Genomic DNA, 89,003 nt, shown 5'->3' with positions numbered 1-89,003 from the left:
CGGGCTGCGTGGACGTAGTCCGCGGCCAGCTTCGCTTTCAGCGCGGCGGTCCGGGCCTCCAGCCGGGCCACTTCGGCCAGGCCGTCCAGGCAATCATCCGCCAGACGCCGCAGCGGGTCGGTGTTTTCGGAGGAATCAGCGTCCCCGGTGAAGGCGGTCAGCGCGGCAACGGACGCGGCGACGGCCTCCACGGCCGCCCTGCTGTCCGCACTCCAGGCTGTCCTTCCATCCATACCCACAGCATCGCAGGAGGCACCGACAATTTAATACCTCGCTGGGCGCGTGCGCGAGGCAGACACACTCGGCTACCTAGGTTCCTGCGCTCGGAAAGGAGCCATTCGCCTGAATCTCCGGAAAAGGAACGCTGATCCCCTCCGTGCCACGCGTGAAGATCCGCTCGGGATGGACCCCGCTTTTGCGAAGCGGAGGTAGAGCGAAGGAACAATGAACAAATTGAGCAGTGTGGACGTGACGAGTCCGCCCAGAATGACCACGGCCATCGGGTGTTCGATTTCATGGCCCGGGATATTGCCCATGACCACCAAAGGCACGAGGGCAAGTCCGGTAGCCAAGGTGGTCATGAGGATCGGGGAAAGCCGTTCCGCAGCTCCGCGCAACACGAGGGCGCGGCCGAAAGCTTCGTCCTCGTTCCTTTCCAGATGCTGGCAGTGGCTGATGAGCAGGATCCCGTTGCGGGCTGCGATGCCCATGACCGTGAGAAACCCGACGAGTGAGCCGAGCGAGAGGACCCCACCGGTGATGTAGGCGGCGAAAACTCCGCCGACCAGGGCTATTGGGAGCGTCAGCAGCGCGAGTAGGGCCAGCCGCCAGCTCCGGAACGATGCCTGCAGTAACAGGAAGATCAGGGCCAGGGCCGCTATGGCGAAGATCGTCAGGCGTTCGGTGGCCGCTTGGCGTTCCGTGTACTCACCGAGGAGCTGGACGCCGTAACCCGGCGGCAGGTTCATCTCTTCGAGGCGTTCCTGGAGCGTGCGGACAACGGTCCCGAGGTCCGCCCCCTGATCGATAAAGGAACCGACCTCAACGCGGCGGGATCCGTTCGTGCGGTCAATGAGGTTGGGTGTCGCTTGCACACTGACAGCGGCGACGTCGGCCAGCCGGACGCGCTGTCCGCCGGGAGTGTCGAGCGGCAGGTCTTCGATGCTGGTGACGCTGGCGCGGGTCTCCGGTGTGCTCCAGACTTGGACGTCATAGGCGCGACCGTCCCGGAAGACGTCGCCTACCTCTTCCCCGGCCACGAGTGTCGCGGCTGCCCGCCTGACGTCGCCGGGTTTCAGCCCGTACTTTTGTGCCGCGGCAAGATCCACCTTGACCGTAATCTGCGGCACCTCGACTTCCAGGGAAATGTGGGGTTCATTGGTGCCCTGGATGTGGTCAAGAATGGATTTGATCTTTTGGGCCTGGTCCCGCAGCACGTTCAGGTCATCCCCGTAGACCCGGACCAGGATTGGTTCGCTGGAGCCGGTCAGGACCTCTTCGATTCTCTCTTTCAGGTAGGTCTGGACGTCGCGGTGCAGGCCCGGATAGCCGTCGACAACCTCCTGGACAGCTGCCACCGTCTTATCGTAGTCAGCGTGGCGGTCGATGCTGATCCAGTTTTCCCCAGCGTTGACGCCGACGATCTCGTCTGCGGTGAACGCCTGGCCTATGTGTGTTCCGCAGTTCAGGACTCCGGGCACCTTGAGGAGCTCCTCACAGCCCCTTTGTGAGATGCGGTATTCCTCTGCTGCCGATGTGCCGGGTTCTGAGACCCAGTGCATCAGGAAGTCCCGTTCCTTGAAGGTGGGGAACAAGGACTGGCCCAGCAGGGGAGCGATCACCAGACCCGCCAGCGCGACGGCGCCGAAACCGGCGTAGCCGTAGCGGGGCCGGTTCATGGTCCGGGACAAGGCGGCGTGATATCCGCGTTTGAGCACCCGGACCAGGGGAGGATCGCGCTGCTCCAGTTTCGCCTTGCCGAGCAGAATCAGGGCCAGCGCCGGCGTCACCGTCAGCGCGACCAGCATCGAGGCGAGGACGGCCAAGGTATAGGAGACAGCCAGCGGCCGGAAAAAGACGCCGGTCAGTCCGTCGAGGAAGAAAATGGGAACGGCCGCGACGACGATGATCAAGGTCGCGTAGACAATGGGACTTCGCATTTCCAGAGAGGCCCTGAGCACTACCGAGGCGGTTGGTTCCTCGCTGCCCACGGCCCTGTGTTGCCTGAGCCGTCGCATGATGTTTTCGACGTCGATAATCGCGTCGTCGACGACGACACCCACTGCGATGACCAGTCCCGCCAGGACCATGGTGTTGATGGAGCTCGCCGTGAAGTACAGCACGAGCGCCGCCGTCAGGAGGGAGAGTGGAATGGCCACAAGACTGATCAGCGCGGTGCGCCACTGGAAGAGGAAGGCGCCGAGGATCATGACGACCAGCAGGCAGCCCAGGAGCAGCGCGAGGCTGAGGTTGGAAATCGCCTCCTCGATGAAGCTCGCCGGACGGAAGATGGTGGTATCAAAGGTGATTCCACTCAACCCTGGCTGGAGCTGGCGGAGGGCGTCCTCAACTCCCTTCGTCACATCGAGGGTGTTTCCCCAAGGGAGTTTTTCGACGATGAGCATGAGTCCGTGCCCGTTGTTGATGACCGCGTCGCCGATGAGCGGCTGGTGGTCCTCGACGACCTTGGCCACGTCGCCCAAGTGCAGCGCGACGCCGTCCTTTTCCCTGATGGTGACTTGCGCCAGGTCCTCGGGGCTGGAAACCGCTTGGACATGCTGGACGCCCATTCTTTGGTTCGGACTGTCAATGAAGCCTCCAGTGCCGATGAACCGGCCGGGGGAATACTTCAGCAGGCCGGCGTCCACGGCTCCGGCGGTGACTTCCATGACCTGGTTGAGCGAAACGTCTTCGGCCTTGAGCCGGTCCGGCTGCACCTGGACCTGCAGCATCTGGAGCCGTTCACCCCAGATGGCGACGTTGCCCACGCCGGGCACCCGGAGCAAGCGGGCACGGATCGTCCAGTAAGAGAGCATGGACATCTCGATGAGGGACCGGTCGGAGGAGGTCATGCCGATCTTCATCACGCGGCTCGTCGACGACAAAGGCTGAAGCATGACCGGCGGAGCCGCCCAGGTGGGCAAAGCGGAGGTCACTGCCGCCATCCGTTCAGATACCACCTGGCGGGCGTTCAGCAGATCGGTACCCTGCTTGAAGACGAGCACGATCGAGGACAGCTGGGGCACGGACTTGGAGCGCAGCTCATCCAGGCCGGGCATGCCGCTGAGGGAAGCCTCGATCGGGACGCTGACCAGCTCTTCCACTTCCTGCGCGGTCAGGCCCAGGCAGGCCGTCTGGATTTCCACGCGCGGGGGCGCGAATTCTGGAAAGACATCGATGGACGCTGAGCTCAACTGTACGGAGCCCAACAGCATCACCGCGCAGGCCAGTGCAACAACCACCGTCCTGAATTTGAGGCTGATGCCTATGATCCAACGCATCTCAGTGGGCCGTATCGAATTCCTCGCCGAGCAGTTCCTCGGCCCCCAGCGTTACCACCACCGTGCCGACCGGCGGACCGTCCCTCAGCAAGGCGGCTTCGCCGGCGATTCGCTCGATATTTACCGCCTGGCGGACGTACACACGGAGCTCCGGATTTGTGTAGACCCAGGTCCTGCCCTGGCTGTCGTACAGGATTGCCCCGTAGGGGACGGTCAGCTTCCCCTGCGGACCCGACGCCGCCATCCCGGTCTTTAGCCCCAGCCGTTCGACGGCGCGTTCCGTCAGGGTGATGCGGTGCAGGTCCGTCCCCGGGACTTCTTCCAGGGTGGCTGGGTTGTCTGCGGCAGGCACGGCTTCGGCTGGCGGCTGGGAACAGGCTGGCAGCGACAGCGTCAGGAACGCGGCGACCACCAAGGCGATCAGGACCTTGGTGCTGCGGCTCCGCCGGGAAGCTATCTTTTTCATGGTGCATCCTCGCTCTGTGCCCGGAGCAGCGAATCGTTCCGGGTTGCGGTCCTACGCGCCGGATCCGGTCCGAATCGAAGCAAAAGTGCGGGCAAGACAAGTAGCAGGAAAAGCGTCGTGGTCAGCAGCCCGCCCCAGATGATGACGGCGAGCGGTTGGATGATTTCCTTTCCGACCACGCCACCGATGAGTACGAGCGGCAGTAGGGCAAGTGCCGTCATCAGGGCCGACATCAGCACGGGCATCAACCGGTCCCGCGCGCTTCGGATCACGAGAGCGGGCCCGTGGGCCGCGCTATCCTCGGATCCCAAGCTTCGGGCGTGCCGTATCAGCAGGATGGAGCCACGCACGGCGATGCCCAGGACGGCGGAGAAGGCAGGAAGCGAGATCAAGGAGTTGATTCCGCCCGTCATTTGGGCTGCGAGCACCCCGCCCGAGAGCGCCGCAATCAGGCCCAGGAAGACCGTCGCACCTAGCCGCCAGCTTCCGAGCGCCGTCTGGAGAAGCACGAGGATTCCGGCCGCAGCGACCGCCGCCAGCAGCCACAGCCACCGGGCGCTATTCTGCTGCTCTGCGTACTGGGTGAGGATTTCCGCATGGTAAGAGAGCGGGAACTGAAGTTGCTGGAGGCCCTTCTCGATGTCCTGCTGTACGTCGTTGAGCGCGCGCCCCTGAATTTCAGCCTTCACATCGATCCGGCGCGAGGTGTCATCGTGCAGGATGACCGCCTCGTTCCCGACCATGTTGACCTGGGCAACGTCGCCGAGGCGTACGTGCCCGCCGCCAGGGGTGTCGATCAGCAGCTCGCGGACGCTGGTAAGGCTGTTCCTGGTGGACGGGGTTCCTTTGACGATCACCGAGAAGACTTTTTGTTGCTGGTAGATGTTGCCGACTTCGATTCCCTGCAGCAGGGCAGCGGCCGCGCGCCTGACATCGCCGGGGATGACACCTGCCTTTTGGGCCGCGGCCAAGTCAACCTGGACTTCGACGATTGGTTGTTGGACAGGCGCGTCGACATGGGGATTGACGACGCCGCCGGTCCGGGCCAGGATTTGCCGCACTTCCTCAGCTTTCTGGCGGAGCGTGGCCATATCCAGGCCGTATACCCGGACGGTGAATCCGGGGTCGGCGGCCTCATGGATCTGGTCGATCTTCTGCTGCGGGTACGTGGATACCTTGCTGGTCAACCCCGGGTACCCATTTACCACGTGCTGGACTGCCGCCGCCGTGTCGCGGTAGGAGGCCTCCGCGGAAACTGTCACCCAGAGCTCCCCGGCGCTGATGTCACCCACCTGGTCCGAGGTGATCGCGCGCCCGACGTGTCCCCCCACATTGGCCACGCCGGGAAGTGCCCGGAGCTCTTGGGCGGCCGCATCAGTGATCCGGCTCATTTCCTGGTCTGACGTGCCGGCGATCGTACTCCATTGCACCACGAGTGTCTTGTCCGGCAGGACGGGCACTGTCGGACGGCCGGTGGCTAGCTGGGGCGCGAGGGCAAGCCCGGCAAGGGCCATGACCGCAGCGCTCGCGAATACCCATCGAGCCTTTCCCGCTGCCCGGGACAAGGCACGGCCGTATCGGCTGTGGACCCGGGACAGGGTGCGTCCTTCCCTTGCGGTGGTCCGGCCGACGGGCAGGACGAAGACCAGCGCCGCGGTGACAGTCAGCGCCACGATCATCGCGACAGCCAGGGTGAGGAGGTAGGAAAGGAGCAGCGGGCCGAAGAGCGCTCCGTCTTCGCCCGGGACGAAGAACACGGGCAGCACCGACAACGCCATGATCAGCAGAGAGTAGAGAATCGGCGTTCGCACTGCCCGCAGGGACCCCGTCACCAAGGCGGCGCTCGACTCCGCGACGCCGGGCCCGACGCCGGACCGGGCGCCTGCCCTGCCAGCGCGGACTGCGCCATAGAGGTCTTCGGCGACGTCACCAACGATGACGGCCAAGGCCAGGATCATCCCGGCCAGGACCATCGTGTTTATCCCGGTGCCTCTCAGATACAGCACCAAGGCTGCCGCCGTCAGTGAGACCGGAATCGTGACCAGACTGATGACCGCGGTGCGCCAGGAGCGGAAGAACGCGCCAAACATGGTGGCTATCAGCAGCAGGGAGACAAGCAGTGCGACACCAAGCGTGCCGACCTCTTCCTGGATGAACGCTGCCTGTCGGTAGACGGTGGTATCGATCGTGACGCCGGACAGCCCGGGCTGGAGGGCATGGAGCGCATCATCGATGCCCCGGGTCACGTCCATTGTGTTCGTCTCCGGGAACTTCTCGATGACGAGGAGCAATTCGGCATCCTTGCCGGAAAGTGCATCCCCGATCAGCGGCTGGTGATCGGTCACGACGTGGGCGACATCGCCCAACACCAGCTTTCCGGCCGGCCCCTCCAGGCTGACTTGGCCCAGATCCTCGGGCGTGGTGATCGGCAGGACGTGCTGAACTCCGAGCCGCTGGTGGCCGGTCTCCAGAAAGCCGCCGGTGCCGGGTGTGGACGCCTCAAGGTAACTCAACGGCGACACCCACACGGCGTTGCCGGTGGTAGTAATGACCTCGTCCAGCGTCACGCCCTTGGCCTCAAGTTGTTCAGGATCGACCAGGACCTGCAGTTGCTGGTCGCGGAGGCCCCAAATAGACACGTTCGCGACGCCGGGCACCGCCAGGAGGCCGGGCTTCATGGTCCAGCGGGCGAGAACGGACATGTCAATGGCCGACATCTCTTTGGAGGTCAGCCGAATCATCATGACCCGGCTCGTCGATGAGAGCGGCTGCATCAGGACGGGCGCGGCAGACACGTTCGGCAGCGCGCGTGCCTGGGTCAGACGTTCGGACACAAGCTGGCGGGCCCGAAAAAGGTCGGTCCCCGGCTTGAACACCATCTGGATAGATGACAAGCCCGGGACTGATTTGGAATGAATGGCTTCCACCCAGGCCACACCGTTCAACAGGTCCGCCTCCATGGGCGAAGTGATCAGCTGTTCAACTTCCGCGGCGGAGAGCCCTAGGGCCTCGGTCTGGATTTCAACTTGTGGAGGGGCGAATTCCGGGAAGGCATCCACTGCCATGCCCGGCAGGCTCGTGAAGCCGAACCCCAGGATCCCCGCTGCCAATGCCAGGACCAGAAACCGGAACTGGAGTACCCATCGGAGGATCGTGCCCATCATGGCCGGTCACCCGGTTCTCGGGGTGTGACAGTGGAGAAGCCGCAGCGGGGAGGAGACACTTCACAATCGATTTCTGGTGAGTGCCCGCTGAAAACGTTATATCCCCGGTACGTGTCCACCACGCCGCTCCCTGGAACAGTGCCAAAGCGCCCCCAGACGTGTACGTCAATGATGAGCCCCGAGCAAACCCGCGGTCAACGCTCAATGCAATGATTCTCAGGATGTTAACAGGGAATTTTCCGTCTTTTAGCAAATCATAGTGGTAGCGCGGACTAACCGCCGGAACCCGGCGCCGCAATCTCGGCGTGGGGCGTTGTGCCGTAAACACTCGCACTGACCTGGTAGGCGTGCCCGTCCAATTCCAGTGCCTGCTTATTGATCTCGCTCAGCTTGGAGTCCGCGAGCGCCTCCGCAGTGATGAGGTCCAACGACTCCTGGTCCGCACCACCAACCGCTGTCACTTTCACCAGCCCCGTGCCCGCTGAATAGAGCTTTTGCTGATGGCCCACAGACGGTTCCAGCGGATTGTATTCATCAACGACCAACACATCGTCGTAGCACGCGGCGGGGACGCACACCCGCTCGTGCTGTTTGAAGACAGTTCCGCAATCCAGGAAGCCCACGTCGGGTGCGTGGGCCTGGACGTACCCGGGCGTACCGGTCACGGGCTGATCCTGCATGGCGATCCCTGCCTGTGCCTTGGAAATGCCGCTAATGAAAGTGCGGGGCGCGCCGGTGAAAGTGCCGTTCTCGTACTCTTCCGGATACTCCCCGAAGAGCCAGACCGCTCCCTTCTCCGTCTGGGCAAAGAAAGCCAGTTCGGATTCCACCAGCTGCCCGTCGAAGTAGTCCCGGTCCCACATCACGAGGGTCTTCACGCCGTCTATCACCTTTGTCAGCCCGGTCACAGAGTGGACCACCGTGCGCTCGGAGATGCCATCGGCACTCTTCACCGTGCCCTTCGTCGTGTACTGCATGCCGGGCTTCAGCGGAAACCACTTGTTGTCTATCCTGGGCGTCGACTGGAAGGCGGAGCCGTCATAGTGGATGGCGGACCCTGCCCCGCAGAGCTCTGCGGCGTCCGGGGTCACTGTCGGGGTCACCGTTGGCGAGGCTGATCCCGACGTCGGTCCTGTCGGCGTCCCGTTTGACGTGGCCGGGGAAGGCGTGCCGCTTGGCCCGGAACACGACGCCACCGCGGACATTGCCAGAAAAAGCACGAGTGCGGATCCCAACGCTGTTAGTCGTTTGCTTGGCTGGAACATCTCGGTTTCCTTTCACAACAGGCTGATGAAAGGGAGGACCGGGACAGCTGGAGAGAGTTTTCATGCCGCACCGCCCACGGTCCAACATTTCTCAATTGTGCTCCGGCAGGCGCACAAAAAGAACAGACGGCGCACAAACCTGGTGAGCCGAGCGGGGGTTCCCGTGGGCAACGTCGGGGGGCCGGCGGCGTCTGGGGTAGAGAGCCCCGAGCCCCGGGCTCCAGGGGCCCTCCCGCCGTCGGCCCCGTCCAATGCCCGGTCCCGGAGGGCCGGCTGGTCTGTCTCAAGCCGCGGATGTGTTCCTGTGTTAATTCAACATCTTTCGCGGCCCTGAAGCACGAGTGCCGCCTACTCGTTTTCCAAGGCCACGGGCGGCCATACACGCGGAGAACCCTACGTAAGCAGGGCTTTCGCCAATTCCGCGTCCACGCTCATTGCGTCCTAGATCCTCTCCCGCTGGGGAACCCACCGATTCAGGGCTTCATCCAGGGCAGCCAGATCGACCGGTTTGCTGAGGTAGTCGTCCATACCGGCTGCGAGGCAGCGCTCGCGGTCTTCGTCCTGGGCTCCGGCGGTCATGGCGATGATGGGCAGGCGCACGGAGCGGTTCTCCCGCGCCCGAATGCTCCTGGTGGCCTCGAAGCCGTCCATGACGGGCATGTGGCAATCCATGAGCACAGCCGCATAGGAGCGGGTGGCAATGGCGGAGACAGCCTCGGCGCCATCGGCAGCCACCTCGGCTTCGTAGCCCAGTTTGGCAACCATTTCACGGGCGACGAGCTGGTTCACCTCGTTGTCCTCCACTACAAGGATTCTTCCTTTGGAAGACCTGTCCGGCCTCGGGGGCCGTGCAAGTGCGGATGCCGTGTCGGTCGCTGGGTTGCCATCTACCAGCCGCATCAGGCGGTCGTAGAGTTCTGAGCCGCGTACAGGTTTCGTGAGCCATTCGCTGATTCCCGCATCAGTCATATCGGTCTTGGATACCTGGGACGCGGACGTCAGCATCATGAGCCGGACGCCCCGCAGGCCCGGGTCGCTCGAGAGCTCGTGAGCAAGCTCGAGGCCGTCCATGTCCGGCATGCACATATCGAGCACCGCAACGTCGAAGGGTTTCCCAGCGGCGGCTGCCGTCCGTGACCGCTTGAGGGCCGTGCGCGCGTCCGCTACCGCGTCCGGCCGCAGCCCCCACGTGTTCAATTGCGATTCCAACACGAACCTGTTGGTGGCATTATCGTCGACCACCAACACGCGCAGACCCGCCAGTAGGCCCGGGACCGGACGGTCGGGAACCCGCCCGGGTTCCTTGGCCAGCGGCAATCGGAGAGAGAACCAGAACGTGCTTCCCACACCAGGGGTACTGGTCAAACCGATGTCCCCGCCCATAACTTCCGTCAGACGCCGGCAGATGGCCAGCCCCAGCCCGGTTCCACCGTACCGACGCGTGGTGGAGGCATCCGCTTGGGAGAACGAATCGAACAAGCGCAAATGATCCGCTGCATCGATACCAATACCGGTATCGCTGACCTCGAATCGCACAAGCGCGGTTCTCGCGTCCTGGTCCGCGACGGTCACCCGGATGGCGACTTCACCGGACGCAGTGAACTTTACGGCGTTCGAAGCCAGGTTCAACAGGATCTGCCGGATCCGGCCGGCATCACCGGCCAGCTGCGCGGGAACACCGGGGTGGCAGTACGCGATGAGTTCCAGGCCCTTAGCCTGAGCTGCTTCGGCGAGGAGCGAGGCGACTTCCTCCATCAGGTATTGCGGATCGAAGGACGTGATGTCCAGGTCGATTTTCCCCGCTTCCAACTTCGAGAAATCCAGGATGTCGTTAATCAGGGTCAACAAAGCTCCGGCAGCGGTCTGAACCCCTTCGGCGTATTTGCGTTGTGCTTCATCCAGCGGCGTGTCCAACAACAGCGTTGTCAGGCCTATGACTCCGTTCATGGGGGTACGGATCTCATGGCTCATCGTCGCGAGGAACTCGGACTTCAACCTGCTCGATTCCAGGGCCGCCTCACGGGCGGCCAACAGTTCCGCTTCTGCGGCACGCCGAGCGGTAATGTCCTGCCCGATGGTCGCAATTCCGATGACCCCGTTTTCGCCGCGGATCGGGGAGACCGTCAGGGACACCGGCACGATGGACCCATCCTTACGCACACGGTCTGTCTCGAAGCTACGGGCCTGTCCGCCATTCTGGACAGCGGCCAGCACCTCGTCCTCGGACTGGAGGTAGTCCGGAATGAGGAGCCGGACGTTCTGCCCGGTCGCTTCAGCGGCAGTGAATCCGTACAGCTTCTCCGCCCCGGGGTTCCAGCTGGTGATGATGCCCTCAGGCGTCATACCGATGATCGCGTCAGCCGAGGACTCAACGATGGCGGCCAGACCCTCCACTTGGATGAGCGCCTCCCGCGCCTGGTCCTGTGCGCGCTCGCGGGACGTGACGTCACGGAAACTCCAGACCCGTCCCACGATCTCATCCCCGACTTGTTGGGGCCGGGAATACCGCTCAAACGTCCGCCCGTCACGGAATTCCAACATGTCCAGGCTCTCCGCCCCCGGATCGGCGTATAGTTCCTGGACCTTGGCTATGAAGCCATCGGGATCCGTGAGCTGGTCGAGGACGAAAGCCAACAGCCGGCCGTCGTCGTGGGACTCCAGAAGATCCGTGGGGATGCCCCACAACTCGGCGAACCGCTCGTTCGCCCCCGCGATAGAGCCGTCTGCCGCGACAACCAGAATGCCGTCGGCTGTGGACTCCAGGGTGGCAGTGAGAAGGGAGAGGGCATCACGGAGTTCGGCGTCAACACGGCCGCGGTCACTTACTTCGCGGATGGAGGCGACGAGTTGCATGCCCGGTCCGACGCCGAGGGGAGCGAAGCTGACCTCAATGGGAAACTCCGTGCCGTCGCTGTGGCGGCCGAACAGTTTCAAGTCAGTCCCAGCCCGATGTATTCCAGGATCACTGGCAAAGAGGTCCCGGATGGCGCCACCCTGGCCCTTGAACCGCGCCGGAAGGAGCATCTCATAGTGCTTGCCCAGCAGCTCGGTACGCGAATAACCGAAGAGCTGCTCTGAATAGGCATTGCCGAACGCGATCTGACCGTCCGCGTCGATCACGAGCAAAGCGTCCGGCACGGCCTCAACCAGGCCGCTAAAAGAGCCGACGCGATCCAGCGGCCGCATTTCGTTTGTCATTTCGGCCCCCAGAGCTGAATAGATGACAAGCCCGCCCACATTGGCGGGCGCCTGGGTGTGCCTATGTGGCTCTCCCCACGGACAGAGTATCCGGGAACGTACCCGAAAGCATCACAAAATTGCCATGTACTTCGCGACCTCTACAACCACCGCTGCCGCTTCGGGAAGGGAACCCGGTCCAGGTCGTTCGCGGCCATGACGGTAGCCCCGCCGGACCGCGCCCGGGCTTGCTCCGCGAGCAGTCCGACGTCGGGATAGCGCGAGGAGAAATGGGTAAGGATCAGCATGCCCGCTTCGGCAGTGGCAGCCAACGCTCCGGCCTGCCCGGCGGTGAGGTGGCGGTACTGAGCGGCGAGGGCGCCGTCGTCGTCGCTGAAAGTGGACTCAGCGACGAGAAGGTCCACCCCCTCGGCGAGTTCCTCAGCACCGTCACACGGCGCCGTGTCCATCACGAAGGCGAAGCTCTGTGCGGGCCTCGGCACGCTCACGTCTTCCAAGCGCACGCCGCCCAGGCTCCCGTCCCGCTGCAGGAGGCTGATATCGGATCCGGTAATCCCCGCCGCTGCAAGCCGCTCCGGCAGTTGGCTGCGGCCTTCGGGCTCGACAACCCTGTAACCGTATGTCTCGATTCGATGGAGCAGCGGGCGCACCTCCACTCCTGCCGCGATAGGACCGGCACCGCCGTGCGGATGAAGCCGAAGGTCGATGCCGGGCGACGCAACAGCCACGAGGGCGCGGATCATGTCCTCGCCGGACGCGGGATAGTGCAAGTGGATTGGATGCTCCACCCGGTCCAGAGCCATACGCGAAAGCACGCCCGGCAGCCCGAAACAGTGGTCTCCGTGGACATGGGTAATACAGATACGCGTGAGCTGGCTGGCCGAGACACCAGCTTGGATCATCTGCCGCTGGGTACCCTCTCCAGGATCGAAGAGCAGGCCCTCACCATCCCAGTAGAGCACGTATCCGTTGTGGTTGCGGGTCCTGGTCGGGACCTGGGAGGCGGTGCCGAGAACCACGAATTCACGCATGGAACCGAGTGTCTCATTACTTGGCGGCTACACCCATCATCTTGGGCACTCTTGCCCGGTGACGGTCTTGGGAGGAGGATATGCGGCAAACTCAGGAGGCCTTCCATGATCCAGCTCGGGAAATTCGAAAAGTACTTGGTCGAAGAATTCTTCGACGACTACCGCTCGGGAGACATGTCGCAGCGAGCATTCATTCGTCGGCTCGCATTTATCACCGGGAGCATGGCTGCGGCCTCCTCGACGATGCTGCAGCTCGGATGTGCTCCGGATGAGGTCCCGCGAAGCACCGATCCCATGCCAAGCCCCGAAGCTTCGTCCGCACGGCCCCCGGCGACGCCGACTGCCGGACCAGTACCCGGAGCGAAGAGTCCGCTTTCCGTACCTGAGGGCGCGTCCGGACTTGTGACGGCCGCCGTCCGGTTCCCCGCGGGGGGAACCGGGATCAGCGCCTACCTTGCCCGGCCTGAGGGGTCCGATGCGGGACCGGCGGTGCTCGTCTGCCATGAGAACCGCGGACTGACCCCGCACATCCAGGACGTGGCCCGCCGTTTTGCGAAGGCCGGGTACCTTGCCTTGGCCCCGGATCTTCTCAGCAGGGAAGGAGGCACATCAAACCTGGATGCCGACGCCGTCTCCGGAGCGCTGACACGGGCAGGGGCCGAGCGCCATGTCTCCGACTTCTCCGCGGGTTTCGACTATCTCCGATCACTCGATTTTGTTGACGGCGAACGGATCGCGATGAACGGTTTCTGCTTTGGCGGAGGCATCACCTGGCAGGCCGCGACCGAGATACCCAGGCTGAAAGCCACAGCGGCCTTCTATGGCCCCGCACCCGAGCTGGAGAAGGTTCCGTCCATCAAACCGGCCGTCCTTGGGGTCTATGCCGAACTCGACCAGCGCATCACCGGCGCAATGCCGGCACTTCGGGATGCGCTCGCAGCCACCGAGGTCCGCCACAAGCTCACTGTCTATCCCGGCGTCGACCATGCCTTCCACAACGACACCAGCGAGCGGTACAACGAAACGCAGGCGACAGCCGCCTGGCAGGACATGCTGGCCTGGTTTGACGAGTACGTCTGACCGGACACTATTGCGAAAGAATGTTCGCATGAGTGACGCCGCCGAGTTCATCGATGAGGCCTTGCGCCGTGAAAGCTCTTGGATCCGTGCAGAGCAGGCGCAGGCACGGCTGGGAAACAGGCTCAAGCAGTACGGATCCTCGATCGGGGCTATCCGTGGAACGGTTCGCGACGCCCTCCGCCGCCACCCGGGACTCGCGCACGACGAGGTCACTGCCTTGAGTTCGGAATTGTGGGAGGTTCCCGTTTTCGAACGCCGGCTCGCGGCAATCGTCCTTCTGCAGTCCAAGGTCCATCTGCTGACGAATACCGATCTGACGCGGCTTGAGGGTTTTGTCCGTGAAGGAAGGCTGCGCGAACTGGTCGATCCGCTAGCGGTTGACGTGATCGGACCTTTGATTGCCGGGCTGGAAGGGCAGGCCAAGACGCGGGCTGGAAGCGTGATGGATCGGTGGGCGCGGGAGGGAGACGAGTGGCTGTGCCGCGCCGCCCTGATGGCGCCGCTGAGGGCGCTCCGAGCCGGGGGAGGCGACTGGGAAGCGTTTGTAAGCCACGCCACGGCGGGGCTGGACGCCGCTCGGGAAATGGGCGCGGAGGGGGAGGTGGTCAGAGAAGCGGTATCCACCGTTCTGAACGAGGTTGCCAAGCGACGGCCTGAGCTGCAATTCCCATCGTCAGCCGCTTGATCTTGTTACCCCAAGGCCTGGGCCACCGTCTTGACCGAAGTCGTTCTGTTAGCGGTCCGCGCAGCCAGCCAATTGACGAAAGTGTCAAAGAGCGTCGGGCTGATGGTCAGCGTCGGATCAGTTCCGACCGCGATGTGGTGGAAAGTCAGCTCGAGCCATCCGCCAGTGCTTTCGGCATTGGTGACCAGATCCTCCAGATTCTGCAGGGTCCAAGTGCTGTCTATTTCATCCGGCGCCTTGGTGACCAGCGGGTTTTCCGGAGGAAGGGTCTCTGCGAACGGGCAGTCCGGGCAGCTCGCGGGGGAACGGATATCTCCCAGGCCCCGTCCGCTCGCAAATCCGCAGTTCTTGACCTCAGCCTGGACAGCGGCGTTTTCTGCTGCAAAGGGATAGGCAAAGTCGCTCACCTGGAATCCCCAGCTTTCAAGCGTCGATTTGCCGTTGCAGATTTCCGCGCTGGCGGCCGAAGGGGTGAGGGTGGTCAGATCCGGGTGGGTAACGGTATGGCCGCCAATCTCGTTTCCGTCGCCGGCGATGGTCTGCAGATTTGCCTGGGTCAGGTAACCCGGCGATCCGATCCAGCTGGTGGTGATGAAGAAGGTTCCCACCAGCCCGTGGGCCTTGAGTACCTGTTCGGCAGCGAGTTGATTGTCGTTGCCGTCATCGAACGTCAGGCTCACGACAGTCGGGGGTGCGGCATGGGCTGGAACGGCGATTCCGCCGAGGGCGCCCGCGGCGAGCAACAAGACGCCCAAGATGGACGTCGGCCGCTTGTTCTTTTTTGGGTTGCGCATGGCTCCTCCAAGAGACGAGGGCCCCCAGACGCGTATGAATGTAGGCTACGCCTTGAATCGCGCGGGTTGAACCCAGAAGACGGGCAACGGCCGAATTCACAGCTTGCGTTCAGGTTCTACGGCAGGGGCACGTCCCGTGGCCGCGACGTTTGCCGGTTCGTCAGCCAGTTCGGCTTCAAGGAGTTCGATGCTTGGCAGGCTTGGCGCGGCGTCGTCGAGCTTCTCAAGCAGCGCGATCTGGTGGTACCAGGGCAATGACGACTTTCGAGCCCCGGCCTTGCTCTGATTCCCGCTGGGCCAGTTGCCGACCGGGGTACCAATCCGGCAGGGGGGGTGCGCGCGGAGGGAGTCGCGAACGACGCCGCTGCTGCTGCTGCTGCTGCCGTCGTGGTCTGTTCCGGTTTCAGTTCTTGACTTTGCACTGGCTTCCCTCTTCTAAGGCGAGTAAGTACGGCGACCATTTCGTCAAACGTAGGGGAGGGGGCTGACACTTTAGGAGCTGCGACGTGCCACCGCACGGCCAGTTGGATCGGCCGCCTGCAGCCTGTTCCCACGACGGCCCAACACTCGTAAGGTGAATGCTGGGAGGTGGTTCCTGTGGAAGCAGCCCAGGGAGATCGGATCATCATTCATGGCAGAACGGTCGGGGCGTCCGACCGGCACGGCGAGATCATCGAAGTCCGCGGTGCAAATGGTGCGCCGCCGTACTTCGTGCGTTTTGACGACGGGCACGAGACCATTCTGTATCCGGGTGGCGACTTCACCGTCGACCGCGCGGGAAGGGCGACCTAACCCACCGGATAGGCCGTCCTTCGCGTTGAGCTAAGGTAAGACTTAGCTGCGGAGACGACCGGGGAGGGCACGCGTGGACCACATCCTGGACCTGCCCTTTGAGGTGACGCTCGTGGCTCTCTTCGCTGTGGTGATGGTCCGGGTCAACGCGACGTACTGGATCGGCCGCGGCGCAGCGGCTGGAATGGAACGCACGCGATTTGCACGTGCCTTGCATTGCCCCAAGGCAAGCAAAGCGCAGGCCATGATTCAGCGCTTTGGCCCCTACGCCGTCGTGCTGACCTTCCTGACTATCGGACTCCAAACCGCCGTCAACCTGGCTGCGGGGGCTGCAAGAATGCCACTCAGCCGGTATCTCCCTGCGGCAATAGTAGGCTCCGGCATCTGGGCCTTCGTCTACGCGACCATCGGACTGGCGGCGATAGATGCGTGGCTTGCGGTCATGGCGGCCTCCCCTTTGGCCGACATTCTCCTGGTCCTCTCATTTGCCGGACTTGCCGTCTGCCTGGTCATGCGGCGTCGACGTCGGACGGCTGTGGCGCCAGAAGATACAGTGGTCTGAGTTCCATTACCGGACCGGCGAAAGGGCAGGCGTTGAGTATTGAGCTTCCGGACCTTGCGGAAGGCGACTTCTACTACGAATCGCTCGGAAATGGGCGGTTCCGCTCAACCATCCACGCCCAGGGCGCATGGAATCCGCACGAGCAGCACATGGCGCCCGCATCGGGCATCATGGCTGATGCCCTGCTCCGCCATGAGCCGCGCGACGACGTCCGGATGGCCCGCCTCAGCTACGAAATCCTGGGCTTGATCCCGGGCGGCGAATTCGAAATCACCACAGCTACGGTCCGCCCCGGCAGGACGATTGAACTGATCCAGGCGGAACTCTCAGCGGCAGGACGCGTGGCTATCCGGGCCACCGCCTGGCGGATGGCTACCAGCGACACGAGTGCCGTCGCCGCCATAGAAGACGTTGCCATGCCGGCCCCGGACGAATGCAAGCCGTGGGACGGTGCGAGCGTGTGGCCGGGTGGCTATATCCGGTCCTTGGAAATGCGGATAGCAGAAGGGCACCGGGCAGGCTCGGGCAAAGTCTGGATCCGCACGGAGCATCCCCTCACCGACGCGGCGGACAGCCGCGATGTCGCGAGGCTCGTTGGACTGGTGGACACAGCCAACGGTATTGCCGCCCGTGTTTCGCCCGGCAAGAACAGCTACATCTTCCCCAACCTTGACCTGCAGATCCACATGTACCGTGAACCTGCGGGCGAATGGCTGGGCCTGGACAATATGGTCTCCTTCGGCAATGACGGCATCGGCCTGACGTCCACCGTGCTTCACGACATCAGCGGCCCGTTCGGCCGCGCCGAGCAGATCCTCACGCTGAGGAAGAGCTGATGGTTGAGGACCTCGCCCGAACACAGCGCACGCTGACGGTGGTGCGCCAGGAAGAATCGCTCGGCGTCGCCGATGACCTGGACTTCGGGATCGAGCTCCTCAACCGTGCCCGCAGGGGGCTGCTGGCGCCAACGCTGCGGTTGTACCGGCCCCGCCCTACCGTGGCGTTCGGGCAACGCGATGCCAAGCTGCCGGGATTCCAGGCCGCATCCGAGGCCTGCCGGGACCTGGGTTTCGAACCACTGATCCGCAAGGCGGGGGGCCGGGCAGCGGCCTACCATCGGGGCACCCTGGTGATCGACCATGTGGAGCCACACAGCGACGCGATCTCCGGGGCGAAAGCCCGTTTCTCCTTCTTTGGCGAGCTCCTCGCAGGCGCGCTCCGCCGCGTCGGCGTCCAGGCGGCCGTCGGGGAGATCCCCGGGGAGTACTGTCCCGGTGAGTTCAGTGTCCACGGCCTTGACCCGGATTTTCCAACACACCAGCTCAAGCTGGTCGGCACCGCCCAGAGGGTGGTCTCCGGGGGATGGCTGTTCAGCTCGGTGATCGTCGTCGAGAACTCGGCACCCATCCGCGAAGTCCTCACTGCCAGCTACGGAGCCCTCGGACTGGAGTGGGATCCCGCCACCGCCGGGGCCGCCAATGACCTTTTGCCGCAGCTGGACGTACCCACGGTGGAAGACGCCGTCGTCGCGGCTTACGCAGAATACGCCGAACTTATCGACGGCGATTTCCAGGGCCTTCTCCCTGTGACGAGCACCCGCACGCCGTTGTAGACGAATACCGGCAGGACTACGCTTGAGGCCACAACCAAGTGGACCGAGGTAGAGCAATGGACAAGAAGCCATCCGTTGTCCACGATTCCGACGCGGACCTCACCGTCGGTCCGCCGAAGCGATCCGCCGCGGGTTTGCCCAGCCTGGTGGACTCCTTGCCCCGTGCGTTGAGCCAGATGGGGCCGTCGCGCACCTGGAAGTCCCTGCTGGCCATGAACCAGAGGGATGGCTTCGACTGCATGAGCTGCGCTTGGCCGGATCCTCCGGAGCGGAAGCTGGCCGAGTTCTGTGAGAACGGCGCGAAGGCCGTCGGGTGGGAGGCTGATCCGCTCAAGGTTCCGTCCGGTTTCTGGGACGAGAACGACGTCGAATCCCTCGCCGGGCGTTCGGAATACTGGCTGGGACAGCAGGGCAGGCTCGTGGAGCCCGTCTACAAACCCGCAGGTTCCAGCCACTACCGTCCCATCAGTTGGGACAATGCGTTCCGGATTGTGGCCCGAGAACTCAACGCCCTGGAATCGCCCGACGAAGCCACCTTCTACACGAGCGGCCGGACGAGCAACGAAGCCGCGTTCGTCTACCAGCTCTTCGTCCGCGCCTTCGGGACCAACAACCTGCCCGATTGCTCGAACATGTGCCATGAGTCCACGGGGCTGGCCCTCGGTGAGACGCTCGGCGTGGGCAAGTCCGCCGTCACCTACACGGACTTCGCCAAGGCTGATTTGATCATCATCATGGGCCAGAACCCGGGGACCTGCCATCCCCGGATGCTCACCGCGCTGGAAGAGGCAAAGCTCGCCGGTGCCAGCATTGTCGCGGTGAACCCGCTCCCCGAAGCAGGACTCATCAACTTCAAGAACCCGCAACGGCCCCGTGGGCTCGTGGGCAAAGGAACGGACTTGGCAGACCAGTTCCTGCAGATCCGCCTCGCAGGCGACATGGCGTTGCTTCAAGCCGTCTCCAAGCGGGTCCTGGAAGCGGAGAAGGCGGCACCGGGGGCGGTACTGGACCATGCGTTCATCGAGGAGCACTGCCAAGGCCTCGAAGAGTTCCAAGCCCATATCGAAAACCTGGATGAGCAGGACGTCCTCGCCGCAACGGGCTTGAGGGCGGAGGAAATCGATGAGCTCGCCTCCCGCTACCTGCGTGCGGAGAAGGTCATCATTACCTGGGCCATGGGCCTGACCCAGCACAAGAAGGCCGTGGCGACCATCAAGGAGATCGCCAATCTGCTCCTGCTCCGCGGGAACATCGGCAAACCCGGCGCGGGCCCGTCGCCGATCCGTGGACACAGCAACGTCCAAGGGGACCGCACCATGGGCATTTGGGAGAAGATGCCGGAACCGTTCCTCAACGCCCTGCAGCAGGAATTCGGCTTCGACCCGCCGCGGCACCCGGGCCTCGATTCCGTGGACAGCATCCGTGGCATGCGGGACGGCCGGATCAAGGTGCTCGTAGCACTTGGTGGAAACCTCGTGCACGCAATGTCGGACACCACCGCGGCTGAGGCAGCCGTCCGCAAGACCCGCTTGTCCGTACAGGTTTCCACGAAGCTCAACCGTTCCCACGCCGTCGTGGGGGAACAAGCGATGATCCTGCCGACGATGGGCCGCACGGAAATAGACCGCCAGGCGAGCGGCGAGCAGTTCGTCACCGTCGAAGACACCGTCTGCGCGGTACACCGTTCGGCGGGAAGGCTGGAGCCGATCTCCGACAAAGTCTTGTCTGAAGTGGCGATCGTGTGCCGCATGGCCCGGACGGTACTCGGCGATAAAGTCCCCGTTGATTGGCGAGGTTTCGAGGCAAACTACGACTCAGTGCGCGAACACATTTCCCATGTGGTGCCGGGCTTCGAGAACTTCAACCAAAAAGCCCGAAGCCGTGACGGTTTCGTCCTGCCCCATGGCCCCCGGGACGAGCGGAAGTTTCCCACCGCCACGGGAAAGGCAATGTTCACGGTCAACGACCTTGAGACCATCCACGTCCCGGAAGGGCGACTGCTGCTTCAGACAGTGCGCTCCCACGATCAATTCAACACGACCACCTACAGCATGAACGACCGCTACCGGGGCGTGAAGAAGGGCCGTATGGTGCTTTTTGCGCACCGCGACGACCTGGCTGATCTGGGCCTTGCCGACGGCGGCTATGTGGACGTCCACAGCGAAGCCGACGACGGCGTGGACCGGGTCCTGCGCCAGTTGCGGTTGATCGCGTACCCGACAGCCCGTGGTTGCGTGACTGCGTATTACCCAGAAGCGAACGTCCTTGTGCCGCTGGATTCGACCGCCGAAGGCAGCAATACTCCCGCGTCCAAGTCCGTGGTGGTGCGCCTGGAACCGGTCGCACCACCCGGATAACCCCCTCGTGGGCGTCAGGCGGCGAGGCGCGCTTCGACCTCGGCCGCGGAAGGGTTGGTGACCGCGGTACCGTCCGGGAAAAGGACCGTGGGGACAGTCTGGTTGCCGCCGTTCAGCTTCTCCACGAGTTCGGCAGTCCCCTCAACCTCTTCGATGTTGATCTCGTTGTAGCCGATGCCCTTGGCATCCAGCTGCTTCTTCAGGCGGTTGCAATAACCGCACCAAGTGGTCGAGAACATAGTGATGGTGCCGGATTCGGGGGTGAAGTCCACGGATTCTCCTGTGGTCGTTGTTATGAACTACTCGCGTCAACGGTAACCCGGCAGGCACTATTCCTTCGCGCGCATGTGTCACATGACACGGTGCACATAGAAACGGCGCGACGCATCGCGCCGCGCACGCCCGAAGAAGAGAAATCGACGTGCGGTTCCCCAGGACCGTAGGCAGTCGATCCTAGAGCGACTCGTCGACGGCGACGCCGGACTGGAACTCGCGGCCGTCGGCTTCACTGAAGGCCGTCATCACGTGTCCCTTGCCAAGGCCGTTGATCGCCGAGAGGGGGAAATGGCCCGTTATGGTGTTCCCCGAGTGCTCAACACCCTTGAGGTCGTAGTTCTCTTCGGCGCTTTGGTCGTGGTTGAACGAGAAGAAGGCGATCGCCTCTCCGTTCATGAACTCGATGCCCAGTCTTCGTTGAGAGGAATAATCAGGAGTCGCCGCGACCAGGCCCACGACAAAGGCGCCGGAACCAGGGATGTTGCCCTCGATCTCGAACTTCGCCACGAGCGTGGCTTCCGTGGCGGTAATGCTGGCCTGCTTCAGAAGTGCCTCATGGATGCTCATGGCTCAATCCTGCTCTGTGCGACCTCCGCCGTCCACCCCTGATTCGGGTTTTGTCAGAGCCGTGCCATCGGCCGGATCTTATCGGTCCTACGGCCAAAATCAGCCCTGACCAGCTGGAAGACCTGCTGATACAGGTACCGGCAGGGCCTCCCTCGCGGCCCGGAGTGCTTCTAGGGTTGAGGACGTGGAGAACCGGAATGGAAGCATGAAGCGATTGCTCGTCCCGTCTGCGGCGCTGTTGTGGGGGTTCCAGTTCGCATTCCTTAACCCTGCGCTGGCACTCAGGCGCCGGAGCTACTGATGTGGTGAACACGCGCGCGATTGTCTCCTTCGCCTGGGTGGCCGGGCCGCCCCTGGCGGCCTTCATCATGGGGGCGCTGGGCAATCGGGCCATCCTGCTCGCCCTCGGTGCGGTCGCGGTCCTCAATCTGTTTGCCGGGCGGCCGTCGCGGCGGATGCCGCCGAAGGAACGGCCTGCCGCCTCTGCGGCTGCCCTTGACGCTATCGCTTGAGCCTGACGACGCGCAGGATGATGCCCGCTGCGAACATCAGCACGCCCAAGCCCGCCGATAGCGGCGGAAGCGTGGCCACGAGGATCACGCAAGCCAGTGCTCCGAACACTTGGAGCGCTTTGGGGTATCGGCGGTCTTCGGCCGGCTGGGTGAACGCCGCAATATTGGCGACCAAATAGTAGATGAGCACGCCGAACGAGGAGAAGCCGATCGCGCCGCGCAAGTCGGCGACCGCGACGATTACGCAGATCACGACGGCGAGGGTGACTTCGGCCCGGTGCGGGACACGATACCGGGGGTGGACGGCGGCGAGCCAGTGCGGCAGGTCGTGGTGCCTGGCCATTGCCAGGGTGGTCCGAGCCAAACCGGCGATGAGGGCCAGCAGGGCACCGAGGGAAGCGACGGCGGCTCCCACGCGGACCACCGGAACGGCCCAGGAGAAAGTCCCGGCTCCGACCGCGGCAGCGAGCGGCGTCGGGGTGCCGGCCACTCCGTCCGGACCGAGAGTGGCGAGAAGGGTGAGGGCGATGATCGCGTAGAGGACGACGGCGATGCCAAGGGCGATCCCGATGGCACGCGGAATGGCGCGCCGCGGGTTGCGGACTTCCTCTCCCATGGTTGCGATCCTCGCATAGCCGGCGAACGCGAAGAACAGCAACCCGGCGGATTGGAGGATCCCGTACCAGCCGTGTGCAAGCAGTCCATCCCCGGGAATGTTGGCCGTGGAGGGAGCAGAACCGCCCCAGCAGACTGCGACGCCAATGGCGAGGGCTGCCAGCACTGCGAGAACCAGAAGGCGTGTGAGGCCAGCCGTGCGGGTCACCCCGTGATAGTTCACGACGGCGAGGGCGACGACGGCGGCGATGGCCACGGGGCGTTCCCATCCCGGAGGGGCGGCATAGGCGGCGAATGTCATGGCCATGGCCGCCGCGCTGGCGGTCTTGCCGATGACGAATCCCCAACCGGCCAGGTAACCGGACCACGGTCCCAGCCGTTCACGACCGTAAACGTAGCTTCCGCCCGACGTCGGGTATGCGGCGGCGAGCTGGGCGGAGGACGTCGCGTTGCAGAATGCCACGGCAGCCGCGACGACCAGTCCAACCAGCAGTCCTGATCCTGCGGCGGCAGCGGCCGGAGTGAAGGCCGCGAATACGCCGGCGCCGATCATGGAGCCCAATCCGATCACGACCGCGTCAAAGGTACCCAGCCGACGGGCCAGGGCCTGGGGGTTGCTCATGAGCCTAGGACTTCCCCGTGACCGTCAGGACGATGAGGACGCAGTTGAGGCCAACGATGAGTGCTGCGCTGGTCCACCCGGCAATCTTCAGTGCCGTGGAATCCGTGTGGATGCCCATGACCTCGCGCTTGCCGGTGAGCCGGATCAGCGGAATCAAGGCGAAAGGAATGCCGAAGCTCAGCAGGACTTGGCTCAGCACGAGCGCCAGGGTGGGTTCTATGCCCGCGCCCAGAATGACCAACGCCGGGACCAGCGTGATCACCCGGCGGAGCAGCAAGGGCACCCGGATTTTGAGGAGTCCGCCCATGACCGTTGCCCCGGCGTAGCATCCGACGGACGTTGAAGCGAGGCCCGAGGCAAGCAAGCCGACGCCGAAAGCCACTCCGATAATCGGACCAAGGGCCGATGTAACGGCGGCATGGGCCCCGGCGATGGTGTCGGTTCCTTCGACTCCCCGCAGGCTGGACGCGGCCAAAAGGAGCATGGCGATGTTCACGACTCCGGCCAGCATCAAGGCGGCCACGACGTCCACGCGGGTGGTCTTGATGAGCCTTGTCCGTACAGCGGGATCTTCCGAGAAACCATGCCGGTCACGGGCCAGGGCCGAATGCAGGTAGATGGCATGCGGCATGACAGTGGCACCGAGCATGCTCGCAGCGAGGAGGACAGTGTCAGTGCCTTCGAACCGCGGCACCAAACCAGCCAATACGCCACCGGTCTCGGGGGGATTGACGAAGAGCCCCGAAACGAAACCGACGGCGATGACGGCCAGGAGCATCATGATGGCGTACTCAAAGGACTTCTGGCCCCGTGACGACTGGAGCGCCAGGAGCAACATTGATGCCACGCCGATGATGATTCCGCCCATGAGGAGCGGCAGTCCGAAGAGAAGGTTGAGGGCTACCGCTCCGCCGATGACCTCGGCCATGTCGGTAGCCCCGGCAACCACCTCTGCCTGGACCCAGAACAGTCTGCGGCGGTGGGTTCCCAAGCGTTTGCCCAGGAGCTCCGGAAGGCTGTGGCCGGTGGCCAAGCCGAGCTTCGCCGACTGGTACTGCACCAGGACAGCCATGATGTTTGCCGCTACCAGGACCCACACGAGCAGGTAGCCGTAATTCGCTCCGGCAGTGAGGTTTGCCGCGACGTTACCCGGGTCCACGTATGCGATCGCAGCCACGAAAGCCGGACCCAACAAGAGCAGCCGGGACCTCCACCGGGTCTTGCTCGCCGGTCGCTCAACAATCGTGGCAGCCATGGTTTCCTCAACATCGGGGATACGGACATGATGAGGATACCGTTAAGTTAGGCATGCCGAAAAGTTGTTTTTAGGTGCGGCTTGATAAGCGCGCTTGCCCAACTGACTCGCACTAGATGTCGTTCTGAGCCCTCTAAACGACATTAACTGCGAGCTAGTTGGGTGAGTTCAGGCATGGGTGGGTTCTTCGACCAGCGCGGTGGCGATGCTGTCCGCGTCGTCGAGCGCGGCGAGGTACCGTTCGGCATCCAGGGCCGCGGCACAACCCGTGCCGGCGGCCGTAATGGCTTGGCGGTAGCGGTGGTCCACGGCGTCACCGCAAGCGAACACTCCCGAGAGATTGGTAACGGTGGTGGGGGAGTCGACCTTGATGTAACCCTCGGCGTCGAGCTCCACTTGTCCCGCAACAAGGTCCGTCCGAGGGACATGTCCAATGGCCACGAATATGCCCGTAGCCGCATGTTCGCGCGATTCACCGGAACGTGTGTCGGCCAGGGTTACCCCGGCGACTTTGGTGTCGCCGTGGATTGCGGTGATGGCCGAGTTCCACGCGAAGCGGATTTTCGGATTGTCCTTGGCCCGCTGGGCCATGATCCGGGAGGCCCGGAGCTCTTCCCTGCGGACGACGACGGTCACGGTCTTCGCGAACCGGGTCAGGAACATCGCTTCTTCCATGGCCGAATCACCGCCACCCACCACGATGATTTCCTGTTCGCGGAAGAAGAAGCCGTCGCACGTGGCGCACCACGAAACGCCGTGTCCGCTCAGCCTCTTCTCTTCGGGCAAGCCGAGTTCCTTGTAGGCGGAGCCGGTCGCAAGGATGACGGCCGGTGCCTCGTGGGTGTCGCCCGAGCCGGTGACCACGCGCTTGAGGTGGCCACGCAGCTGGACTTCAGTGACGTCGTCGAACGCTATCTTGGCGCCGAAGCGCTCGGCCTGCTCCTGCAGGCCATCCATGAGTTCCGGACCCTGGATTCCCGCGGGGAAGCCGGGGAAGTTTTCCACTTCCGTGGTGTTCATCAACGCGCCGCCGGCGGTGACCGATCCGGCAAGGACGAGGGGGCTCAGGCCCGCCCGGGCGGCATAGATTGCCGCGGTGTAGCCGGCTGGGCCGGATCCGACGATGATCAGCTGTTCTTTGCTCATGGGACAAGTGCAACAAGGACGAGGACTTCAATCAAGGGATCGTCAATCCGAGTGCATATTGGGTGAATGTCCGGCGAGCCGGTGACCGGACGTTTCGGCGGCTCATGGCACGTGGTAGAGGCTGTTGAGGGCTGCCCATTGGAGGAGCATGATCGACTTTCCGTCCACGATGCGGCCGTCGCCGATCATGGCGAGAGCATCGGCGAAGGCAATCTCGATGGTTTCGATGTCCTCGCCCTCAGCGGCTACTCCGCCGCCGGGTCCTGTCTGGTCCGCCGGGGTGTAGGGCGCGACGTAGAAGTGCAGCCGTTCGGTAACCGATCCAGGGCTCATGTATGCGTCGAAGACGTGCCGCAGCGCTCCGACGTCGACGCCGAGCTCCTCGCTTGCCTCGCGACGGATAGCCGTTTCGGGATCGTCGTCGTCCAGCAATCCGGCAGCAGCCTCGATCAGCATCCCGTCCGGATGATCGTTGACATAGGCCGGGAAGCGGAACTGCCGGGTGAGTAGAACCGTGCCCCGGCCGGCGTCGTACAACAGAATCGTCGCGCCGTTCCCTCGATCGTAACTTTCCCGTTGCTCCGTGACCCATCGGCCATCCCTGCGGCGGTAGTCGAAGGTGGTGCGGCGCAGCACGTGCCATCCGTCCGAGGTCACTTCGACGTCGCGCACAACCACGGCGGGATTGCGGTCAAGGCCTCGGCCGGTCTGGACGAGACCGGTGCGGCCGCGGTGATCGGGTACATCAATTCCAGGACGCATCGTCGTGGGAGGCGCATCGTTTCTCAGAGTCATGCCGTTAGAATAGTGCATAATCGTGCAACATCAGGAAGGAACGCGCATGCTTGCTGCCGAACGACTCGAATACCTCCTCACGCGCCTTGCCGCCGACGGCAAGGTGATCGCCAAAGACATCGCCCGCGAACTTGGTTTGTCCGAAGACAGCGTGCGCCGCGACCTGCGGGAGCTTGCCGCGGCCGGGCTGTGCCAGCGTGTGTATGGCGGTGCGCTGCCGGTTTCTCCTGCCATCGCCGACTACGCCACCCGCGTTACGGTTGAGCCGGAGAGCAAGGGACGTATTGCTGTCCTCGCCGCTTCGATGGTCCAGCCGGGTTCCGCCGTGATCCTCGACGGCGGCACCAGCACCCTCGCGGTGGTTCGCGCGCTGCCCGCGGAGCTCGACTGCACGGTGATTACCCACAGCCCGACCATCGCCTCGGCGCTTGTCGACCACCCCCTCATTGAGGTGTTCCTCCTCGGTGGTCGCTTGTTCAAACACTCTGCCGTGACGTGCGGTGCTGCCGCCGTCGAGGCGACCCAAGCCATATCCGCCGAGCTCTTCTTCCTGGGTGTCACCGGAGTCCATCCCGACCACGGGCTGACAACCGCCGACGCAGACGAAGCCGCCATGAAACGCGCTCTCGCCGCCCGTGCGGCAGATACTTACGTCCTCGCGAGCACCGAGAAGATCGGGACCGCTTCGCGCTACTCGGTATTGCCCTTTGCCAGCGTCACCGGCATCATCACCGATGCGCCAGCCGAAGATCCGACCATGAGGGAGCTCTCGCGCCTCGGCGTCGCCCTTCTTGGCGCTGGCTGACTCTGCTGGTCACTGGCTCGCGCTACTCCAGTCGGTCCTGGTGTGCGCGGATGACGAAGTGTTCAACGCGGCGGTCCGGAACCAGCCAGATCAATGCCACGACGGTGTAGGCGGCGACGCCGAGTAAGGGATGCAGAACGCAGAGGCCAAGGCCGGCCAGATAGATGAGCGGCGACGTCTTCCCCTTCCAGTCCCGGCCAATCGCCTGGGCAAGCGCACCCTGCCGCCCCTGGTGCCGGATCAAGGACTGTTGCAGGACGAAGTAGGCAATGGCGGCGCAGAGCAGGTTGACCCCGTAAGCCAGGACAGGGACCTCGGCGAAGCCCGACTCATCCATCCAGCGCGTGCTGAACGGGAAGAGGGATATCCAGAACAACAGGTGCAGGTTCGCCCACAGTATTCCGCCGTTGACTCGATCCGCCAGATGGATCATGTGGTGGTGGTTGTTCCAGTAGATTCCCACGTAGACGAAGCTGAGCAAGTAGCTGAGGAACGTGGGAAAGACGCTGAGCAAGGCATGCCAGCTCGGTTCCGCGGGGACCCGCAGCTCAAGCACCATGATGGTGATGACAATGGCCAGGACGCCGTCACTGAATGCCTCGAGCCGGTTCTTGTTCATCGGATTGCCTTCATGGGGACATCATCGTTGCTGCGGACTCCCGCGGCCAAGGGATTACGCTTGCCCTTCCCGCCTAGCCCAGTGTGGACGCGTCAATGACGAAGCGGTACCGCACATCCGAGGCGAGGACCCGTTCGTAGGCGTCGTTGATCTTGTCGGCCGGGATAACCTCGATCTCGGCGCCGAGTCCATGTTCGGCGCAGAAGTCGAGCATTTCCTGGGTCTCCCGGATGCCGCCGATTGCGGATCCGGCGAAGGAGCGCCGTCCCGTGATGAGCGAGAACACATTGACCGGGAGCGGTTCCGCCGGTGCGCCGACGTTCACCAGCGCGCCGTCGAGGGTCAGCAACTGAAGGTAGGAGCTGATGTCGATGGGGGCGCTGACGGTGTTGATGATCAAGTCGAAGGTCCCCGCAAGCTTTTCGAAGGTGGCCGGCTCGCTCGTGGCGAAGTACTGATCGGCGCCCAAGCGCAGGCCGTCTTCCATTTTCTTCAGCGATTGGGACAACACCGTGACTTCGGCGCCCATGGCGTGGGCGAGCTTGACGGCCATGTGCCCCAGCCCGCCGAGCCCGACGACGCCGACCTTCTTGCCCGGCCCGGCACCCCAATGCCGAAGCGGCGAATAGGTGGTGATGCCTGCGCACAGCAGGGGAGCAGCGGCGTCGAGCTCTATTCCATCGGGGATCCGCACCACGAAGTCCTCGGTCACGACGACGTGGGTGGAGTAGCCGCCCTGGGTGATGGTCCCGTCGCGGTCAACGGCGCCGTAGGTCCCCGTCATGCCTTTCAGGCAGTACTGCTCCTCGCCCTTGCGGCAGTTCCCGCATTCGCCGCAGGAGTTGACCATGCAGCCGACGCCGACGCGGTCGCCGACCTTGTGGCGGCTCACTTCGGAGCCGATTTCGGTGACAATTCCGGCGATTTCGTGGCCGGGGGCGAGCGGGTAGGACTGTGGTCCCCAGTCCCCGCGGACGGTGTGGATGTCTGAATGGCAGATGCCTGCGTACTTGATCTCGATCAGCACGTCGTGTGCACCGACGTCGCGGCGCTCAATCGTGGTCGGGACGAGGGCCTCGCTCGCGGACGGGGCGGCGCAAGCATTTACGGTCAGCATTTTTCTCCTGTTGGTGGACGGAGGATTGGCACTATCTAGCCAACACGAGATTTCCGACGTGAGGGAGTCCCTGCTGGTAGGGGTACTGGCAGGGACTCCCTCAACTCAATCGGATCTGTTGCGGACTAGCTGGCGCCCAGGAAGATCGGGTTCGTCAACGCTGCCATAGGACCGAGCGGGATGACCGTTCCCATCTCCGTGCCGCTGCCGGACGTTCCGTCAATCTTCGGATGCCGGACCTCTACGCGCACGTACGCCGCGAGCTGCGGGGTTGTAACCCATGTGCTCGTTCCCTGGCCCGACGCGGGAATCGTCACCTGCTGGGTCTGGCCTTCATCCGTGATGAAGCGTACGACGCCGTTCGGCACGCCGGCGATTTTTGCCGTCACCGTGGCAGGGGCGTCTGCCGCGACGTTGAGCCGGTCGCCCACGGTCGCGCTCTTGCCGCCGGCCGTGACTTGGAAGTCCACCGAGACGTCAGCGGACTCGGCGATCCAGTTCCGGCCGTTGCGGATGCCGTCAAGCAGGGCATCGCGGGACAATGCTGCGGCGTTGACCACGTTGTGGGGGAAGCCGATGACCTGCGGGACGCTGTGGGCGTCGCTGTTGCCCATCGCCGGGAGCCACCGGCCACCTGTGCGCACGGAGTGGGCCAGCATTGAGTCCCACGTGTTGACGGAGGACTCATCGTCGAGGGTCCACGGGCCCGTCCATACCTCAACCGCATCGGCGTCGTCGTAGCCGAACTTCCAGCGGCAGGCGACATACGGGCAGTACGGGTGAGCCGGCACAACAATCCCGCCCGAGGAGTGGATCCGCTGCGCTGCCTGCTCGAACCCCTTGTCGCGGGCCCGGTAGCGCCAGTCGATCCATTCGCCCGGCTCCAGGCCGAGAGCGAGGTAGTGACCGTTTCGCGTGGTGACTTCCTCGCCCGTGAGGATGAGCAGATCGTTGCCGGCGAGCGGCCCCCAGACGCCGTGCGATGCCGGCGTGTTGTGGTCCGTGGAGATCATGAAGTCGAGACGCGCGGCGCGGGCACCGGCTGCGACTTCCTCGGGGGTACGCTTTCCGTCCGAGTAGACGGTGTGCAGGTGCGCATCGCCGCGGTACCAGGCTGCGCCGCGGCCGGCGATCTGCTGCGGAGGGTACTGGGGCTTGAAAGGGGTGCCGTCGGGCCCGTACTCAAGGGTGACGTTCACGGTGTAGTCAAGGCCCTGCCCGGCCACCTGGTACGGGCCGAGAACGACGTTCCACGTGCCCTTTCCAACGGGTCCCGGCAGGTAGCCCGGCGTCGTTTCGCCGGCGCTGATGCTGAATTCGGTCCGGAAACCGCCGGACCAGCCGCGGAAACCCTTGCCGGCGAGGTCGGTGCCCTTCTCATCGAAGATTCCGATGTCGCAGGCGTTCCCGAGGAGTCCAGAGGCCACCTGCGGCTTGCTGTAGGTGTACGAAACGCTGATCTTGTTGACGCCGGCCGGGACCTCGATGGGCAAATAGACGAAGTCTGCGGCGCCCGGATCCAGATGGCCGGTGATCGTCTTGGTCTTGCTGGTTCCGGTAGCGGCTGCCGCGAACGAAACCGGGGCCAGGGTCAAGGCCGCGCCGGTCAGTGCGGCGGCCAGGAATCCGCGCCGGGTGGAAGAGAAGGAGACATTGTCGCCCGAATGGGCTTTGCATGGTGAAGTCACTCCCTCGATGTTGCCGATCGTTACTGAACAGTAGGCAACGGAGCCACGAACGCAGCATGAAACAACGGGCGCCAGCAAGCGGCGTCCAATTAGTGGACTCGTCTTCATTTGACCCTTGCCACGAGCCATGCCCGGGCTTACTGTTCTTGGCATGCACCAAGGGCTGGGGCGACGGCGCAATCCATTCCCATGGACCGAACAGGACGGTGTTTTTAGATGTGCGATATTCCGGGTTTGATCAGTCGCCTTGAGGCCGAAGACCTCGCTCGATTGCGCGAGGTGGGCACAGAAAAGCCCTTGGACCCAGGGATGATCGCCGCCATAGACACCGCGGCTGGCGGGCCGGGCGAAGGCCGCGGCTATTACGTGGTCAATGGTTCCCTCTATCCGGTCGAAAGCAGGGACTACCACCTCCGGGAAGATGTAGCGGAGGCCGTGTTCGCAGCGGAAGGAACCTCCGTAGGCGTCACGGGCTAGACCCTGGGGACGCCGCTCCCCAGGCCACCCGCACCGGCCCACACTGGAAAAACCAGGTGGGCCGGCGCTTTGGGCTAGAGGGTTCCGAGTAGCTCCTCCATTTCCTTGATCTCGGCCTTCTGGGCCGTCACGATGTCCTTGCCCAGTTTGAGGGCATCGGCGTTCTTGCCGTCGGTGCCTTCCTTCTGCGCCATGGCCACCGCCCCTTGGTGGTGGGCGATCATGTGGGTCAGGAACAGCCTGGCTGCTTCCCGGCTTTGGGCGGACTCGAGTTTCGTCATGTCCTCGTCGTCCACTATTCCGTTCATGGTGTGGTCGCCGGACATCCCGACTGGCTCGTTCCATTCCTTGAGCCAGCCCGTCATCTTCTCGATCTCAGGGTCTTGGGCTGCCTTGATCCTGCCGGCGAGCGCAGTCACTTGGGCCGGGACGTCGTTCTTGGCGAGCATAATGTCGCTCATCTGAACGGCCTGGGCATGGTGGGGGATCATCATCCGGGCAAACCCTGTGTCCGCCGCGTTGTGGCCTCCCGCCGAGCAGCCGGCAAGTGCGATTGCTGCGGCAACGGCAAAGGTGGTCATGGTCAGTTTTTTTCTCATGGTTTTGGGGTCCTTCAATCAATCAGCCTGCAGAGGTACGGCTGCGTGGGACGCGCACAGCAAGCCAACCTCGTGGGCGGCGCGTCAGGGTGGAGTCTTGTGCAGCGGGCCGGCAGCCCGGTGCGGCTGTGGATTTTACGTGCGGCTGATGCGGAGGTCGCCCGGGGAAGGACTACCCGGGCGGTGCGAATAGCCGGAGACCAGGGCGCCGGCCTCGGCCGTGCCCACATTGGCATAGGGCGGGACGCCGGGTAGGGGTGCTGTCAGCGTGTTATGGCCCGGCGCAGGCACGCAGACGGCGTGCAGGGCCGACATCCCGGTACAGGTGCCCGGGCTTGTGCAAGACGGCGCCGGCGGTGAAGCCGCGGGTTGAACTGCAGCTTCGTCCGGCAGTGACGCCCGTTCAGCGACCGCGTGGACAGCATGCGACTGGCTCACGACGGCGGCCGGGCTCCCGACAGGGGTGGCGTGCATGCTGTGGCCACCCGCCATGACATGCATCCCGACGATTCCGGCGATGATCGACAACAGTCCTGCCAACAGACCCATGCGGAGGAGGAAGGCGGTGGCGCGGCCCCGTAGGGGGTCGGTCATGGTCTTCCTCCTTTTTGCGGCTTGTGCGCTCGGTTCTCAGGTTACGACGGGTTCAACGAGCATAGGCGCCGTTCAGTTTCACCCTGCCGCCTTCACCCTGCCGCCATAGTCCGGCCCGTCATGGTCCTCGGTGGTTGTGCGGCCTTCGCGGCGGCGGCTTCGCGGGCAAGGAATGCTCCGAGCTCGCCGATGGTGCTCATCAAGGGCGCAGGGAAGACGACGGTGGTGTTCTTGTCCACGCCGATCTCCACCATGGACTGCAGGTTGCGCAGCTGCAGGGCCAAAGGGTGGGCCATCATGGTGTCCGAGGCCATGCCCAGCGCGGCGGCGGCCAGGGACTCGCCTTCGGCGGCGATGATCTTGGCGCGCTTCTCACGCTCAGCCTCGGCTTGGCGGGCCATGGCGCGCTTCATGCTGTCCGGCAGCTGGATGTCCTTGAGTTCCACGAGGGTCACTTCGACGCCCCATTCCAAGGTCAGGCCATCCAGGATCTGACGGATATTGGCATTGATGACATCCGTTTCTGCGAGCGTTTCGTCGAGCGTGTGCTGGCCTACCACCTTGCGCAGCGTGGTTTGCGCGATCTGGTCAATCGCGGAGTAGACGTTTTCGATGGCGAGGACGGACTTGATGGCGTCCACCACCCGGAAATAGGCGACGGCGGAAATGTCCAGGCTGACGTTGTCCCGCGTGATGATGCCCTGGGACTGGATGGGCATGGTGACGATCCGCAGGGACACTTTCCTCAGCCGGTCGACGAACGGGATGATGATCACAAGCCCCGGAGTCCGGAGGCTCTGGACCCTCCCCAGCCTTAGCAGGACACCGCGCTCATACTGCGTGACAATGTGGATGGCCATCGAAAACCAGATGACCAGCAGGACAATCAAGACAATAAGCCAGGTGATGGCGTCCGCTGTCATGGCCGCCCACCGGCTTCGTCGCTTAGTGCTGATGCGTTCATGGCGGAGATCCTTTGGTGGCAGTGGAGGGAAAAGGGAGCCCAAGTTCCGCAGCGAGGCAGGCGAACCCGCTTACGTTGTATCTCCAGTAAATACCTTGGATTCGCCGAGTTGTAGGGCCTGCGGGCCTATCCTCCGGGTCGGATTAGCGGCGCCATGATCCAAGGGAACCGACGTGGTCCGAACGAATGAAAGGAACGCCCCCTTCGGGGACATTCCTTTCAATTTCGTGGCTTAGACCCTTTCGCGGGTCCGGTCGATAACCGGCTCCGGATCGTTCGTGAACTCACGGTGGCGGCGTGGGAAGGCCCAGAACATGAAGTCCTTCGCGTCCACCTTGGGCTCAGGGCGTTCCTCGGGTTCCTGTGAGGCATCTTTCCTGGTGTCCCGCCGGAAATCCTTGTTGTAGCCGTAGCACATCACAGACCTCCTTCTAGCAACTGCCCTTTAATCGTCCTCCCGATTCGGCACGCAGTCCACCTTTCAGGGGCGGATCCGCATATAGGCACAATGGAGGAGTGAAATCCCCACTCGTTCCCGGGAACGCCGCGCTCGCATACCGCCCTTTCGACCTGGACACGATCGGCGCGGGACTCGTCTTCGGAGAATCACTGGGGGAACTCGCCAAAGCCCTCGGTGCGGGAGGAACTGCAGGAACCGCGGTCGTGCAAGCGCCACCGGGGACCGGCAAGACGACGCTCGTGCCGCCCTTGCTTGCCAACATCGCGCTCGCCAACATCGGTGCCGGCGCCGTCACAGGGAAAGAGCGCCCCAGAGTGATCGTGACCCAACCACGACGGGTCGCCGCCCGCTCAGCCGCTCGGCGCCTCGCCGCCCTCGACGGCAGCCGGCTCGGCGATCGGGTCGGGTACACGGTCCGCGGAGAAAGCCAGACGGGTCCGGGGACCATCATTGAGTTCGCCACTCCGGGAATCCTCTTGCGCCGCCTGCTCGCGGATCCGGGGCTTGAGACCGCCAGCGCTGTGATCCTGGACGAGGTTCACGAACGCGGCCTGGAGACAGACCTGCTGCTCGGAATGCTCATCGAGGTCCGTGAGCTGCGGGAGGACCTCACCCTCGTTGCGATGTCTGCAACGCTGGACGCGCCACGGTTTGCCGCGCTGATTGGTAGTTCCGGCGTCGGGGAGGGTGCAGACGGAAAGCACGACGGCGGCGGGCCGGCACCCGTCGTCGACTGTCCGGCCGCGCTGCATCCCTTGAAAGTGGACTGGGCGCCCGCGGCAGGTCCACGTTTGGACGGACGCGGCGTGACCCGCACCTTCCTGGACCATGTGGCGGACACGGCCGCGTCGTCGTACACGGACACGCTCGCAGCTGATCCGGACATCGACGCCCTGGTCTTCGTCCCGGGTGCATGGGAGGTCTCCTATGTCGCTTCCCGGCTGCGCGCCCGCCTCGCTGCGAGGCTACCGGACGCGGAGGTATTGGAGCTTCACGGCCAGGCAAGCCCGGCGGAACAAGACCGGGCGGTTTCCGGCCGTGAGCCCGGCGGATCTCCCCGGATTGTCGTCTCGACTGCCCTGGCCGAATCCTCCCTGACAGTGCCGGGAGTCCGGCTCGTCATCGACTCGGGGCTGTCCCGTGAGCTGCGGCGTGACGCCAACCGCGGCATGTCCGGCCTGGTCACGGTCTCGTGCTCCCGTGCCTCCGCCGAACAGCGCGCCGGACGCGCGGCACGCCAAGGACCCGGACGGGTGGTCCGCTGCTACGAGCAAAAAGCGTTCGGCGCCGCGCCGGCCCACCCCACACCGGAAATTGCGGCCGCGGACCTGACGGGAGCCGCGCTGGTCCTGGCCTGTTGGGGATCACCGGGTGGCCGGGGGCTCGCACTTCCGGACTCCCCGCCCCAAGGCGCGATGGACGATGCCATGGAAGTGCTGCGGGAACTTGGTGCGATTGACCCCGACGGACTGGCCACGGACGTGGGAAAGACGCTGGCCAGGATCCCCGCCGATCCACGACTGGCCCGCGCACTGCTCGATGGTGCTGCCACAGTCGGGCACCGCGCTGCCGCGGAGGCGGTCGCCCTTGTGGCCGGCGATCAACGGGCTCAGGGGGCCGACCTGACGCGCCTCCTGGCCACACTCCGGACAGGCAAGGATCCCGCAGCCCGGCGTTGGGCTGAGGATGTCCGCCGCATGGAGGCGATCGCACGCCAGGAGCGATCCGCCGTCGGGCCTTCCCTGACTGCACCGCCAAGCCTGTCTTCCCCGGCGAGCGCGGCCGGGGCCGTGGGGTTCGTCGTCGCGCTCGCGTTCCCGGACCGTGTGGCGCGCCGCGTTCCGGGCGCCGGCCCTGAACGCTACCTGCTGACGTCCGGGACACGTGCCGGACTGCCGGCGGGCAGTCCACTCGCCGGCCACGAATGGCTCGCCGTGGCCGAAGTGTCCCGTGCGGAGGGCCGGGATGCGGCAGGGACCGGCGCTGTCATCCGTTCCGCTGCGCCCTTGGCAGCGGATGCGGCGGAAGCTGCCGCCAGCCACCTCCTGCGCAACGCGGTGGAAGCGGAATTCAAACAAGGCCGCGTCATCGCCAGGCAGGAACGGCGTATGGGAGCGATCCTGCTCTCGTCGACGCCCGTGAGGCCCTCCATAGACGACGGGCGCGTTGCCGTAGCCCACGCGCTGGCGAAGGAGGGCTTGGGGACCATTGGATGGTCGTCGCCCGCGGATGCTCTGCGCCGGCGACTGGCTTTGCTGAACAGGGAACTGGGCGATCCATGGCCGGACGTCTCCGAGCAAGCGTTGCTGGCCCGGCTGGACAAGTGGCTGGCACCGGAGCTCGAAGCGCTCGCCGGAGGCGACGCTACGAGCGGAATCGACCTGACCGAGCCGTTGCAGCGGCTTTTGCCGTGGCCGGAGGCGGCCCGTCTCGGTGAGCTGGTGCCGGAATGGCTTGAGGTGCCGAGCGGTTCGCGGGTGCGAATCGATTATCCGGACGCGGCGGACGGCGGCGGCCGGCCGGTAGTGGCCGTGAAGTTGCAGGAGTGCTTCGGCTGGGCCGAGACGCCCCGTTTGGTGGGCGGACGGGTGCCGGTGCTGTTCCACCTTCTTTCTCCGGCCAGGCGACCCCTGGCTGTGACAGATGACCTGTCTTCCTTTTGGTCCGGCCCCTATGCCCAGGTGCGTGCAGAAATGCGCGGCCGCTATCCGAAGCATCCCTGGCCCGAAGACCCGTGGACAGCGCCCGCCACGGCCAAGACCAAACGGAAGATGTGACCTCGGCTTCCAGCCGTCTGGGAGGCACTCACAGGCTCTTTCCTTAGGATGCGAGGGTGATGAACATGGAATTGCGTCCCGCTGACTTGGCCAACGACTGGTGGCAGGCCGTGCTGCGCGGATTCACCACGCCAGAGGTCCCGAACCTGGCGGCTCCGGTTGTGTTGGGCATCCTGGCTGCGGCCGTCGTGCTGAGTATCCCGCGGGCCACATGGCGTTGGTTTGGCCTCTACGTGACCTTCGTGCATGAACTGGGCCACGCGTTCGCCGCCCTCATGACGGGGCGGGTTGTCCACGGGCTCCGGATCGGGCTGGACCACTCCGGACAGCTCCTGAGCAGCGGGCGCGGCAAGTTCGGCGCAGCCTGGTCCGGTTTCTGGGGATATCCGAGTCCCGCGGTGGTAGGCGTGGCGCTCATCTGGTCCGTCTCGGCAGGGCGGTCGGGAGCGGCCATGTCCATCGGCGCGCTTGTATTGCTGCTCGCACTCATCTTTCTGCGGAACTTCACCGGAATCTTCGTCGCGCTCCTGAGCGCGGCGATTGCCCAGCTGCTTGTCATGTTCGCCACGGCCTCGACGGTCGGCCATGTGGTGCTGGGACTCGGCATAGCCCTCGAGGTGGGTGCCGTGCGGGATTGGTTCAAGGTGGCTTCGGTCCACACCCGCCGCCGGGATCAGCTCGCGTCGTCGGATGCCTACATCCTGGCCCGTTCCACCGGGGTGCCGTCCTTGCTGTGGCTGGTGGCTTTCGCCGGTGTCATTGCAGCAAGCGCGGCCATATCCGTTCGCCTGGTGTGGGGCATGCTCTCCTGAGCCTGGGGTTTCGGCACAGACTGGGTCGATTGCTCTTGCCGTGCGCCGGTCCAGGGTGTGGAATCGGTTAGCAAAGGACGCGGGGGATTCGGCTTCTACTCCAGGAGGTGCTCATGTCGGTGAAAGGCCCAGGCAGTGCGACGAAGGGGTCGAACCGGACCAACCCCGATCTTCGACGCGCGGACCCTTCCTCGGCGCCGGCCGATCGGCCCGGGAATATCCGCAACGTCGTCCTGATTGGCCGCTCAGGCGCCGGAAAGACGATGCTGCTCGAATCGCTCCTCTACGCTGCCGGCGTCGTGTCCCGCATGGGTTCGATCGTGGATGGCACTACCGTGAGTGATTCGGAAGCGACGGCCATCCACCAGCAGCGGTCCATCGGACTATCTGCGGCGCCCCTGGTCTTCGACGACGTCAAAGTGAACCTTCTCGACACCCCGGGCTACGCCGATTTCATGGGAGAGTTGCGCGCGGGGCTGCGTGCTGCCGATGCGGCGCTGTTCGTGGTGTCGGCCGTTGACGGCGTCGACGTCGGAACCACCGCCCTTTGGGGTGAATGCGAGCGCGTCGGCATGCCCCGGGCCGTGGTAATCAGCCGGCTTGACCATCCGCGGGCGAACTACGACGCTGTCCTGGCCGAATGCCGGGCCGCCTTCGGCGATTCCGTCCTGCCCCTCCACTTGCCGGTCCGCAACGGTGACGCCGTCTCGGGCGTGCTCGGGCTGCTTTCGGGCTCGGTGTCGGAGTACACCTCCGGGGAGCCACGACCTGCGATGCGTCCCGCGACTGCGGCGGAACTGGCCGCCGCGGAGGTTGTCCGCGGGGAACTCATCGAGGGCATCATTTCCGAGAGCGAGGATGAGACCTTGATGGACCGGTACCTCGGCGGCGAGGAGGTCCCCATCGATACCCTCGTGGAGGATTTGGAGACCGCGATCGTCCGAGGGACGTTCTTTCCGGTGCTGGCAAGCTCCTCCGTGACCGGAGTCGGCACGGCCGAACTGCTGGAAGTGCTGACCCGGGCGTTTCCGTCTCCGATCGAGAGAAGTCTCCCGACGGTAAATGACCTGGGCGGGACGCCTGTCCCACCCTTGACATGCGATCCGGATGGCCCGCTCCTTGGCGAAGTAGTGCGGACTACCGTTGACCCGTTCCTGGGACGGGTGTGCCTTGTCCGGGTCTTCTCGGGGACGCTTCGCGAGGACTCCGCCGTGCACGTGGGAGGGCACGGCCTGGCCGAACGAGGCCACCCCGACCACGACAGCGACGAGCGGATCACCCATCTTTACTCTCCGTTGGGGTCCAGCCTTCGGCCGGTACAGTTCGCCGTGGCCGGGGACATTTGCGCGCTGGCGAAGGTGGCGAGCGCCGAGACGGGAGACACGGTTTCCGCGCGCGAGGCTCCATTGCTCGTGGAAACCTGGGACATGCCCGAGCCGCTGATGCCTGTCGCGATCGAAGCGGCTTCGCACGGCGATGAGGACGCGCTGTCCAAGAGCCTGGCCAAGGTCGCGGCGGGAGATCCGACCCTGAGGGTGGAGCGCAACTCCGAGACGCATCAGCTAGTCCTGTGGTGCATGGGCGAGGCGCACTCGGAGGCAGTCCTGGACCGCCTGCGCGAGCAGGGGGTGAAGCTCCAGACCGTGGACGTCATCACTCCGCTCCGGGAGACCTTCGCCGCCCAGGCCGTCGGCCACGGGCGCTATGTCAAGCAATCCGGCGGCCACGGACAGTACGCGATTTGCGATATCGAAGTGGAACCCCTTGAACGCGGGGGAGGCTTCGAATTCGTCGACAGGATTGTGGGCGGGGTCATCCCCGGCACGTATGTAGTGTCGGTCGAGAAGGGCGTCCGGGCCCAGATGAGCAAGGGGGTGCGGGCAGGGTTCCCGGTGGTCGACATCCGCGTGACACTGGTTGGCGGCAAGACACACAGCGTCGATTCATCGGACGCCGCTTTCCAGGCGGCCGGCGCGTTGGCCCTGCGCGAGGCCGCCGCGGCGAGCAGCATCCAACTCCTTGAACCGATTTCGGCCGTGACCGTCCTTGTGGCCGACGAGCATGTGGGCGCGGTCATGAGCGATCTGTCCTCCCGCCGCGGACGCGTCACTGGAACGACATCCGTGGGCGGAGAGCGCACTGAGATCAGTGCCGAAGTTCCCGAACAGGAACTGCTGCGGTACGCGATCGTGCTGCGGGGACTGACCGCGGGAAGCGGTCGATTCCGCCGGGAGTACTTGCGGCACGAGCCGCTGCCGCCCGGCATAGCCGTTGCCCCGGCGAAAGCCTGAGGCTCAGCGGTTCTTTCGAAGGAATGCTGACACCGGGGCCGCCAAGGAGGCCCCCACATCCGCCGCGCTCTTCTTGACTCCCACGCGTCCAAACGAATGGTCGCCGCCGTCCCACCACTCGATGGTGGCGGTGGGTCCAATCCGGGCTACCACGTTTTCGAGCAGCTCGGGCGTCGCGAAGGTGTCCCGGGTGCCCTGCAGGAAGAGCATGGGCAGCGTGAGCCCGTAGAGGTGCTCATCGCGGAGCTTCTCCGGTTTTCCCGGCGGGTGCAGCGGGTAGCCGAGGTAGACGAGTCCGGCCGCGGACATGCCTTCGGCAACCGCCATCGACGCCATGCGACCGCCGAAGGACTTGCCGGCTGCCCACAGCGGTTCGCCCTCTGAACGGGACGCCGCTGCCTCCATGACGGCCCGCCACGCCGCGATCGCGGCAGGCGGCCGGTCGGGGAACCTCTTGCCGGCTTCCCGGTAGGGGAAGTTGAAGCGCAAGGTCGCGACGCCGTCGTCGTTCAACGCGTGCGCGAGACCGCCCAGGAACGGATGCTCCATGCCCGCCCCGGCTCCGTGGGCAAGCACGAGGGTCGCAACCGGTTTGTCGGGCCGGGCGTAGATGCCGGAAATCGGTACGCCGTCGACGTCGATCGTGACATGGGATTCGGCGCTGCGCATGCTCACTCGAATCGGGAGGGATCGCCGGTGCCGCGCCTGACCACTTCCGCTGTGCCGCTTGAGAAGTCCACCACGGTGGTGGGCTCTGCGCCGGTGTCTCCGGAGTCGATGACGGCTTCCACCAGATTGTCCAGGCGTTCCTTGATTTCCCAGCCTTGGGTCAAGGGTTCCTCCTCGTCGGGGAGCAGCAAGGTGCTGGAAAGGAGCGGTTCGCCCAGTTCGGCGAGCAGGGCCTGGACAAAATTATGGTCCGGGATCCGCACGCCTACCGTTTTCTTTTTGGGGTGCAGGAGACGGCGCGGCACTTCCTTCGTGGCAGGCAAGATGAACGTGTAGCTTCCCGGCGTGACGGCCTTGATGCTTCGGAAGACATCGTTGTCGATCATGACGAACTGCCCGAGCTGCGCGAAATCCTTGCAGACCAAGGTGAAATGGTGCTTGCTGTCGAGCTGCCGGATCGAGCGGATCCGGTCGAGGGCTTCCCTGTTGCCGATTTGCGCGCCGAGCGCGTAGCAGGAATCGGTGGGGTAGGCGATGAGCCCGCCGGACTGGAGGATATTCACCACCTGGGCAATTGCGCGTGGTTGGGGGTCCTGGGGGTGAACATCGAAGAATCTTGCCATGCCACGAGCTTACGGGCAGGCCCTACTTCAGGACAGGACATCCTTGCTCGTGAATTTGCCATAAGCCAGCGCGCCGGCCGCCACGATGTAGCCCGCCTGCAGGAGGGCATTGTCGCCGAAGCTCGTCCACGAGATGGGTTGGCGCAAGAGGTCGGCGAAGCCCAACCAGTAATGGCTGAAGAGCCACGGGTGCAGCCACTCCAATTGCGGCAGGTTGTCCGCCACTTGCGACACCACGGACAACACGATGGTCGCAGCCATGGCTCCGACCGGTACGTCCGTGAACGTGGAAATTGCCAGCCCGATAGCGGACAGCCCCAACAAAGACACCGCGATGTACGCAGCAATAAGCAGGGAACGCACCACGGATTCGCCGACGCCGATAGTGTCGCCCGACAGCAGGGTGACCGGGCCCACCGGGAAGAGCGCGACGCCGGCCAGCGCACCGGCGGCGGCCACGGTAAGGGTCGCTGCCAGGCAGAACGCCGCGGCGGCCGCGTATTTGATCAGCAAGAGGCGGACGCGCCCCGCCGGCGCGACGAGCAAGTACCTGAGCGTCCCCAGGTTCGCTTCTCCGGCAATCGTGTCGCCAGCCACCACTCCGATCGTGAGGGGAAGGAACAAGGGCACGGAGACGATCATTGCGGTCACGCCGACGAAAAGCCCGTTTTGGGTGATCCGGTCCAGGAAGGGCGGACCGCGACCCGGCGCCACGGGATGCGAGCTCAGCTTGACCGCCGCGGCAATGAGGATGGGGATCGCGGAGAGCGCCAGGAGCATGGCCCATGTCCGAAGCCGCCTGAACAGTACCGAGAGCTCCGAGGCCATGAGTGACCACGAGCTTGATGCCCCGGCCTTCGGCGCGGCAGTTATGACTGCGGTTTCGTCTTCAGCCGGCAATGTCGAAGCCCTCTCCGGTAAGGGAGACGAAGCGCTCCTCCAGGCTGGCGTTCTCCACGCCGAAGCCCCGCACCCGGACGCCGTCGGACACGAGGGCCGCCACGATCGCCTCGGGAGCCACGTCGTGCCCCGGTGGACCGGTACTGACGAGGCTCTGGCCATCGGGACCGTACGAGCCGGGTGGCGGAGCAGACAGTTCCGACTGCAGGCCGAGCCTGGAGAGGACCCGGACAGCGGCCTCAATGTCCGGCGTGTGGAGGCGGATCGTAGCTTTGCCCGCGGCGCGCAGTTCGTGCAGGGTTCCTTGCGCCACGAGCTTGCCCACGCTCATGACTCCCACGTGGGTGCACATCTGCTCCACTTCCGCGAGGAGATGGCTGGAAACGAACACAGTGGTGCCCCCGGCCGCCAGCGAGCGCACCAGGCTGCGCACCTCCCGGGTCCCTTGCGGATCGAGGCCGTTGGTGGGTTCATCCAGGACAAGCAGTTCCCTCGGCCGCAGGAGTGCATGCGCAATTCCGAGCCGCTGTTTCATCCCGAGGGAATAGGCTCGGACTTTCTTGCCTGCGGCATGGGACAACCCCACCCTCTCGAGCGCTTCATCCACCCGTGCGGCCCGGGTCCGCGGGGAGGCATGAAGATCGGCGCTGTCCAATCGCCGAAGGTTCGCTGCCCCGGACAGGAAAGGGTAGAAGGCGGGGCCTTCCACCAGCGAGCCAACGTTGGGCAGGACTGTTGCCAGTTGGCGCGGCATCTCGCCGCCAAGAACCCGGATGTGGCCGTTCGTGGCGGAAGCCAAGCCGAGCAGTAGCCGGATGGTCGTGGTCTTGCCGGAGCCATTTGGACCGAGGAAGCCAAAGACTGAACCGCGGGGAACTGCCAGGTCAACGCCGTCGACGGCGGCCCGGTGCCCGAAGCGCTTGCTGAGGCCTTGCGTCTCGATCGCCAATTCAGCTGGCGCGGATGCCTCCGTCATTTCGTGGCGGCTGCGGACTGCAACCGCTCAAGTGGCACCATTCCCGCGAAGACGCGGCCGTCGTCGAGCATCAAAACGGTTACCAGGCTCGTCGTCAGCGCGCGGCCGCCAGCGACCGGCTGGGTGAGCTGGGCCAACAACGGAGCCGAACGGACATCCGTGGGGACCGTGCCAGCGGGCAGGCTGATCACTGCGTCCCAACCGGTGCCTGTGATGGTTGGCCGGCCCGCTGCTGCCTTGGCTTGCGGTGCCTGCCCGGTCTCACCGGGGAGGGCACGCGACTGCGGGGTTGCCTTCTCTTCCACGGCGGCACCGCGGGGCGGAGTGAAACTGAACAGGGCGGCGTCGGGGGCCGACAAGTTCAGCTCAGTGAATGCGAGCGAAAAGGCCGCTGCGGCCTGGCCCCGTGCCCGCACATCGACGCCGAGCGGCAGGCCCGAGGCGGAGTCGACGGCGATTGTCACGGAATCGACGAGCGTGGTTGTACTGCGCGGCGTGATCACCAATTGGTAGGCCGTGTGGCCGGCCACGGTGGTTCCGTCACCCACTGCCACGTCCGTGGTGGGCCCGACGGCGGCGAGGAAGTGCTGCGCGACGACGTCAGGAGTGGTTACCCCTGGAGTCGGTGTCGCGTGCGGGGCCGCTGTGCGCGCCGTCTCAGCGGGCATCGTCATGTGCGCCGCACTGTTGTCGGCCGAGTTGTAGAGCCACAGATCCTTGCCGTTGCGGACGACGTCGCGCTCGGCGAGCATGTCCATCACCTGGAACCTGGCCTTGGTGGGACCGTCCAGGTAGACCCGGGCCGTGTGTGAACCGCTCAGAAGCTCGATGACTGAAGCCGGACCCTGGGTTGCAGTTGGCCCGACGGAGGGGAGCTGGGGGAGTCCCAGTTCGGAACTTTGTTGAAGGGTTCCGGACAAAGCCTTCACGTCGGCGCGGCCGATCATCGCGATGACTTCCTCGGCTGTTTTGTGCGGCAGGCTCGTCGCAGCTCCTGCCTGGTAGGAACCAGCCAGGGCAGCTGCAGCAAGGGCTACCGGAACCAGCGCGGCCGGCAACCAACGCAACCACGGGCGAGTCACGGCAACCTCGCGAACCGTCCACCATCGGGGAAGTTCATGCTTCCAGAGTACTCCTGGTGCTCGGAGGGATCACGTGTTCATGCCTCCATGTCCGTGCCCGGCAGCGCGGAGATTCGATTCCCGATCATCGGTAACCGCATGGCGTCGGTCAGACGAAAACCGCGAGTCTTGATCTCCTCACCCCCCGGATCTCCGTCCGCACAGAGACAACGCCGTCCCAAGGAGAAACCCCATGGCAACAACCACCCGGAAACAGGCAACGATGCGCAAGACCCCCGGAAAAGCCGCCCTCGCGTCGTTCCTCGGTAGCACCCTCGAGTATTACGACTTCTTCATCTACGGCTCTGCGGCCGCGCTGGTCTTCGGACCTCTGTTCTTTCCCTCCGATGATCCCGCCGTCGGCCTGATCGGCGCCTTTGCTACCTTCGGCGTCGCTTACATCGCACGCCCGGTGGGAGGACTCGTTATGGGCCATTTCGGCGACAAAATGGGAAGGAAGAAGATCCTGCTCATCACCCTCGGCGTCATGGGCCTGTCTTCGCTCGGCATCGGCTTCCTGCCGAGCTACAGCCAGATCGGGTACTGGGCGCCGGTCCTTCTGGTTGCCGGTCGCCTGGCTCAGGGCTTCTCTGCCGGGGCTGAGTCCGCCGGAGCATCGACGCTGACACTGGAACACTCGCCGGAAGGCCGCCGCGGATTCTTTACCAGCTTCGTGATGACCGGGTACGCCTCCGGCATGGTCCTCGCCACGCTGGTCTTCATTCCGGTCGCGGCACTGCCCCACGACGCACTCATGAGCTGGGGGTGGAGGATCCCCTTCTGGCTGTCGATTGTGGTCCTGGCCATCGCCTACTGGGTCCGCACCCATCTGGATGAGACGCCCGTCTTCGAAGACGCCAAGGAGAAGGACGCGGTGGCTTCCTTGCCGATCCGCGATGTGCTCAAGTTCCAGTCCATGGACGTGGTGCGCGTCATTGGGATGTCAGTCATGTCGGTCATGCAGACCATCTTCACCGTTTTCGGTTTGGCCTATGCCACGGGAGCGGCCGGCTTCGACAAGACGGCAATCCTTACTGTGAATGCCGTGGCGATCGGACTGTCAATGTTCGCCATGCCCCTCGTCGCGAGGCTGTCGGACAAAGTGGGGCGGCGACCATTGCTCCTGACCGCAGCCATTGGATGCTCGGCCACGATCTTTGCCTACTTCTGGGCGCTGTCCACCGGCAGCATCTGGTTGGTCTTCGCCGCGGCCTTCGTGAACATGACACTGCTCTACTCATGCTTCAACGGCATCTGGCCCTCATTCTTCGCCGAACTGTTCGCGGCCCCCGTTCGATACTCCGGCATGGCCATCGGCAACCAGCTGGGACTGGTGGTGGCAGGCTTCGGTCCGCTGATCGCCGGCCTGCTGCTCGGCAAAGGCGCTGACGGCTGGGTGCCCGTGGCGGTGTTCGCGTGTGCCTGCATGGCAATTGCCGCTGTCTGCGTGGTTTTGTCGAGGGAAACGGCGAAAACGCCGATTGAGGAGCTGGGCGCGCCCTACCTGCGGGGCATGGCCCTCCGGGCATCCCAAAGCCATGGCAGCGGCTACGCCTCCAGCGTCCTCCGCACGAAGTCCGCGCTCGGCCGTGAATAGGCGGCCCCGAGGCGCTCGAACAAGGCGATTCCCGTCGTGCCGGGCCAATCTTTGGGAAGAAGCTCCGCCGGCAGCCCCGGATCCAGATACGGAATGATCCGCCAGCGGTCGATGCATCGGACATAACGGGCGAACGTTTCGGCCGTGGCCTCGGGAGAGGCTCCCATCAGCTGGTGAGCATCACCCGGGCCGCCGTCGGAACCGTTACCCGGGCCGCCGTCGTCGGCCGCTGAACCATAATGCCTGATGAAGTCGCGATGCAGTTCTGCCACGGCCTCCAGGTCCCACCATGCGGATGCGGCATCGCGGAGGCTGCCGCCGACCAAGGGAGTGTCCGTGACGAACACCGTGGCCATGCCGCGCAGCTTCAGGTCCTCCAGGATCTCCTCCACTTCCTCCCGAAGCGAATCCGGGCAGATCCACAGCCCTGCTGCCACCGTGCCGCATCCAATCCAGTGCAATCTCCGACGCAATTGGTGCCGCTTTTCCCGCTCCGTTTCCGGAATGGAAAAGGACACGAGGCACCAGCGGTCCGCGGACGACATAAGGCGGGGGTTGAAAATCCGCCGGTCGCCGCGGGCAAGCATCGCTGCGGCGCCCTCGGTAACCGCGAAGCCGGGAACACCGTGACGCACTTGCGGAAGGACGATTTCCTTCTTCTTCAACCGTGACAAGGCCGTCCGGGAAACGGCCGCGGTCAGCCCAAGAGCCTCCATGAGGGCGATGATGTGCCTCGTGGACATCCATCCACCGGCATCGCGCAGATACAAGCCGATGACCGTGCGCAGCAATGACGTGGTACTCCCGGGCCGGGAGTCCATGTCGTCGAGGACAGCGCTCACAGGAGTTCGGTGAGGGCGTCCCGGATGGCGGTCACTCCCAGCTCAACCTCCGCGTAGCTGGTGCTGAGCGGCGAGAGGCCGATCCGCAGTCCGTGCGGCGGACGGAAATCCGGAATGACACCCCTTTCCCACAGCGTCTGGGTCACCTCGCCGAAAAGGGGATGGTCCACCGTGATGTGCGAGCCACGCTCCGCGGTGTTGCGAGGGCTGACAATCTCGACGCCCAGGGGGACCAGCATGTCCTCAGCCAAGGCAACTGCGTACTCAGTGAGCTTGACGGACTTTTCCCGCACGGCGTCCATGCCCACTGATGCGATCAACTCGACCATGTCCTTGAGCGGCTGCATGGCCAACACCGGGGGAGTGCCGGTGATGAAGCTTCGGATCCCCTTTGCCGGCTTGTAGCTTTCCGTCATGCCGAAGGGGTTGTCGGCGCCCATCCAGCCCCAAATAGGCTGTTGCAGACGGTCCTGCTGCGAAGCGTTGACGTAAGCGAACGCGGGAGAGCCCGGGCCGCCATTGAGGTACTTGTACGTGCAACCTACTGCGAGGTCCACGCCCCATGCGTCCAACTCGAGGGGAACCGAGCCTACGGAATGGCACAGGTCCCAAAGCATGAGCGCCCCGGTTTCCTTGACCATTGCGGTGATCGCCGCCGCATCCGCCAGGAAACCGGAACGGTAAGCCACGTGGCTGAGAACGACGACGGCGGTCCGCTCGCTGATCAGTCCCTCGAGGTCCGTGGTCCGGACGCCGCTGGCCGGGTTGGAGGCGACCCACTTGATTGTGGCGCCCTTTTCCGCGGCGATGCCCTCGATGATGAAACGGTCCGTGGGGAAATTGTCCCGGTCCACAACAATCTCATCGCGGCCGGGCTGGGCGTCAACCGCTGCCCGGATGAGCTTGTAGAGCATCACGGACGTGGAATCTCCCACGGTGACCTGGCCGGCGGCCGCGCCCAGGGTGACGACGCCGATCCGGTCGCCCACCGTGATGGGCTCGTCCATCCACTGTTCGTCCCAGCCGCGGATGAGGCGGCTGCCCCAGTCATCCTCGACGAAGGACGCAAGCTTCGCCGACGTCGCCTTGAGCGGACGGCCGAGCGAGTTCCCGTCGAGGTAAGCGGTGAGTTGACCGCCTCCCGGGGAGTAAAAGGCCTCACGCTGCTCGGCGAGGGGATCTGCGGCGTCGAGTTCTGCCGACGTCGGCCGTTGCGTTTGCTGCGTGCTGTTCATGTCTCTCCTCAAGGAAGCTGATGGGGTTGCTGGGGCTGGATTGCTGTTCAGTTGCCGATCTCGGTGCGGACGGCGTAGAGCTCGGGGAAAAAGGTCAGGTCAAGGGCCCGCTTGAGGAAGTCGACGCCCGAGGAGCCGCCCGTACCTACTTTGAATCCGATGGTCCGTTGCACCGTACGCAAGTGGCGGAAGCGCCACGCGTGGAAGTTGTCCTCGATGTCCACGAGGTCTTCGCAAGCCTCGTAGAAACCCCAGGGCGTGGCTTCCGATTCGTAGATCTCCTGGAAGACCGGGACGAGGTCCTTCCGGAACGTCCACGGTTCGCTCGTGTCACGTTCCAGGATTTCGGCGGGGACGGCATAACCGGCCCGCGCCAGCACCGCGAGGAAGGCGTCGTAAAGGGTCGGCTCCTCCAGGAGCGTGCTGAGCTGGCTGTGCGCCGCCGGATCGCTCTCGAAAACCCGGAGCATGTCCCGGTTCTTGTTGCCCAGCAGGAACTCAACGGCGCGGTACTGGTGGGACTGGAAGCCTGACGAGCTGCCCAGGAAGCGCCGGAATTCGGAGTACTCGCGCGGAGTGAGGGTGCCCAGGACAGACCACTGCTCGGTCATGGTCCGCTGGATCGCCTTGACGCGTGCGATGCATTTGAGGGCTTTGGCAAGGTTGTCCGCATCAAGGAGCCGGCGGGCTTCAAGGAGTTCATGCAGGACGAGCTTGAGCCACAGTTCGCTGGTCTGGTGCTGGATGATGAACAGCAATTCGTCATGGTGTTCCGGGGTGCTCAACGGGTGCTGGGAGGTGAGGAGGCGGTCAAGGTCCAGATAACCGCCGTAGGACATGGCCTGGCTGAAGTCGGTGCGGACCGAATCCTCGATGGGCCTGATGTTTTGGGCCCTGATGTTCTCTTCGGAGTGGCCGGTGCGGTTTTCCATACATTGAGAGTATCACTATTGTGACGAACGTCAAGATAGTGAATTTCCGGGAAGCCCAGGCTCCCGGTGGCGTTCCAAAGGCTCCTTTTTGTTGCCTAGGTGAACCGCTGGCGAGGTCCATACGTTGTAAGATCGGCAAGGGGGTATGCGGGCTCCAGGAGGCTCCATGTACCAGCAGACAGTCAGCATCCGGGATGTACCAGCAGACAGTCAGCATCCGGAGGTGGACGGACCAGAACGCTTCCCCGGTCTCGAACAGATGGCGCTACGTACGCGTACAAAACTTCGGGCCCGGGACCTCATAGTGCAGAAATACGGGGGCTCCTCCGTGGCTGATGCAGCGGCCATCAAACGAGTGGCCCGGCGGATCGCTGAGACCCGGGAGGCCGGACATCCGCTGGTGGTCGTGGTCTCGGCCATGGGCGACACCACTGACGAACTGCTTGACCTGGCCGTGTCCCTCAGCCCCAGTCCTCCCGCCGGCGAACTTGACACGTTGCTGACAACGGGTGAACGGATCTCCGTGACGGCCTTGGCGATTGCGTTGGCCGACCTGGGTGTTCCTTCCCGCACCTTCAGCGGAAAAAAGGCCGGACTGATAACCGATGGCATCCACGGCAAGGCGCACATTGTCAACGTTGACCCGCACCATATCCGCGCTTGCCTGAAGCGCGAAGAAATTGCCATCGTCGCCGGGTTCCAGGGAAAGGGCCTCAAGAAGAAAGAGGTCACCACCCTTGGCCGGGGCGGTTCGGACATCACGGCCGTCGCCTTGGCCGCCGCGCTGGGCGCCGGAATGTGCGAAATCTATACCGACGTCGATGGTGTGTATACCGCTGACCCGCGGGTCGTTCCCCGCGCGCGGAAAATCGACGTCATTTCAAACGAGGAAATGCTGGAGATGGCTGCGTCCGGTTCCAAAGTCGTGCATGCCAGATCCCTTGAGTATGCCGGCCGTTTTGGCGTCCCCATCCACGTGCGCTCCTCCTTCAACCGGGGTATTGGAACCTTGATCCTCCCAGGCCGGGACCAGGAGGCGGAATGGGACCACAAGCCGGTCTGGGAACGAGCTCCGGCCGTTGAGCAGCCCGTGGTCTCCGCAGTTCTCAGCGACAAGTCCGTGGCGAAGCTGACGTTAATAGGCGTCGCGGACGGCGTGGGAAAGTCCGCAGAAATCTTCGGGCTTCTTGCCGATGAGCGCGCCCAGGTTGAGATGGCCGTTCAAAACACCTCGTCCGCGCGCGCCGGCGGGAGCGACATTTCGCTGGCGGTTCCCGACCGGGACGGATTCCGTGTCCGCGCCGCCCTGTCCGCTGCCCAGGTGGCCATCGGCTTCGTGGACCTCCAGTACGACGGCCAGATCGGCAGGCTGTCGCTGATCGGTCTGGGCATGCGCACTGACGCGCAGGTCTTTTCGCGGCTCTTCAAGGCCCTTTCGGATGCCGGAGCCGAGATCGAGTTGATCTCGGCGTCGGACGTGCGCATCGACGTTGCCGTTCGCGCGGCCGTGCTCGAGGACGCACAGCGCGCCGTGCGCTTGGCCTTCGGACTGGACCACCCAGGACAGGACCAGGCAGGACTGAACCATGCAGGACTGAACCAGGCAGGAGAGGAGGCCACCAAAGCGCCGTAGCGGGGCCGCAGCACCTGCACCCCATCCTCCCCGCGTCGCCAAGGCACGGCCGCGGGAAGCGCTCAATCATTGATCCGCCTCCGCGGATCCCCGGGATAAGGACCCGATCGCCATGAACACTCTCCCGCAGCAGGCTACCTTGACCTCGGCACATGTAACCGGGCCCCTCCCGGGACCCAGGTCCGCCGAGTTGCTGGCGCACCAGGAACTCAACGAATCCAATGCCCGCACCTATCCGCGGCATCTCCCCATCGCGATTGCCGAGGGCTCCGGAGCCTTTGTGCGGGACGTCGATAACAATGTCTTCATTGATTTCCTGGCCGGAGCCGGGGTTCTGTCCCTCGGGCACAGCCACCCGGAACTGGTGGAGGTCGTCGCCGCTCAACTGCGGAGCTTGAGCCATGGACTTGATTTCCCGACGCCGGCGAAGGACGCCTTCACGACGGCACAGCTGTCCATGCTTCCCTGGGGACTCGCCGATCGGATGAAGATCCATTTCTGCGGACCGACCGGTGCAAATGCCGTGGATGCTGCCGTCAAACTATGCAAGACGGCCACCGGGCGCGGGGACATCGTGTGCTTCCAAGGAGCATTCCACGGCAGCAGCGCCATGGGGATGGCGTTGACCGGACTGGTTGAACAGAAGCAGCCGGTGGCGAACGGAATGCCCGGAGTGCACTTCTTCCCATACTCCTACTGTGCTCAGTGTCCCCTAGGCCTGCACCCGGAGACCTGTTTGACCAACTGTGTCCGGTTCCTGGAACATTCCCTCAAGGACCCGCTCGGGGGCGTTCCGCTTCCCGCGGCCGTCATCATCGAAATGGTCCAAGGCGAGGGAGGAGTTGTACCGGCCACCGTAGAGTTCGCGCGAACCGTGCGCAGGGTGACCCGTGAGCTGGGCATCCCGTTGATTATCGATGAGATCCAGACCGGGTGCGGGCGCACCGGAACCTGGTTCGCGTTCGAGCAATTCGGGATCGAGCCCGATGTCATCGTCGCATCCAAGGCCCTTAGCGGAATAGGCCTCCCTGTTGCCCTGATCATCTACAAGAAGGACCTTGACCGCTGGCTCCCCGGCGCCCACACCGGGACATTCCGCGGAAACCAGCTAGCCTTCGCCGCGGGGGCCGCAGCAGTGGAGATCATCCGGCGCGACGACGTTCTCGGCAACGTCCGTAGCCGCGGTGCGCAGATTGCCCGGCTTCTCGCACCCCTGGTCGGCAACCCGTGGGTGCGCGAGGTGCGGGGCCGGGGCCTGATGTGGGGGATCGAATTCGCCGATCCGGAAACAGGCCGCCCTGCCGGAGACCTGGCCCGCGCAGTGCAGCGAAATGCCCTGGAGCTGGGCCTGATACTCGAATGCGGCGGCCGGGACGACTGCGTGGTCAGGCTCCTGCCCCCGCTGAACATCACGGAAGAACTCGCCAATACCGCCTGCGGGCTCCTTCTGGCTGCCATTGCGGAACAAAGTTCCGTCGCAGGACACAGGACCACAACAGGGGCGGTCCGATAGGGCCCGCCGGCCGGGCACAAAGCCAGGACAAGGAGGCGAACATGGGAAGGCATGTGGACCCAGGCCGGACCCCGGGCGGATCGGCCACAAGCCCCCGATCCATGATCCAGCTCAGGGACGGTGCCCCGGTCCTGGTCGGCACCGCACTGGGCAACACGGGACCGGGCAACCCGGGACTGGGCAACCCGGCACTGGGCAATACCATCCGGTGGAGCCCCGGCGAGCGGCTTGAGGAGCTCTTCGAGAACCGGTGCGACCGGCAACGGGCCGAAGGCCACAGCCGTCATCCTGCCGTGGAAACGGCGGATGGTTCGCTCAGCTACGGAGAACTGGACGCCCGGGCCAACAGGCTCGCCCGCTACCTTCTTGCCCGCGGGGTAAGCCCCGGCGACAGAATCGCACTGCTCTTCGAGGACCCGGTGCGGTCCTACGTCAGCATGCTTGCGGTCCTCAAGGCCCACGCCGTCTACGTGCCCCTCGACCCGGCGTTCCCTCCCGAGAGAATTTCCTATATAGCCGCGGACGCCGACGTCACCATGCTCCTGACTGTCTCCCGCCTCGCGGACAGCCTCCTGCCCGGGACCGCGGACCTGGCGATTCGCGTGGACAAGGAGGACCACCGCATTGCCGCGTTTGAACCCTCCCGCTTGGCTTGGGCGGGGCAGACGTCCCCGGCCAACGGACTGGCCTACATCATCTACACTTCAGGATCCACCGGACGGCCCAAGGGAGTGGCCATCGCCCATGCCAGCATTTGCCACTTCGTGCGCATTGCCGCCGAAACTTATGGCTACGATTCCCGGGACCGGGTCTACCAAGGCATGACCACGGCTTTCGATTTCTCCGTGGAGGAGATCTGGGTGCCTTGGATGGTCGGGGCCACCTTGGTGCCCCGGCCGCCCGGGAACAACCTCCTCGGGCCGGATCTTGCCGAGTTCATCGAGGCCCGGAACATCACCGCCCTTTGCTGTGTGCCGACCCTGCTCGCCACGCTCGACGACGACGTGCCCGGGCTGCGGTTCCTGCTCGTCTCAGGTGAAGCCTGCCCTGAGGACCTTGTGAAGCGTTGGCACCGGCCCGGCCGGCGTTTCCTGAATGTCTACGGGCCCACCGAAGCGACGGTGACTGCCACCTGGGGAACGGCGGAGCCCGGCAAGCCCGTGACCCTGGGCAAACCGTTGCCCGGCTATTCGGCGGTCATCCTGGATCCCGTCCAGGACCGTGCACTGCCTCGCGGCGAGCTGGGCGAAATCGGACTGGCGGGCGTCGGGCTCGCCCGGGGCTACATCAACCGGCCCGAACTCACAGAAAAGGCGTTCATTCCCGATTTCCTGGGCCTGGAGGACAACCCGTCCCATCGCATTTACCGCACCGGTGACCTCGGCCGGTTCAACGACCACGACGAAATCGAGTACCACGGCCGCACCGACACGCAGGTGAAGGTCCGGGGCTATCGGATTGAGCTCAGCGAAATCGAAAGCGTCCTCCTGCAGATGCCCGGGATAGCGATGGCTGTTGTGAAGACGTGGGAGCCCGGGCCGGGAATCACGGAACTCGCCGCCTACTACACGCTGCACCAGGATGCACCCAGGGTGCAAGGAAGCGACATCCGCGCCTGGCTGCGCGAGCGGCTCCCCGCCTACATGGTGCCGGGCTATTTCCAGCCCCTCCGGACCACGCCGATGATGGTCAGCGGGAAAGTGGACCGCCGCAGGCTTCCACATCCCACTGGCCCCCGCGCGGTCAGTACAGACTTCGCCGACACCAGGCCGGTGACGCCCACGGAACGGATCCTCGCCCCGGCTTTGGCTGCCGCCCTCCAGCTCACCTCAGTCTCCACCACCGCCAATTTCTTCAACGACCTCGGGGCAAACTCCCTGCTGCTGGCTCATTTCTGCGCCAACGTCCGCAAGGAAGCCGACCCACCCTCAGTCTCGATGCGCGAAATCTATGCACATCCGACCATCGCCGCCTTGGCGGCCGCCCTGGACGCAGCGAACGACGAGGCGCCAGCGGGGGCCGACGCCAGGGGCGCGGAAACTGCGGTGGCGGAACCCTTCCTGCGCGTCGGGACCGGCCAGTACCTGCTGTGCGGGGCCTTGCAGGCAATGGCCGCCCTGGCCTACGCGTACGTGGCGTTGCTCATCCCCGTGGCCGGCGAGCAATGGATCGGCGGGTCCCGGCAGCCCGGCGACCTCGTGATGCGCTCCGTCGTCGTCGGCGCCATGTCGTTCCTGGCCTTGGCAGTCCTACCCGTTGTGCTCAAATGGGCGCTCATCGGCCGATGGAAGACCGGGGACTTCCCTCTCTGGTCCTTAAAGTACGTCCGCTTCTGGTTCGTCAAGACCTTGGTCAATACAAGCCCCGTCCGAATGTTCGTCGGGACGCCGGTCTTTCCCCTCTACCTCAAAGCGCTGGGGGCCAGGATCGGCCCCCGGGTAACCATCCTCTCCTCAAGGATTCCCGCCTGCCCCGACCTGCTGACTGTAGGGGCGGACACGGTGATCCGAAAGGACTCCGCCTTCTACTGCTACCGTGCCCACGGCGGCCGGATCCAAACAGGGCCAGTCACCCTCGGCCGCAACGTCCTGATTGGTGAGCAGGCCACACTGGACATAGACACCGCGATGGGCGACGACGCCCAACTGGGGCATAGCTCCTCCTTGCACCGCTTCCAGAGCGTTCCCCCGGGCTCCGCCTGGAATGGCTCACCGGCCCAACCGGCCGGCACCAACTACCGGCTGGACGGACACGCCATCAGCGGCACGCGCAGCCGGGTCAGCTTTGGTTTCTGGACGGTCGTGAACCATGTGGTGCTCGTGTCGTCCCTCGGAATCGGAGCCATTGACATCCTGCTCGCCTCCCTTCCCACCGGCGACACAAACCCTGCCCGGCCCGGATTCTGGGGCGCACTTCTGCTGGTCTCGTTCGTCGTTCTCTTCGGCAGCATCCTGGCCGCCTTCGCCCTCGTCGCCACCCTTCCCAGGCTGCTGGCATTGTTCCTGGTCCCTGGGCAGGACTATCCGCTCTATGGCCCCCGGTTCGGACTCCTGCGGACCATTCAGCGGCTGACAAACCTCAAGTCACTCCTCCAACTCACGGGGGACAGTTCCCTGATCGTGCACTACTTGAATGTCCTGGGCTACCACCAGCCGGACATGGTGCAGACCGGATCCAATTTCGGCGTCGGGCTGAAGCACGACAGCCCCACGCTGGCGACGGTCGGCAGCGGCACCATGGTCTCCGACGGTCTATCCATCATCAACGCCGACTATTCAAACACCGCGTTCCGCCTCTCGCCTGCCGTCATTGGGGCCAGGAGCTTCTTCGGCAACAACATCGCCTATCCCGCCGGAGCCAGGGTGGGCGACAACTGCCTCCTGGGCACCAAGACCATGGTGCCTTTGGAAGGTCCGCTCCGTGAGGGGGTGGGCCTCCTGGGCTCTCCACCCTTTGAAATCCCGCGCACAGTGGACCGCGACAGTGCCTTCGACCGGTTCAGGACGGCGGAGGAATTGCGGCGGCGGATCCCGGCAAAGAACCGGCACAATGCTGTGACGCTGCTCCTCTACCTGCTGGGCCGCTGGGTTGAGCTCTACGTGATTCTCCTGGCCGCCTGGGCATCGCAGGCCTTCCTCCCTGCGGCAGGAGGCCTCGGAGCCCTGGCCGGGTTGGGAACAATGGTCATCACCACCAACGCCCTGGCAGTCCTCGTGGAGCGGGCATCCCTCCGCTTCGGAAGACTTTCACCGCTCTTCTGCTCCATCTACGAAGTGCCCTTCTGGCGGCATGAGCGCTTCTGGAAGCTCAGCGCCGGGGGCATCGTGCAAATGTTCAACGGCACACCGTTCAAACCCGTGATCTGGCGCATGTTGGGGATCCGGATGGGCAAGAAGGTCTTCGACGACGGTTGCGGGATCCCCGAAAGGACCCTCGTCACCGTCGGGGACTATTGCACCCTTAATGTCCACTCCGGCGTGCAGTGCCATTCCATGGAGGACGGCGCGTTCAAACTCGACGCCATCACGCTTGGTCCCGGCTGCACCCTTGGAGTAGGCGCATTCGTCCACTATGGAACCACCCTGCACGAAGGTTCCCAGCTCGAAGCCGACTCGTTCCTGATGAAAGGCGAAGACGTCCCCGCCCATAGCATCTTCGGTGGCAATCCCGCACGCGAACTCACCCGGCAAGCCGTCTCCGGACTGCCCTGACACCAGCGCTTGCCTTACGCTGGCCTTGTTGGCACGTCGGGGAGGGGGCTGCATGACCACCGTGTCGCTGTATCTGGACGTCGACGGCGTGGTGAACCCCTTCGGTCCCATGGGCTTCACCGATTGGGGTACCGAATGGAAAATCGCCGACGCCGGGATCCTGGACGTCGTTTACGCCTCCGAGCTGGTTGACGAGCTCAATGAGTTGGCCGCGCATCCCGCGGCGAGGTTTGTTTGGCTGACGACATGGCAGCGGCTCGCGCCTGAGTTCCTGTGTCCGGCAATCGGCCTGAACGGTGAGCATTGGCCCGTCTTGACCAGCGACGGTTGGGATCAGACCGCCGATTGGTGGAAGCTGGACGTTTTGCAAAAGGACGTCCACGAGTACGGGGCCGGACGCATCGTGTGGATGGACGATCAGCTGAACTATGAAGCCGCGGCCCGGTCCTGGGCCGAGTTCCTCGGCAGCCGTGTGCTTTGGATCTCACCGGACCCGCGGCGGGGCCTTTCACGGAGCGATATCGCGGCCGTTCGGCAATTCCTTGGATGATTCGATGTTTGGCCATGCCGGCAATGGCACGTAGGATTCTTAAGGTTTCACGCCCGCCTTAGTTAATTCCGCCAGTACAGTCAGATGAACGCTTGCTGAACTGTTTGTTTCGGGCAGGCCCGGGGAAGTGAAACTGCGCATCGTCGACTCTGCAGATTGGGCACCAGGTGGGAATCACCTTCATGGTCGCGCTTGTCATAGCGCTGGCCTTATTTTTTGACTTCACCAACGGGTTCCACGACACTGCCAACGCCATGGCGACTCCGATCGCCACGGGTGCCATCAAGCCCAAGACGGCTGTTGCCTTGGCCGCGGTGCTCAACCTCGTGGGCGCGTTCCTGTCGACCGAAGTGGCAAAGACCATTTCGGGAGGCCTTATCCGCGAGGGCACGGACGGTGTCCACATCACGCCGGAGATCATCTTCGCCGGGCTGATGGGGGCCGTCCTGTGGAACATGTTCACCTGGCTCAAGGGGCTGCCGTCCAGTTCTTCGCACGCGCTTTTTGGCGGCCTCATCGGTGCGGCGATCGTCGGCATCGGATTCCACTCCGTCAACTTCGACACCGTGCTCCAGAAGGTCATTCTTCCGGCCATCTTCTCGCCTCTGCTTGCCGGTGCCGTGGCCTATCTATGCACCAAGCTGGCCTACGCCCTGACGTCCCGGCATGACCCCGAAACCGGCGACAAGCTGACCCAGAAGCGCGGCGGATTCCGTACCGGCCAGATCTTCACCTCCAGCCTTGTCGCGTTGGCACACGGTACCAACGACGCGCAAAAGACCATGGGCATCATCACCCTCGTCCTGATCGCCGCCGGAACCCAGCCTGCCGGCAGCGGCCCGCAGCTCTGGGTCATCGGGGCCTGCGCACTCGCCATCGCGATCGGAACCTATGCCGGCGGCTGGCGCATTATCCGGACCATGGGCTCCGGGCTGACCGACGTCAAGCCGGCCCAAGGCTTCGCTGCGGAAGCCAGCACCGCTTCGGCCATCCTCGCTTCGTCCCATCTCGGCTTCGCGCTGTCCACCACGCAGGTGGCCTCCGGTTCGGTCATCGGCTCGGGACTCGGACGCAAAGGCACCACAGTGCGCTGGGGAACGGTGGGGCGCATCGCCACCGGCTGGCTCTTCACTCTCCCTGCGGCTGCCATCGTGGGCGCCCTGACCGCGTTCCTCATCGGCACCGGCACTGTCGGCGTCGTTATCGCCGCAGTTGTGGGCACCGCCGTCGTCGTCTACATGTTCATCTACTCGAGGAAGTCGCACGTGGGCCACCACAACGCCGTCGAAGTCGAGGAAGCCGGCACCGCGGTCCGCTTCCGCAAGAAGAACGCTAAAAAACAAAGTCTGAGCAAAAGCATGAGTAAGGACACCCTGGCATGAAGTGGTTGGATCTGGTGCAGGTAGCCGGCGCGACCCTTGTGGCGGCGTTGCTCCTCGTAGTGCTCTATTCGCTCGGTGTCCGTCTCACTGCCATCGCGGGCGACGCCCGGCAGAAGTCACCGGTCATGGTCCGGTCCCTTGCCTACCTGTGTTTCGCGGCCTGCGGAATCGCCGTGCTTTTCGGGATCTATCTGATCGTTCCTTACTTCTCGAAGTAGCTGTGAACGCCGCTGCCTCATGGGTAGGGTGGGGCCATGGCGGATTTCCAGTACTACGTGGCATGCTCGCTTGACGGGTTCATCGCCACGAAAGAAGACGATCTCGGCTGGCTGCTCCAGTTCGAAGAGGCTGAGGGCGTCACCGAAAGCTACGAAGACTTCATGGCGGGCATCGGCTGCATTGTCATGGGCGGCCAGACCTACCGCTGGCTCATGGAACACGAACCGGGCAAATGGCCCTATCCGGGTGTTCCTTGCTGGATCTTCACCCACCGCGAATACGCCGCGCCGCCCGGTGCGGACGTCACGTTCGTGCGTGGAGAGGTTGAGGAGTTCGCGCCGGACCTGATTGCCGACGCCGGCGACAAGAACGTATGGCTGGTTGGCGGTGGAAACCTTGTGGCCCAGTTCGCCAGGGCCGGCCTGCTCGACGAGATGATTGTCACCCTTATCCCCGTCGCCTTGGGTTCCGGTAAGCGATTGCTGCCTGTCGAGAGCCCGACGGCGCCGCTCGAGTTGAGCTCGTCCCGCACCCTTGGTGGCGCTGCAGTCGAGCTGCGCTACAGGTTCCCCGCGCGTGCCGGGTCAGCGGGCCCGGTTCTCCCGGATCATGTTGGTAATCCGGGCAGTTGACAGCCGTCGGCCATGTTCGTCGGTCATGACAATTTCGTGCGTGGCGAGCGTGCCGCCCAAGTGGATGGCTGTGCATGTGCCGGTGACCAGGCCGCTCGCTATGGAGCGATGGTGGGTTGCGCCCACCTCGATTCCCACCACGTGGCGTCCGGATCCGGCATGCAGGGCCGCCGCGAAGGAGCCCAAGGTTTCGGCGAGGACCACATGGGCTCCGCCGTGGAGGATGCCGGCAACCTGGGTATTGCCCTCCACCGGCATGGTGGCGACGGTACGTTCGGCGCCCAGTTCAAGGAACTTGATGCCCATCTTCGCCACGAGCGAGCCCACTCCATAGCGGGAAAGCCAACCGTGCAACTCCAGCGGGACGCCAGCCGCATTGAGTTCGTCGGTGAACGGGCCCGGCGTGAAATTGTCCATCATGGCAACTAGGCTGGCACCTGTGAGCGAAACAACCAAACCGGACTCAGTTCCAACGGCAACGTCAACGCCAGTGTCAACTGGAACAACAACATCAACTGGAACAGCAACATCAACTGCCACCGCAACGGCACCAGACCCTTCAACAACCATGGCGGGCACCGCGGCAGGTGGCCGGCCGAGGCTGTTGGTCCTCGATGGTCACTCGATGGCGTTCCGGGCGTTCTATGCTCTTCCGGCAGAGAACTTCGCCACATCCTCGGGCCAGCACACCAACGCCGTGCATGGCTTCACCTCGATGTTGATCAACCTCATCAAGGACCAGAAGCCCACCCACGTCGCGGTGGCCTTCGATGTCTCGGACGACACGACGTTCCGCAAGGCGGAGTACAGCGAATACAAGGCCGGCCGCAACGAGACGCCGCAGGAATTCCGCGGGCAGATCGATCTCATCGACCATGTCATGGAGGCATGGGGCATCAAGACCATCAAGATGCCCGGCTACGAGGCTGACGACATCCTCGCCACACTCGCAGCGCGGGGCGAGGCCGCAGGCTACGAAGTCCTCCTGGTTTCAGGGGACCGTGACGCTTTCCAGCTCATCACGGACAACGTGTTCGTCCTGTACCCGAAACAGGGCGTTTCCAATATTCCTCGCATGGACGCGGCAGCCATCGAAGAAAAGTACTTCGTGCCCCCGTCCCGCTACTCCGATCTTGCCGCGCTGGTAGGGGAGACCGCCGACAACCTTGCGGGCGTCCCCGGCGTCGGCCCCAAGACCGCAGCCAAATGGATCAACCTTTACGGCGGCCTGGAAGGGATCCTGGAAAACCTGGATTCCATCGGAGGCAAAGTCGGTGGCGCCCTCCGGGAAAACATCGATGCCGTCAAGCGCAATCGCCGCCTCAACCAGCTCCTCAGGGACCTCGAGCTCCCTGTGACGCTCGCGGAACTTGAGGAGCCGCGTCCAAATCGCCAGGAGATCGAGACACTCTTCGACACCCTCGAGTTCAGGACCCTCCGCCCCCGGCTGTTCGCTCTCTATGGCGATGACACCGCCGGCGCGCCTCCCGAAACCATCGACGCGCCCGACTACAAGATCCTGGAGGACGCCGCCGCCCTGGAGCAGTTCTTCGCCGCCGGTGCGGGGAGCCGTGCCGCCGTCGCCGTGCAGTTGGTGCCGGGACGAATTGGCGACGACGCCGATGCACTCGCCATCGTGCGCGCCAACGGTGCTGCTTACATCGAGCTATCGTCCTTGGACGCTGCGGCCGATGCCGTCTTGGCAAAGTGGCTGCGGGACCCCGAAGAGGCCAAGGTCATGCACGAGTTCAAGGACGCTTTGAAGGCCTTGCACCACCGTGGACTTGCCTTGGAAGGGGTGGTGGACGACACTGCCATTTCTGGCTACCTGATCCAGCCGGACCGCCGCAGCTACGAGCTCGCCGAGCTCGCCCAGCACCATTTGAGGATCACTGTCACGACCGCGGCGACGCAAACCGGCCAGCTGGAACTCGAACTTGGCGATGGGCCGGACGGTGCCGCGGCCAGCGCGCTCGTCCAGCAGACCGCCGTCGTGCACGCACTGAGCAAGCACTTCGAAAGCGAGCTCGCCGAGCGCAAGGCCGAGGCGCTCCTGACCACGTTGGAGCTGCCGGTCGCGCGGGTCCTGGCCCAGATGGAACTCTCGGGCATTGCCATCTCCACGGAGCGCCTGAACGAACAGCTCGCGGACCTCGCGAAGGTGATCGACAACGCCCAGGAGCAGGCATTTGCCGCCATTGGCCACGAGGTCAATCTCGGCTCGCCCAAGCAGCTCCAGACGGTCCTCTTCGAAGAGCTTGGCCTGCCCAAAACCAAGAAGATCAAGTCCGGCTACACAACGGACGCCGCCTCGCTGAAGGCCCTCCTGGAGAAGACCGGCCACGAGTTCCTGGTGCAGCTCATGGCCCACCGCGAATCCTCCAAGCTGGCCCAAATGCTGGAGACCCTCAAGAAATCAGTGGCTGAGGACGGCCGCATCCACACGACGTACGCGCAGAACGTCGCGGCCACGGGGCGTATTTCCTCGAACAATCCCAATCTGCAGAACATCCCGGTGCGCAGCGAGGAAGGCCGGCGCGTCCGTGGAATTTTCGTCGTCAGTGACGGCTACGAATGCCTGTTGTCGGCTGACTACTCGCAGATCGAAATGCGTATCATGGCGCATTTGTCCGGCGATGAAGGACTCATCCAGGCGTACAAGGAGGGTGAGGACCTGCACCGCTATGTCGGCTCGCACATCTTCAACGTGGCACCGGACGAGGTCACCAGTGCCATGCGCTCCAAGGTCAAGGCCATGTCCTATGGATTGGCCTACGGTCTGACTTCGTTCGGCCTGTCCAAGCAACTGGAAATCTCGGTCGACGAAGCCAGGACCCTCATGAAGGACTACTTCGACCGGTTCGGCGCAGTGCGCGACTATCTGCGTGGCGTGGTGGAGCAGGCCCGGATCGACGGCTACACGTCCACGATCGAAGGCCGCCGCCGCTATCTTCCGGACCTGACCAGCACGGACCGCCAGCACCGGGAGATCGCCGAGCGCATCGCACTGAACTCGCCGATCCAGGGTTCGGCGGCGGACCTCATGAAGCGGGCGATGCTCGGCGTTTCGGCCGAGTTGACCAGCCAGGGGCTGAAGTCCCGGATGCTGCTGCAGGTCCATGACGAACTTGTGCTCGAGGTTGCCCCCGGTGAACGCGAAGCCGTCGAAAAGCTCGTGACCGAACAAATGGGCACGGCAGCCGAGCTCACGGTGCCGCTGGACGTGCAGCTCGGAGTCGGCTCCAGCTGGTACGACGCCGGACACTGACAGGCGCACAGGCCTGCGTTGCGGGCCGGGCCGGGGCACGCCGCTGATAAGGTGGCGTGCCCCCATGCTGTCTGGCTAGGCTCGGGACGTGGCTGATCCCAAGAGAATAAACGAAAAATACAACGTCAAGCGCTTTCGTTCCGTCGAGAAGGAGAACCCGGACTACGGACAAGCACGTGATTGGCTCCAGGCCGTTGGCTTCGGATTCCACGACGAGCAACGAAGCGATGAGCTCATCGACAAGATTCTCGCGATGTACCAAGCGGACAACCGTGAGCTGACGGGCGTTTACGTCAACGAGCAACCTCCGTTGCATGCGCTCAACCCGGGATTTCCGGTTGCGACCTTTGGAACGCTGGAAAACAAGCTGAATGTGGGCTTCGGCCAGGAACTGCGTACGCGCCAGATCACCGCTGTCACGGTCCGCGGAACGCATCGGCGCCATGGCATCCTGCGGGGGATGATGACCGCCGATCTCGCCGATGCCAAGGACGATGGCTTCGCCATGGCCGCCCTGACCGCGTCCGAGGCATCCATCTACGGCCGCTTTGGATTTGGCGTCGCAACCTTCGAGCGGAGCATCAAGGTGGACACCGGTCCGAAATTCCGCATCCGTCATGAGCCCGTTGGCCGGGTGGAGATCGCAGATCCAAGAGTCCTTCTCGAACTCGCGCCCGAGGTATTCGAACGGGTTCACCACCGTACGCCGGGGTCCATCGTGAGGCAGGACTCCTACCGCCATCACGTATCCGGGGCGATGAAGCGCGACGGCAGTGAAGACAAGGCCATCAAATGCGCGCTCCACTACGGACCGGACGGCGCCATTGACGGCTACGTGTCCTACAAGTTCGGCGGCTGGGACACGAAGCCATACACGGTGGAAATCGTGGACCTCGTCGCCGCGACGGACTCCGCGTACCTGGAACTGTGGCAATTCCTGGGCAGCATCGATCTCGTCGATCGGGTCTCCTGGCCTGAGGCTCCCGTTGAAGACCCCCTTGCGTGGGCGCTCGAGGACGGACGTTGCGTCACGTCTTCCGACTATCGGGACATGTTGTGGTTGCGCGTCCTGGACGTCCCTGCAGCCTTGTCAGCCCGCCGTTACGGCGCCGACGGACGGTTGGTGCTCGAAGTCCGGGACGCGCTCGGTTTTGCCGACGGTACGTGGGAATTGACGTCCGACGGCGGCGTCGTCACCGTCAGTGATGCCGGTGGCGGGAGCCAGGACTTGAGTCCGGACCTGAGCATGGATGTCACCGATTTGGGGTCTGTCTATTTGGGTGCCGTCAATCCTGTAACCTTGGCTTCGGCAGGCCGGATCCGCGAGCACACGCCCGGAGCAGCATTGGCTGCCCAGCACATGTTCGCCGTCGAACGTCCAGCCCATTGCCTGACGCACTTCTAGGCACATCTCCACACTCAGGATCTACAACAGAAGAGGATTCCATGGGGGAATTCCAGCCGGGGGGCCACTCGTCCGGCCCATCAGGGCTGCCGGGCCGGAGGTCGTTGCTGGCGGCTGCCGCCGGACTCGCGATGACCGGACTGGCCGCCTGCGCCCAGCAACCGGCAGCTGCACCCGAGCCTCGCCCCGCAACGGTTTCAACGCCGGTCGTGGAAGAGGCGGGCCAGTATCCGGTCGTGCCCGAAACGCGGCCGGCACCGCCGTTGAAGTCCCAGGTTGTGGCCGAATTTTCTGGGCGCAAGCCCGTCGAATGGGGGCTTGCTGTCGCCGGGGTGGTTTCGAAAACCGCGTCCACGCATGCGGTCTTGACGTTTGACGCTTGCGGTGGCCCCCAGGGTTCGGATTGCGATCAACGCTTGCTCAAGACCCTGCGCAAGCTCAACGTTCCCGCCACCTTGTTCGTCAACGGCCGTTGGATCAAGGCCAACCCCGGGCTGGCCGCCGATCTCGCGGCCGATCCTTTGTTCGAGCTCGGCAACCACGGCTTCCGGCACCAGCCCCTATCGGTCAACGGTCGCTCAGCGTACGGCATCCCGGGCACCGCCAATGCGGGCGAAGTGTATGACGAGATCATGGGCAACCAGGAGGTCATGGAGCGGCTCTGCGGCAAAGCCCCCCGCTTCTTCAGGGCGGGAACCGCCTACTACGACGACGTCGCGGCGGCGATCACCAATGCCCTCGGACTGGTTCCGGTGAGCTTCACGGTGAACGGCGACGGCGGTGCGACCTTCCCGGCCCCGACGGTCGCGGGCGAAGTGGGCAAAATCGCTGCAGGACAGGGCGCCGGCCAGATTGTGATCTCGCATTTCAACCAGCCCGCCGGCGGCACTGCGGAGGGATATGCGCGAGCCCTTCCAGGCTTGCTGGACCGTGGCGTGACGTTCGCGCGGCTCGGTGACACGCTGCCGCTTTGACCCTCCTTGAGGCGAACGACTAGAATGAACGGGCGCATACTACGTGCGCGCAAATTTACAATCCACAATTCAGGATGACCCGGCGTTTGCCGTGTCCTGCGGACCGGCGACGGAAAGCGGGCGGTTTGCCTGACCGATACTCTATCCACAACGGAGCCCCTACTACATGACCATCACCTCCACCGAGAAGCCCGGTACCCCCGTAGTCGCGATCAACGACATCGGTACCGCTGAGGACTTCCTCGCAGCTGTCGACGCCACCATCAAGTACTTCAACGACGGAGACCTCGTCGAAGGTATCGTCGTCAAGGTTGACCGCGACGAAGTCCTGCTCGACATCGGTTACAAGACCGAAGGTGTCATCCCTTCCCGCGAGCTTTCCATCAAGCACGACGTTGACCCCGGGGACGTCGTCTCCGTTGGCGATCAGGTCGAAGCCCTGGTGCTCACCAAGGAAGACAAAGAAGGCCGACTGATCCTCTCCAAGAAGCGTGCTCAGTACGAGCGTGCCTGGGGCGACATCGAGAAGGTCAAGGAAGAAGACGGTGTTGTCACCGGTACCGTGATCGAGGTTGTCAAGGGTGGTCTTATCCTCGACATCGGCCTGCGCGGCTTCCTGCCCGCATCCCTCGTCGAGATGCGCCGCGTCCGCGACCTCGCTCCGTACATCGGTCAGCAGATCGAAGCCAAGATCATCGAGCTGGACAAGAACCGCAACAACGTTGTTCTTTCCCGCCGTGCATGGCTCGAGCAGACCCAGTCCGAGGTTCGCTCCACGTTCCTCAACAAGCTGGAAAAGGGCCAGGTTCGTCCCGGCGTCGTTTCCTCCATCGTCAACTTCGGTGCATTCGTGGACCTTGGCGGCGTAGACGGTCTGGTTCACGTTTCCGAGCTGTCCTGGAAGCACATCGACCACCCGTCCGAGGTTGTCGAGGTTGGCCAGGAAGTCACCGTCGAGGTTCTCGAAGTGGATCTGGACCGCGAGCGCGTGTCCCTGTCCCTCAAGGCCACGCAGGAAGACCCGTGGCAGACCTTCGCCCGCACCCACGCCCTCGGCCAGGTTGTTCCGGGTAAGGTCACCAAGCTGGTTCCGTTCGGTGCGTTCGTTCGCGTCGAAGACGGCATCGAAGGCCTCGTTCACATCTCCGAACTGGCTGTCCGCCACGTTGAGCTTGCTGAGCAGGTCGTCTCCGTTGGCGACGAGCTCTTCGTCAAGGTCATCGACATCGACCTCGAGCGCCGCCGCATCTCCCTCTCCCTCAAGCAGGCTAACGAGGGCGTTGACGCCGACAGCACCGAGTTCGACCCGGCTCTGTACGGTATGGCCGCTGAGTACGACGAAGAGGGCAACTACAAGTACCCCGAGGGCTTCGACCCCGAGTCGAACGAATGGCTCGAGGGCTACGAGACGCAGCGCGCCGCTTGGGAGCAGCAGTACGCTGACGCCCAGGCACGTTGGGAAGCTCACAAGAAGCAGGTTTCCCAGCACGCTGCTGACGACGCCGCTGCTGCCGCTTCCGGCGAGAGCGACTCCGGTACCACCAGCTACTCTTCCGAGCCGGCTGTCGCCGAGTCCAACGCGGGCACCCTGGCATCCGACGAGGCCCTCGCAGCTCTGCGCGAGAAGCTGACCGGCAACTAATTGCCACTGGCCCGGATTTCCGGGCCGGGATAAAAGCGGCTCCTGCGATTCATTCACGAATCGCAGGAGCCGCTTTGTTTAACCCTGTTTCGCTGCTGCCTGGGCTCCTCCTGGCCGGGTCTCCACGGGACATGCCCCTCCTTGGCAGCAACGACTGGGCATATACCTACTATGTCCAGCGGTGGTGATCAGGGGAGAGTATGTCCCTAGCGCGGAAGCTCAGCCAGGTTCCTAATTGATAACGATCTATCATATATTTCCCACACAATAATGGGCATGTGGTTGACTCTTTGGGCGGATTAGTCTCATGCGGATCGGTGTGATCAGACTCATGAACCCCTTGGTTCCTACTTTTTCTGAGGGAGTACTTTCTTTTGCTCCGCTGGCTTTCCTCTTGCTGGCAGCTCTGGCCATCATCACTTTCTATGCAATCAAGTTGTTCCGAAAGGCAAGATCCAGGGCGCTCCCGCATGGCTCGCACGGGAAGACTGCATCGCAGAACGACCACAATCTGAAATAGACCGTTTGCTTGTTCAAGAACTCAATGCTGCATGGATCCCGCCCTGCATGGTGCGGTCCAAGTGTCACCCACCGGACATGCCCCTCCTTGGCAGCAAGGACTGGACATATACCCACTATGTCCGGCGGTGGTGATCAGGGGAGAGCATGTCCCTTCCCGGCGGCACGGCCCCCACGGGACATGCCCCGCGCTGGCAGCAAGGACTGGACATATGCCCACTATGTCCAGCGGTGGCGATCAGGGGAGAGCATGTCCCTGCGGGTGCGGAAGCTCAGGCCTGGACGTCGACCCATTCCGTCCCCCGCAATTGGAGTCCCGAGGCGCCTCCGGTCATCGACGCCAGCCGCTCACCGGCGTCTGCGATTGAGCTTGGGTTATCAGGCAGGGCTACGCGCAGGATCGTCTCCGAGGGCTCGTAGCTTGTTTCGGCCATGACGTAGCCCGCGGAGCGCAGATCGTTTTCAAGCCTTCCGGCCGCCTGGTGGGGCACGGGGATGTCGCAAATCCGCAGGCGGCGTCGCTGGACTAGGGGAGCGGAATCCAGTGCGGCCGAGATCGACTCGGAGTAGGCACGGACCAGTCCGCCGGCGCCGAGGAGGATTCCGCCGAAATAGCGCACGACGACGGCACTTACGTCGCTGAGGTCAGTCACCCCCGGCAGTGTCTCGCGTTTGATGAGTGCCTCAAGCATGGGGATGCCGGCGGTTCCGGAGGGCTCGCCGTCGTCGTTGGAACGCTGGATGGCGCGATCCGGACCGAGGACGAATGCCGAGCAGTGGTGCCGGGCGTCGTGGAACTCCTTGCGCAGTTCCGCCACCAGGGCGCGCGCGGCGTCTTCGTCGGAGGCGCGGCGCAGCACGGTGATGAAGCGCGAACGCCTGATTTCGAGTTCGTGGCGGAAATCGTCTCCGAGTGCCAACGTTGTGTACGCGGTCGCCCGGCTTTCGTCCTGTTCTGCCACCGACCCAGTCTAGTGTGGAGGGGTGCTGAAGATTGGACTTACCGGCGGGATCGCCTCCGGCAAATCGCTCGTGTCCGCCCGGCTGAGGGAGCTGGGTGCTGTCTTGATCGACGCCGATGCGCTGGCCCGCGAGGTCGTGGAGCCGGGCACGCCGGGCTTGGCGGGCGTCGTGGCCGAGTTCGGTGAAGACATCGTCGACGCCGAAGGGCGCCTTGACCGGGCACGCCTCGGCGCGATTGTGTTCGCTGCGCCGGATCGCCGGGAAGCGCTCAACGCGATCATCCATCCGCGCGTCAGGGAGAAGGCCGCCGCGATGCTCGCGACCGCCAAACCGGGAGACATCGTCGTCCAGGATATTCCGCTGCTGGTCGAAACCGGGCAGGGCAGCAGCTTCCACTTGGTGCTGGTCGTCGATGCGCCGGACGAAGAACGGATCCGGCGCATGACGGAGATCCGCGGCATGACGGTCGAGGACGCGGTGTCCCGCATGGCCGCGCAAGCCGGCAGGCACAAACGGTTGGCCGCGGCCGACATCGTGTTGGACAACTCCGGAAGCGTTGAGGACGTTACGGAGCTCGTGGAAACCCTATGGGAAGAACGATTGGTGCCGTTTGCCCGTAATCTTGCAGCCGGCCACCCGGCACCGCGAGCAGGCGGGCCCGTCTTGTCCCCGCCAAACCCCGACTGGCCAGTCCAGGCCGAACGTCTGCTTGCCAGGCTCAGGCGGGCATCTCCGGAGGTCTTGGGGGCAGACCACATCGGTTCGACGTCGGTACCACGCCTTCCCGCCAAGGACGTGATCGACCTACAAGTAAATGTGTCCTCGCTGGAAGCCGCGGACCGGATAGCCCGGGCCTTGGGCGAGGCCGGTTTCCCGTTGCAGGAGGCTTCAGCCCGTGACACACCCAAGCCGCCGGACCTGGATCCATCGGCATGGCAGAAACGCTTCCATTGCAACGCGGACCCTGGACGGGCCGCCAATGTCCATGTCCGGGTCCTTGGAAGTCCAGGCTGGCGTTATGCGTTGTTGTTCCGGGATTGGCTCCGCGCCAACCCCGATGCAGTGCGCATGTATGCGGACATGAAACAGGAGCTTGCCGCGCTCCACGCCGGCGACCACCGGACCTTGGCGTATTCGGAAGCCAAGGAACCCTGGTTCACCGAGGTCGCCTGGCCGCTCATGGATGCCTGGGCCCGGAGTAGCGGGTGGCAACCGCCGTCGTACTCCATGGCGCAAGGCTAGAAAACGCGGACAGTAGCTGTCCGCGGCCGGGGGTACATTGGATTCATGAGTCTTGCCCAGGAGATCAACCGTGTCGTCGCGCCCTTTGAGGTCATTAGCGAATTCAAGCCGGCAGGCGACCAGCCGGCCGCTATCGCGGAGCTGACCGAACGGATCAACAACGGCGAAAAAGACGTCGTGCTGCTCGGTGCCACCGGTACGGGCAAGAGTGCCACCACCGCCTGGTTGATCGAACAGGTCCAGAGGCCCACCTTGGTGATGGTCCAGAACAAAACCCTGGCCGCGCAGCTCGCCAACGAGTTCCGGGAACTGCTGCCCAACAACGCGGTCGAGTACTTCGTGTCGTACTACGACTACTACCAGCCCGAAGCGTACGTTCCCCAGACGGATACCTTCATCGAGAAGGACTCCTCGGTGAATGAGGAAGTCGAGCGGTTGCGGCACTCGGCCACCAACGCGCTGCTGACCCGCCGGGATGTCATCGTGGTGGCTACGGTGTCCTGCATTTACGGCCTCGGCACCCCGGAGGAATACATCGCCGGAATGGTCACGCTCACCAAGGGCGCCGAAATGAACCGGGACGATCTCCTGCGCAAGTTTGTCGGCATGCAGTACACCCGCAACGACATGGACTTCCACCGCGGCACCTTCCGCGTCCGCGGAGACACCGTGGAAATCATCCCCATGTACGAAGAGCTGGCCCTGCGCATCGAGTTCTTCGGCGACGAGATCGAGAACATCTACACGCTGCATCCGGTCACGGGCGACGTCATCCGTGAGGAAACCGAGATGTACATCTTCCCGGCCTCGCACTATGTCGCCGGTCCGGAACGCATGTCGCGCGCCATTACTGCCATCGAGGAAGAGCTCGCGGAGCGGCTCAAGGTCCTCGAAGGCCAGAACAAGCTCGTGGAGGCCCAGAGGCTGCGCATGCGCACCACCTACGACCTCGAGATGATGCAGCAAATGGGTTTCTGCAACGGCATCGAGAACTACTCACGCCACATCGATGGCCGCGGCTCCGGCACGGCACCGCACTGCCTCATCGACTACTTTCCGGACGACTTCCTGCTGGTCATCGACGAATCCCACGTTACGGTTCCACAGATCGGCGCGATGTACGAGGGCGATATGTCGCGCAAGCGCACCCTCGTGGACCACGGCTTCCGGCTTCCTTCGGCCATGGACAACAGGCCGCTCAAATGGGATGAATTCCTGGAACGGGTGGGCCAGACCGTCTATCTTTCCGCGACCCCCGGCAAGTACGAGCTGGGCAAGGCCGACGGGTCCGTCCAGCAGATCATCCGCCCCACCGGACTGATCGATCCTGAAGTCATCGTGAAGCCGACCAAGGGCCAGATCGACGACCTCCTTGGCGAAATCCGGACGCGCGTGGAGCGCGACGAACGCGTGCTGGTCACCACCTTGACCAAGCGCATGGCCGAGGATCTGACCGACTACTTGCTGGGCCACGGGGTCAAGGTCCAATACCTGCACTCCGACGTCGACACTCTCCGGCGCGTGGAACTGCTTCGCGAACTCCGCATGGGCAGCTTCGACGTCCTGGTGGGCATCAACCTGCTCCGCGAGGGCCTCGACCTGCCCGAAGTGTCACTTGTCAGCATCCTCGACGCCGACAAGGAAGGCTTCCTGCGTTCGGCCACCTCCCTCATCCAGACCATCGGGCGCGCCGCCCGAAACGTGTCGGGCCAGGTCCACATGTACGCCGACCGGATCACGGACTCCATGGCCAAGGCCATCGAGGAAACCAACCGCCGCCGGGAAATCCAGGTCAAGTACAACTCGGACAATGGTGTCGATCCCCAGCCGTTGCGCAAGAAGATCGCGGACATCACCGATCAGCTTGCCCGCGAAGACGCCGACACCCGTGAGTTGCTCGCCGCAGCCGGAAAGGGCGGCCGGACCGGCAAGGGCAAGGGCGCTTCGAAGGTCCGGCAAGATGGCCTGGCCGCGGCGCCGGCCGAAGACCTGGTGGGCCTGATCGAACAGCTGACCGAGCAGATGCACGCCGCAGCCGCCGAACTCCAGTTCGAGATCGCTGCGAGGATCCGTGACGAGGTAGGCGACCTCAAGCGCGAACTGCGCCAAATGCAGTCCGCCGGGCACGCCTAGGGTAAAGTTGGGCCTACGTAGGGGAGTATCCCAAGCGCTAGGTCCGTCAACACGCAAGGCACAGACGCCTCGCCGGGGCTAGCGGATCGCCGTTTGAGCGCTATTTGCCTTTGGGCATGGAGACGCAGGCAGGTCGGAGAGACTTACGCCGTTTTGGCGTACCTGCGAAAGGCATTTTGAATGCAACTCCCCGCCTGGTTCGAGATCGGCTCTTTCGTCGTTCTCGGAATCATCCTCCTTGTCGACCTTTTCCTGGTGGTCAAGCGTCCGCACGAACCCTCCATGAAGGAAGCAGGCCTCTGGGTCGCCTTCTACGTGACCCTGGCCTTGGTGTTCGCCGGAGCGATGTTCGCTTTTGCCGGCCCGGAGTATGGCAGCCAGTTCATCGCCGGATGGGTGACTGAATACAGCCTGAGTATAGACAACCTCTTTGTCTTCATCATCATCATGGCGCGGTTCTCGGTGCCCCGTAAGTACCAGCAGGAAGTACTCATGGTGGGCATCATCATTGCCCTGGTCCTCCGCGGCATCTTCATTGCCCTCGGCGCGGTGGTGATTGAGCAGTTCAGCTGGGTCTTTTACATCTTCGGCGCGTTCCTCCTATGGACCGCCTGGAAGCAGGCCACGGACAACGGCGAAGACGAAGAAGAGACTTCCGAGAATCCCCTCATTGCCCGCATCCGCAAAGTTGTCCCGATGTCGGAGAAGTTCGACGGCGGCAAGCTGCGGACCACGGTTGACGGCAAGAAGCTGTTCACGCCCATGCTGATCGTCTTCGTGACTATCGGCATGACGGACCTCTTGTTCGCCGTGGATTCCATTCCGGCTATCTTCGGACTGACGCAGAGCGCATTCATCGTCTTCACTGCCAACATCTTCGCCCTCATGGGCCTGCGCCAGCTGTACTTCCTGCTTGGCGGCCTTATGACCCGGCTGATCTACCTCAAGCACGCATTGTCGGTCATCCTCGCGTTCATCGGCGTCAAGCTGGTCCTGCACGCCATGCACGTCAACGAACTGCCCTTCATCAACGGCGGCCACCATATTGAATGGGCTCCCGAGATCCCGACCTATGTCTCCCTGGCGGTCATCATCGGCACCATCGTGGTGGCGGTTGTCGCGAGCCTCCTGACCCCGGCCGCCAGCAAGTCCAAACTGGACGCCCGGCTCGAGGAAGATTCCCGCAAGAGCATGAACAAGGTTAGCGGCCACTGACAGCTGCAGAGCGTTTCGGAGCCCCGGTCATTGCTATGGCCGGGGCTCAGTTCGTGCCGCGGGCCATTCCCAGGAGCCGGTTGAAGATTCCTTCCCCGTCTTCGCCGATGCCATCGTGATGAAAGTCCCCTGTGGTCCAGGCCTGCAGTCCGCGGACCGCCGCTGCGGTTTCCATGGATAGCTGGTAGTCCACGTAGATGTCGTCGCGGTACACAGCAGCCGCGACGGGGACAGTGTTCGCGTCCAGCCGGGACACATCGTAGAGCGGTTTCCAGTCTTGCTTGCCGGCCAACAGCGCAGCTACTTCCTGCAGGGGTACGAGCGCCGGATCCTGTTCGAAATACCAGGGGTAGACCATTTCGCCCGTCAAAAGCGGCTCTGCGGCGCCGGGCTGGAACTCGGGGAATTCCGCGCGCACCCGCCACGCCGCCCAGTCGGTGGCCTGCCCCTGGCCATAGATCGACTCGTGCAAGACCGCGTACAGGGGATTCGATGCCCGGGAAACGAGCCCGTGGACCTGTTCCAGAAACGAATCGGAGAGGCGCTCTCCATCCTGGGAGGGCACGAAGGCATCCTCCAGGAGGGTGTGGAGGGCATCCACACGGGCGTTACCGCCCAGGAACGATCCCACCATTTGGAAGCGTTCCGTGGTGAGCCGCTCCCCGCTGGGCAGCCGCTCCTCCGTGGATTCCAGATGCCGCGCGATCCGGGTGACCAGCTTGCGGTCCTCCGGATACCACGCGAAGTACTCCGCGTTCCGTTCCGCGACCCGCTGGAAAGTGGCCCGGTAGACGCGCTCGGCCGGACCTTCCAACGGCGCCAGCCCTCCCGTAATGAGGACTTCGCTCAAACCTTCCGGCGCGAAGGACAGGTATGTCAGCGCGCAGAAACCGCCGAAGCTCTGGCCAAGGACGGTCCACGGCTCCGAGCCCAAGGTCTTCCGGATGAGTTCGGCGTCGGCCACGATCGAGTCCGCCCGGAAATGCGTGAGGTAGTCCGCCTGCGCCGCGGCATCGCCCCGGAGCGGCAAGGTATTGCGGTCCGCCGGGGTGGACAGGCCCGTGCCCCGTTGATCCAGCATCAGGATGCGGAAACTCCTTGCGGCAGCCTTCATCCAGCCGGACAGTGACGTGGTCCGGGTTCCGCGTCCGCCGGGCCCGCCCTGGAGGTAGAGCAACCGCGGCAACCGGGCCGCGTCCTCCTCCGAGTGCTCGGTGGAGACGAACTCCCGGACGAAGACGGTGATCGTTTCCGCGGTGCCGGGAGCCTCCACACCCTCCGACGCCCAATGGTCGAGGGGGACCGAGAAGAAGTGCTCGGTAGTGCGGACACCCCGGAATTGGTGATGTCCCCGGATGGTGTGGGCCACGCCCTCAGCCACCCGCTCAGCCACGAGCAATGACCTTGTCAGCGCTGCCGAAGGCACCCAGGGCTTCGCCGGTCAGCCGGAACGTGGACCAGCCGTCCATGGGCACGGCACCGAGGCTGCGGTAGAAGTTGATGGACGGTTCGTTCCAGTCCAGGACGCTCCATTCCACCCGTGCGTAGCCGCTTTCGACGGCGGTGGCGGCCAGGTGTTGCAGGAGCGCCTTCCCGTGACCCTCGCCCCGGGCATCGGGCGTGACGTAGAGGTCCTCGAGATAGATCCCGTGGACGCCTTCCCACGTGGAGTAGTTCAGGAACCACAAGGCGAATCCCTGGACGTCCCCGGCCGCGTTTTCCGCCATGTGCGCGTACACCCGCGGATTCTCGCCGAACAGGGCATTGCTCAGCATTTCCGGCGTGTTCTTCACGGCGTCGGGCTCTTTTTCGTAGACCGCAAGCTCATGGATCATCTGCAGGATCGCGGGAACGTCGGACACTGTTGCAGGGCGGATAACACTCATGATTCGAGCTTACTAGGCGCCTAGAGGCGGTTGACCGAGGTCACCTTGACCACGGCGGTGCCGCTCTCGTCGGAGGCTGCCAGGTCCACTTCGGCGGAAACGCCCCAGTCATGGTTGCGGGCCGGATCATCGAAAATCTGCCGCACCCGCCAGATACCGGGTTCCTCCGTGATCATGAGGAGTCCCGGGCCCCGGGCGTCGGGGCCGGTTCCGATGTCGTCGTGTTCGTCGAAGTAGTCGTCCAGAGCGTCTTCCCAGCGCTCCGTATCCCAGCCGCTGCCGGCGTCGAGCTCGCCCAAGGCGGCCGCGTCCTCGTCCGCGAACAACTCAACACGCCGGAACATTTCGTTGCGGACCATGACCCTGAAGGCGCGGATGTTGGACGTGAGCGACGGCGGTGGGGGAGGCGGAGCGTCGTGCGGCCTCGGGGCCACCCCGGAGGTGAGCTCTTCCCACTCATCGAGGAGGCTGGAGTCGACTTGGCGGACCAGTTCACCCAGCCAGGCGATGAGGTCCTCGAGGTCTTCGCGGAGCGAGTCCTGAGGGACCGTCTGACGCAAGGCCTTGAAGCCATCGGCCAAATACCGCAGGACGATCCCCTCGGAGCGGGCCAGCCCGTAGAACTGGACGAACTCACCGAAATTCATGGCGCGCTCATACATGTCCCGGACCACCGACTTGGGAGCCAGCTCAAAGTCGCCCACCCAGGGAGCGGCCTTGCGGTACACCTCGAACGCTTCGCCCAGGATCTCCGCGAGGGGCTGCGGGTAGCTGACCTCTTCAAGCATCGCCATGCGCTGGTCGTAATCAATGCCGTCGGCCTTCATCGCGGCGACGGCCTCGCCGCGTGCCTTCTTCTGCTGCGCAGAGAGGATCTGCCGGGGCTTCTCCAGTGTCGCTTCGATTACGGACACTACATCCAAGGCGTACGACGGCGACTCCGGATCCAGGAGCTCAAGCGCGGCAAGGGCAAACGGTGAAAGGGGCTGGTTCAGGGCGAAGTTGGCTTGCAGATGAACGGTCAGCCGGACGGAACGGCCTTCTTTCATCTGCTCGGCTTCGGGAATGCGTTCAACCACTCCGGCTGCCAACAGCTCCCGGTAGATACTCAGGGCCTTCTTCATGAGCTGCAGTTGGGCGGGCCGTGCCTCGTGGTTTTCGGTGAGCAGACGGCGGGCAGCGGCAAACGGGTCGCCGGGGCGCTCCATCAAGTTGAGCAGCATTGCATGCGTCACGGTGAAACTCGAGGTCAACGGGTCCGGCACGGACTCCACCAAACGGGTAAAGGTGGGCTGCCCCCACGAGACGAAGCCTTCCGGCGGCTTCTTCCGCACGACTTGCCGCAGTTTCTTCTGGTCGTCACCGAACTTCGCGGTGGCCTTAGCCATCGCCTTCGCGTTCTCCACCACGTGTTCAGGAGCCTGCACCACAACGGTTCCGGCAGTGTCATAGCCCGCGCGGCCCGCGCGGCCCGCGATCTGGTGGAATTCCCGGGAGTTCAGCAGGCGGGTGCGGACGCCGTCGTACTTGCTGAGCGCCGTCAGGAGGACTGTACGGATGGGAACGTTGATCCCGACCCCGAGCGTGTCGGTGCCGCAGATGACCTTCAAGAGTCCTGCTTGTGCCAATTGCTCCACGAGGCGGCGGTACTTGGGCAGCATGCCCGCGTGATGGACGCCGATGCCGTGGCGGACCAGCCGGTTCAGGGTCTTGCCGAAGCCGGCGGCAAACCGGAAACCGGCGATCAGCTCGGCAATCTTGTCCTTCTCCTCTCGCGTGCACATGTTGACGCTCATGAGGTTCTGGGCCCGCTCGATAGCCTCGACCTGGCTGAAATGCACCACGTACACGGGAACCTGCTTGGTGCTCAGCAGTTCCTCAAGGGTTTCGTGGACCGGCGTTTCCTGGAAGTAGTAGTGCAGCGGGATGGGCCGTTCGGCCGAACTGACGGTGGTGGTGGACCGTCCGGTGAGTTCGCTCAGGCCGGTTTCGAAGCGGCTGACGTCTCCCAGGGTGGCCGACATCAACAGGAACTGGGCCTGGGGGAGTTCCAGGAGCGGCACTTGCCACGCCCAACCGCGCTGGGGATCAGAGTAGAAGTGGAATTCGTCCATGATGACCGTGCCAAGCTCGGCTTCCTTGCCTTCGCGCAAAGCGATGTTGGCGAGGATTTCGGCGGTGCAGCAAATGATCGGGGCATCCTGGTTGACTCCCGAATCACCGGTGATCATGCCAACGTTCTCGGCCCCGAAAATCTCGCAGAGGGCGAAGAACTTCTCGGAGACCAGGGCCTTGATGGGGGCGGTGTAGTAGCTGCGCAAGCCGCGGGACATCGCCTCGAAGTGTGCGGCGATCGCCACAAGGGACTTTCCGGAACCGGTGGGGGTTGCCAGGATGACGTTGGAGCCGGACGCGAGTTCCATGATGGCCTCGTCCTGGGCAGGGTAGAGCTGAAGCCCGCGGCTCTCCGTCCATTCGACGAAGCGTGTGTAGATTTCATCCGGGTCAACGCGTCCGCCGCCCGATCCGGCGTTGGATGTTACCGGGAGCTGCTCAAGAAGTTTCATTGCCTTCCAGCTTAGTGTGGGTGGAGCAGACCACGGAGACCGATGATGGAGGATGCAGTGAAGTGGGATCCAGCCAAGTACGTCGAGTTCGGCAATCACCGCGACCGGCCGTTCTTTGACCTGACCTCGAGGATTCTGGCGGAGGACCCTCGGCGCGTCGTGGATCTGGGCTGCGGTCCGGGGAACTTGACGGCGACCCTCGCGACGCGATGGCCCGGTGCCGCCGTCGTCGGGCTCGACTCCTCAGCCGAAATGCTGGCCAAAGCCCAACTCCTCGCTGCCGCGCAACCGGGCCTTTCGTTTGTGCACGCCGACATTGCCGGGTGGACACCGGAAGCGGAGACCGACGTCGTGGTCAGCAACGCAGCGCTGCAATGGGTTCCGGGCCACTTGACGATGCTCGCCGCGTGGCTCGAAGCGCTGAAACCGGGCGCATGGTTTGCTCTCCAGGTCCCCGGAAACTTCGTTGCGCCTTCCCACGTGCTCATGCGCGAACTGGCCGGTTCGGCGGAATGGTCCGGAAGGCTGTCCGGTGTGCTCCGCCATGACGACGCTGTCGGGGAACCGGCCGACTACCTGCGGATCATGCTCGACGCCGGATGCGACGCCGACGCGTGGGAAACCACCTACCAGCAACTTCTGCCGGGAGCCGATCCTGTGCTGGAGTGGGTGCGGGGGACCGGCCTGCGTCCCGTGCTCGCCGCCCTCCCCGAAGACGAAGCGCGCGCCTTCGAAAACCAATACGCAGCCGCGCTCCGCGAGGCCTATCCACGGGACCGGCACGGGACCGTTTTTGCCTTCCGTCGGATTTTTGCGGTGGGACAAAAGCGGGGCTGAGCGGGCCCAAGTCCACAGGACCCCGGAAGTGCCGCCATTACAAGGTTTCGCACTGTGATCTGAACTACAATGGCAACGCGATCGCGGGGCGGCATTGTGGAATCCGCTGCTCCGGAGGCCAACGATTGGAGGCAGTGTGCTGGCATCTTTGTTGTTGCAGCGCCTCGCCCCCTTCAAGGCACACGTGCTGGCCATCGTTCTCCTGCAGCTTGTCCAGACCGGCGCCACACTCCTCCTGCCCACCTTCAACGCCAAGATCGTCGACGACGGCCTTGTCGCCGGGAACAGCGAAGTGATCCTGCGCCTGGGCGCCTGGATGCTGGTTCTCACGGTCATCCAGGTGCTTGCCGCCGTGCTGGCCGGCTACCTTGGAGCGATTGTCGCCATGAAGATCGGCCGAGGGCTGCGGCAGGAACTCTTCGACAAGATTCATTCCCTGCCGGACCAGGACGTCGCAGCCTTCGGACCGGCCAGCCTCGTGGTCAGGACCACCAATGACGTCCTGCAACTGCAGAACATCACGGTCCTCGTTTTCAGCATGCTCGTGGCAGCGCCCGTCATGGGCATCGGCGGCGTGATCCTGGCAGTCGAACAGGACGTGGCCCTGTCCTGGATCGTTTTCGCTATCGTTCCCGTGCTGCTGGTCATCATGTTGCTGATTGTCCGCAAGCTCGTCCCGCTGTACCGCGAAGGCCAAGGCTTGGTGGACCGGATCAACGGCGTGCTCCGCGAACAGATCCTGGGGACCGCGATCATCCGGGCCTTCGTCCGCCAGCCGTTTGAGATGAAACGGTTCGAGGCCGCCAACGACGCACTGACAAAGAACAACCTCCGTTCTGCCCGGATCGTCGCGGCCATGCTTCCGCTCGTCATGACCGTGGTCAACCTCTCTTCCGCGGGCGTGGTCTGGCTCGGCGGCCACCGCATCATCGCCGGAGACATGCAGCTGGGTGCGCTCACTGCATTCATCGCCTACATTATGCAGATCCTCCTCGCGATCATGATGGCAATGTACGTGTTAAGCACGGCGCCCCGCGCGGCTGTCAGCGCTGAACGCGTCACCGAAGTGCTCAATACGGACTCTGAAAAGGTCCTGCCTGGAAACACTGCCGGCGAAATGGTGGCCCGTCCTTCGGCGGAAGGCCTGCGCTTCGACAATGTCGTTTTCGCTTACCCGGGAGCCGAAACCCCCGTTGTGGAAAGCATCACCTTCCACGCGGCTCCGGGAACCACGACGGCGGTCATCGGCTCCACGGGAAGCGGCAAGTCGACCATCGTGAGCCTTGTGCCGAGACTGCTTGAGGCGAGCAGCGGAACCATCTCGCTCAATGGCCGGGACATCGCCACCGTTCCCCTCGGCGCCTTGCGCAACCAGCTCGGCGTCGTGCCCCAGGAGACCTGGCTGTTCCGCGGAACCATCGCCGAGAACCTGCGGATTTCACTGCCGTCCGCGACAGATTCGCAATTGTGGCATGCCCTTGAGACGGCCCAGGCCGCGGATTTCGTGAACGAGTTGCCGCAAGGACTGGAAACCACGTTGTCCCAAGGGGGCGCCGGTCTCTCGGGCGGTCAGCGACAGCGCTTATGCATAGCCCGTGCAATCCTGCGCCCGGCATCTGTCTACCTCTTTGACGACAGCTTCTCGGCGCTGGACACAGTGACGGAAGCAAAGCTCCGCGCCGCGCTTGAACCGGAACTCCGCGGGGCAACCGTCATCATCGTCGCCCAGCGCGTCAACTCCGTGGTGTCGGCGGACCAGATCCTGCTCATCGATGACGGCCGCCTGGTGGCAAAAGGAACTCATGACGAACTTCTAGAGTCCTCGGTGACCTACCGGGAAATCGTGGCGTCCCAGCTGGAAACGGAAGAAGCCGCATGAGCAGCGAAGACGGGCACCACGCCGTCACAGCGAAACCATCGCGGTCGCTCCTCCGCCTGGTGGGCTTGATGAAGCCCGCCCGGGGCATCATGACCGCGGCGATCCTGTGCATCTGCGGCTTTGTCACGCTCAATGTCGCCGCCCCCAAAATACTTGGCGACGCCACCGACGTCATCGCGGCCGCCGTATTTGGCGCGCAATTCGACGCCGGGCGCTTCGTCTTCCTGCTGCTCGTGGCCGCAGGCATGTATTGCGTCACCTCGCTGCTCAGCTGGGCGCAGGGCCGCCTCAACGCCCTCGCCGTGCAGCGGCTCGCATACGACCTCCGGGAAGCCGTGGAAGCGAAACTGCACCGGCTTCCGCTGGCCTACTACGACGGCCGCACCCGGGGCGACGTCCTGAGCCGGGCCACGAACGACCTCGACAACGTGTCGCAGACGCTCAACCAGCTCCTGTCCCAGCTCCTGACCTCAACGCTGATGGTCATCGGCTCCCTCGCGATGATGCTGCTGCTTTCGCCGCTCCTCGCCGTCGTGTCCCTACTGGCTGTTCCTCTATCGGCCTTGGCGTCGATAGTCGTGACCCGACGCTCGCAGAAATACTTCGTCGGGCAGTGGGAAGCCACAGGGGACGTGAACTCCCTCGTGGAGGAGACAGCTACCGGTCATGAGACCATCAAGCTTTTCAACGCCCAGTCGTCGATGGCGGTCCGCTTCGCTGACCACAACGACGGCCTGTACGCCGCCAGTTCCAAGGCACAGTTCGCTTCAGGGTTGCTTGTACCCCTCATGGCTTTCGTGTCGAACGCCAGCTACGTGGGGGTTGCGATTGTTGGTGCACTCCAGTTCCTCGCCGGGGCGATGAGTATCGGCGGCATCCAAGCGTTCATCCAATTCAACCGGCTCTTCAGCCAGCCGCTGGGCCAGATCGGCGGAATGGCCCAGGTCTTGCAGTCCTGCGCAGTTTCCGCCAGCAGGGTCTTCGAGCTGTTGGACGCCGCCGAATTAACAGGGGAGCCGTCGGAACAGGGCTCTGGCGCGCGCGCCGACGGTTCAAGCTTTGAGGCCCCTGCGGGGAGAGTTGCCTTCGAACGCATCTCCTTCAGCTACCGGCCGGATGCCCCCCTGATCGAGGACCTGTCCTTCCACGTGGAACCGGGACAGACAGTGGCCATTGTCGGGCACACCGGAGCGGGGAAGACCACCCTGATCAGCCTCCTCATGCGTTTCCATGAACTCGGCTCCGGAAGGATCACGATCGACGGCGTGGACATCGCCGGCATGGGACGTGACGCACTCCGCCGGAATTTCGGCGTCGTCCTCCAGGATCCGTGGATTTTCACGGGCACCATCCGGGAGAACATCGAGTATGGACTTCCGGGCGCCAGCGAGGCAGACATCGTGGCCGCAGCCGAGGCGAGCCATGTTGATCACTTCGTCCGCTCGCTGCCCAACGGATACTCAACCATGCTCAGCAACGGAGGCGAACCCCTCAGCCAGGGCCAGAGGCAATTGCTGAGCATCGCACGCGCACGGCTCTCGGGCCGCCCCATTCTGATCCTGGACGAGGCGACAAGTTCGGTGGACACCCGCACGGAAGTCCTCATCCGCCAAGTAATGCACAGGCTGCGGAGCAACAAGACGTCATTCGTCATTGCACACCGCTTGTCCACTATCCGCGACGCTGATCTAATTCTCGTCATGGACCACGGACGGATCGTTGAACACGGCACCCATCATTCGCTGTTGCAGCTTGGCGGGCACTATGCCCGCTTGCACGAAGCACAGTTTGCCGCCGGAGGTGGCGAACTCGCTGCGATGCCGGTGAAGTCAGCGAAGCACCGCGCCGAGCAAGGGGAGAGGGAAGCAAATGAGCCCGCTTGAGTTTCCGGGTTCGTGGCGTCCCAATCAGTCCAGCACCGTCGCCCTGTATGAACAGCTTCGGCTCCGCATCATCGAGTTGGCCGACGGCGGCACCCTGGCTGTCGGTACCAAACTTCCCGCGGTGCGCACCTTGGCTGAACAGTTGGATGTCGCCCCCCACACGGTGGCCCGGGCCTACAAGGAACTCGAAGCTGCCGGGGTAGTGGCCACCCGTGGCCGCAATGGAACGGTCGTGTGCGCCCGGGATGACCGCTGGAGCGCATTGGCAGCCGTGGCTGCGAGCTACTCGGCGGCGGCCAAAGCGCAGGGTGCCAGTTTCGCGGAGGCTGTGCAGCTTCTTGCAGCGGCCTACGACGCCGATTGATACCCGTCGGTAGGCTGCGGGAAGCCACATGGAAATTCGAAGAAGTTTTCGATTAGCATTAGTGGGTGCCTAAAGCCGTAGCTGAAGTCCCCGCCGTCGAATCCTTCGCAAGCGTTTCCGCGCATCAACCTGCCACGCCCGTAAGACATGACCTGTCCCGGCTCGTGGTCAAGGGAGCGCGTGAACACAACCTGCGCAACGTCGATCTCGACCTTCCCCGTGACGCCATGATCGTTTTCACGGGCTTGTCAGGATCAGGTAAGTCGTCCTTGGCCTTCGACACCATCTTCGCCGAGGGCCAGCGCCGGTACGTGGAATCATTGTCGGCCTACGCCCGCCAGTTCCTGGGCCAAGTGGACAAACCGGACGTGGATTTCATCGAGGGCCTTTCCCCGGCGGTCTCGATCGACCAGAAGTCGACGAGCAAGAACCCTCGTTCCACGGTGGGCACCATCACCGAGATCTACGACTACATGCGCCTTCTCTGGGCACGTGTCGGCCGGCCGCATTGCCCGGTGTGCCACGAACCGATCACGCGCCAGACGCCGCAGCAGATCGTTGACCAGTTGCTGGAACTCGAATCCGGCACGCGCTTCCAGATTCTTGCCCCGGTGGTCCGCGGACGCAAGGGCGAATTCGTCGAGCTCTTCAAAGAGCTCACCGCCAAGGGATACTCACGCGCCCGGGTGGACGGAGATCTCGTCCAGCTGAGCGATCCGCCCAAGCTCGGCAAGCAATTCAAGCACTCCATTGAAGTGGTCGTGGACCGGCTGGTGGTCAAGGAAGGGATCAGCCAACGGCTGACCGACTCGATCGAAACCGCGCTCGGACTTGCGGAAGGCCGCGTACTGGTCGAGTTCGTGGATCTCGACGCCGAAGACCCCGCACGGATCCGGGCCTTCTCCGAAAACCTTGCGTGCCCCAATGAGCACCCGTTGGCCATCGACGAAATCGAGCCTCGCTCCTTCTCGTTCAACAACCCCTTCGGCGCATGTGCGGCCTGCAGCGGTATCGGCACCAAGCTCGAAGTCGATGAAGAATTGGTCGTCCCCAACCCGGAACTTTCCTTGAACCAGGGGGCCATCGCGCCTTGGTCGCTGGGTACTGCCACCACGGAGTACTGGAACCGGCTCCTGGATGGCCTGGCCTTGGAGCTCGACTTCTCCATGGACACCGCTTGGGAGAAGCTGCCGCAGGAAGTGCGGCAGACCGTGCTGTACGGCAAGGACCACAAGGTCGTCGTCCAGTACCGCAACAGGTTCGGCCGGGAGCGCAAGTACAGCACCGGCTTCGAAGGCGCCATCCAGTACGTCCACCGCAAGCACGGCGAAACGGACTCCGACTGGGCACGCGACCGCTACGAAGAGTACATGCGCCAGGTTCCTTGCCCCGCATGCAACGGTGCCCGGCTTAACCCGGCGTCGCTTTCCGTGTTGATCAACGGCAAGTCCATCGCTGAGGTGGCGGCCCTTCCGATGCGTGACTGCGCCGATTTCCTCGGCAGCCTTACGCTCACCGACCGCGAGGCCCAGATCGCCCACCAGGTTCTCAAGGAGATCCAGGCGCGCCTGACATTCCTCCTGGACGTCGGGCTCGAATACCTGAATCTGGAACGGCCGTCCGGGACCCTGTCCGGCGGTGAAGCCCAGCGCATCCGCCTTGCCACGCAGATCGGCTCCGGCCTGGTCGGCGTCCTGTATGTCCTGGACGAGCCGTCCATCGGGTTGCACCAGAAGGACAACCGCCGCCTCATCGAAACGCTCACCCGGTTGCGCGACCTCGGCAACACGCTGATTGTCGTCGAACACGACGAAGACACCATTCAGGAGGCCGACTGGGTAGTGGACATCGGACCTGGCGCCGGCGAGCACGGTGGCCAGGTGGTTCATTCCGGTTCCTACAAGGAACTCCTGGAAAACACGAACTCGCTGACCGGCGACTACTTGTCCGGGCGACGCAAGATCGACATCCCGGCCAAGCGGCGCAAGTATGACAAGAAGCGCGAGCTCAAGGTCATCGGCGCACGCGAAAACAACCTGAATAACGTTGACGCCACCTTCCCGCTGGGCCTCTTCACAGCTGTCACGGGCGTCAGTGGTTCAGGGAAGTCCACCCTGGTGAACGAGATCCTTTACAAGGTTCTCGCCAACAAGCTCAACGGTGCAAAGCAGGTCGCCGGGCGGCATCGTTCCGTGGCAGGCCTTGAGCACCTCGACAAGGTGGTCCACGTGGACCAGAGCCCTATCGGGCGGACCCCGCGTTCCAACCCCGCCACCTACACCGGCGTCTTCGACAACATCCGGAAGCTTTTCGCGGAAACCACTGAAGCCAAGGTCCGCGGATACCAGCCTGGCCGCTTTTCCTTCAACGTCAAGGGCGGCCGCTGTGAGGCGTGCTCCGGCGACGGAACCCTGAAGATCGAGATGAACTTCCTGCCGGACGTCTATGTTCCGTGCGAGGTGTGCCATGGCGCCCGGTACAACCGGGAGACCCTGGAGGTCCATTACAAGGGCAAGACCATCGCAGACGTCCTCAACATGCCCATCGAGGAAGGTGCCGAGTTCTTTGCCGCTTTCACCCCCATCGCCCGGCATTTGAACACCCTCGTCGACGTCGGTCTCGGCTATGTCCGGCTCGGGCAGCCCGCCACCACGCTTTCCGGTGGCGAGGCGCAGCGCGTGAAGCTGGCCTCGGAACTGCAGAAGCGTTCGAATGGCCGGAGCGTCTATGTCTTGGACGAGCCCACCACGGGGCTCCATTTCGAGGACATCCGTAAGTTGCTCATGGTGCTGCAGGGTTTGGTGGACAAGGGCAACACGGTCATCACCATTGAACACAACCTTGACGTCATCAAGTCCGCCGACTGGATTGTGGACCTTGGCCCCAATGGCGGTTCAGGCGGCGGGCGCATCGTGGCAACGGGCACGCCCGAACAGGTTGCCAAGTCCACGGAAAGCCATACCGCTACCTTCCTGGCGGAGATTCTCGGCTAGTCCTGTGTGAACGGCCGGGGAATATTTCGGTGGCGGTCCAAGTATTCCCTGGCCGGCATGTGAGTTTCAGGCATGCCTCAACTCGTGAGAAACTAACCCGGTGACTCAAACAATGGTGCCCGTAATCTTTGATCTGGACGGCACCCTTGTCGATCCTGCAGGTGGCATAACCGGCGGCATCGCCGCGGCCCTGGGCGAAATGGGCCTCCGTGTCCCGGAACAAGCCGTGCTGGAGTCCATGGTTGGACCCAAGCTCAGCGATTCCCTGGAACACATTGCCGGGGTTCCCGCGGGAAAAGTCGACGAAGTCATTGGGCTTTACCGCAGCTACTACCGTTCCGTGGGAATCGGTCAAAGCCGCCTCTATCCTGGTATCCGTGAGCTCCTGCAGTTCTTCGCGGAGTCGCGGCGGCCGGTTGCCGTGGCCACCCAGAAACCTCAAGGCTTGGCGCACATCGTGTTGGAGCACCACGGCATTGCCGGTTTCTTTGCATCCATCTGCGGTGCCCCGGACGACGAGTCAATGGCCGCCAATACAGCTCCGGGCAAGGTGGCGATCGTTGGTGCTGCGCTGGCCACGTTGCGTTCCCAGCCCGCGGTGATGGTCGGGGACCGCCACCAGGATGTTGCCGGTGCCATGGCCAACGGACTCGACTGCATCGGGGTCAGTTGGGGATTTGCGCCCGACGGCGAACTTCAGGAGGCAGGCGCCGTCGCCGTCGTGGACAACGCCGCGCAGCTGTTGAAGAAGATCGAAGAACTTGACGCTGTCCGCGCGGCGGCCCTGAGCGAGGTGCAGAACGATGGAAGCCTTTGATGTCATCCGCTGGACCACGCGCGGACTGATTTCCAGCACCTGCCGGCCCACGGTCATCGGGCTGGAAAACGTGCCCAAGGAAGGGCCCTTCATTGTGGCCCCGAACCATTTGTCCTTCCTGGACAGCGTGATTGTCCAGGCCTTGATGCCGCGCCCGGTGGGCTTCTTTGCCAAGGCCGAGTACTTCACGACCAAAGGCTTCAAAGGCCTCGCGATGAAGGCGTTCTTCCAGGCAGTTGGATCCATTCCGGTGGAACGCGGAGAGCAGGCAGCCAGCGTGCAGGCCCTCAAGACCCTCCTGGACATCCTGGAGAACGGACGCGGCATCGGTATCTATCCGGAGGGGACCCGCTCCCGCGACGGCTTGCTCTACCGCGGGCGTACCGGGGTCGGCTGGCTTGCCCTGACCACGGGGGCGCCCGTGGTGCCGGTTGGCCTCATCGGCACGGACAAGCTGCAGCCTGTGGACCGCAACACCGTTCGTCCGCTGCATTTCACCATGAAGGTCGGCGAGCCGCTGTACTTCGAGAAGACCGGTCCGGACCATTCCCTGCCTGCCAGGCGCGAAGTCACTGACAAGATCATGGATGCCATTGCGGTATTGAGCGGCCAGGAACGCTCCACCAGCTACAACCAGAGCAAGTCCGCGGAGTAGCTTCGGTGGGCTGGCCGGCCCGTACGGGGGAGTGCGATTCCCTTACTAGACTGGATCTGTGGCAGATCCAGCGAGTTATCGACCCCAGACGGGAGAAATCCCCACCACCCCCGGCGTCTATCGGTTCCGGGATCCGCACGGCCGTGTCATCTACGTGGGCAAGGCGAAGAACCTCCGCTCCCGGCTGAACTCATACTTCGCCAACCCTGCGGGTTTGCTGCCGAAGACGCATGCGATGGTGCACGCGGCCAGCAGTGTCGAATGGACGATGGTGGGCAGCGAGCTTGAGTCGCTTCAGCTCGAATACACCTGGATCAAGGAATTCAAGCCCCGCTTCAACGTCGTCTTCCGCGATGACAAGACCTATCCGTACCTTGCCGTGAGCATGGGGGAGAAGCTCCCGCGGGTCCAGGTCATGCGCGGGGAGCGACGCAAGGGCACCCGCTACTTCGGGCCGTACACAGCCGGGGCCATCCGCGAAACCATGGACACCCTGCTGCGGGTCTTTCCGGTCCGCAGCTGCAGTCCCGGCGTGCTGAAGCGCGCCCAGGCCAGTGGTCGGCCATGCTTGCTCGGCTACATCGACAAATGCTCGGCCCCGTGTGTCGGCCGTGTCACCGCCGAGGAGCACCGGGCCATTGCTGAAGACTTCTGCTCGTTCATGGGTGGCGAAGCGAAACGCTTCATCACCCGCCTCGAAAAGGATATGGGCGCCGCCGTCGCCGAGCTGGACTACGAACGGGCAGCGCGGCTTCGGGACGACATCATCGCCCTCCGCAAAGTGTTCGAGCGCAACGCCGTCGTCCTCTCCGAAGACACCGACGCGGATGTCTTCGCCCTGCACGACGACGACCTCGAGGCTTCCGTGCAGGTATTCCACGTCAGGGGTGGCCGGGTGCGCGGCCAGCGGGGCTGGGTCGTGGAAAAAGTCGAAGACGCCACCACTCCGGAGCTCATCGAGCACCTGCTGCAGCAGGTCTACGGAGAGGACAGTGACAACCAAGGCCGTATTCCGCGCGAAGTCCTCGTGCCGGAGATTCCCAGCAACCATCACGAACTGCTTGAATGGCTCGGCGGCCTCCGGGGCGCCAAGGTGGATATCCGGGTGCCGCAGCGTGGTGACAAGGCTGCCCTCATGTCCACCGTCCGCGAAAACGCCGAACAGGCGCTGAAGCTCCACAAAGTCCGGCGGGCGGGCGATATCACCGTGCGCTCCCTGGCGCTCCAGGAGCTTCAGGAAGCGCTCGATCTTCCCGTTCCGCTGCTCCGGATCGAGTGCTACGACATTTCCCATGTGCAGGGCACCAACGTCGTTGCGTCCATGGTGGTGGTGGAGGACGGCCTCCCCAAGAAGGCCGACTACAGGAAGTTCTCCATCACGGGTGCGGCGGCAAGCGACGACACCGCTGCGATGCATGACGTCCTTACCAGGCGCTTCAGGCACTACCTGCAGGATAAATCCGCCCAGCTTCCCAAGAGCGGAGAAGTTCCGAACCCCGGCGCCGGGGAGGCGTCGTCGTCGGATGATGCTGCCCTCACGGGAGCCAAGGCGAGATTCGCCTATCCGCCCAACCTCGTCGTCGTCGACGGCGGGCAGCCCCAGGTGAATGCGGCCGCGAGGGCACTCGCGGAACTGGGGATCGATGACGTCTACGTCGTGGGCCTGGCCAAGCGCCTCGAAGAAGTCTGGTTGCCGGACAGCGACTTCCCGGTGATTCTGCCCCGCACCTCCCAGGGGCTCTACTTGCTCCAGCGCATCCGCGACGAAGCCCACCGTTTCGCCATCACCTTCCACCGGCAGAAGCGTGGAAAGGCGATGACGGTGTCCGCACTCGACGGCGTTCCGGGCCTCGGCGAAGCCAAACGGAAGGCGCTCGTGGCGCATTTCGGCTCCCTCAAGAAGATCAAGGCCGCAACGGCCCTTGAGCTCACGGCCGCGAAGGGGATCGGCCCGGCATTGGCGGAAGCCGTCGTCAGCCATCTGGCGGCGGCCGGCGCCTCCGGAGAGGGCGCTCCTGCCGTGAACATGACCACCGGCGAAATCCTTGAAATTTAGCTAGGGTTATAAGCGGACCCCTCCTCAAGGGGTCCGCTTATGGAGCATCCCAGAAACTTTGGACCATCTCAGAAACGGGGACACTTGATGTCAGAGTCAACAGCAGGATCCGGCGCGGAGCAGGACGGTCTCATCCCCGTCAAGCCTGTCGAAGCGGAACTGCTGGTGGTGACTGGCATGTCCGGCGCAGGCCGCAGCACCGCCTCGGACGCCTTGGAAGACCACGGCTGGTACGTCGTCGAAAACCTCCCGCCGCAGATGCTGGGGACGCTTGCCGAAATCGTCTCGCACGCTCCCCAGTCCATCCCCAAGCTCGCCGTCGTCGTGGACGTGCGCAGCAAAGGCCTCTTCACCGATATCAGGACCGCGCTCGGCGCCCTCAGCGCCAGCGGAATCACCTTCCGCGTCCTCTTCCTCGATGCCAGCGACAACGTCCTGGTGCGGCGCTTTGAGCAGGGCCGCCGCCCGCATCCGCTCCAAGGTGGTGGCCGGATTCTGGACGGCATCGCGGCGGAACGCGACGTCCTGAAGGAACTCCGGGAATCGGCCGACGTGGTCCTGGACACGAGTACGTACAACGTCCACGGCCTGGCGACCGCCATCACCGAACTTTTCACCGACACAGGCCCGGTGGCGTTGCGCTTGAACGTCATGAGCTTCGGCTTCAAATACGGACTGCCCGTGGACGCCAACTTCGTGGCGGATGCACGCTTCATCCCCAACCCGCACTGGGTTCCGAAATTGCGTCCGCACACGGGACTCGACGCCGATGTCAGCGACTATGTGCTCGGAGCCGCGGGCGTGAAGGACTTCGTTGACCGCTACGTCCTTGCCTTGGAGCCTGTCCTCGACGGCTACCGGACAGAAAACAAGCACTACGCCACCATTGCTGTCGGTTGCACGGGCGGCAAGCATCGTTCGGTCGCGGTCGCCGTCGAACTTTCCAAACGGCTGGCGCAATATCCTCGGGTCACCGTCACCACAAGCCACCGCGATCTGGGTCGCGAATAATGGGGGTCCTGACCGGACCCCTGCCGCTGGTTCCACCGAAGGGCACCCCGGGCAGCCAGCCCGCCAAGGGCCCCTCGGTTGTGGCGCTCGGCGGCGGACACGGGCTTTCCGCGTCATTGTCGGCGTTGCGGCTCCTGACGTCCGAGCTCACCGCGATTGTCA

The 89,003-nt window shown here is 64.0% G+C and carries 72 protein-coding genes and 1 pseudogene (1 of these 73 cut by a window edge); 38 read left to right on the top strand and 35 right to left on the bottom strand.

The window, feature by feature from the left end:
- The 7 genes and pseudogenes from ABH924_RS03670 to ABH924_RS03640 all read right to left on the bottom strand — a co-directional run.
- Positions 1-233: pseudogene (locus ABH924_RS03670) on the bottom strand (endonuclease); the annotation flags it as partial.
- Positions 234-305: 72 nt separating this feature from the next.
- Complete coding sequence (locus tag ABH924_RS03665) at positions 306-3,461, bottom strand: efflux RND transporter permease subunit (protein ID WP_404496951.1); 3,156 nt, start codon at positions 3,459-3,461, stop codon at positions 306-308.
- A gap of 40 nt (positions 3,462-3,501) precedes the next feature.
- Positions 3,502-3,966, bottom strand: coding sequence for a hypothetical protein (locus tag ABH924_RS03660; RefSeq protein WP_234749643.1), 465 nt, complete (start codon positions 3,964-3,966; stop codon positions 3,502-3,504).
- Positions 3,963-7,130 carry an efflux RND transporter permease subunit gene (locus tag ABH924_RS03655; RefSeq protein ID WP_404496949.1) on the bottom strand — a complete coding sequence of 1,056 codons (3,168 nt, stop codon included), beginning with the start codon at positions 7,128-7,130 and terminating at the stop codon, positions 3,963-3,965. Before ABH924_RS03655 ends, ABH924_RS03660 begins: the two co-directional genes overlap by 4 nt.
- A 272-nt stretch (positions 7,131-7,402) precedes the next feature.
- On the bottom strand, positions 7,403-8,395 hold the full coding sequence (locus ABH924_RS03650; protein WP_404496947.1) for a hypothetical protein: 993 nt from the start codon (positions 8,393-8,395) through the stop codon (positions 7,403-7,405).
- Between the two features lie 441 nt (positions 8,396-8,836).
- Positions 8,837-11,593, bottom strand: coding sequence for a PAS domain S-box protein (locus ABH924_RS03645; protein ID WP_404496945.1), 2,757 nt, complete (start codon positions 11,591-11,593; stop codon positions 8,837-8,839).
- A 140-nt stretch (positions 11,594-11,733) separates the two neighbouring features.
- Positions 11,734-12,624: a ribonuclease Z gene (locus ABH924_RS03640; RefSeq protein WP_404496944.1), complete on the bottom strand. Its 891-nt coding sequence runs from the start codon at positions 12,622-12,624 to the stop codon at positions 11,734-11,736.
- A 105-nt stretch (positions 12,625-12,729) separates the two neighbouring features.
- Here ABH924_RS03640 and ABH924_RS03635 point away from each other — a divergent pair, with 105 nt between their 5' ends.
- Both ABH924_RS03635 and ABH924_RS03630 read left to right on the top strand, forming a co-directional pair.
- Positions 12,730-13,704 carry a dienelactone hydrolase family protein gene (locus ABH924_RS03635; protein ID WP_404496942.1) on the top strand — a complete coding sequence of 325 codons (975 nt, stop codon included), beginning with the start codon at positions 12,730-12,732 and terminating at the stop codon, positions 13,702-13,704.
- Between the two features lie 28 nt (positions 13,705-13,732).
- Positions 13,733-14,389, top strand: coding sequence for a DNA alkylation repair protein (locus tag ABH924_RS03630; protein WP_404496940.1), 657 nt, complete (start codon positions 13,733-13,735; stop codon positions 14,387-14,389).
- A 5-nt stretch (positions 14,390-14,394) separates the two neighbouring features.
- Here ABH924_RS03630 and ABH924_RS03625 read toward each other — a convergent pair whose 3' ends face one another.
- Both ABH924_RS03625 and ABH924_RS03620 read right to left on the bottom strand, forming a co-directional pair.
- Positions 14,395-15,183: a polysaccharide deacetylase family protein gene (locus ABH924_RS03625; RefSeq protein WP_404496938.1), complete on the bottom strand. Its 789-nt coding sequence runs from the start codon at positions 15,181-15,183 to the stop codon at positions 14,395-14,397.
- A 96-nt stretch (positions 15,184-15,279) separates the two neighbouring features.
- A complete protein-coding gene (locus ABH924_RS03620; RefSeq protein WP_404496936.1) occupies positions 15,280-15,438 on the bottom strand; it encodes a hypothetical protein in 159 nt (52 codons plus the stop codon).
- Positions 15,439-15,780: 342 nt separating this feature from the next.
- On the opposite strand from ABH924_RS03620, the gene ABH924_RS03615 reads away from it, so the two are divergent.
- The 5 genes from ABH924_RS03615 to ABH924_RS03595 all read left to right on the top strand — a co-directional run bounded on the left by ABH924_RS03615 (position 15,781) and on the right by ABH924_RS03595 (position 20,506).
- Positions 15,781-15,975 (top strand): DUF1918 domain-containing protein, encoded by a 195-nt coding sequence (locus ABH924_RS03615; RefSeq protein WP_404496935.1) that lies wholly within the window; start codon positions 15,781-15,783, stop codon positions 15,973-15,975.
- Between the two features lie 73 nt (positions 15,976-16,048).
- Positions 16,049-16,537 (top strand): DedA family protein, encoded by a 489-nt coding sequence (locus ABH924_RS03610; protein WP_404496933.1) that lies wholly within the window; start codon positions 16,049-16,051, stop codon positions 16,535-16,537.
- Between the two features lie 32 nt (positions 16,538-16,569).
- Positions 16,570-17,373 (top strand): thioesterase family protein, encoded by an 804-nt coding sequence (locus tag ABH924_RS03605; RefSeq protein WP_404496931.1) that lies wholly within the window; start codon positions 16,570-16,572, stop codon positions 17,371-17,373.
- A complete protein-coding gene (locus ABH924_RS03600) occupies positions 17,373-18,149 on the top strand; it encodes a lipoyl protein ligase domain-containing protein (protein ID WP_234749617.1) in 777 nt (258 codons plus the stop codon). The genes ABH924_RS03605 and ABH924_RS03600 overlap by 1 nt, the downstream gene beginning before the upstream one ends.
- A gap of 56 nt (positions 18,150-18,205) precedes the next feature.
- Complete coding sequence (locus tag ABH924_RS03595; RefSeq protein WP_404496929.1) at positions 18,206-20,506, top strand: FdhF/YdeP family oxidoreductase; 2,301 nt, start codon at positions 18,206-18,208, stop codon at positions 20,504-20,506.
- Between the two features lie 14 nt (positions 20,507-20,520).
- Here ABH924_RS03595 and ABH924_RS03590 read toward each other — a convergent pair whose 3' ends face one another.
- Positions 20,521-20,778 (bottom strand): mycoredoxin, encoded by a 258-nt coding sequence (locus tag ABH924_RS03590; protein ID WP_234749611.1) that lies wholly within the window; start codon positions 20,776-20,778, stop codon positions 20,521-20,523.
- A 181-nt stretch (positions 20,779-20,959) separates the two neighbouring features.
- Positions 20,960-21,349 carry a hypothetical protein gene (locus ABH924_RS03585; protein ID WP_234749609.1) on the bottom strand — a complete coding sequence of 130 codons (390 nt, stop codon included), beginning with the start codon at positions 21,347-21,349 and terminating at the stop codon, positions 20,960-20,962.
- Between the two features lie 302 nt (positions 21,350-21,651).
- On the opposite strand from ABH924_RS03585, the gene ABH924_RS03580 reads away from it, so the two are divergent.
- On the top strand, positions 21,652-21,861 hold the full coding sequence (locus ABH924_RS03580; RefSeq protein ID WP_404496927.1) for a hypothetical protein: 210 nt from the start codon (positions 21,652-21,654) through the stop codon (positions 21,859-21,861).
- Here ABH924_RS03580 and ABH924_RS03575 read toward each other — a convergent pair.
- The 4 genes from ABH924_RS03575 to ABH924_RS03560 form a co-directional block, all read right to left on the bottom strand.
- Positions 21,851-23,098: an APC family permease gene (locus ABH924_RS03575; RefSeq protein ID WP_404496925.1), complete on the bottom strand. Its 1,248-nt coding sequence runs from the start codon at positions 23,096-23,098 to the stop codon at positions 21,851-21,853. The genes ABH924_RS03580 and ABH924_RS03575 overlap by 11 nt on opposite strands.
- 4 nt (positions 23,099-23,102) lie before the next feature.
- Positions 23,103-24,353 (bottom strand): Nramp family divalent metal transporter, encoded by a 1,251-nt coding sequence (locus ABH924_RS03570; RefSeq protein WP_404496923.1) that lies wholly within the window; start codon positions 24,351-24,353, stop codon positions 23,103-23,105.
- Between the two features lie 168 nt (positions 24,354-24,521).
- On the bottom strand, positions 24,522-25,499 hold the full coding sequence (gene trxB, locus ABH924_RS03565; RefSeq protein ID WP_404496921.1) for a thioredoxin-disulfide reductase: 978 nt from the start codon (positions 25,497-25,499) through the stop codon (positions 24,522-24,524).
- Between the two features lie 102 nt (positions 25,500-25,601).
- Positions 25,602-26,294, bottom strand: a complete 693-nt coding sequence (locus ABH924_RS03560) for an NUDIX domain-containing protein (RefSeq protein ID WP_404496919.1) — start codon at positions 26,292-26,294, stop codon at positions 25,602-25,604.
- Between the two features lie 46 nt (positions 26,295-26,340).
- On the opposite strand from ABH924_RS03560, the gene ABH924_RS03555 reads away from it, so the two are divergent.
- Positions 26,341-27,099 carry a DeoR/GlpR family DNA-binding transcription regulator gene (locus tag ABH924_RS03555; protein ID WP_404496917.1) on the top strand — a complete coding sequence of 253 codons (759 nt, stop codon included), beginning with the start codon at positions 26,341-26,343 and terminating at the stop codon, positions 27,097-27,099.
- 22 nt (positions 27,100-27,121) lie between these two features.
- Here the strand turns inward: ABH924_RS03555 and ABH924_RS03550 are convergent, their stop codons facing one another.
- The 3 genes from ABH924_RS03550 to ABH924_RS03540 form a co-directional block, all read right to left on the bottom strand.
- Positions 27,122-27,718: a TMEM175 family protein gene (locus ABH924_RS03550; protein WP_404496915.1), complete on the bottom strand. Its 597-nt coding sequence runs from the start codon at positions 27,716-27,718 to the stop codon at positions 27,122-27,124.
- A gap of 73 nt (positions 27,719-27,791) precedes the next feature.
- On the bottom strand, positions 27,792-28,835 hold the full coding sequence (locus ABH924_RS03545) for an NAD(P)-dependent alcohol dehydrogenase (protein ID WP_404496913.1): 1,044 nt from the start codon (positions 28,833-28,835) through the stop codon (positions 27,792-27,794).
- A 125-nt stretch (positions 28,836-28,960) separates the two neighbouring features.
- Positions 28,961-30,523 (bottom strand): CehA/McbA family metallohydrolase, encoded by a 1,563-nt coding sequence (locus ABH924_RS03540; protein ID WP_404496912.1) that lies wholly within the window; start codon positions 30,521-30,523, stop codon positions 28,961-28,963.
- A gap of 234 nt (positions 30,524-30,757) precedes the next feature.
- Between ABH924_RS03540 and ABH924_RS03535 the strand changes: the two genes are divergently transcribed.
- Entirely contained in the window at positions 30,758-31,000 is a 243-nt protein-coding gene (locus ABH924_RS03535; RefSeq protein WP_404496910.1) for a hypothetical protein, read from the top strand.
- A gap of 74 nt (positions 31,001-31,074) precedes the next feature.
- Here ABH924_RS03535 and ABH924_RS03530 read toward each other — a convergent pair whose 3' ends face one another.
- From ABH924_RS03530 to ABH924_RS03515, 4 genes are all read right to left on the bottom strand, one after another.
- Positions 31,075-31,599 carry a DUF305 domain-containing protein gene (locus tag ABH924_RS03530; protein WP_404496909.1) on the bottom strand — a complete coding sequence of 175 codons (525 nt, stop codon included), beginning with the start codon at positions 31,597-31,599 and terminating at the stop codon, positions 31,075-31,077.
- A gap of 135 nt (positions 31,600-31,734) precedes the next feature.
- Positions 31,735-32,193 carry a hypothetical protein gene (locus tag ABH924_RS03525; protein ID WP_404496908.1) on the bottom strand — a complete coding sequence of 153 codons (459 nt, stop codon included), beginning with the start codon at positions 32,191-32,193 and terminating at the stop codon, positions 31,735-31,737.
- Positions 32,194-32,285: 92 nt separating this feature from the next.
- Positions 32,286-33,116: a slipin family protein gene (locus tag ABH924_RS03520; RefSeq protein ID WP_404496906.1), complete on the bottom strand. Its 831-nt coding sequence runs from the start codon at positions 33,114-33,116 to the stop codon at positions 32,286-32,288.
- Positions 33,117-33,389: 273 nt separating this feature from the next.
- Positions 33,390-33,575, bottom strand: a complete 186-nt coding sequence (locus ABH924_RS03515) for a hypothetical protein (protein ID WP_078108763.1) — start codon at positions 33,573-33,575, stop codon at positions 33,390-33,392.
- A gap of 98 nt (positions 33,576-33,673) precedes the next feature.
- Here ABH924_RS03515 and hrpB point away from each other — a divergent pair, with 98 nt between their 5' ends.
- The 3 genes from hrpB to ABH924_RS03500 all read left to right on the top strand — a co-directional run bounded on the left by hrpB (position 33,674) and on the right by ABH924_RS03500 (position 39,497).
- Positions 33,674-36,394 carry an ATP-dependent helicase HrpB gene (gene hrpB / locus ABH924_RS03510; protein ID WP_404496904.1) on the top strand — a complete coding sequence of 907 codons (2,721 nt, stop codon included), beginning with the start codon at positions 33,674-33,676 and terminating at the stop codon, positions 36,392-36,394.
- Between the two features lie 59 nt (positions 36,395-36,453).
- The gene (locus tag ABH924_RS03505; protein WP_404496974.1) at positions 36,454-37,206 is read left to right on the top strand and encodes a M50 family metallopeptidase; all 753 of its coding nucleotides are present in this window, start codon (positions 36,454-36,456) and stop codon (positions 37,204-37,206) included.
- 113 nt (positions 37,207-37,319) lie between these two features.
- A complete protein-coding gene (locus tag ABH924_RS03500) occupies positions 37,320-39,497 on the top strand; it encodes an elongation factor G-like protein EF-G2 (RefSeq protein WP_404496902.1) in 2,178 nt (725 codons plus the stop codon).
- Between the two features lie 3 nt (positions 39,498-39,500).
- Here the strand turns inward: ABH924_RS03500 and ABH924_RS03495 are convergent, their stop codons facing one another.
- The 5 genes from ABH924_RS03495 to ABH924_RS03475 all read right to left on the bottom strand — a co-directional run bounded on the left by ABH924_RS03495 (position 39,501) and on the right by ABH924_RS03475 (position 43,747).
- Complete coding sequence (locus tag ABH924_RS03495) at positions 39,501-40,166, bottom strand: alpha/beta family hydrolase (protein WP_404496900.1); 666 nt, start codon at positions 40,164-40,166, stop codon at positions 39,501-39,503.
- A gap of 2 nt (positions 40,167-40,168) precedes the next feature.
- The gene (locus ABH924_RS03490) at positions 40,169-40,789 is read right to left on the bottom strand and encodes an L-threonylcarbamoyladenylate synthase (RefSeq protein ID WP_059389303.1); all 621 of its coding nucleotides are present in this window, start codon (positions 40,787-40,789) and stop codon (positions 40,169-40,171) included.
- Positions 40,790-40,816: 27 nt separating this feature from the next.
- A complete protein-coding gene (locus tag ABH924_RS03485; RefSeq protein WP_404496972.1) occupies positions 40,817-41,617 on the bottom strand; it encodes an ABC transporter permease in 801 nt (266 codons plus the stop codon).
- A gap of 61 nt (positions 41,618-41,678) precedes the next feature.
- Positions 41,679-42,665 (bottom strand): ABC transporter ATP-binding protein, encoded by a 987-nt coding sequence (locus ABH924_RS03480; protein WP_404496898.1) that lies wholly within the window; start codon positions 42,663-42,665, stop codon positions 41,679-41,681.
- Positions 42,662-43,747 carry an outer membrane lipoprotein carrier protein LolA gene (locus tag ABH924_RS03475; RefSeq protein ID WP_404496897.1) on the bottom strand — a complete coding sequence of 362 codons (1,086 nt, stop codon included), beginning with the start codon at positions 43,745-43,747 and terminating at the stop codon, positions 42,662-42,664. Before ABH924_RS03475 ends, ABH924_RS03480 begins: the two co-directional genes overlap by 4 nt.
- 232 nt (positions 43,748-43,979) lie before the next feature.
- Here ABH924_RS03475 and ABH924_RS03470 point away from each other — a divergent pair, with 232 nt between their 5' ends.
- Positions 43,980-45,383 (top strand): MFS transporter, encoded by a 1,404-nt coding sequence (locus ABH924_RS03470; protein ID WP_404496895.1) that lies wholly within the window; start codon positions 43,980-43,982, stop codon positions 45,381-45,383.
- Here the strand turns inward: ABH924_RS03470 and ABH924_RS03465 are convergent.
- The 3 genes from ABH924_RS03465 to kynA are packed head-to-tail and all read right to left on the bottom strand — an operon-like array spanning position 45,335 to position 48,392.
- A complete protein-coding gene (locus tag ABH924_RS03465) occupies positions 45,335-46,225 on the bottom strand; it encodes a PaaX family transcriptional regulator C-terminal domain-containing protein (protein ID WP_234749559.1) in 891 nt (296 codons plus the stop codon). The two genes, ABH924_RS03470 and ABH924_RS03465, sit on opposite strands and share 49 nt — an antisense overlap.
- Positions 46,222-47,460, bottom strand: a complete 1,239-nt coding sequence (kynU, locus tag ABH924_RS03460; RefSeq protein WP_404496893.1) for a kynureninase — start codon at positions 47,458-47,460, stop codon at positions 46,222-46,224. Before kynU ends, ABH924_RS03465 begins: the two co-directional genes overlap by 4 nt.
- A 47-nt stretch (positions 47,461-47,507) precedes the next feature.
- Positions 47,508-48,392, bottom strand: coding sequence for a tryptophan 2,3-dioxygenase (gene kynA / locus ABH924_RS03455; RefSeq protein WP_404496891.1), 885 nt, complete (start codon positions 48,390-48,392; stop codon positions 47,508-47,510).
- A gap of 166 nt (positions 48,393-48,558) precedes the next feature.
- Between kynA and ABH924_RS03450 the strand changes: the two genes are divergently transcribed.
- The 7 genes from ABH924_RS03450 (at position 48,559) to ABH924_RS03420 (ending at position 58,532) form a co-directional block, all read left to right on the top strand.
- Positions 48,559-50,025 (top strand): aspartate kinase, encoded by a 1,467-nt coding sequence (locus ABH924_RS03450; RefSeq protein WP_404496890.1) that lies wholly within the window; start codon positions 48,559-48,561, stop codon positions 50,023-50,025.
- A gap of 112 nt (positions 50,026-50,137) precedes the next feature.
- Complete coding sequence (locus tag ABH924_RS03445) at positions 50,138-51,538, top strand: aspartate aminotransferase family protein (RefSeq protein ID WP_404496888.1); 1,401 nt, start codon at positions 50,138-50,140, stop codon at positions 51,536-51,538.
- A gap of 41 nt (positions 51,539-51,579) precedes the next feature.
- Positions 51,580-55,749 (top strand): Pls/PosA family non-ribosomal peptide synthetase, encoded by a 4,170-nt coding sequence (locus ABH924_RS03440; RefSeq protein ID WP_404496886.1) that lies wholly within the window; start codon positions 51,580-51,582, stop codon positions 55,747-55,749.
- A gap of 52 nt (positions 55,750-55,801) precedes the next feature.
- Positions 55,802-56,299: an HAD domain-containing protein gene (locus tag ABH924_RS03435; protein ID WP_404496884.1), complete on the top strand. Its 498-nt coding sequence runs from the start codon at positions 55,802-55,804 to the stop codon at positions 56,297-56,299.
- A gap of 167 nt (positions 56,300-56,466) precedes the next feature.
- The gene (locus ABH924_RS03430) at positions 56,467-57,681 is read left to right on the top strand and encodes an anion permease (protein ID WP_404496882.1); all 1,215 of its coding nucleotides are present in this window, start codon (positions 56,467-56,469) and stop codon (positions 57,679-57,681) included.
- Positions 57,678-57,899: a hypothetical protein gene (locus tag ABH924_RS03425; RefSeq protein WP_404496881.1), complete on the top strand. Its 222-nt coding sequence runs from the start codon at positions 57,678-57,680 to the stop codon at positions 57,897-57,899. Before ABH924_RS03430 ends, ABH924_RS03425 begins: the two co-directional genes overlap by 4 nt.
- 36 nt (positions 57,900-57,935) lie before the next feature.
- A complete protein-coding gene (locus tag ABH924_RS03420; protein ID WP_404496879.1) occupies positions 57,936-58,532 on the top strand; it encodes a dihydrofolate reductase family protein in 597 nt (198 codons plus the stop codon).
- On the opposite strand, the gene ABH924_RS03415 is transcribed toward ABH924_RS03420, so the two are convergent.
- Positions 58,485-58,952, bottom strand: a complete 468-nt coding sequence (locus ABH924_RS03415) for a hotdog fold thioesterase (protein WP_404496877.1) — start codon at positions 58,950-58,952, stop codon at positions 58,485-58,487. The genes ABH924_RS03420 and ABH924_RS03415 overlap by 48 nt on opposite strands.
- A 205-nt stretch (positions 58,953-59,157) precedes the next feature.
- Between ABH924_RS03415 and polA the strand changes: the two genes are divergently transcribed.
- From polA to rpsA, 4 genes are all read left to right on the top strand, one after another.
- Positions 59,158-61,800 (top strand): DNA polymerase I, encoded by a 2,643-nt coding sequence (gene polA / locus ABH924_RS03410; RefSeq protein WP_404496971.1) that lies wholly within the window; start codon positions 59,158-59,160, stop codon positions 61,798-61,800.
- Between the two features lie 88 nt (positions 61,801-61,888).
- Positions 61,889-63,205: a GNAT family N-acetyltransferase gene (locus tag ABH924_RS03405; RefSeq protein WP_404496875.1), complete on the top strand. Its 1,317-nt coding sequence runs from the start codon at positions 61,889-61,891 to the stop codon at positions 63,203-63,205.
- A 41-nt stretch (positions 63,206-63,246) separates the two neighbouring features.
- Positions 63,247-64,179, top strand: coding sequence for a polysaccharide deacetylase family protein (locus tag ABH924_RS03400; RefSeq protein ID WP_404496873.1), 933 nt, complete (start codon positions 63,247-63,249; stop codon positions 64,177-64,179).
- Between the two features lie 166 nt (positions 64,180-64,345).
- On the top strand, positions 64,346-65,821 hold the full coding sequence (gene rpsA, locus ABH924_RS03395) for a 30S ribosomal protein S1 (RefSeq protein WP_234749534.1): 1,476 nt from the start codon (positions 64,346-64,348) through the stop codon (positions 65,819-65,821).
- A 791-nt stretch (positions 65,822-66,612) separates the two neighbouring features.
- Here rpsA and ABH924_RS03390 read toward each other — a convergent pair.
- Positions 66,613-67,302: an IMPACT family protein gene (locus tag ABH924_RS03390; protein ID WP_404496871.1), complete on the bottom strand. Its 690-nt coding sequence runs from the start codon at positions 67,300-67,302 to the stop codon at positions 66,613-66,615.
- A gap of 22 nt (positions 67,303-67,324) precedes the next feature.
- Between ABH924_RS03390 and coaE the strand changes: the two genes are divergently transcribed.
- From coaE to ABH924_RS03375, 3 genes are all read left to right on the top strand, one after another.
- Positions 67,325-68,545: a dephospho-CoA kinase gene (gene coaE, locus ABH924_RS03385; RefSeq protein ID WP_404496869.1), complete on the top strand. Its 1,221-nt coding sequence runs from the start codon at positions 67,325-67,327 to the stop codon at positions 68,543-68,545.
- 45 nt (positions 68,546-68,590) lie between these two features.
- Positions 68,591-70,678: an excinuclease ABC subunit UvrB gene (gene uvrB, locus ABH924_RS03380; protein WP_234749527.1), complete on the top strand. Its 2,088-nt coding sequence runs from the start codon at positions 68,591-68,593 to the stop codon at positions 70,676-70,678.
- 180 nt (positions 70,679-70,858) lie between these two features.
- Positions 70,859-71,893 carry a TerC family protein gene (locus tag ABH924_RS03375; protein WP_234749524.1) on the top strand — a complete coding sequence of 345 codons (1,035 nt, stop codon included), beginning with the start codon at positions 70,859-70,861 and terminating at the stop codon, positions 71,891-71,893.
- Positions 71,894-71,939: 46 nt separating this feature from the next.
- On the opposite strand, the gene ABH924_RS03370 is transcribed toward ABH924_RS03375, so the two are convergent.
- The 3 genes from ABH924_RS03370 to ABH924_RS03360 are packed head-to-tail and all read right to left on the bottom strand — an operon-like array spanning position 71,940 to position 76,346.
- On the bottom strand, positions 71,940-73,292 hold the full coding sequence (locus tag ABH924_RS03370; protein WP_404496969.1) for an alpha/beta fold hydrolase: 1,353 nt from the start codon (positions 73,290-73,292) through the stop codon (positions 71,940-71,942).
- Entirely contained in the window at positions 73,279-73,779 is a 501-nt protein-coding gene (locus ABH924_RS03365; RefSeq protein WP_404496867.1) for a GNAT family N-acetyltransferase, read from the bottom strand. The genes ABH924_RS03370 and ABH924_RS03365 overlap by 14 nt, the downstream gene beginning before the upstream one ends.
- Before the next feature lie 20 nt (positions 73,780-73,799).
- Positions 73,800-76,346 carry a DEAD/DEAH box helicase gene (locus tag ABH924_RS03360; RefSeq protein ID WP_404496865.1) on the bottom strand — a complete coding sequence of 849 codons (2,547 nt, stop codon included), beginning with the start codon at positions 76,344-76,346 and terminating at the stop codon, positions 73,800-73,802.
- A 57-nt stretch (positions 76,347-76,403) separates the two neighbouring features.
- Between ABH924_RS03360 and ABH924_RS03355 the strand changes: the two genes are divergently transcribed.
- The 10 genes from ABH924_RS03355 to yvcK form a co-directional block, all read left to right on the top strand.
- Positions 76,404-77,183, top strand: a complete 780-nt coding sequence (locus ABH924_RS03355) for a trans-aconitate 2-methyltransferase (protein ID WP_404496863.1) — start codon at positions 76,404-76,406, stop codon at positions 77,181-77,183.
- A 136-nt stretch (positions 77,184-77,319) separates the two neighbouring features.
- Positions 77,320-79,062: an ABC transporter ATP-binding protein gene (locus ABH924_RS03350; protein ID WP_404496861.1), complete on the top strand. Its 1,743-nt coding sequence runs from the start codon at positions 77,320-77,322 to the stop codon at positions 79,060-79,062.
- Complete coding sequence (locus ABH924_RS03345; RefSeq protein ID WP_404496859.1) at positions 79,059-80,945, top strand: ABC transporter ATP-binding protein; 1,887 nt, start codon at positions 79,059-79,061, stop codon at positions 80,943-80,945. Before ABH924_RS03350 ends, ABH924_RS03345 begins: the two co-directional genes overlap by 4 nt.
- The gene (locus tag ABH924_RS03340) at positions 80,932-81,309 is read left to right on the top strand and encodes a GntR family transcriptional regulator (RefSeq protein ID WP_404496857.1); all 378 of its coding nucleotides are present in this window, start codon (positions 80,932-80,934) and stop codon (positions 81,307-81,309) included. The genes ABH924_RS03345 and ABH924_RS03340 overlap by 14 nt, the downstream gene beginning before the upstream one ends.
- A gap of 65 nt (positions 81,310-81,374) precedes the next feature.
- Positions 81,375-84,302, top strand: coding sequence for an excinuclease ABC subunit UvrA (gene uvrA / locus ABH924_RS03335; protein WP_404496856.1), 2,928 nt, complete (start codon positions 81,375-81,377; stop codon positions 84,300-84,302).
- Positions 84,303-84,402: 100 nt separating this feature from the next.
- Positions 84,403-85,119: an HAD hydrolase-like protein gene (locus ABH924_RS03330; protein ID WP_404496854.1), complete on the top strand. Its 717-nt coding sequence runs from the start codon at positions 84,403-84,405 to the stop codon at positions 85,117-85,119.
- Positions 85,106-85,774 (top strand): lysophospholipid acyltransferase family protein, encoded by a 669-nt coding sequence (locus tag ABH924_RS03325; protein ID WP_404496852.1) that lies wholly within the window; start codon positions 85,106-85,108, stop codon positions 85,772-85,774. The genes ABH924_RS03330 and ABH924_RS03325 overlap by 14 nt, the downstream gene beginning before the upstream one ends.
- A 58-nt stretch (positions 85,775-85,832) precedes the next feature.
- The gene (gene uvrC, locus ABH924_RS03320; protein WP_404496850.1) at positions 85,833-87,830 is read left to right on the top strand and encodes an excinuclease ABC subunit UvrC; all 1,998 of its coding nucleotides are present in this window, start codon (positions 85,833-85,835) and stop codon (positions 87,828-87,830) included.
- Positions 87,831-87,917: 87 nt separating this feature from the next.
- Complete coding sequence (gene rapZ, locus ABH924_RS03315; protein ID WP_234749478.1) at positions 87,918-88,841, top strand: RNase adapter RapZ; 924 nt, start codon at positions 87,918-87,920, stop codon at positions 88,839-88,841.
- Positions 88,841-89,003, top strand: the beginning of a protein-coding gene (gene yvcK / locus ABH924_RS03310) for a uridine diphosphate-N-acetylglucosamine-binding protein YvcK (protein WP_234749476.1). The gene runs 854 nt beyond the window's last position; the window shows 163 of its 1,017 coding nt (coding positions 1-163); its start codon is at positions 88,841-88,843; the stop codon falls past the right edge of the window. The genes rapZ and yvcK overlap by 1 nt, the downstream gene beginning before the upstream one ends.

The organism is Arthrobacter sp. GAS37, from assembly GCF_044908325.1.
Classification (GTDB): Bacteria; Actinomycetota; Actinomycetes; order Actinomycetales; family Micrococcaceae; genus Arthrobacter; species Arthrobacter ramosus.
Note: the sequence above shows the minus strand (reverse complement) of the source record. Positions and strands in the feature narration are given on the sequence as shown.

Excerpts from the sequence above, each read along its gene's own strand:
- ABH924_RS03660 (WP_234749643.1), bottom strand. The coding sequence starts at position 3,966 with ATGAAAAAGATAGCTTCCCGGCGGAGCCGCAGCACCAAGGTCCTGATC.
- ABH924_RS03655 (WP_404496949.1), bottom strand. The coding sequence starts at position 7,130 with ATGATGGGCACGATCCTCCGATGGGTACTCCAGTTCCGGTTTCTGGTC.
- ABH924_RS03650 (WP_404496947.1), bottom strand. The coding sequence starts at position 8,395 with ATGTTCCAGCCAAGCAAACGACTAACAGCGTTGGGATCCGCACTCGTG.
- ABH924_RS03645 (WP_404496945.1), bottom strand. The coding sequence starts at position 11,593 with ATGACAAACGAAATGCGGCCGCTGGATCGCGTCGGCTCTTTTAGCGGC.
- ABH924_RS03640 (WP_404496944.1), bottom strand. The coding sequence starts at position 12,624 with ATGCGTGAATTCGTGGTTCTCGGCACCGCCTCCCAGGTCCCGACCAGG.
- ABH924_RS03635 (WP_404496942.1), top strand. The coding sequence starts at position 12,730 with ATGATCCAGCTCGGGAAATTCGAAAAGTACTTGGTCGAAGAATTCTTC.
- ABH924_RS03630 (WP_404496940.1), top strand. The coding sequence starts at position 13,733 with ATGAGTGACGCCGCCGAGTTCATCGATGAGGCCTTGCGCCGTGAAAGC.
- ABH924_RS03625 (WP_404496938.1), bottom strand. The coding sequence starts at position 15,183 with ATGCGCAACCCAAAAAAGAACAAGCGGCCGACGTCCATCTTGGGCGTC.
- ABH924_RS03600 (WP_234749617.1), top strand. The coding sequence starts at position 17,373 with ATGGTTGAGGACCTCGCCCGAACACAGCGCACGCTGACGGTGGTGCGC.
- ABH924_RS03595 (WP_404496929.1), top strand. The coding sequence starts at position 18,206 with ATGGACAAGAAGCCATCCGTTGTCCACGATTCCGACGCGGACCTCACC.
- ABH924_RS03585 (WP_234749609.1), bottom strand. The coding sequence starts at position 21,349 with ATGAGCATCCATGAGGCACTTCTGAAGCAGGCCAGCATTACCGCCACG.
- ABH924_RS03575 (WP_404496925.1), bottom strand. The coding sequence starts at position 23,098 with ATGAGCAACCCCCAGGCCCTGGCCCGTCGGCTGGGTACCTTTGACGCG.
- ABH924_RS03570 (WP_404496923.1), bottom strand. The coding sequence starts at position 24,353 with ATGGCTGCCACGATTGTTGAGCGACCGGCGAGCAAGACCCGGTGGAGG.
- trxB (WP_404496921.1), bottom strand. The coding sequence starts at position 25,499 with ATGAGCAAAGAACAGCTGATCATCGTCGGATCCGGCCCAGCCGGCTAC.
- ABH924_RS03560 (WP_404496919.1), bottom strand. The coding sequence starts at position 26,294 with ATGACTCTGAGAAACGATGCGCCTCCCACGACGATGCGTCCTGGAATT.
- ABH924_RS03555 (WP_404496917.1), top strand. The coding sequence starts at position 26,341 with ATGCTTGCTGCCGAACGACTCGAATACCTCCTCACGCGCCTTGCCGCC.
- ABH924_RS03550 (WP_404496915.1), bottom strand. The coding sequence starts at position 27,718 with ATGAACAAGAACCGGCTCGAGGCATTCAGTGACGGCGTCCTGGCCATT.
- ABH924_RS03545 (WP_404496913.1), bottom strand. The coding sequence starts at position 28,835 with ATGCTGACCGTAAATGCTTGCGCCGCCCCGTCCGCGAGCGAGGCCCTC.
- ABH924_RS03530 (WP_404496909.1), bottom strand. The coding sequence starts at position 31,599 with ATGAGAAAAAAACTGACCATGACCACCTTTGCCGTTGCCGCAGCAATC.
- ABH924_RS03525 (WP_404496908.1), bottom strand. The coding sequence starts at position 32,193 with ATGACCGACCCCCTACGGGGCCGCGCCACCGCCTTCCTCCTCCGCATG.
- ABH924_RS03520 (WP_404496906.1), bottom strand. The coding sequence starts at position 33,116 with ATGACAGCGGACGCCATCACCTGGCTTATTGTCTTGATTGTCCTGCTG.
- ABH924_RS03515 (WP_078108763.1), bottom strand. The coding sequence starts at position 33,575 with ATGTGCTACGGCTACAACAAGGATTTCCGGCGGGACACCAGGAAAGAT.
- ABH924_RS03505 (WP_404496974.1), top strand. The coding sequence starts at position 36,454 with ATGAACATGGAATTGCGTCCCGCTGACTTGGCCAACGACTGGTGGCAG.
- ABH924_RS03500 (WP_404496902.1), top strand. The coding sequence starts at position 37,320 with ATGTCGGTGAAAGGCCCAGGCAGTGCGACGAAGGGGTCGAACCGGACC.
- ABH924_RS03495 (WP_404496900.1), bottom strand. The coding sequence starts at position 40,166 with ATGCGCAGCGCCGAATCCCATGTCACGATCGACGTCGACGGCGTACCG.
- ABH924_RS03490 (WP_059389303.1), bottom strand. The coding sequence starts at position 40,789 with ATGGCAAGATTCTTCGATGTTCACCCCCAGGACCCCCAACCACGCGCA.
- ABH924_RS03485 (WP_404496972.1), bottom strand. The coding sequence starts at position 41,617 with ATGGCCTCGGAGCTCTCGGTACTGTTCAGGCGGCTTCGGACATGGGCC.
- ABH924_RS03480 (WP_404496898.1), bottom strand. The coding sequence starts at position 42,665 with ATGACGGAGGCATCCGCGCCAGCTGAATTGGCGATCGAGACGCAAGGC.
- ABH924_RS03470 (WP_404496895.1), top strand. The coding sequence starts at position 43,980 with ATGGCAACAACCACCCGGAAACAGGCAACGATGCGCAAGACCCCCGGA.
- kynU (WP_404496893.1), bottom strand. The coding sequence starts at position 47,460 with ATGAACAGCACGCAGCAAACGCAACGGCCGACGTCGGCAGAACTCGAC.
- kynA (WP_404496891.1), bottom strand. The coding sequence starts at position 48,392 with ATGGAAAACCGCACCGGCCACTCCGAAGAGAACATCAGGGCCCAAAAC.
- ABH924_RS03450 (WP_404496890.1), top strand. The coding sequence starts at position 48,559 with ATGTACCAGCAGACAGTCAGCATCCGGGATGTACCAGCAGACAGTCAG.
- ABH924_RS03445 (WP_404496888.1), top strand. The coding sequence starts at position 50,138 with ATGAACACTCTCCCGCAGCAGGCTACCTTGACCTCGGCACATGTAACC.
- ABH924_RS03440 (WP_404496886.1), top strand. The coding sequence starts at position 51,580 with ATGGGAAGGCATGTGGACCCAGGCCGGACCCCGGGCGGATCGGCCACA.
- ABH924_RS03435 (WP_404496884.1), top strand. The coding sequence starts at position 55,802 with ATGACCACCGTGTCGCTGTATCTGGACGTCGACGGCGTGGTGAACCCC.
- ABH924_RS03425 (WP_404496881.1), top strand. The coding sequence starts at position 57,678 with ATGAAGTGGTTGGATCTGGTGCAGGTAGCCGGCGCGACCCTTGTGGCG.
- ABH924_RS03420 (WP_404496879.1), top strand. The coding sequence starts at position 57,936 with ATGGCGGATTTCCAGTACTACGTGGCATGCTCGCTTGACGGGTTCATC.
- ABH924_RS03415 (WP_404496877.1), bottom strand. The coding sequence starts at position 58,952 with ATGATGGACAATTTCACGCCGGGCCCGTTCACCGACGAACTCAATGCG.
- polA (WP_404496971.1), top strand. The coding sequence starts at position 59,158 with ATGGCGTTCCGGGCGTTCTATGCTCTTCCGGCAGAGAACTTCGCCACA.
- ABH924_RS03400 (WP_404496873.1), top strand. The coding sequence starts at position 63,247 with ATGGGGGAATTCCAGCCGGGGGGCCACTCGTCCGGCCCATCAGGGCTG.
- rpsA (WP_234749534.1), top strand. The coding sequence starts at position 64,346 with ATGACCATCACCTCCACCGAGAAGCCCGGTACCCCCGTAGTCGCGATC.
- uvrB (WP_234749527.1), top strand. The coding sequence starts at position 68,591 with ATGAGTCTTGCCCAGGAGATCAACCGTGTCGTCGCGCCCTTTGAGGTC.
- ABH924_RS03375 (WP_234749524.1), top strand. The coding sequence starts at position 70,859 with ATGCAACTCCCCGCCTGGTTCGAGATCGGCTCTTTCGTCGTTCTCGGA.
- ABH924_RS03365 (WP_404496867.1), bottom strand. The coding sequence starts at position 73,779 with ATGAGTGTTATCCGCCCTGCAACAGTGTCCGACGTTCCCGCGATCCTG.
- ABH924_RS03360 (WP_404496865.1), bottom strand. The coding sequence starts at position 76,346 with ATGAAACTTCTTGAGCAGCTCCCGGTAACATCCAACGCCGGATCGGGC.
- ABH924_RS03345 (WP_404496859.1), top strand. The coding sequence starts at position 79,059 with ATGAGCAGCGAAGACGGGCACCACGCCGTCACAGCGAAACCATCGCGG.
- ABH924_RS03340 (WP_404496857.1), top strand. The coding sequence starts at position 80,932 with ATGAGCCCGCTTGAGTTTCCGGGTTCGTGGCGTCCCAATCAGTCCAGC.
- ABH924_RS03325 (WP_404496852.1), top strand. The coding sequence starts at position 85,106 with ATGGAAGCCTTTGATGTCATCCGCTGGACCACGCGCGGACTGATTTCC.
- rapZ (WP_234749478.1), top strand. The coding sequence starts at position 87,918 with ATGTCAGAGTCAACAGCAGGATCCGGCGCGGAGCAGGACGGTCTCATC.